We start from the raw sequence: 88,839 nt of genomic DNA, 5'->3' as shown, positions 1-88,839 counted from the left end.
GTCGCGGCGGGGGGCACGCTGGGCTCGCTGATCCCGCCGAGCATCCTGTTCATCATCTACGCGATCTTTACCGAGACCTCGGTCAACAAGCTGTTCATCGCCGGCATTCTGCCGGGGCTCCTGACGCTGGCGGGGTTTGTTCTGGTCATCGCGATGTGGATCAGGGCCGATCCGGCAGCGGTTCCTGCGCGCGGCGAGGCAGCCAGCATTGCCGAGAAGCTGACCGCCTTCCGCAGGGCCTGGCCTGCAGCGCTGATTTTTGCGGTGATCGTCGTCGGGATCTACGGCGGCTACTTCACCGCCACTGCGGCGGCGGCGGTGAGCGTGGTGCTGACCGCGGCGATCGGCCTGGTGCAGCGGCAGCTGGATCTTGCAGGCATCTGGCAGGCGGTGCGGGAAACCTGCGTGCAAACCGCTGCAATATTCTTTGTTGCGGCCGGTGCGAAGATCTTTGTCGCGGCCATCGCGCTGACCGGCATGGCTCCCGCGCTGGTGGAATGGGTCGCGCAGGCAGAGCTTTCGACGGCGGTGCTGCTGTTTGCAATCTGCGTGGTCTACCTGATGCTCGGCATGTTCCTGGATCCGATCGGGATCATGGTCCTGACTCTGCCGCTGGTGGTGCCGCTGGTGGAATCCTATGGGCTGAATCTGATCTGGTTCGGTGTCGTGGTGGTGAAGCTCTTGGAGATCGGCCTGATCACCCCGCCGGTGGGGCTGAACGTCTTTGTCCTGTCGAATGTCGTCGGCAGGGAGGCCCCGGTCGGCATGGTGTTCTCCGGGATCTGGCGGTTCCTCAGCGTCGATGTGGTCGTCCTGATCCTGCTGGTTGCTTTCCCGCCGATCTCACTGGTGCTGTCAAATGCGGTTCAGTAATATTGAGGGCCAGCACAGAATGACTGCCCCGCACAGGCCGGATGCCTGGACAGACATAGGAAATGCCATGCCAGCCGATTCATCGGACAAGAGATTTGCCAACACTCTGGCGCGCGGCCTGACGATCCTGAGGGCCTTCCGCCCGACGGATGACGGCCTGGGCAATCTCGAAATCTCCGAGCGCACCGGCATTCCGCGCCCGACGGTGTCCAGGCTGACCTTCACGCTCTGCGCGCTGGGTTACCTGACCCACGGGCGGCGGCATGACAAATACCGCCTTGGCCCGGCTGCGCTGGCACTGGGCAATATCGCCGCGGCCTCGTTTGCCTTTGTCGAGATTGCGTCCCCCGTGATGCAGCGGCTGGCGGATGAAACCGGCACTTTGACCGCGATCAGCATCAAGGACGACAGGCGGATGCTGCTGACCAAGGCGTGGCGGCCGGTGGATTCCTCCTCCATCTGGCTGGATGTCGGCTACCGGATGCCGCTCCACACCTCCTCCAGCGGCAAGGCCTATCTCGGTGCGCTGAGCGATGAAGAGTTCGCCCGGTTTCTGGAGAGCCGCAGGGATGAGCCCGAGGAGCTGCTTGCCGAAATCGCGGCGATCAGGCTGGCCGCGCATGACGAGATCCTGGCCGACGGCCACACCCAGGTGCGGGGCGGCGACCGGTTTTCCGAGACCATCAATGCGGTTGCAGTGCCTTACCGGCCATCGGATCTGGGAGAGCCGGTGGCCTTCCTCGCCAGTTCCACCACCAAGCTGCTGTCTGACCAGCGTATCCAGGACGAGGTCGGCCCGGCGCTTGCCAAGGCGGTTTCGGAAGTCCGGAGGATGACCGGCCAGCAATCTGCGCTTGTGATGAACGGATAGACTTTTTCCGTTCAGGCCGCCTGGCCTGCGTCATTGACATGCAGTGAAAATCCGGCAGCACGTCAGCAGGGAGGGCGGGTTTCCGGCTTTCACTGCAATGTGCCGGAATGCCCGGTCACGTGGCAAAACAGGGGTTCAGTTTCCCATGCAAGACCCGCTTGAAGCATTCCTTCTGCACCAGGCCTCATCTTGTTCTTTCGATACGGACTATACAGAGACGCCTTTCAGGACAGCTTCCTTCGGCAGTTCAGCCCTCGTCCCGGACATCATCACCTCGCCGCGGCGCAGAACCACGAACCGGTCGGCCAGTTCATAGGCAAACTCGAAAAACTGCTCGACTAGTACAATCGCGATGTTGCCCTGATCCCGCAGCAGCCGGATAACTTCGCCGATCTGCTGGATGATGTTGGGCTGGATGCCTTCCGTCGGCTCGTCCAGCAGCAGCAGCCGCGGCTTGGTGATCAGCGCCCGGGCAATTGCCAGCTGCTGCTGCTGCCCGCCCGACAGATCGCCCCCCCGCCGGCTCTCCATTTCCTCAAGCACCGGGAACAACTCGAAAATCTCTTGCGGAATGAAGCGTTCCGCAGGCGGCAGGCAGATAAACCCGGTTTCCAGGTTCTCGCGCACCGTCAGCAGCGGAAATATTTCACGCCCCTGCGGCACCAGCGCGATGCCCTTCTGTGCCAGCCTGTGGGCCGGCAGAACGCCCAATGCCTCGCCGTCCAGCTCAACGGTGCCGCCGGACCGCGGGTGGGTGCCCGAGATCGCCTTGATCAGGCTGGTCTTGCCCACGCCATTGGTGCCCATCACGCAGGTTACCTCGCCCGGAGCGGCTTCCATCGAGATGCCGTTGAGGATTTGCGAATGCCCGTAATGCAGCGTCAGATCCCGGATTTTCAGCATGGTTCAGCGCCCCAGATAGACATCGATGACTTCTTGGTTCGAGGTGACGTGCTGGAGACTGCCTTCCGCCAGGACCGAGCCTTCGTGCAGCACCGTCACCTTGCAGTTCAGGCGGCGGACAAATTCCATGTCATGCTCCACCACCACCACGGCCCGCGTCTTGGCCGCTTCCAGCAGAAGCCCGGTGGTATGCTCGCGCTCTTGCGGGCTCATGCCGGCCGCCGGTTCGTCCACCAGCAGCAGGCGCGGGTCCTGCGCCAGCAGCATGGCGATCTCCAGCCATTGCTTCTGACCATGGCTCAACTCGCCTGATTTGCGTTTCAACTCGCCCAGAAGGCCGATTTCCCGGGCCAGTTCGGCCACCTTTTCAAGATCCTCTGCACTGGGCCTGTAAGTCAGAACCGAGAGCCAGCCCCGCGGCTTTTTCAACGCCATCAGCAGGTTTTCCTGTACCGTCTGGTCTTCGAACACCGTGGGTTTCTGGAACTTCCGCCCGATCCCGGCCCGCGCGATCTCGGCCTCGCTCATCTTCAGGAGCGATATGGATTTCTCCCCCCAGGTCAGCCGGCCTTCATCCGGCTTGGTCTTGCCGGTGACGATATCCATGAAGGTGGTCTTGCCGGCGCCGTTCGGCCCGATCACCGCCCTGAGTTCGGCCTCGCCGATCCGGAAAGACAGGTTGCTGATGGCGCGGAACCCGTCAAAGGTGACGGACACGCCGGACACTTCGAGAAGCGTGCTCACTGGCTGGCCTCCTGTTCGCGCAGGGCCCCGTCATCCCGGCCAAGATCTGCGCCGTGCCGGTCGGGGCTTCTGCGCTGGGTCCAAAGATCGATCAGTCCGCCCAGGCCTTTTGGTGCAAACAGGGTGACCGCGACAAAGGACAAGCCCAGAAGCACCAGCCACCAGTCGACCCATTTGATGGTGTAGAACCCAAGCGGAATGTCGGGGGCTTGCCCGCCGGTGAACCAGGTGCTGAGAAGGCTGACGAAGGCCGCACCGACAGCAGCGCCATAGAGCCGTCCGCGCCCGCCAAACGCCACCCAGACTGCGAGGTAAATCGAGGCAATGGGCGCGATTTCCGCCGGATTGATAATGCCTGCCTGCGGATAGTAGAGCGCTCCGGCAATTGCCGCGGTGCAGGCTGTGAGTGTAAAGACCACCAGCTTGTAGGTCTCGACCGAATAGCCGAGAAACCGCACCCGGGCCTCGTCGTCCCGCACACCGCGGATGACCGAACCGAACTTGCCCGACACGACCCAGGCTGCCAGCAGGTAACCCAGCCCCAGGGCCAGCGCTGAGGCCCAGAGGAACCAGAGCGACACCGCATCCTGCGGCGCCTCGACCCCTGGCAGGTTCTGCAGCCCTGACAGTCCGTTGTTGCCGCGCAGCCCGCTGTCGTTCTGAAACAGGTAGAGCGCCAGCGCCAGCGTCATTGCCTGGGTCAGGATCGACAGGTACACGCCCGACACCCGGCTGCGGAACGCGAGCCAGCCAAAGACCAGGGCCAGCAGCCCGGGCACGAGAACCACCAAGATCAGTTGCACGAACAGGCTGCCGGCAAAGGCCCAGATCAGCGGAAACTCGGATGCGCCCACTACGCCGAAGATCTGGTTGCCGATGGCATCAACGACCTCGGAGCTGGTCGGCGGGATCCCGGCCTGGCCCAGCGATTCAACCACGATCAGTCGGGTGCGCTCATACATCAGCCACATGCCGATCATGTAGCCGCCCAGGCCGAAGAAGGCGAAATGGCCGAGAGACAGGATACCGGTAAAGCCCCAAATCAAGTCCATCGCTACAGCGATCAGGCACAGGCACAGGGTCTTGCCCAGCGTCTTGATGAAACTGGTCGGGATCACTCCGGCGCCAAAGCCTTCGGACAGCACCGTCACAACCAGCGTAAACAGGGCCAGGCAGGCAAGGAAGACCAGGACGGACGGGTTAGCGGCAATGAAAGAGCGCTGCATGGATCAATCCCCCGCCGCGCGGCCCTTGAGGGCAATGATGCCCCTCGGCCGGAACTGAATGAAAATGATGATGAAGATGATCATGTAGGTCTGTGCCGCCAGGGTGTTCGACGGATTCAGCCACTCGATGCCCTTCTGCAGGAAGCCGATCATCGCGGCACCTGCAAACGTGCCCCAGATATTGCCGACGCCGCCGACAATCACGGTCATGAAGCTTTGCACGATGTAGTCGCTGCCAAGTTCCGAAGTTACCTTGGCAAACAAGCCGATGGCGACACCGGCGATCCCGGCAATGCCGGACCCGAGGCCGAAGGTCAGCATGTTCACGCGCCCCGGGTTGATCCCCATCGACGCTGCCATACGCGGGTTCTGCGTCACGGCGCGGGTTTCCAGCCCCAGCCTCGTCCGGTTCATGATCAGCAGGAAGACGCCCAGGAAGATCAGGGCGATAATGAAGATGGCGATGCGGATATAGCTGATCGACACCACGTCATTCACCGCCAGCGCCCCGTCGAGCCAGCCCGGTGCGGTCAGGGGCCGCGCCTGGGTGCCGAAGATGTTCTTGGCAAGCTGCTGAAGGGCGATGGAAATCCCGAAAGTCGCCAGCAGGGTCTCCAGCGGCCGTGCATAAAGCCAGCGGATCACCAGCCGCTCCATCGCCACGCCGGCGGCAAAGGTGACCGCAAATGCCAGCGGGATGGCGGCGATGATCGACACCGTGTGATCAGGAATGATCTGCTGCACCACGTAGCCGGTATAGGCGCCCATCATGATGAACTCGCCATGCGCCATGTTGATCACCCCCATCACGCCAAAGGTTATGGCGAGGCCAATGGCAGCGAGGAAATAGATCGAGGCCAGGGACAAGGCATCCAGCGTCAGGTCCAGCGCCTGGTTCACGCCGACCTTCAGAGTTATTGCGTCCAGCGCGAGGCTGGCCGCAGCCGTAACCTCCGCCGATGGCTCGGTATAGCTGTCAAAGAACACATGCGCCGCAAGGGCGGTATCAATATCCGCCTGCGTGACAAGCGGCGGCACCTTGCCTGCTGCTGCCAGAACGGCATAGGCGCGGCTGCGCGCGGCGTCTTGGTCCAGTTGCGCGACCGGTATGCCTCCGGCGCGGCCAGCTTCGATATTGGCCGCGAGGGCCGTGCGCACGTCATCCGGCGACACCCGCGCCGGGGCCAGCCCCTTGGTCACCAGCAGGTCGTAGGCTTCAGCCTCGGAAAACCCGTCTGCGCCGGGTTCCAGTATCTCAGCAATGTTCAGCCCGCCGGGCACCTCCCCCGGCGCTGCATCCCGCTCCACCGCTACCAGCGGGTTTAGCGCGGCGCGCACGTCGACGCCCAGATCGCCGGACATTTCCGCGATCGCCGCTACCCGGGCCCTGGTATCCTCATCATAGCCAATGGTCAGCAACCGCTCGAGTCGCTGCTTCCTGGCCTTCAGCTCTGCTTCCGGTTCGCTTTCGATCGAAGCGCGCAGCGGCGCCAGCAGCCTTGCTTGCGGTTCGCGCTGAATCGAAGTCAGCGCTGCCTGCCGCTTGGCCGGATCCGGGTCTGCCAGCTGAAACTGCACCAGCGCCGTGCCGATCATCGCCCGGATGCCGCTATTGGGTTTCAGCTGCTGCAACTCTTTCTTGGGATATGTCCCCGCCACCTCGCCGCTGTCGAAATCGGTCAGCTGGCTGCTGTGGTTTCCAGTGTCCGCTCCGGCAAAGAACAGACCGTCAGACTTGCGCATCCACATTGATTTGGCCGCCCATGTCTCAAGCACATGTTGCGCCTGGGGCAGGCCGCTGCCAGCAATCGCTTCAATGGCCGGGCCGATGGTCTTGCGCGAGCTCTTGGCGATCGCTGCCTGATGCTCCTGCAGAATGGGCTGGATATCACCGTCCTGCGCCGCCGCCGTCAGGCATGACAACAGAATTGCGAGACCCGCAAGGAATAGTCGTATCATGTCGGGATTGTCCGCGTTTCCGGTTGGAAGGGGGCCAGAGGGCGGCCCCCTTCGCAGGTTCAGCCCTTAGTAGTTCGACAGGGTTTGAACGCAGGTCTCCGTCTCGGTGTTGTACATGCCGCAGCCGAGGTCTTTCCAATCCGATTTCAGAACCGCCGATTCCGGCAGGAAGTCTGTCCAGGCGTCGCCCGGCACTTCTTCGGTCTGGCTGATGATATCGAACTGACCGCCTTCCTGGATCTCGCCGATCAGCACCGGCTTGGCCAGGTGGTGGTTCGGCAGCATCACCGCCATGCCGCCGGTCAGGTTCGGGTATTCCTGGCCGTACATGGCCGAGCGCACCGAATCCACCTCGGTCGAGCCGGCCTCGGTGACCGCATTCACCCACATGTTGAAGCCGATGTAGTGCGCTTCCATCGGGTCGTTGGTGACGCGCTCTTCGCCCATCGTGGCCTTCCAGGTCTTGACGAACTCGGCGTTCACATCGGTATCTGCCGACTGGAAGTAGTTCCAGGCCGCCAGGTGACCCACCAGGTTCGAGGTGTCCAGGCCGGCCAGTTCCTCTTCCCCTACCGAGAAGGCCACGACCGGGATGTCGTCTGCCGACACGCCAGCCGCCGCAAGTTCCTTGTAGAAGCCGATATTGGCGTCGCCGTTAATGGTCGAGATCACGCCAACCTTCTTGCCGTCAGCGCCTAGAGCAACCACGTCCGCCACAATCTTCGACCAGTCCGAGTGACCGAACGGGGTGTAATTCACGAAGATGTCGCTGGCGGCGATGCCCTTAGCCTTCAGGTAGCTTTCCAGAATATTGTTGGTGGTGCGCGGGTACACATAGTCGGTGCCAAGAAGCGCGAATTTCTCGACGCCCAGTTCTTCCAGGAAATAATCGGTTGCCGGAATGGCCTGCTGGTTCGGAGCCGCACCGGTGTAGAACACGTTCTGCGAGGATTCTTCACCTTCATACTGCACCGGGTAGAACAGAAGCCCGTTCAGTTCCTCGATCACCGGCAGAACCGATTTGCGGCTGACCGACGTCCAGTTGCCGAAAATCACGTCGACATCATGCACGGTCAGCAGTTCCCGGGCCTTCTCGGCAAACAGCGGCCAGTCCGATGCCGGGTCGACCACCACGGCCTCCAGCTGTTTGCCCAGAAGGCCGCCCTTCGCGTTCTGCTGGCCGATGAGCATGAGCATGGTGTCTTTCAAAGTGGTTTCCGAGATCGCCATTGTGCCCGACAGAGAGTGCAGCACGCCGACCTTGATGGTGTCTTCGGCAGCCATGGCAGCGCCGGCCAGCGAGGCAAAGACAGCCGATCCGGCGAGCGTGGATGTGAGAAAGTTCATACTATCCTCCAGGCAGGGAAACCGGCCGGGGACTTGCGCGATAGCGCCATGTTCCCTTACCTGTCCCCGCAACTTCGTGTTGCAATCCGTGTGGCGGCCGCTTCGAGGTCCAATTCGTATGGCCGCCACACACCTCCCAATTCAGACAGCATGTCCCCGGCAGGTGTTTCATCGATTCTGCATCGCGGCGGAATGCGCAAACCCGGCGCGGAAATTTTTTAAATACCAATGGTGATTGCATAATGTTTGACCAGCAATTGCCGCGGGCGCACAGAAAACAGACATCGCCCCCTGATCCGGCTCCGCAATTCGCTGATTGCAATGGTGTTATTCCCCCCTTGTGACCGTGCAGAGATCCGGCTGGAAGCGGCCGTCAAACCGTCCAGGTGAAACCCGTAGCCTGCTCTGAGACACCCCGCAGACGGGTCATCGCCGCCGTGTCATGGGCGCGGGGCTCCGAAGTGCCACGGCCGACGGGCCCGACGCGCGAAGGAAGCACTCGGGGCAATAGGCTGGCCCGCTGGGACCATGGCTTTCTCGACGCGCTCCAGCGCCTGAACGAGACCGAGCGGACCGTGGCCTTGAAATCATTTCGATCAGCTCGAATCTGCCTTTGACAGCTTAGAGCAGGATCACATCCGTGAACGGCCGGTCCCGCCGCTCCGGCTCCGGTCCCTATTTTCGAAGCAGGCACCGCTGTCGCAAACCACCCAGTGCCCCATCTGAAACAAGACTCCCGGCCTGGCCGCTTGGGGGCAAGTCCGGGCTGTCCAGCCGCTCCTCCGGGGCCGCCATTCCAGCTAACAGTGACCTTATCAGGGTGACTGCTTCGGATAGCCAGTCTGATGGCGGGCAATATTCCGCACCCCGATTGCAGAAGACAGGCGGGATCACCCTCAGGACCCCCGGTGCGGACGGATCGCCCACGCGCGGAGATCTGTTACTGCCTTGGCCGTTGCTGCGAGTGCGCAGGCGCAGAGCACGGTCTTTGACACGGTCTCCATCGTTCCTTCGATCATCATGGCATGAGCCACGCTCCCGATGACGGTTATGGATACAAGCGCAGTATGACCGCGGCGCCAGGTGCGCAGGTTCTGGCGGAAACGGGCGCGGAATGCAGCCAGCAGCGCGGCACCGAGGGCCGTCCACATTGCGGCCACGCCCCAAGCGGAAAACGGCGTTGGCGAAGCAAAAAGAAGCGCATCAATCATGTCCGGCGGGCTCGTGATCCAAAGGCCGGCAACGTGAGCCGCAATTGCCACGATCAACGCTCCGCCGGTCCAGCGATGCACGCGCCGGCCGCGCCGTGCAGGCAAACCGGGCAAGTATCCCCCCGCGAGCAAAGGCTGTACGAGCAGCAGCGCCATCGCGATCACCCCGGCAAACCCGGCCGCGATGTAGACCGGCTGGCGCCATGCCAGCAGCGGGCTCATTGCTGCGGCAGTGACTGGCACAGCAATCGCTGCCGCAAAGATGCACCAAATCAAGGCACTCCGGGCTGGGCTCCTGTTCTTTGCGCCCACTGCACTTAGATAGGCCGGAGGACGAAATGCGCGCTTAGGCTGGTATCCTTGGCGCTTCGCATGACGGGGCGCAGGAAGACGGTTTCAAAGTCACCGCTGTCATAGGCAAGATGGCCATGCGGCTGTCCGAAAGCAGGGACGATCTGCGGCATCTCGAGACGGAACGCCCCGTTCTCATCCGTAAGCGTCGCACCATGGCTCCGCTGGTCGCGCTCATGCCCTTCGGTCGTGTGCGCCCAGATCTGGATGCGCTGCCCGGAAAGCGGCGCGCCATCACCTGCGCGCCGGACTGTGCCGGTCATCCAAAACCCCCCGCCGCCAATCCTGTCCACGATCGGTGCGCCAGGGCGGTAGTTGTTGGCGCCGCCACGCATCGTTGGCGTGGGTGCGAGGCCCTTCGCGCGGGCCGGAACAAGCAAGCCCGGGGCTCCCATCGCAACGGCAAAGCTCCCCGCGGCGAGGAAGGACCGGCGGGTAAACGGGACTATAGGCATGACGGGGTCTCCTAACGGGAGCTCGGGCTTGGCCGTTCACACAAGGCCCGTCCCGAACCAACCGAAGTATAACAAGCTTGCAGAAAATTCCGAGTTCCGGCAGCCGGACTGCCGGTCTCACCCCGCTCAATGTTTTGTGAACCCTGGCTGGACTCGCCGGTCGTCCCGGCTCTTTCCCCTTTCAGCCCGTCACTGACCGCGCCGAGGTGGTTTGGGCTCCGAGCGGCCTTCCGGCACCGGAAAGCTGCCGTTGGCGATGCCGCGATAATCTGGTGCCGTAAATAATCGAATTTGGAGCCTACTTGGGAATCCTGAGCTCGAATACCGGAGCAAATGCTGCGGGAGCTAATGACAATTCAAGGATCCTGGGATCTGTGGATTGCTGGTCGAAGATTTGGATCTTCGGACCAAGATGTGAAAACTGCAGCTGCCGTTCGATCGCGCGCACAGCCAGCTCGATGGCCAAGCGGCCTTGAAGCACAGGCAGGTCCGTGGGGGTAGCGATGATCCGGTTTCTGAGCACGCCGCGATAGACGGCGTGCGTCATATAGTCTGATACGATCTGGACCTGATCCTGCAGGCCGCGGGCGCGCAGCACCGACACCGCCGCTTCCGCCGCTGGCGCGGAACCGGCGATAAAGTCGAGATCCGGCACCTCATCCAGCGCTTCCTCGACCAGCCTCACTTGAATTTCCCTGCCGGTGTCGCCGTATTTGGCAACCGCCACCTCGGCGGCACTGCCGGCCAGGGCGGCACGAAAGCCCTGTTCTACAAACTTCACCCAGCCGGCTTCTGCCGGGCCGGGAAACCAGGCCACCTTTACCGGGCGCGTCCCTTCGGGATGACGCTCAGCGATTAGGCGGGCTGCGGCGGCTCCCATTTCCGTCCAGGAGACGCCAACTTTTGCGGTGATCCCCGTGTCGGCAATGTCGTTAACCGCGGCGATGACCGGGATGGAAGCTGAAATGCGCTCCACCGTGCTGCTGAGGCCTGCATATGACACGGTTCCGACCACAAAGGCATCAGCGCCTTCGGCGATGCAGCTCTCAGCCTGCTCGATCTGGCGCTGCAAATTCGGATAGCCGCCGGCCTCGACCAGCTTGAAGGACACGCCCAGCCGGCGGGCCTCTGTCACCATCCCGTAGTTGACGCTCAGCCAGTAGGCATCTTTCAGATGCGGATAGGCAATACACAGCTGCCATGGCTGCGCGGCTCTGGCCAGCGGCAGGTAATCAACGGTTTCATAGCCGCTGCTGTAATCGAACGGTACCCGCGGAACCTGCAGGCGCCAGCTTTCCGCCGCAGCGCCGGAGCAGAGGACCGCCTGAAAGATGAACCAGATGAAACGCATGCCTTTCCTTTCCTGCCGCCGACGATAGGCCTGCGGCGGCAAGCAGGGAAATTCAAAATTGCGAAAACCGCTGTTCCGCGCGAAAGTCGGACATGTTCAGAAACTTCGGGCTAGGCGGAAAACTGAGCCTGGCGTTCATCGTGATCGCCGGGCTGCCCACCATTGCGGGGGTCTTGGGAGTTTTCGAGCTGCGGGCGCTGGCCCGCCGCCAGGCCGAAGTCATCAGTCAGACCATCCCGGCCATCGCCGGGGTACGCGGCATGGCAGAGGAGAGCACCCGGATCATCGCAATCGCGCCGGAACTGGCAGAGGTGGAAACGCAAGCCGCCCGGGAAAACCGTGCTGTCTTCCTGCGGGACCAGATCGGCGCCCTGACACGCCGGATCGACACGCTGAACCTCGAAGCGAGCTCGGGAACCGCGCAGCTGCAGGCGACGGTGTCGGATGCGGCCCGGGCGCTGGATGAATTGAACGGGCTGGTTGATACCCGCATCGCGCTGCATGGCGCCTTCAAGGCGCTTGCTGAACGCAATCTGGCAGCAGCCAATGAACTTCTCGGCATGGCCGATACGCTGGTGGCGAATGCGGAAATGGGCACGACCGCGGTCATCTCCAGTCTTTATGCGCCACCGGAATCCCGCCTGGAAGAATCCGCGCGCACCGATACGCTGGACAAGCTGATCGAAGTCGATCTCTTCCAGCTTGGCCTGATGTTCGAGCTGCGCTCGCAATCCGCTGAAATCGGTCTTCTGATCAACCGGATCGACGAGGCGCAGAACGAAACCGCACTGGGCGAAATCGAGGCTTCTCTGGCCCGCCGCCTCGCGATTGTGTCGCGCAGGGTGCAGGCGATCAGGGATCCGGGGCGGCGCCAGCAAGCGGAAACCCATGTCTCCCAGCTCCGGTCCGTGAACGGCGGAGACGCGGGTCTGTTTGCGCTCAGGAACCGGATCCTGGCAACCACGGACCGGATCACCGCGCTGAAACGGGAACTCCAGGATACGGCCCTCCGCCTCGGCCGGGAAGCCGCAGCGGTTGCCGACCAGGCGCAGGCAAAGGCGCTCAGCACGGGCAATCAGGCTGCGGCCGAGATGCGCCGGGCGCAATTGAGAAACGGCGTTGCAGCGGGGGCCGGCCTGCTTCTGTCGCTTGCTGTCGTCTGGTTCTTCGTGCGCGGCCACGTGACCCGGCGGCTGAACCGGCTTTCCGGCACCATGGCCGCCCTCATGCGCGGCCAGCTGGACCGGGAGGTGCGGCCAAGGGGCCGGGATGAAATCGCCCGGATGGAGGAAGCGGTGGAGGTCTTCCGCCAGCAGGCCATCGAGAAACGCACACTGGAAAAACAGCGGGATCTGAACGAGCGGGAATTGCGGGAACACCGGAACAATCTGCAGAACATGGTCGAAGAACAAACCGAGCGGCTGCGCCACGAGGTAAAGGCCCACGAACAGGCCCGGCAAAAAGCCGAAGCCGCAGATCGCGCCAAATCCGAATTCCTGGCCATGATGAGCCACGAAATCCGCACACCGATGAACGGCGTGCTGGGGATGCTGCGCAGCCTCTGCGACGACGGCCTGGCACCAGGGCAGATGGAACGTCTGAAGACCGCCCTTGCCTCCGGCCAGAACCTGCTGAAAATTCTGAATGATATCCTGGACTACTCCAAGATCGAAAGCGGCGGCCTGACGCCCGAAAATGAGACCTTCTCCCTGCGCGAACTGGTCACGGGCATTGTTCTTCTCATGCGCCCCGGTGCAGAGGATAAAGGCATTCACCTGTGGCTGGACGCGCCCGGCAGCCTCCCCGGCGCTGTGACTGGCGACCTTGCGAAACTGCGCCAGATCCTGTTCAACCTTCTGTCCAATGCACTGAAGTTCACCGAAGACGGAGAGGTTATCCTGCGGGTGCGGGCGGCTGAGGCAGCTGAGGGCCGCCATTTGGTTACCTTCGAGGTGAGCGACACTGGAAAAGGCGTCGCGGCCGAGGCCAAATCCCGGGTCTTCGAAGCCTTCGAGCAGGAGGATTCCGAGACCGCGCGGCGCTTTGGCGGCACTGGGCTGGGACTCGCGGTGAGCAAGCGGTTTGCCGAGGCGATCGGCGCGCGCCTGTCGCTGGAGAGCACGAAGAACGTAGGCTCGGTCTTTTCGCTCTCGGTGGAAATGGGGCCCGGTGATCCCGGGGATCTGGCACCCCGCGAAAGCGAAACGGTACTTGGCCCGGCCGATGTCAGCCTGTCGATCCTGGTAGTCGAAGATAACGAAATCAACCAGATGGTCGCCCAGGGGTATCTCGAGCGCATGGGGCATGGCTGCGTGTGCGTCTCCAGCGCCGAACAAGCGCTCGAGCTGCTGCCGCAAAGCCAGTTTGATCTTGTTTTGATGGATGTGAACCTGCCGCGGATGAGCGGCACCGAGGCAACCCGCCGGCTGCGCGCGCATTCGGATCCAAGACTGGCCGAACTGCCGGTGATCGGCATATCCGCGCATGTGCAGGAGGACCAGATCGAGGCGCATCTGCAGGCTGGCATGAACGGGTTTGTCGCCAAACCGGTCTCGCCGGAACGGCTCGCCAAGGCCCTGGCGAGCGTCTGTGAGGGGCGCTACGGCGAGGTGTATCTGTCAGCACGTCAGGCCCCCCCGGATGCGCAGGCCGCCCCGGATGCAACGGGGCGTGCGGCGGGCCTGCGCCGCCTGTTCCGCGGCAACATTCAGGATCTGGGAGAAGCTCAGGCGCTGGAGATCGCCCGGCTGTTTCTCAAGGAGCTGCCGCAGAGCGTTTCCAGGATCGAGGCGGCTTTGGCCATGCAGGATATGGGCGTTCTGGCTAAAACGGCGCACCGCGCCAAGGGAGCGGCGGGCACGTTTGGCCAGAACGACCTCGCGGAGCTGCTTGCAGAACTGGAACATTGCGCCGCCCAGAAGAAGAACGGGCGCGCCGCGCAGCTGGTTCAGGACCTGACAGACCTGGTGCCGCGGGTTCTGAACGCAATTGCGGACGTGATGCGCGAGTTCGAGGCTGTCAGAGCAAAGGCGCAGTGAAGACATAGCCTTCGCCATGCACCGTCGTAATGATACGCGGGTGTCCGGGGTCCTCCTCCAGCTTGCCGCGCAACCGCCGTATCAGAACATCCACGGTGCGCGGATTCACCCCATACTGCCGGTGGGTCACCCGGCTCATCAGCGCATCGCGCGATGCAACCTCGCCGGCCCGGCTGACCAGCATATCCAGCACCTCGAACTCCGCGCGGGTCAGCGGAATGCTGTCGCCCTCCGCCGTTTGCAGATGCCGCGCGGCCACGTCGAACCGGAACCGCGCGAACTTGTAGATCCGGCGGGACAGCCGCCGGATATCCTGTGTCCGCCGCAGCAGATTCTTGATCCGTGCCAGCAGTTCGCGCCGGTTGAAGGGCTTGCAGACATAATCATCGGCGCCCAGCTCCAGCCCAATGATCCGGTCAATCTCATCGTCCCGGCCGGTCACCAGAATGATCCCCATCTCCGACCTGGCACGCTGTTCACGGGTTATCTGCAGCCCGTCCTTTCCCGGCAGGTTGATGTCGACCAGAAGCAGATCGACCTCCTGCTGCTCCAGGGTTTTCTCCGCTTCTTCCGCCGTCTCGGCTTCCGAGACACGGTAGCCTTGCGCATTCAGGTAGCTGGCGAGTGTCGCCCGGGTGACCGGCTCATCCTCGATGATCAGAATATGCGCCATGACTGCGGTGCCTCTCGCGGTATTTTCCTGTTGGTTAACAAATTTTAACATAGCCGGCCAGCCCATTCATTCCGCCGGGCTGACCTGTTCACATCCGCTTCCTACCCTCTCTCCCCGAAAGCGCGGCTTTCACAGAACAACGAGAGAGCCCGGCCATCAGGACCGGGGCTGCGGCAACAGGGAGACGAACATGAACTACCGGCAATACATACTGGCCAGTGCAGCGGCCATGACCATGACAACCCCGATGGCGATGGCAGAGGATTCCTCCGACCCGATCATAATTCCGATCCACAACTGGTCCAGCCAGATCGTGATGAGCCACGTCGTCGGCCAGATCTACGAGTCGATGGGCAATAACGTCGAATACGTCTCGACTGACAGCCAGGCGGTCTATGAATCGGTGCGCCTGGGAGACGTGACCCTGGAACTGGAAGTCTGGGAAGGCGCCTTTGGCAAGTCCTTCAACGAAGCCCTGGCCAAGGGCGGCCTGCATGATGCCGGGGGCCACAACGCCATTACCAGGGAAGACTGGTGGTATCCCGCCTGGACCAAGGAAGCCTGCCCCGGCTTGCCGGACTGGGAGGCTTTGAATGACTGCGCCGCCGTCTTTGCCACCCCGGAAACCGGTGATAAGGGCCGGTTCCTTGGCGGGCCGGTGGACTGGCTCAAACATGACGCCGAGCGGGTTGAAGCGCTGGACATGAACTTCACGGTGGTGAACGCAGGCTCTGCTTCCGCGCTCTGGGCCGAAGTGGCGGCGGCGGAGAAAACCGGCCGCCCGGTGGTGATCTTCAATTGGACCCCGAATTTTGCCGAAGCGGTCTGGCCGGGCGAGTTCGTCGAGTTCCCCGCCTGGGTGGATGGCTGCGACACCGACCCTGCCGTCGGCCCCAATCCGGATGCCACCTATGACTGCGGCAACCCTTCCAACGGCTACCTCAAGAAGGCCGCCTGGGACGGCATGAAGGACAAATGGCCGGCCGCCTATGAAACCCTCACCGAAATCAGCTTCACCAACCCGCAGATCGCCGAGATGGCGCGGCTGGTCGATGTGGACGAGATGGAGCCCGAAGACGCTGCTGCCGAATGGCTGGAGGCCAACGAGGACGTCTGGAAGCCCTGGACCGAATAATCTCCTGTGTTCTCCAAACTGCCGGGGCGGCCCGCTGCCCCGGGCTTTTCCGCCAAAGGAAGTTGACCCATGACCGCCCGCGCCCCCGTCATCTCGTGCAAGAACGTCTGGAAGCTGTTCGGAGCCCGCCCGCAGCAATATCTGAATTCGCTGAGCGGCAGCCCAGGCTTCGAGGACATCCGCCAGGCCGGCTACATCGCCGCGGTGCGCGACGTGTCCCTGGACATCGCCAAGGGCGAAATGCTGGTGATCATGGGGCTGTCCGGCTCCGGCAAATCGACCTTTGTGCGCTGCCTGTCGCGGCTCATCGATATCACCGGCGGCGAGGTCCGGGTCGAGGGCCAGGACATCGGGGCAATGTCCGAGAAAGAGCTGATCGCCCTGCGCCGCAACAAGATGGGCATGGTGTTCCAGAGTTTCGGCCTGCTGCCGCACCGCACCGTGCTGGAAAACGTCGCCTTTCCGCTGGAGATGCGCGGCCAGGACCGCCACGAGCGCCGCGCCCGGGCGCTTGAAGTGATCGAGCTGGTTGGCCTGTCGGGGCGGGAGGACTATTTCCCGCGTGAGCTCTCGGGCGGCCAGCAGCAGCGCGTCGGCATTGCCCGCAGCCTGGCGATCGAACCCGACATCTGGTTCCTGGACGAGCCGTTCTCGGCCCTTGACCCGCTGATCCGCCGCGAGATGCAGGACGAATTCCTGCGCCTGCAAGCGATGCTGGGCAAGACCATCGTCTTCATCACCCACGACTTCGACGAGGCCCTGCGGCTCGCCGACCGCATCGCCATCATGAAGGATGGCGTGGTCGAGCAATGCGCCACCCCCGATCAGATCGTGCTGAACCCCGCCACCAAATACGTCGCCAAGTTCACCGAGGAAATCGAGAAGTCCCGCGTCGTTCATGCCGGAGTGCTGGCGCAAGGGGTCAGCGGCCGCACACTGACCGGCAGCCCGGTGGGGGAGAAGCAGACGATCTCCGAACTGGCCCGCCTGCTGGTCAATGACAACCGGGAGTTCCTGCCGGTCGCCAATGCCTCCGGCACCCTCACGGGCGCCCTGAACCGGCAGGAAGCGCTCGATGTGCTTCTGGGAGAGGCATCATGACGGACCAGGCCATGATACTTTCCGAAAAATCCCATACCTGGACCCGCGCCAGAACCGGCTGGGCAATCTTTGCCGCCGCCTGTTTGCTGGCCGCTGGCAACGCGCTGCTGCCCGCAGGGCTGGTGCGGCCGCCGGAGTGGCTTATTCTGCCCTTTGCCGACTGGATCAATGCGGTGTTTGCCTTTGTCCGCGATGATCTGGGCCTTCTGTATCTGACCCGCGCCTTTGCCGACGGAGTGGAATGGCTGCTCGATGTGACCGCAAACCTGCTCTACGGCAAGAACCGCTGGCCCCGGATCGGGCCGATCCCGTGGACCGTGATTGCCAGCATCGGTTTTGTCATTGGCTATGCCTTGCAAGGCTGGCGGCTGTCGCTTCTGACCGGTGGCACCTTTGTCTGGATCGCCGTGATGGGGCAGTGGAAATGGGCGATGGAGACGCTTTCCGTGATCGTCGTCGCCGCCCCCTTCTCGATCCTGTTCGGCCTGCTGATGGGCATCCTCGCCTGGCGCTCCAGAACCTTCGAGAAGATCCTGAACCCGATCCTTAACATCGCGCAAAGCCTGCCGCACTTTGCCTACATGATCCCGGTGGTTGTTTTCATCGGCGTCGGCCCCAAGGCAGGCGCCATCGTCACCATCATCTTCTCTGTGCCGCCGATGATCCGCATGTCCCTTCTAGGTCTGCGCAAGGTCCCGCACGAGGTGATCGAAAGCGGCCATATGTGCGGCTCCACGCGCTGGCAGCTTTTGCGCCACGTGCGCATTCCAACAGCGCGGACCGAGATCCTGGTGGGCGTGAACCAGGTCATCATGCAATGCCTCGCCATGGTGGTTCTGGCCAGCTTCATCGGTATGCCGGGCCTTGGCCAAAAACTGCTGCAGCTGCTGCAGGCCCTGAAGATCGGCCGCTCCGTCGAAATCGGCATCACCATCGTGCTGCTGGCGGTCATGCTCGACCGCTGCACCAAGGCCTGGGCCACCAAGCAGCCCGGGCATTTCGAAAAGGGCACCCCATTTGCGGTCCGCAACAAGTTCCTGCTGCTCGCCATCGGCCTGTCGGCGGCCTGCTGGCTGCTGGCGCAATTCATCCCCCTGATGGACCAGATCGGCCGCCGCGACGCCTTCACCATCTCCAAGCCGATTGACGCAGGCGCCGACTGGTTCATCGTGCTGATCGACCCGCTCACCCAGTGGCTGCGCTGGTTCCTGATCACGTGGGTGCTGATCCCGATCCGCGATGCCTTCCTGTGGATGCCCTATGCCGCCGTGCTGGCGCTGCTGGCGGCCGCCGGCTGGGCCATCGGCGGGGCGCGTTCGGCCCTGGTGTGCCTTGCCTTCTTCGGCCTCATCGCCATCTCCGGCTGGTGGGACCGCGCCATGATCACCGTCTACACCGTGGTGGTCGCCGTCTGCATCGCCGCGGTGATGGGCTTCCCGCTCGGGATCTGGGGGGCGTTCAACAAAAAGCGCGCAAGCATCGCGCTGCTGGTCTGCGACACCCTGCAAACCTTCCCAAGCTTCATCTACCTGATCCCGGTGGTCATGCTGTTCGGCGTCAATGACGTTGCCGTGGTCGGCGCCGTGGTCCTGTTCGCGGCTGTACCGCTGGTGCGCTACACCATTGAGGGGCTGCGGCAGGTGCCGGAACCCCTGATCGAGGCCGCCGACATGTCCGGTGCCACCCGGATGCAGACCCTGTGGAAGGTGCGGCTGCCGATGGCGCTGCCGACCATCATGGTCGGGGTCAACCAGTCGGTGATGTTTTCGCTGTTCATGGTGATCATCGCTGCCTTCATCGGCACCCAGGACCTTGGGCAGGAAATGCAGCGGGCGCTGTCCTCCACCGATGTGGGCAAAGGACTGGTGCTGGGTCTTGCTGTCGCTTTCATGGGGCTGATGGTGGACCACCTGGTCACCACCTGGGCACGGTCCAGGAAAGAAGCACTGGGACTGGAGTAGGGCCATGACGCTTCATTCCAGCGACTTCGGCCCCGCCCCCCTCCGCCGCATCGGCTTCCTGCTGTTTCCCGGCTTTCCGATGGCCTGCCTGACCGCAGCTGTAGAGCCTCTGCGGGCTGCCAATGAAATCGCGGGGCACCAGGTGTTCTCATGGTCCCTGATAACCGAGACCGGTGCGCAGGCCACTGCTTCTGCAGGCATCCAGTTTTCTCCGGCTTCCAGCCTGGCGGAAGCTGAAAGGCTCGACTGCCTGTTCCTGCTGTCCGGGCCGGAAGCGGTTTTTGAGAACCCGGTCTCAAGTCCGGGCCGCCTGCGTTTCCTGGCCCGTCATGGCGTTGCCCTGGGCGCGGTCGCGGGCGGGGTCTTTCCCCTGGCCCGAACCGGCGTTCTCTCCGGGCGGCGCTGCGCTGTCCATTGGTGCTACCGGACCGCCTTTGAAACCGCCTTTCCGGATTGCACGGCAGTGGACAGGCTGGCCGTCCGCGACGGTACGGTTCACACGGTTTCAGGAGCATCGGCGATGTTCGATATGTGCCTGGAGCTGATCTGCCACGCCTTGGGAGAAGCGGAAATGAATGAGGTCGCCTGCCTGTTTCAGCATCCCGGCATCCGAAGCGGCAGCGCCCGGCAGAAAGTTCCGGTTCTGCAGAGCGGCCGAACTGTCGACCAGATGCCGCCAGCAGTCAAACAGGCGATGTCCATCTTTTCCGAGAACGTCGAAACTCCCGTCGGCATACGCGATGTCGCCCGCATGGCCGGCATCTCACCGCGGCAGCTGGAGCGCAGCTTCCGCACTGCCACAGGCCTTAGCCCGGGCGAATACTACCGCCGCGAGCGCTTGAAGGCGGCCCGGCAGATGGTGCGGTATTCCTGGGACACCATTTCCAGCATTGCCAATGCAGTTGGGTATGCAAGTTCCTCCACGCTTACGCAGCATTACCGGAAGCAGTTTGGCATCACCCCCGCACAGGAGCGCAAGGCAAATTCGATGCATTCGAGCAGCCGGCTCGCAAAGGTCGCGTCATAGATGCGTCAGCCTGCGCTTCCCTGCCCGGCGATGTCTCTGATTAGGCCGCGCGACCGCTAAATGGTTTCTAAAGGGGCTGGATATCGATTTCATACTGTTCGCGCCAATTGCCGAGCGGAGAGGTGCAGATGGGCTTGCAGGCGCCCCGCAAGCAGGTCAGGAACCCCGTAATAGCCTGACCGAATGGAACGTTTGACCCGCCCCCGGCAATATCCCTCACCATGATGCAGAGCCTGCCCAACCCTTGCTCTGAGCCCCAACCCCTTGGCTCTCATTGTGAATGGGGATCAGAAAAGGGGGCAGGCCACGACGGCAGTCTTAAATCCGATGATCATTACGTCCACCCGGAATATCGCCTTGCAACATTACTAAGTTGCCGGCGAAACATATTTCTGGAGCGATCGGCAGCAATCCGTTGGTCATGAAAAGAAATAGGACCTTATTGAACAGTGCCCGTCCAGTGCCTTCATTTTTGCCCCAGCGCGCTAAAGAGAAGGTTTTCAAAATCGAAAATCGGAGAATTCTGCCGCATTTATTTCCGTTAATGCTGCGCGATGTTTTTTCGCCGCGCGGGTAAAAGGCTTAATTGCCTCGCCCGCCGCCACCGGGGACTGGAACAGGGTGAGACGTTCGGCGCAGGGCGGCGGCGCGGCATTGGTTATGAGCCCTGAGCCCAGCTTCATCGAAGTGAACTGGATACCCTGTCCGACGGGGACCGCCCTGGGCATTCCCTGGGCATTTCATGCCTAAGACAGGCTCCACCGGGCGCGTCGGCCACTTCCATCGCCCTTGCGGAGCGGCAGACGCGGATCACAGGGCAGGCACGGTCGTAGGTGCCGGTCACGGTCAGGATCCAGGCGCATGCCGCCGGAGAATTTGTCAAACATCCAGCCCATGGACCAGCCCTGGCTCGGCCCTGCTGCGGCCGCTTTCAAGCCCCGCCATCAGCCAACTCCGCCGCCATGCGGAATTAGATCCGGACCAAAAAAATGTCGTAAAAGTATAAGGCCGGGTAAAGGAGAGAATTCATTCCTGATTTGGCAATGACACCATTTCGAAACTTTTTTCGGGCAACAAAAATGCGTTCCACTAGTTTCGCCGTTAGGAGGCGCAGGTAATGACTTCAAAACTTTCAACTAATAAGAGAGCTGGGCTCTGGAAATTCTCCAATTGGAATACCAAGGCAAAGGTATTAGTCGCGACTGCAGTGCCACTGGTGCTAACGATTGGAATTGGAATCGTCGCGCAAACAAATCTTACAAAAATGTCGGAGACCTCCGGCTGGGTCGATCATACCGTGAAGGTCCTGAAGCAGGCCGACACCATCGTCGCTTCGGCGGTGGACATGGAGACCGGCATGCGCGGCTATATGCTGGCAGGTGAGGAACACTTCCTGACCCCCTACGAGAGCGGCGATGCGCGGGCTTTTGCCGCGCTGGAGTCGCTGCGCGAGACAGTGAGTGACAACCCCCCCCAAGTGGCCCGTTTGGCCAAGGCGGAAAAGGTCCTGAAGGAATGGCAATCGGAAGTCGCTGAACATCAGATTTCGATGCGCCGCAGTATTGGCAACTCGAAAACTATGGTCGACCTCGCGCGCCAGGTCCAAAAGGCGGAGGGGAAAGCGTACTTCGACAATTTCCGGGGCTTGGCGGCCGAGTTTATCGAAGAGGAAAAAAGTCTTCTGGAGCAGCGCAGCGCAGAGTTTTCCCGGCTGCTCGACCGCGGTGAAAGCTCGGTGCTGTCCATTCGGAATGCCGTAAGCATGGTGGACCATACTCACTCGGTGATCGAACACGCAATGAGTATCGCGGCCGCCGCTGTCGACATGGAAACCGGGATGCGCGGTTTCCTTCTTGCGGGGAAGGAGGAGTTTCTTGAACCTTTCGAGGCAGGCCGGCAGTCGATTGAAACCCTGATCCGGGATCTGTCGCAAACAGTAAGCGACAACCCAGCGCAGGTGGAACGTCTACGCCAGATGAAAACCGTGATCGATGAGTGGCGCACAGCGGTCGTGGAGCCTATGCTGGACCTGCGCCGCGCAATCGGAACTGCCGTGACCATGGACGATGTTGCCCGTCTGGTCGGGGAAGAGCGCGGCAAGGATTTCTTCGACCGGTTTCGCGGTATCATGAGCGAGTTCACGTCGATCGAACAGGAACTGATGGATGCCCGCAAGAAGGAGAACATCGAAACCTCCTCGCACACCAAAACTGTGATCCTCGGCGCGGTTGCCGCCGCAGTTGTGATCGGGGCCATTGTAGCCTTGTTCATCGGCGCCAATCTCGGCAATGCCGTGCGTTCAATTACCGCTTCGATGGGGCGTCTGGCCGAAGGGGATACCGGCGTGGCGATCAAGGGCCAGAGCCGGGGGGATGAAATCGGCGCGATGGCACGTTCCCTGGATGTGTTCCGCAAATCCCTGATCCGGGAAAAGGAACTGGAGGCGGCGCAGCGTGAGCGCGACGCGCAGCAGGCCGAAGTTGTGCGCGAACTCAGCGGGCGGCTGTCCGACCTGGCGCAGGGCGACCTGACGGTGCACATCAGCCAGACTTTCCCCGAAGACTACGAGCAGCTGCGCAAGGACTTCAACGGCTCCGTTTCCACGCTTGGCCAGACGGTCGCCCAGGTCATCACCGCCTCGGAAAGCATCAAGAATGGCGCGGCCGAGATCAGCCAGTCTTCCGACGATCTGTCGAACCGCACCGAAGGGCAGGCGGCGACGCTCGAGGAAACCGCCGCGGCTCTGGAGGAGCTGACGGCCAGCGTGAAGTCCGCAGCCGAAGGCGCCCGCAGCGTCGAAACCATCATGGGCGAAGCCAGGGCGGAGGCAGAAAGCAGCGGCGTCATCGTCCAGAATGCGGTCTCGGCGATGACCGAAATCGAGGAGTCCTCGGCAAAAATCGCACAGATCATCGGCGTGATCGATGACATCGCCTTCCAGACCAACTTGCTGGCGCTCAACGCAGGTGTCGAAGCGGCAAGGGCCGGAGAAGCCGGCCGCGGCTTCGCTGTCGTGGCGTCCGAAGTGCGCGGCCTGGCTCAGCGTTCCGCGGACGCTGCGACGGAGATCAAGACACTGATCAACAACGGCAGCAAGCAGGTAACGCACGGCGTCGACCTGGTCGGAAAAGCCGGCCTGGCCCTGAACAGTATCGTCGACAGGGTCAATCACATCTCCCAGCTGGTATCCGATATTGCCGAGGGCGCGGCCGAGCAATCCACCGGCCTGGGTGAGATCAACACCGGCGTGGTCCAGCTCGACCAGGTGACGCAGCAGAACGCAGCCATGGTGGAGCAGTCCTCGGCGGCGGGCCACATGCTCAGCGGCGATGCGACCAAACTCGCAGAGCTGGTTGCACGCTTCAAGATGCCCGCCGGGGCAGACGGGTTGCATGAGTCTGCCCGAAGCCAGCCTGGCGCACCGTCTGCGCACGGGGCCGAGTGGGAGGCGGAACACCCACCCTTGCGCGCCCCGGTGAGCGTCGAAGGGAACCTGGCGAAAGACCAGTGGCAGGACTTCTGATGGCTAACTGATTCGGCCGCAGCGGAAGCGCCTGGCCCGATGTTGGTGCTGATCGCCGGAGGCGGTCTGCAAGGGCTGGCGTTTCTCCGAAGCGTTGACCGCAAAATGAAAATGCCCGCGCTCTGCCAAGCACGGGCATTTTTTCAGTATTCCACCCCCGGCTGGGCTGAGGCACGCGTTACTGGCTGTGAACCCTGCGCTGCTCCCTGGTGTTTGGACAGGATCTGGCCGCGAGCCGGTCTCCCAGGCATGCAGGTAGACACACCCGTTTTCCCTGAAGGGAAGGATTTTTATAAGGACCAGGCCTCCGCCCCGATGATCCCCCGCAGGACGTCCAGCTTGATGGGTTTTGCGATGTGTTTGTCCATTCCCGCCGCCAAACACGCCTCCCGGTCGCCGGACGATGAATGCGCGGTAAGCCCAATTATGCGGCACGGTTGGAGCCCATTTTTCCGTTCCATTGCGCGAATGGCGCGAGTGGCGTCATAACCGTTCATTTCCGGCATACTTACATCCATCAGAACGATATCAGGCTTGAATTCCGGGAACCGGGTGACAGCCGCCCGGCCGTCGATAGCGGTCTCAAATGTCACTCCCTGCCGCTTCAGGAGCAACTCAACGATCTTCCGGTTCGTTTCGTTGTCATCCACAAGGAGAACTCTCGCCGCGTTCAAAAGCGGTTTGCCAGGCTGTGAACCAGGCTGCTTCGGAACACCGCGTTTCTTTTTGGTACCGGCCACGGCCGCCGCCAGTTTCCTCGCCGAAATTGGTTTGAACAAAACGCTATCAACGAGCTGTTTAGCTGTATCACCCCCCGCAACGGTGTTTCCTGGCTCTGCCAAGGCAATGACTTGCGCCGCCGCTTCATGCCGCCATTGCGCACGCCAATCTTCAAGTTCCTCGCGATAGGTTTGAAGCAACGAATGGTCGATAATTAAGACCGGGGCAGGGCTGCCATTCGTTGGGATTCCGAGGCTTTCGGTCTTGGGGCCGCCTCCGATAATCGCAACGCGCGCATTCCATCCGGCCAGTTGCTTTGCAATAGCTTCCGCTGCCACATCGGATCTCAGCGCTACCTTAACCTGCCGCCCTTCCAAGTCCGGTATTGCAGCGGTTCTGCCCGAGGGGTCATCACGGGCCGCTCTCAATGGGATGGCAAAAGAGAATACCGTGCCACTGCCTTCCTCTGACCGCACCCATATCCTGCCGCCCATCAGCTCCACGAACCCGCGGGAAATTGCGAGGCCAAGCCCCGTGCCTTCATGCGCGCGGCTGAGCGATACGTCTGCCTGTGTAAATTCATTGAAGAGCGTGCCGATCAATTCCGCGCGAATACCGCAGCCGGTGTCCGCTATGTCAAATTGCAGAAGTTCTTCGCCGGTTTCGGAATGCATACGGCAGACCGACAGCTGGACGTATCCGGTGTCAGTGAATTTCAGGGCGTTGCCTACCAGGTTCGTGAGCACCTGCTTCAGACGGATCGGATCTCCCACGATCCTTGCCGGAATGTCCGGGGCGGTATGCGATACAATCTCTAATCCAGGTTTGCATGCTGACGCTGCAAACGACTGCACTGTGCTGTCCACCAAATCGGCCAGATCAAAGTTCTCGGACCGCAGCGACATATGGCCTGAGGCAATCTTGGAAAAGTCGAGAATGTCGTTGACCACCGATAACAGGGAATCCCCGGACGCGCGGATAGTGTTCAACAGATCCGCCTGTTCCGCAGAAAGGTCTGTTTCATTCAGCAGTTCCGTCATACCCAGAACACCGTTCAGGGGCGTGCGGATTTCATGGCTCATGCGTGCGACAAAATTGGATTTGGCCGCTTCAGCAGCCTCGGCTCTGGTTTTTGCTTCTTCAGCTTCGGCCACGGATTGAAGCAACAGGCGGTTCCGGCGCTCCAATTCCCGTTTCGAGATAAACAGCTGCTGTTTGGTCGTCTCCAATGCGTCAACCCGCTCGCGCAATTTGTCCAGCATGACATTGAAGGACCGCGCCAGGCTTCCCACCTCGTCGCTGCTCTGAATTGATATCCGCTGGGATAAATCCCCCTCCGCCGCGAGCTTGCTGGCCATGTCCAGCCTTCGAAGCGGCGCGGTCAACGAGGATGCAAGCCAAGTGCTTAAAACCAGCCCTGCCAAGGTGAATAGGGCACCGAGCTGCAGGTTTTTCCTAATGACGACCTTTACTTCCTCATTGAAGACGCGCCGCGCGTATTTAAGCCGGATAGTCCCGAGATAACGCGTCCCCATCGTGACAGGAAATGCCATCACGATAAACTCAGGGTGTTCTTCAATGATATCGGTGCCGGTATTCCGGGCCCGGTCCACCAATGGGTCGCTGATCGTGGTAAGGAACTGCTCGCCGCCCCCGGCTGCCCCGGTCACCAGCAGGAAATTGGTGACATCGATGTACTCCAGAGCAAGAACGTCAGGCTGCTCCGACCATTCCTCGTAGATCACATCCAATTCAGCCAGACGGCCGTCTGCAATATTCTGCAGGGAAACCTCGCGCACAATGGATCCGAGGTTCCGCGCGCCATCCAGGTACCGTTTTTTGACAAACGCAAGCTGTGTGCTGGCATTAATAATGATAAGCAGGGCAACAAATGTGGCGATAAGAAGCCCGATCGACATGGAAAGCTTGAAGCGCCAGCCCCGCCGGACCGAAGCTGGCCGCATGCGGCGCTGGCCGAGCTGATTTTCCCGAGAAGCGGTTACCATCCGTTCATGTCGGCTCCGGCCAGAGTGTCCAGTATTTCAAGCAGCGGCGCCATTGTTTCTTCCGGCCCTTCCTGAAAGCGCTCAAACTTTGTTGTTTTGTTGAACTTGAGCAAAATTCTCCGCCCCTCCTCGGTCCGGTGCATGGAAGTCAGCACATCAGCCACCCGCTGGGCAACAACCGGATCCAACCCTTTGCGCTTCAGCAGGACCTGGCGGGGCAGATCGCTGCTGCGCGCAAGACTGCGGTACTGGCCAGGTGCAACTTTCTCAAGTTGAGCAAACGTGACATTGTCGGTTGCTCCAGCCTCGACAAAGCCCTTCGCGACCCAGAGCGCGGTGTTCTTGTCGTCGCCGGTGAAAATATATCCAACCGCATCCTCTGCGGGCATATCCTCGCGGCTTTTGATCTCGGCCAGAGGCAAACTGTATCCGGACAGGATCGAAACCGGCAACAGATACCCGGAAGTCGAGGCCGGGTCCTGCATGGCAATCCTCTTCCCGCGCAGATCGTCCAGAGATTGGAGGCCGCTGTCAGATTTCACAAAAATTACTGAATGATACTTGCCAACGCCACGTTTCCAGCGCCTCAAAAACATTTCGGCACCTGCCGGGGCCCCAATTTTTGCTGCAACCAGAGGGCTATCGAAATAGAAATCGGCTCTCCCGCTCTCCAAGGACTGGGAGAGCAGCTTCGGATCCTGAAAAACTTCCAGCCTCACATCGGTGACGCCAATATCCTCAAGCTCTTTTTCCAGATAAACTTCCAGACGGGTAAAGCGATCGACTTGCTTGCGCACGTTGTTGTTGAGGCTGGCAAACACAACTTCACTCGCGTATCCGGTGCAGGCCGAAAAAGAAAGAAATGCAAACGTGAATATAAGCGATACTGGCCGCATGGAACTATTCCCTTTTCAGACGTCCGAAACCTAGAATGAGTTCCTTAACTTTTCCTTGAGGTGACGCTCCGCCGCAGGGGCCTGACTTTTACAAGCTGGACGCGTCCGGCGGCTCGCCCGGGAATTTCGATGCACCACGGATTGCGTGTGGGTGTCAAGCTGCGCGTTTCTATAAATCCCGCGTTCACATCCGCAATGCGGGTTTAGCGAAGACCGCGCGGACCGGACACCGCCCGGTGCAACAAGAGTAGCTGATCCTGATCCCCCAACTGACGCGGTACACCTCAATGCTTTGGAGAACGGGGGACCGGAACGGAACCGAAGCGGCGCAACCCGGCCGAATTTTCCAAGCTGCGGCAGGTTGCCACATCTGGTTCGGCCAGGCTGCGCCAGTTCTGCCGATCTGCCGTCGCCATTGCCGCTCGAACCAATGGCGCGGCATGGCTCAGTCCTGCCGATTGCCCCTTCCACCTATCACAAGCACCCGGCGAAGCGGGCCGGCACCGCTTCTCGAACCGTGTTCAGAACGCCTTCCAATTCGCTTTTCGGTACTCCGCCAAAGGCGAGCCTCAATGCCTGCGGAGCGGCGGTAGAGGTTGCGAACGGCTCCGCACCGGACACCAAGATACCCTGCTCCTTCAGGCGCGTGACGATAGGCTGGGCGCGCACCCCTTTCTCAAGCGGCAGCCAGGCGAAACCCGCATTGGGATGTGACAGGACGGGAAGCGTGCCGAAGACTTTCCGGCAGACAGACTGGCGCTCCGCACCATCGCGCCTGCGGTTTTCTTCGGATGCCTTCACCGACCCATCCTCAATCCAGCCCGCGACCAGGCCGGAAATCAGCGCGGGAGCATTCCAGGCCGTCGCGCGGATAGCCTCCAGCAGGGGGAGGGTCCGGCTTTCAGGGGCTATCACATATCCCAGCCGTAATCCTGTCGCGAGATTCTTCGAAAACCCGCCGATGTGAACTGTCCGGTCAGGCGCCAGGGAATAGAAACTAGGCGGCGGTTTCCGCTCCAGGAACGCGTAGGCGGCGTCTTCAATGATCAGCAGGCCGTGCCGCTGTGCGACGCCGAGCAAGCGAAGACGTGCGGCCTCATCCATGACCGATCCCAAGGGATTATGGACCGTCGGCATCAGGTAAACGGCGCGGACCTCCCGCAGACGGCACAGCCGCTCAAGTTCATCAGGGTCCATGACACCGTGCGTTCCATCGACAGGGAGAAGTTCAAGGCCGCGCAAAGATGCCGCGGATTTGAAGCCCGGGTAGGTGAGGCTATCCACGGCAATCACATCGCCATACCGGAGCAGCCCCAGACAGGTGACCGCCAGGCCATGCTGGCTGCCCGAAGTTACCAGCAGGCATTCAGGGTCAACTTGGCCCAGAGCCGGGGCAAGGCTTTCTGCAATGATCCGGCGTTCATGCATGCGTCCGCCATGAGGCTGATAGCGCAGCATCGCTTCCAGATCACCGGCAGCCGCCAGCCGCCGCAGTCCGCTGCGCAGCATCCCGGCGTCATGGGCATCCCCCGGCATGTTGAAGACAAGATCCGTGACACCCTCGGCGGCGGTCTGATGGACGCCCAGCGTCACCGGCAGGCCGGGGTCGCGCACGAATGTGCCGCGGCCGGCTTCTCCGGCCACCAGGCCGCGCTGCTCCAGCTCCTTGTAAACGCGTGTTGCCGTCGCGAGAGCCACACCGGATTTCTCGGCAAATGCGCGGTGAGTTGGCAGTTTGGAGCCGGGAGCCAGTTTCCCGTCCTGGATCGCGCTCGCGAGCATATCGGCAAGACGCGCGTATCTGGGTTTCTTCATGCGCCCACTGTCATTAGTACAATAGAAAAATTGTCATATAAGAAGCCTCGTGGCAATCCGGAGCCAAGTCAATTCACGAGGGCCCGGATGCCGCGCTTTATTTCTTCCTGCCTGCTTGCAGCGAGCCTGTTCACCGTAACCTTCGCTGTGAACCTTCAAGCCCCGCTTTACGGTGTCTATGCGGCCGGAAGCAGTGTTGGCGCCACGGCTGTGGCGGTAGCATTTGCGGCCTATGCCGGCGGTCTCATGCCCACGCTGCTGCTGCTGGGCGGACTGTCGGACCGGATTGGGCGGCGTATTCCCATTGCGCTGGCTCTGATCCTCGGCGCGCTGGCAACGGCATTGCTGGTGCAATCCCCCAACTGGACAAGCCTTATGGCCGCGCGGTTTTTGCTGGGTATCGGAACTGGCCTGGCAACAACATCCGGGGCTGCCTACATGGCGGAAATTCTCGGCGCAGACCGCGCGCGGAATGCGGCCTTGGTTGTTACATCGGCAACGTCACTCGGTTTTGGCGGCGGCGCCCTGGCAACCGGTGTCAGCCTGGCGGTTCAGGGAGCTACGCTGCTGCCGGCCAGCTATATTGCCCTGTTTGCAGCGGTGCCCGTCTTGGCGGTGGCCGTCTTTGCCTTGCCCAAGGCAGACCGCCCGAAACCCGTCTCGCTTCTGCGGATGCCGGTCTTTCCGCCGGGTACGTGGATGTTCGGTGCCGCAATGGCACTGGCGTGGTCCACGACCGGCATGACCATTGCTGTCGTGCCTCTGCAACTGGCGGCCAATGGCCTTGGCGGTTGGACCGGGCTTGTTATTTTCCTTGCTATCTTCGCGGGCTTTCTGTGCCAGCCCATAGCCCGGCGCAGGACAAACGATCAGGCGCTGGCCCTCGGGTTTGTCCTGATCCCGCTCGGGTTCCTCGTGCTCTTGGCAGGTGTCTGGCTGAAACTGCTGATCCTGGTACTTGCCGGAACCTGCATCACCAGCGCAGCAAGTTATGGCTTCACCTATCTGGCGTCGCTGGCAGAAGTTTCGCTGCGCGCTCCTGACGACCGCGCGCGCGCCACCGCAGGTCTTTTCGTTTATGCCTATGCAGGCTTCTCGCTGCCGGTAATCGCAAGTGGCGCGCTTGCTGATATGCTGGGGCTTCTGACGGCTATGGCCATCTTTGCCGTGGCCCAATTGTCGGCCACCCTGCTGATCGTGAAATTATGGAACCGGAAACCTGGGCCTGCCGGCGAGGCGCTTGATGCCGGCAAACGGAGCGTGTGACCGGCAAACCTGCAAGGCATACCTAGTCGCCGTTCCTGGCCGTTTCTTGAGTAAGGATCCGTTTAGCGACAGCCGCCGCTTCCGCCAGATGGCTCTGGACTGCTGCTCTGGCAGCCTCGGCGCTGCCTGACACGATGGCTTCGCAGATGTCCTGAATACGGGCAGGGCCGGGTTTCTGCCGCTCTGCGGTCGAGAGCGTTACTGCCCGCAACCGGCTGATGCGGCCATTCAGACGCTGGACGATTTCCCAGGCGACACTGTGGCCGGCGCCGTCAAAGATGATCCGGTAGAATTCTGTCGTGGCGTTCAGCATCGGGCCGGGCACGCCTGCCGCCACGGCTTCTTGCAGCCTGTTCAGTGCTGCCTTCAGCTGCTCTGCCAGCGCCGGTGTGATGTTCCGGGCGCAGGCGGTGGCGGCGGCGGTCTCCAGCATCTCGCGGATGTCGTAGATCTGCCGCGCATCCTCCCACCCAAGCTGCGCCACGATCGGGCCTTTGCCGGGCAGGATCTCCACCAGCCCCTCAGCCTCCAAATAGCGGATGGTCTCGCGCACCACGGTGCGGCTGACGCCGAGCTGCTCGCACAAGGGGCGCTCTACCAGCCGTTCGCCGGGGGCAAACTGGCCGGATACAATCGCCTCGCGCATCCGTTCCTGCACAATGCCGCGCAGGGTCTGCGGCTGGTGATCGATTTTGCTCATAATGGGGCTGGTCATACTTCATCCCATAGCAACCGGGGCAGGGCGGAACAAGTCTGCGTTGACATACTGTATTATGGTATACCATATTACGAGCAGTGGAATCAAACAGGAAAGACCCGCCCATGCCCGCCGAAATCCGCAAGACGCTGCTGCATGTCGAAGAAACCCTGATCGAGGGCGGCAAGGCAGCGGAAACGCCGCTCAAGATGATCGCCGCGGTGGCGGTGATCAGAAACCCCTGGGCAGGGCAGGGGTTTGTCGAGGACCTGCGCCCGGCAATCCATGACTGCGCGCCGGGTCTGGGGGCGAAGCTGACGGCGATGATCCTTGAAGCCGCAGGCGGCGGCGATAAGGTTGAGGGCTACGGCAAATCCGCCATCGTCGGCGTGAACGGCGAGGTGGAGCATGCTTCCGCCCTGATCCACACCCTGCGCTTCGGCAATCACTTCCGCGAGGCGGTCGGGGCGAAATCCTATCTGGCGTTCACCAACACCCGCGGGCCTGCCAATGCGCCCCTGCAAATCCCGCTGATGGACAAGCACGACGGCGGGCGGCGCAGCCATTACCTGACCATCCAGCTGTCGGTGGCCGATGCGCCGGCGCCGGATGAGATCGTGATCGCGCTAGGCGCCTCGATCGGCGGGCGGCCGCATCACCGCATCGGCGACCGCTACCAGGACCTGAAGGAACTGGGCCATGACGCCGGCAACCCTGCAGCTGTCTGAGCCATACGGGGCGGTCACCTGCCAGCGGGCAGGACGGGGCGATCCGGTGGTTCTGATCCACGGGGTCGGCATGCAGTCGGCAGCCTGGGCACCGCAAATCGAGGCGCTGTCCCTGACCCATAAGGTGATTGCCCTGGACCTGCCCGGCCACGGCGGCAGCGCGCCGCTGCCTGCGGGAGCAGACCTGCCGGACTATGTGGCCTGGCTTCATGCGGTCCTGCAAACGCTGGATCTGGGGCCGGTCAGCCTGGCGGGCCATTCCATGGGAGCGCTGATTGCCGGCGGATTTGCGGCAAGCCACCCTGAGCATGTGGCGCGCGTGGCGCTGCTGAACGGGGTGTTCCGGCGCTCTGCCGAGGCCCGGCAAGCGGTCGAGGCCCGCGCCGCCGAAATCCGCGCGGGCAGCTTTGATCTGGAAACGCCGCTGGCCCGGTGGTTTGACGGCAGCGCGGCTGACCAGCAAGCGCGGGCGCAGGTGGCGGAATGGCTCTCCGCAGTCGACCTGCAGGGCTACGCCGCCGCCTATACTGCCTTTGCCCGCGGTGACCGCACCTATGCGGACGGGTTTGCAAGCATCACTATCCCGCTGCTCGCGCTGACCGGCGATGGCGACCCGAACTCGACACCGGGGATGGCGGAGGCCATGGCAAATGCCGCGCCGCGGGGCAGGGCGGTTGTCATCGAAGGCCACCGGCATATGGTCAACCTGACCGCCCCCGCCGAGGTCAACGCCGCCCTGCGGCACTGGCTGAACACAGAGGAGCAGCCGTCATGAGCGGCATTGATCCGCGCGCCCTGCGCAACGCCTTTGGCACCTTCATGACCGGCGTCACCGTGGTCACGGCGCATGATCCGGACGGCAGCCCCATCGGTTTCACCGCCAACTCTTTCACCTCCGTCTCGCTGGACCCGCCGCTGGTGCTGGTGTGCCTGGCCAATTCCTCCAGCAACTATGCGGCCTTCGAGCAGGCCGGGGGCTTCGCCATCAACGTGCTCGCCGAAGACCAGAAGGATGTCTCCAACACCTTCGCGCGGCCCGTCGAGGACCGCTTTGCCGCCGTCAGCTGGCGGAGGGGGCCGCAGGGCAGCCCGGTATTCGAGGGCGTTTCCGCCTGGTTCGACTGTTCGATGCACGATCGGGTTGAGGCCGGCGACCACCTGATCCTGATCGGCAGGGTGGAGGCGTTTGAAACCTCGCCCGCGCCGGGGCTGGGCTATGCCCGCGGCGCCTATGTGACCGCGGCGGCCGAGGCCGAGGCGCTGAGCCAGGGCGCCAAGCTGATCGTCTCGGCCCTTATCGAGCATGAGGGCAAGGTTCTGCTCTTGGGCAACGGTCAGGGCAAGCTGACGCTGCCGGAAACCCGCGTGGGTAAGGAGGGCGCCTCTGCCGCCCTGGCCCGCCTGATCGCGGAAACCGGAGCCGAGGCGGAGCCTGGGTTCATCTATTCCGTTTTCGAGGACGAAGCGCGCGAATATCAGCACATCTCGTTTCTATGCCAATCGGCCGGCGGCACACCGGCCAAGGGCGTTTTCACACCGCTGACCCAGTCCACGCTGATGGACATCGCCGATGCGGCCGTCTGCACCATGCTGGAACGGTTCGCCAGTGAAAGCCGGATGGGCAATTTTGGGGTGTATTACGGAAACCAGACCAGCGGCCAGGTCCGCCCAGTTGGGACGAAGGCCGCAACAGGGAGCAACAGCGCATGAAATTTTCCCTCTTCGCGCATATGGAGCGGATTTCCGGGGCGGATGATCAGAAGCAGCTTTATGACGAGTTCATCCAGCTGTGCAAAATTGCCGATGACGGCGGCATGCACGCGGTCTGGACGGGCGAGCATCACGGGATGAATTTCACCATCTCGCCGAACCCGTTCCTGAACCTGATCGACGTGGCGCGCCATACCAGGAACGTGCGCCTGGGAACGGGGACGGTGATTGCGCCGTTCTGGCATCCGATCCGGCTGGCGGGCGAGGCGGCGATGACCGATATCATAACCGAGGGCCGCCTGGACCTCGGGATCGCGCGCGGGGCCTACTCATTTGAGTACGAGCGCCTGATGCCCGGCATGGACGCCTGGGAGGCCGGCCAGCGGATGCGGGAGCTGATCCCGGCGGTGCAGAGCCTGTGGCAGGGCGACTATGCGCAGGAGGGGGAGTTTCATTCCTTCCCGAAGACCACCTCCTCGCCCAAGCCGCTGCAGCAGGACGGCCCGCCGATCTGGGTCGCCGCGCGGGATCCGAACAGTCACGAGTTTGCGGTTGCGCAGGGGTGCAACGTGCAGGTGACGCCGCTGTGGAAGGGCGACGAAGAGATCGCGGACCTGATGAGCAAGTTCAACGATGCTTGCGCCAAGCATTCCAATGTGCCGCGGCCGAAGATCATGCTGCTGCAGCACACCTATGTGGCCGGCAGCGCCGAAGATGTGAAACGCGGGGCGGAGGAGCTGAACCGCTTCTACAACTATTTCGGCGCCTGGTTCATGAACAAGCGGGACGTGTCGCAGGGACTCATCGACCCGCTGCCGGACGAGGAAATTGCCGCGCATCCGTTCTACTCGCCCGAGGCGATGGAGCGCGATCTGGTGATCGGCGAACCGGCGGCGGTGATCGAGCGGCTGAAGAAATACGAGGCCCTGGGCTATGATGAGTATTCGTTCTGGATCGACTCCAGCATGAGCTTCGAGCGCAAGAAAGCCTCGCTTGAGCGGTTCATCACCGAGGTGATGCCGGCGTTTCAATGAGGGAGCCGAAAATGCAGAGTTTCCAGCAGTATATCGGCGGGGCTTTTGAAGACGCAGGCGCAACGTTCGAAAGCCTCGATCCTGCGGCCGGCACACCTTGGGCGCAAATGCCTGCGGCATCGGCAGCGGATGTGGACCGGGCGGCTCGGGCCGCGGAGGCAGCGTTCTTCTCCAGCGCCTGGGCCGGGATGAGTGCCACCCAGCGAGGCAGGCTCCTGATGCGGCTCGCCGATCTGGTGGCGCAGAACGCCCCGCGCCTGGCGGAGCTGGAAACCCGCGACACCGGCAAGATCATCCGCGAGACCTCGGCCCAGATTGCCTATGTGGCGGATTACTACCGCTATTACGCAGGGCTCGCCGACAAGATCGAGGGCGCGCATCTGCCGATCGACAAGCCCGACATGGAGGTCTGGCTGCGGCGCGAGCCGGTGGGGGTGGTGGCCGCCATCGTGCCGTGGAATTCGCAGCTGTTCCTGTCGGCGGTGAAGATCGGCCCGGCGCTGGCGGCGGGCTGCACGGTGGTGCTGAAAGCCTCCGAGGAAGGCCCGGCGCCGATGTTGGAATTTGCCCGCATCTTTGATCAGGCGGGCTTCCCGCCCGGTGTGCTCAATGTGATTACCGGCGGGCCGGAGGCGGGGGCGGCGCTGACCAGCCACGCATCGGTGGCGCATGTCGCCTTTACCGGCGGGCCGGAGACCGCGCGCCATATCGTGCGCAACTCGGCGGAGAACCTCGCCTCCACCTCGCTGGAGCTGGGCGGCAAGTCGCCCTTCATCGTGTTTGACGACGCCGATCTGGAAAGCGCCGTGAATGCGCAGGTTTCCGGCATCTTTGCCGCCACCGGGCAAAGCTGCGTCGCCGGATCGCGGCTGGTGATCCAGAAGGGCATCAAGGACGCCTTCCTGAAGCGGCTGAAGGAGAAGGCCGAAGCGGTGGTGATCGGCGCGCCGGATGACATGGCGACCGAGGTGGGGCCGCTCTGCACCCTGAAACAGCGCGACCATGCGGTGCGGCTGATCGCGGCCTCGGTGAAGGCCGGCGCCAGGCTGGTCACCGGCGGCACCGTGCCGGAGGGGGAGGGCTTCTTTTTCCCGCCCACGGTGCTGGACTGCTCGGATGCGCCGGATGCGCCCTGCCTCAGCAGTGAATTCTTCGGTCCCGTCCTGTCGGTTGTGGATTTCGCGACCGAGGCGCAGGCGGTGGAGATTGCCAACGCCACCGCTTTCGGGCTGGCCTCGGGCGTGTTTACCCGGAACCTCACCCGCGCGCACCGGATGATCCGGGGCATCCGCGCGGGCATTGTCTGGGTCAACACCTACCGCGCGGTGAGCCCGATCGCGCCCTTTGGCGGCCACGGCCTGTCCGGGCACGGGCGCGAGGGCGGGCTGCAGGCAGCCTTGGATTACACCAAAGTGAAAACCGTCTGGCTGCGCACATCAGACGCCCCTATCCCGGACCCGTTTGTCATGCGGTAGGGCGAAATGAGTCCTAGCGGAGGAAATTGCATCAGCAGCCGCGCCCTCATGCGGCCGGACACCCCCGGCCGTTGCCTGAGGCAATGGTTGCTGCTTTTGCGGTTTTCACGAACCTTGACGTGGAATACGCGGGCAAGATCTTTGGCGGTATCCGTTCCTGGGTCAAAGGCGCATGGAGCTGGTACTACATCAGTTCGGTGATGGAACCTGGAACGGGTCGCGGATGCGGCGCGGAACCCCGAGTGAAATCCAGGCGGGCTTCGGCACCTCAGGAATTACGCCATAGCGCAATTCCTGATTTTTTACGTTGAAGCGTAATTTCACTTTATTTACGCTCCCCCGTAAAAGGAGCCTCAGCATGGAACTCACAGCACGAACAGCCGTACAGCTCGGCGAGGCGCTCCGCCGGTCGCGCAAGGCGCGCGGCTGGACGCAGAGCGATATCAGCACGCGCACCAATTTGCGCGTGGCAACCATTTCATCACTGGAGAATGGCGATGCAGGGACCAAGCTTGCCACGGTGCTGGCCGTGATGGCCGCGCTCGGGCTTGAGTTCCGGCTGGCCGAACGCGGCGGCTCGGCCGATATCGAGGATATCTTCTGATGGCGAAACGCGGGCGCAGCGGCGTGATGCAGGTGCTTCTGAACGGGCGGCAGGTTGGTGCCCTGCGCCTCGCCGGGTCCGGGGCGATCAGCTTTATCTATGATCCGGATTGGCTGGCATGGGAACATGCCATGCCGGTCTCGCTCTCCCTGCCGCTGCGCGAGGAGGCGCATCAGGGCGGGCCGGTCATCGCGTATCTGGAAAACCTGCTGCCGGACAATCAGGCCATCCGCGAGCGCGTCGCCGCGCGGGTGCGCGCGGGCGGCACCGATGCCTGGCACATGCTGGAGAAGATCGGGCGCGACTGCGTGGGCGCGCTGCAGTTCGCCGCGGGCGAGGTCTCCGCGGTGGGCGGCCCCGCAGGCGAGCCTGTTACCGAAGCGCAGATTGCCGCCATGCTGCGCAACCTGGAGAGCGCCCCTCTGGGGCTGGAGGAAGAGGATGACTTCCGCATTTCCATCGCCGGCGCGCAGGAGAAAACCGCGCTTCTCCGCCACGAGGGGCAATGGATCCGGCCCTCGGGCATGACCCCCACGACCCATATCCTCAAGACCCAGCTCGGTGTGCTGCCCGCGGGCATCGATCTCTCCGACAGCGTCGAGAACGAATTCTTCTGTATGAGCTTCTGCCGCGCCATGGGCCTGAGTGTGGCCGAGGCGGAGATCATCGACTTCGAGGATGTGCGAAGCCTTGTGGTGACTCGGTTCGACAGACGCTGGACCAGGGACGGCCGGCTGATCCGGCTCCCGCAGGAGGACTTTTGCCAGGCACTCTCGGTGCCGCCCAGCCAGAAGTACCAGATGGATGGCGGGCCGGGGATCGCGGATGGGATCGGACTGCTTGCAGGCAGTGACGATCCGGAGGCCGATCAGCGCGCTTTTTTCCGCGCGCAGGCACTGTTCTGGCTCCTGGGAGCCACCGACGGGCACGCCAAGAATTTCAGCATCGCGCTGCGCCCCGGCGGTTTCCGCATGACCCCTCTCTACGATGTCCTGAGCGCCCAGAAAGCAGCAGACGATGGACAGATCCGCCAGAACCGGATGCGCCTCGCCATGGCGGTGAACGGGCATTACCGGATCAATGAGGTGGTGCCGCGCCACTTCCTGCAGGCGGCCAAGGCGGCAGGGTACGGCGTTGCGCTGGCCGAAGAGGATCTGGCAGACATCGCACCGCAGCTGGAACCTGCCCTGGAAGAGACAATGGCCAAGCTGCCCGCCGGCTTCCCGCAGCAGCTGGCCGAAGCTCTTGCCAGCGGAATCAGGCGCCGGGCAAGCGCGCTGCTGGCGGTATGACCCAAGCATCTTGCCTGCCGCGGCAACAGTGAAGCGCCCGCGGTATGGCCGCGAAAGCCCGCAGGCTGCGCGGCCCGGACGGTCCGCGGTCTCAGGCCTATCGCCTCCGCGCCGCCAGGCAATCTTCCAGCGGCCGTCCGCTTCAGCTGCGGAGGGCGCAGACCTCAAATATCGGAGCCCTGGCTGGCTGTGCCGGTTGCCTTGGCCCTGCGCTCTGCCAGTGTGTTCCAGCCGCCGTTGCGCCTTCCCGCCGGCTGATTGCCTGTGCGCTGTTTCCCGCCGCGGTGCTGTTTCGGCGGGGTCTTGTCCTGGTCAGCCTTTCTGAATCCGAGCACGGCCCTGAGGCGCTTGTTCTCCGCAATGGCAGCATGGGTGACGCGCTGATCCTTGCCGAATGCCGCGCAGGGGAACTGGAGCTCTTTACAGCGGAACTCCAGCCACACTTCCGCGCATTCGCAGCTGTCCACGTATTTGCCAGACCGCCCGCGGGTCATTCTCGTGCCAGGCGAGAGTGGCATTCCTGAATCGCCAAAGGGTCAGATTTTAGCTTTGCGGGCACACTCACCCGGCAAGTAATATGAGTTATGTTGCCAATTGGCCCCTGGTCCACGCAGGCACAGGTGCGGCCGCAGCCGGTCTCGATCCCGGGGATACCGCCATCGCGTCCCCCTGCGTCGCGGTGGAGCCGAGCGGAGCCTCGACCGTAGAGGTTCCCCGTCAAAGGAAGCATAAGCAATCGTCACCATGGCCAGTCACTCCTCCAGCAGGCCGCAATCGGTCAGCACCTTGCGGGCGACCCGGAAACATTCGAGGGATTGCGGCACGCCGCAGTAGATGCCGATCACGTGGATGATCGACCGGATCTCCTCCTTGGTGACGCCGTTGTTCAGCGCGCCTTTGCAGTGAACCTCCCATTCATGCATTTTGCCGAGGGCGCCGATCATTGCGAGGTTCATCATCGAGCGGGTCTTGGCGTCGATGGTGCCGTCCCCCCAGCCGAAGCCCCAGCACCACGCGGTCATCGCCTCCTGGAACGGGCGGGTGAAATCATCGGCGGCAGCAAGGTTCTTCTCGACATACTCCGCGCCCAGCGTCGATTTGCGCTGCGCCAGGCCGCGTTCGAACAGGTTGTCGTCCATGGTCATTCTCCTTGAGTGGCCCGGCCGGCCCGCAAGAGGGCCGGCCGCGTTTTCGCGTCTATTCGGCCGGGGACCGGGCGGCAGTCCCGCCGCGGAAGTCCGAAAGCCCGTGCTTTTCGCGCTGGCTGCAACGCCAGATCGCCGTCAGGACGGACACCGCCACCAGCACACCACCATAACCGGGAGGACCCAGTCCATGGCATCGCTCAGCGCCAGCGGCAGGGTGGCTAACAGCTGATCCGGCAGTCCGATGCCGATGGTCGCGATCCCGGCGCTTCCCAAAGCGGCTTGCCCTGCTCCAGCGTCAGCACCGGCGCGATGTCCTCGGTATGCTCCAGCAGGCAGCGGCCCATGGCCTGCACCATGCGCCCGCGCTCGACCGGGCGCAGACCGCTCAGATCACCGGACAGATGCACCCGGCGGGCGTCCATAACCGCACGGTCCACATCGCCCGCATCGGCGAGCATCTGTTCAGCCAGTTTCCCGCCGGTGCCCGGGCTGATCACATCGATCCGCCCTGCCCCGCGCCGGTCCAGCTGCCGTTTACGTAATTCCGCCAATACGGCTTCACTCCTTGCATGCCGCGCACCTCCTTGGCCCGGCGGGCGGGTCTCACCCTCCGGTGCGCTGCGGGTCTGAATTTTCTGCGGGAAGCTATTCCACGGCTTCGCGCATCCATTGCTGAAGCTTGGCGACGGAATGTTCGCTCATCACGCCACAGGCGGGATCAAGCACAAGGGGACCGGGGACATAGCCCTTGGATTTCAGGCCGCGATGCACGGATTCCACAAGCCGGATATCCTCGGCCACCGTGGTGTCGCGGTCCTGGGCGGCCAGGCCGCGGATCACATCGCTTTCGAACCCGCCTTCGGTGTACCAGCCGCGCCAGACGGTACAGCTGTCCACCGAGTTGGCCCGCCAGTGGTAGGTGTTCAGCACGTTGCCCGGGTAGCACTGGAACGAGAACATCGGCCACAGGAACCAGCTTCGGTAGTCGCCGGCATGTTTGCTGCTCTCCAGATCGACCGGGTAGGTCATCTTCTCCAGGCTCTGGCATTCCGTCGTGTGGCGCAGCACGTATCCGCCGCTGGCATCCGGCTGGATGTCATAGGTTTCCGGCTTGATCACGCCTTCGGCAAAGGTCGGGTGGTTGGCCGGGCAGTGGTAGCATTCCGAGTAGTTCTCTACCGAGACCTTCCAGTTGCAGCTCTCCTCGATCTCGACCCATTCCAGCGGCGCCAGGTCCCGGATCTGCGGTACGAACTCGGCGATTTCCTCGCGCACGCCCGGGTACCACTCGTCCATCGGCGCCGCCTCCCTGTCGAGGTTGACGAAGATGAAGCCCAGGAAATCCTCGGTCCGGACTTCGGTCAGGCAGATCTTCTTCCGGTCAAAGCCGGGCACCTTCCTGATGTTGGGCCCGGAGCGCAGGCCGCCGGTCAGCTCGTAGGTCCACTGGTGGTAGGGGCAGACCACGACGCGGGTGCTGCCGGTGCCGGTCACCAGCTCATGGGCGCGATGCTGGCAGACGTTGTAGAATGTGCGGATGGCGTCGTCGCGCCCGCGGATCGCGAACAGGCGCTGGCCCGCGATCTCGAAGGCGAAGTAATCGCCCTGGTTGGGGATGTCCGAGGCATGGCCCGCAAACTGCCAGGTGCGGGCAAGCAGGCCGTTCATCTCCCGGTCGAAGATGCCGGGATCGACATAGTATCTGGCGTCCAGCGAGCGGATGGGCGAGAGGGTCATGTCACATCCTCATGGTAAAGGCCAAGCCGGTGGCGGCGGTTGTGAAACTGTTCGACGCGTTCCGCGACTTCCTCGGTCGACATCGCGATAACGAAACTCAGGAGAGTCTCAAGAAGCGCGATAGCGGATACGGAAGACGGGAAGAACTGGGGCGTTTCCGTCGAGATGACAAAGCCGAAGTCGGCGGCCCGGATGATCGGGGACACCGGCGAATCGGAGAGGGCGATGATCCTGACCCCCTGCGCTTTCGCGATCCGCACGGCCTCCACCACTTCGGTCCGGTAGGGCGCACAGGTGATCGCGATCAGGCTGTCTTTCGCGCATGCCCCGGCGAGGTCGTCCACGGCGGTTGAGCCGGGCCGCGGAATCGCGTGGAAACCGCTCATCCCGGTGGAGGCGAGGTAGGAGAAATTGCTGGCGTTGGCGTGGTTCACGCCGACACCCAGCGTGTAGACATTACGGGATTTCGAAATCACTTGCGCAGCGGCCTGCAGATCCGCCTCATTGGCGGCGGCAAAGGTCGCCTCGATGTTGCGCAGCGCGCTTTCGGCCATCTGCGCATAGAGCGCGCCCATGCCGCCGCGCTTTTGGACGTTCTGCAGCCAGCGCGCCCGGCCGGAGAGCGTCGGCTCGCCGGTGCGGATCGCTTCCCGGAAATGCTCGCGGAACTCGTCGTAGCCCTCGAATCCCGCCTGCCGGGCCATGCGCACCATCGTGTTGGGCTTGACGCCGGCCGCTTCGGCCGCCTCACGGACGGTGGAAAAGCCAATGTCCTGCGGGTGTTCCATCACGTAGCGGGCGGCCTTGCGCACCTGCGGGGTGAGATCGTCGAGCACAGCCGAAAGCGCCTCCAGGCCCGGATTTGGCACCGCAGTAAAGTTCATGAAGCCCCCTTTGCACAACCGGATGTACCATTGCTAGTTGACTTTGGTACAATTGTACGATTACCAAGTCCATCAAATTCCGCCACTATCCAACAGGATAATTTGCGATGTCCAAGAAGGAACTGCCGGCGCGCGCCAGGGTCGTCATCGTGGGTGGAGGGGTCATGGGCTGCGGCCTGGCCTATCACCTGGGCCACGAGGGCTGGGGGGAGGACACGGTGCTGCTGGAAAAGGCAGAGCTGACCTCGGGCTCCACCTGGCACGCCGCGGGCCAGATCACCCATTCCACCAGCTCCTACGGGCTGGGCAGGATGGTCGATTACAACATCCGCCTCTACTCGAAGACGCTGGAGGAGGAGACCGGACAGGCGGTCACCTGGCACGGCTGCGGCTCCTTCCGCCTGGCCTATACCGAAGACGAGATGGACTGGCTGCACCATACCCTGTCGGTCGGCCGCGCGCTCGGTTTCAATATCGAGCTGGTCGGCCCGGAGTTCATCGCCGAAAAGCACCCCTTCTATAATCTCGACGGCGTAATCGGCGCCCTTTACACGCCTGATGACGGCCACGTTGACCCGTCAAATGTGACCATGGCGCTGGCCGCGGGGGCCCGGAAGACCGGCGTAAAGTTCTTCCGCCACTGCCGCGCCACCAACATTACCCAACGCGATGACGGGGCATGGGCGGTGGAAACCGAACAGGGCACCATCATCTGCGAGCATGTGGTCAACGCTGGCGGCACCTATGCCCGCCAGATGGGCGAATGGTCCGGCCTGCAACTGCCGATGACTTCGATGACCCACCACTATTTCGTCACCGAGGACGTGCCCGAATTCAAGGATCTTGACACTGAACTGCCGGTGATCCGCGACGACAGGATGGTCTCCGGCTACATCCGCATGGAGCAGAAAAAGGGGCTGATCGGCATTTACGAAAAGGAGAACTCGAACTCCGTGTGGCATGACGAATGCCCCTGGGAGTGCGAGAACTGGCTGTTCGAGGCGGATTATGACCGTGTCATGCCGTGGCTGGAAAACGCGCTGGAGCGCATGCCGGTCTTTGCCGAGCTGGGCATCACCCGCGAAGTGCATGGCGCGATCTCGCATCCGCCGGACGGCAACCCGATGGTCGGCCCCGCGCCCGGCGTCAAGAACTACTGGTGCTGCTGCGGCACCCAGATCGGCATCGGCTGGGGGCCGGGGCTGACCCGCGAACTGGCGAAATGGATGGTGCACGGCGCCGCCGAAATCAACATGCGCGACTATGACCCGCGCCGCTTCGGCGCCTACGCCAGGAAGGACTGGCAGGTGATCAAGGCGCATGAGGACTACAAGCTGCGCCACGAAATCCCCTTCCCGCATTTCAACCGCCTGGCCGGGCGCCCGATCAAGCCCTCGCCGCTCTATGAGATCCTGAAGGAGAAGGGCGCGGTCTACGAGGAGGTCTACGGCCACGAACGCCCGCGCTGGTTCGCCCGCGATGGCGTCGCGCAGCGCGATCACTACTCCTTCCGCCGCAACGAGGTCTTTGGCATGGTCGCGCAGGAGTGCAAGGCCGTGCGCGAACGGGTGGGAATCATGGACGTGACCGCCTTCACCAAGGTCGAGGTCTCGGGCCCGGATGCGCATGCCTATCTGGACCGGCTGACCGCCAACAAGATGCCGCAAAAGGACGGTTCGATCACCCTGACCCACATGCTCAACCGCCGGGGCCGGATCGAGCTGGAAACTACCATCGTGCGCATGGCCGCAGACCGCTACTACCTGGTCTGCGCGGCCTTCTTCGAACAGCGTCTGCTGGATCACCTGGACCAGAACCGCGCGGGGGAGACCGTCCTTGTCAAAACGCTCTCCGAAGAGTGGTCTGCGCTGGCCCTGAACGGCCCGCGGTCCCGCGAGGTGCTGGCCAAATGCACCGATGCGGACTTGTCCAACGCGGGCTTCCGCTGGCTGTCGGCGCAGGAAATCACCGTTGCAGGCCACAAGGTCTGGGCCTTGCGCTTGTCCTACGCGGGCGAGCTGGGCTGGGAGCTGCACATGCCGGATGCGGCCTGCGTGGACGTCTACACCACGCTCTGGGCCGCGGGCGAGGCGTATGGCATCGGGAACTACGGCTCCTTCGCGATGAACAGCCTGCGCATGGAGAAAGCCTTCCCCGGCGCGGGCGAACTCACTAATGAGGTCACTCTGCCGGAAGCGGGCATGGGGCGGTTCGTCAGCCTCGATAAGGAGTACCTGGGCGTCGTGGCGACCCGCGCCAGCGCGGCCGAGGCCGAAGGAGGCCGCCTGCCCTGGATCTGCGCCTATCTGGAGATCGACCCGGACGGGATCGAGGACGGGCACGGCGGCGAAGCCGTCCGGGTGGATGGCAAGGTCGCCGGGGCGACGGCCTCGGTCGCCTACGGCCACAGCGTCGGCAAGATCCTCGCCTTTGCCTATCTGAAGCCGCACGCCGCCGCGCCCGGCACCGGGGTCGAGGTGCTCATCGCGGGCAAGCCCCGCAAGGGCCGTATCCTCGCGGCGCCGGCCTACGATCCGAAGTCCGAACGTCCGCGCGCCGACGCCAGCCTGGTTGCCGCGCAGTGACAAACAGCGGCGGGGGCGCCTCCCCGCCGCGCTTACAGTGATGGGTCCAACATGAAGATCACACGTATCACCGCCTGGGAAGTTCCGCTGACCAGTCACGAGACCTACTACATGGCCGGCGGCAAGACCTGCGATACCACGCTGTCGGTGGTCCTGCGCCTGGACACCGACAGCGGGCATGCCGGCTGGGGCGAGGTCTGCCCGATCCCGCATTACCTGCCCGCCTATGCCAAGGGCGTGATCCCGGCGCTGGAGGAATTGGCGCCGGTGCTGATCGGTGCCGATCCGGTCGGGCCCGAGGTGCTGATGGAGCGTCTGAACAAGCACCTGATCGGGCATGACTACGCCAAGTCGGCCATCGACACCGCGCTCTGGGATCTGACCGCCCAGGCCGCCGGGCTGCCGCTCTATGCCTTGCTGGGCGGCCGTGCGGTGGCGGACATGCCGCTCTACCACTCGATCACCTGCGTCGAGCCGGGTAAGATGGCGCGCAGGGCGCGCGAGGCCTATGACCTCGGCATGCGGCAGTTCCAAGTGAAGCTTGGCGCCGACGGCGACTGGGAAGCCGACGTTGCGCGCCTGATGCAGGTGCGCGAAGCGGTCGGCAGTGGCCCATTGGTTTATGGCGACTGGAATTGTGGCGCCGATGCGTTGACCGCAACCCGTGTGGGCCGGGCGGTGGCCCATCTCGACATCATGCTGGAACAGCCCTGCGCGACGATCGAGGAGTGTGCCCATGTGCGCGCGGCCACCGGACTGCCGATGAAACTGGACGAAAGCGCCCGCGACATCCATTCCATCATGGCGGGCCACCAGGCCGGCTGCATGGACGCAGCGGCGCTGAAACTCTCCAAGATGGGCGGTCTCTCGGCCATGCGCCGGACACGCGATCTCTGCCTCGCCCTCGGCACCCAGATGTGCATTGAGGACACCTGGGGCAGCGACATCACCACCGCAGCGTTGCTGCACCTGGCGGCCTCGACTCCGGCGCGCGGCATCATGAACACCTGCGACCTGTCCCATTATGTCGGCCCGCGGCTCGATCCCAGCGCGCCCAGCCGCCGCAATGGCCGAATTGCCCCGCCTGAAGGCACCGGGCTGGGCGTATCCCCCGACGCCGAGGCGCTTGGCCAGTCCATCGCCCTCCTCGACTGACCACAGCAGTAAAACCAAAGGCAAGACCCATGGACGACTTCTCGAACGCCTACCCTTCCCATGATCCCGCCTGGGTGCAAGAGATGCACGCCAGCCACTATCTGCAAAGTTGGTCGAAACAAGGGGACAAACCGCGGGTGATCACCGGCGCCAGTGGCTCGTGGTTCTGGGACAGCGACGGCAAGCGCTATCTCGATTTCCAATCACAGCTGGTCAATGCCAACCTCGGCCACCAGCACCCCAAGATCGTACAGGCGATCAAGGATCAGGCGGATAGGCTGTGCTACATCGGCCCGGCGATGGGCTCGGACGTGCGCTCGGAGCTGGCGGCGCTGATGAACGAGATCACGCCCGCCAATATCTCCTCGACGTTTTTTACCACCGGCGGTTCGGCGGCCAATGAGACCGCGATCCGACTGGCCCGGCACTACACCGGGCGGAGCAAGATCATTGCCCGCTATCGCAGTTACCACGGCGCCACCGGCGGCACGCTGTCGCTGACCGGCGATCCGCGTCACCACCTGACCCGCGCCGACATGCCCGGCGTGGTGCGGATGCTGGACCCCTATGTCTACCGCCTGCCGACCGGCCACCGCGACCCGGCCAACTGCCCGGTCGCCCAGGGCGGGCCGCACCTGGAAGAACTTCTCATGTATGAGAACCCGAACACCGTGGCGGCGGTGATCCTGGAACCCATCGTCGGTACCAACGGCATCATCGTACCGCCGGACGGCTATCTGCAATCGATCAAGGCAACCTGCGAAAAATACGGCATCCTGCTGATCGCAGACGAGGTGATGGCCGGGTTCGGCCGCACCGGAAAATGGTTTGCCGTCGATCACTGGGATGTGCAGCCGGATATCATCACCGCGGCCAAGGGCATCAATTCCGGCTACGTGCCGCTTGGCACCATGTCTGTCAGCACCGAACTGCACGACTGGCTGCGCAGCACCCCGCTGCCCGGTGGGCTCACCTATGCGGGCCACCCGCTCGCCTGTGCCTCCGGCGTCGCCGCGATCCGCGCGATGCAGGAGGAAGGCACCCTCGCCCACGCCACCGCGATGGGTGAGAAGATGCGAGCGGAGCTGCACAGGCTGGCCGAGAAACACCCCTCGATCGGGGATATCCGCGGCAAGGGCATGTTCAACGGCATCGAACTGGTGAAGAACCGCGAGACCCGCGAGCCGCTCGTGCCGTTTGCCGCCAAGGGCCCGGATGCCGGACCGATGACCGAGATGATGGGTTTTGCGATGGATGCGGGCCTGTACCTGTCGTTCTTCTCCAACGTCATCCGCCTGACCCCGCCGCTGAACATCAGCGAGGAGGACCTGATGACCGGTCTTGGCATCCTCGACCGGACCCTGGACATCGCCGACCGGGAATACTGCCGAGCGCGCTCCCAAGCCAAAGGACACATCACATGAGCGATCACGGAGTCATCATCGCCGGGGCCGGCCAAGCGGGCTGTTCCGCTGCGGTCAAGCTGGCCAGTTTCGGGGATGACAAGAGGCCGGCTTGTAGCCGTTCCTCGTGGCCGCAGTGAAAAGAAGAATTCTTGAACGGCCACGGCACACCCATCCAGTGCACCGGGAACTGCAGGGTGCATGCCGACGTCCGCGGCATGCACCCGTGGACACCGGCTACCGCGCCTATGCCTGCTGGCCGGGCTGCCCCGGCCCCTCTTCCGCCCTCAGCGGATCCGCCTGATCACCACTGAGGAGATATAGAAAGGACCAGCGGCGGTCGATCACGGCCCAGCCCGCAAACAGCAGCGCCGGCATCAGCAACAGGGAAAACCCGTTGGTTACATGCCCGGTGTTCCAGGCGGTCAGCAGCGCATAGGCCATCGCCGTCACCGGCCCGGGAATCTCGAACACCGGAGTCAGCCCGCGGCGGCTCAGCGGGGTGGAATGTCCGGCCAGGTTCCATGCGGTATGCCGGCGGCCAGAAGCCAGTCCCGGATCTTGGTAAAGACCGCTGGTTCCCAGACCTGGTCATCAATTCCGAGTCTCGCGAACCAGCGAAAATCAGGCCCTTCCCGGCCAACTATAGAAAACACTTGCACGAATCCCGCTCATTAGCCAATAGTCACGGAAACAAGGCGGCAAACGCCAAATTCCGTGAACACGGTCCGGGCAGAAAACACGGTCAGCTGCATCCGCACAGAGCCGGCCCCGGACCCGTCCGCGGAGCATGAGGCAGAGCGGCGCAGAAGGCAGGCACACAGGGCAGATGGATCATACATATACCCCGGAAGACCTCAACGCGGTCATTCGTCAGCATTCCGAATGGATCGCCGCCCAGCTGCATGCGCAGCGCGAAAGCCTGTTTCCGCCGAACGCATCCAAAACCATGCGCAAGTTCACCTCGGGCGAGGCCGCGGCCCTGCTCGGGGTCAATGATTCCTACCTGCGCAAGCTGCATCTGGACGGCAAGGGCCCCTCGCCCGAACTGACCGCCGGCAACCGCCGCCAGTACTCCGCCGAGGACATCCAGCAGCTGCGCGAACTCCTGGAGAAGACCGCCCGCAAGCCCGGCGACTACCTGCCCGGGCGGCGCGGCGGCGACCACATGCAGATCATCGGGGTGATGAACTTCAAGGGCGGATCCGGCAAGACCACCACCTCCGCGCATCTGGCGCAGCGGCTCGCGCTCAAGGGCTACCGGGTGCTCGCCATCGACCTGGACCCGCAGGCGTCGCTTACCGCGCTGCACGGCGTCCAACCGGAGTTCGACCTCAAAGACGGCGGCACGCTCTACGATGCCATCCGTTACGAGGACCCTGCCCCGATCCAGTCGGTAATCCGCAAGACCTATATCCCGAATCTCGACCTCATCCCCGGCAACCTCGAGCTGATGGAGTTCGAGCACGACACCCCCCGAGCCCTCGCCCAGGGCAGCGCCGGACTGTTCTTCTTCCGTGTGAAAGAGGCTCTGACACAGGTCGATTCCGACTATGATGTGGTGGTGATCGACTGCCCGCCGCAGCTGGGCTTCCTCACCATGTCGGCGCTGTCGGCCGCCACCGGCGTGCTGGTCACGATCCATCCGGAAATGCTCGACGTGATGTCGATGTCGCAGTTCCTGCGCATGACCGCCGACCTGATGGACGTGATCGCCCAGTCCGGCGCCGACATGAGCCATGACTGGATGCGCTACCTGCTCACCCGCTACGAGCCGTCCGACGCGCCGCAGAACCGCATCGTTGCCTTCCTGCGCACCATGTACGGCGACAAGGTGCTGAACGCGCCGATGCTGAAATCCACCGCCATTTCCGATGCGGGCCTGACGAAACAGACCCTCTACGAGGTCGAACGCAGCGCTTTCACCCGCTCCACCTACGACCGCGCGGTCGAAAGCCTGAACGCGGTCAACGACGAAATCAGCCAGCTCATTCAGGAAACCTGGGGGCGCACATGACCAGCAAGAAATCCCGCCTGTCGATGCTCGACAGCCTGGCCGCGGCCGGCGCGCCGGTGGCCGCCTCCCCTGCCCCGGCGGCTTCGATGATGTCCAGCAACCGCGCCCTGCGCTCGGCCCGCGATGCGGTGGATTCGCACCGGGTCTGGGACCTGGAACCGCATCAGATCGAGGACACAAGGATTCACGACCGGCTCGACCCAGCCGATGTGGCCGATCTGCGTGACGCGATCGAGGCCAACGGCCAGACCGTACCCATTTTGGTCCGCCGCCATCCGTCCGAGCCCGACCGCTACCTGCTGGTCTACGGCCGCCGCCGTCTGGAGGCGATCCGCTCCTCCGACAAGGTCGCCAAGGTGCGGGCGCTGGTCGCGAACCTGGACGAAGACGCCGCCGTGCGCGCCCAGATATCCGAGAACATGGCCCGCCGCGACCTCAGCTTCATCGAAAAGGCGCTGTTCGCGCAGGAGCTGGTGGAAAACGGCTTTGGCAACCAGTCCCAGGTCGCCGAGGTTCTCACCGTCACCAAGTCTTCCGTTTCCATGGCCATCGCCATTGCTGAGGCCATCGGCCCCGATCTGATCCGCGCCATCGGCCCGGCCCAGGGCATTGGCCGCCCGCGCTGGGACGCGCTGGCCAAGGCCATCGACGAGACCGGCGCGGACCGTGCGGCGCTGATCCGCATTGCGGAGCAGGAGTACACCAAATTCGCCGTCGAAGCGGTGACGGAAGGGTCCGCGGCCGCGCCCGCGGACCCTTCCGTGCTGGCTTTCGAGGCGGTGTTCAAAGCCGCGGTCCCCTCCCCTGCCCCGCTGAACGGCAAACCGGCGCCCAAACCCCGCACGCAGGCCCAGCCGCTCACCGTCGATGGCCGCCGCAGCGCCACTCTGCGCCGCACCGCCAAGGGCGTGAGCCTGGAGCTGCCCGGCGGCGAATTTGCCGACTGGCTCGAGGCCGAGGCCCAGACACTGATAGAAGAGCTTCACGCGCGCTGGCAGTCGCGCGGCGAAGGTTAATAGATAACAATAACTTAGGAGGCACAGAGCAGGCAAAAAAGAAGGCCCCGCAAAACCGAAGCTCCACGAGACCAACTTGTTTCTAGCACCTTCAAGTTAGTGGCCGGAGCCTCCATCCGCAAGTCGAAAGCGATTCGCGGGCCGCTCTTTTTTTGTCTTTCGTGAAGATGACATGGGATACATGCCCCTCACGCCTTTCGGGCGAACGGTGGATGCTGCCTTGCTGCACCAGCAGGCCGCCGCCGAACACTCCGCTATGGCCAGCGCCGTCAGCAAATGGGACGCGCTGAGCGAACTGGCTGCCGCGCGCAAGACCTACGGCCTCAGCGACCGCGATCTCTCGGTGCTGCAAGCGCTGATCAGCTTTTTTCCCCGCAAGGAGATCGGCCCGCAGCCCGGTAGCCCGGTGGTGCATCCCTCCAACAAGGCAATCTGCGAGCGGCTGAACGGCATGCCCTGCTCCACCATGCGCCGCCACATGGCCAAGCTGGTTGAGGCAGGTATCCTGATCCGCCGCGACAGCCCCAACGGCAAACGCTACGTGCGCCGCAGCCAGGGCGAACGCACGGCCTATGGCTTCGACCTCTCCCCTCTCGCCCGGCGTTTTGCCGAGTTCTCCGCCGCAGCCAGCGCGCAGCGTGCCGAGGCCGCCCGCATCCGGGAGCTGCGGGAAACCGTCAGCCTGATGCGCCGCGATGTCCTGAACCTCGCCCTCTGCGGTGCCGCGGAACGCCCCGATCTTGCGGTCTGGGACCAGTACCGCGATCTCGCCGAGCTCACCGCCCGCAGCCTCCGCCGCAAGCTCACTCTCGCCGATCTGGAGCAGACCGAGGCACATCTTGCCGCTGCGCTGGCAGAAGTAGAGACCCTGCTCGCACCGCAACAAACAGAAGATCCGGGCACCAATGGCGCTCAAATTGAGCACCACTATCAGAATTCAAAGAAAGACTCTTTTGAATCTGAACAGGTTGTTCAGCCTTCGAACGCTGGCGTCATGGAAGAAAAAGACCCAAGCGATTATGCTGAGAAATCCAGAAGCAAAATGCCACAGAACCACGAAACGTCTTCCCCCAGATCTGACGGAGCAAACCTGCCGCTCCGCCTGATCGTATCCGCCTGCCGGGAAATCGGCACCTACACAAATGGTGCGATCCGTCACTGGCAGGACCTCATGCAGGCCGCCGAGACCGTCCGGCCGATGATGGGCATTTCTGCAAGCGTGTGGGAAGAAGCCAGGTCCAGCCTCGGGGCCACAGACGCTGCGGTGGTGATCGCGGCAATGCTGGAACGCTTCGGAGAAATCCGCTCCCCGGGCGGTTATCTCCGGCATCTCAGCGCCAAGGCGAGGTCCGGGCAGTTTTCCATCGGGCCGATGGTCATGGCGCTCGCCCGCCAGGCTGCGGCCTGAGTGTTCACAGCTGTGAACTTGCCAGCGCCCTCCGCCGCCTGCCTGCTTTTTAGAGCGTATCAATAAGCGGTGGCTGGAGAGCAAATTCGAACCGTATGCTTCGCGGTCAGACGGCAGAACCCGGCAGTTCACAGCTGTGAACGTTTTCGGAAGACACACAGGCCATCTCATCAACCCAACCTCCCGGGCACCCGATTCAGCCCGCCGCAATTTGCCGCCCAGCTTATCCAAAAGGTCGAGCTGCAGCGTGTCGCAGAAATCGCCATAGGCTGCCACGGCTGACGCTGGTCTTCTACCAGCCAGCCTCCCGCTACATACCGGAAATCCCGCCCTTGATGCCGGCTGATGAGATCGACCGCGGCCCACTTGTCTGACTGGTGATGACCGGTAGCAACTGGGGTGCCTTCGAGGAGTTGCATTTCCGGCTAAGCCTGAGCTGCGGCTGGCGGAAATCTTGCTGGCCCAGCGGATCTGCAATTCGCTGGGCAGTTTCATGTTGCCGACGGTGCCCTCTTCCTGCTCGCGCGGGCGTCACAGAGCGGGTGATCCGTTATGCCGATGCCCGCGTCGGCCAAAACCGAGGTTGCATCGCGCAGGTGAACGTCTTTGTCACCATGCTGTTCGCGGGGAGGGCGGGCTCGTCGACCGAGGACACCGCCGGCCTCTATGCTCGGCCCCGCACCTATATTTTATTCTCCCTAACATAACGCTGGTGAGCCGAAGCCGTCGCTGTTCTGCCAGGGCTCTGCGGCTGCTTGCCTAGCTGCTAACCAGCAAAAGCTTTCCGGCCTGGATAACCCTAAGGCGGCTCAGCATGTGGAACGTTCCAATTTGTGGGGACGAGCCATGCACTGGGGATTGATCGGCGCGAGCACCATTGCTGCGGAGCATATGACCGGCGCGATCCGTCCCCAGGATGGCCATGAGGTAAAATCCGTGCTCAGCTCGAACGCGGAGCGTGGCGCGGCCTTCGCAAGGGAGCACGGGATCGCCGGTTCCACCACCTCGCTCCACGAGATGCTGGCGGACAGGGGCGTCGGCACCGTCTGCATTTCAACCACTGTCGAAAAGCATCTGCCGCAAGCAATGGCGGCGATTGCGGAGGGCAAGCACGTGATATGCGACAAGCCACTGGCGATGAGCGCTGCGGACGCGGCCTCGATAGTGGGTGCCGCGCAGGAAGCGGGCGTTGTGCTCGCCACCAACCACCACCTGCGCATTGCGGGCTCGTATCTGGAAATGAAGAAGCTGATCCAGGGCGGTGAACTCGGCGAGGTGCTGAGCGTCCGCAACTTTCACGCCGTCCTGCTGCCAGAGCACCTCCGCGGCTAGCGGCTGAACGATCCGGCGGCCGGCGGCGGGGTGATCCCTGACATCGTGGTGCATGATGCCGACACCGTCCGCTTCCACTTTGAGGAGGACCCGCAAGAGGTGATGGCGCTGGAATCCCACGGCAGCCTGCCGCAGGGCGCGGAGGACGGCGCCATGCCGGTCTGGCGGATGCCCTCCGGCGTGCAGGTGATGACGCATGAAAGCTTCACCCACCCGTATTCTCCCTCCGGTTTCGAAGTGCATGGCTCCAAGGGGAGCCTGATCTCCCGCAACGTGATGACCCAGCGGGCGCGGGGTGAGATTACCCTGATCATCGCATCCGGCTCCCGCGAGGTCATCTTCGAGACCCACGGTCTCTGCGACCGCGCGCTGGGGCTATTTGCCGATACGCTGAACGGCAAAGGCGCGCCTTCCGCCACCGCGGTGGACGGGGTGAAGTCGCTCGCCGTTGCCGAGGCGGTGAAGAAGGCAGCGGTCCGCGGCCGCGCCGTCACAGTCGACTACCACGGGGTGTAAGGCGATGAGCAAGGTTGTCCCTTCCGCGGAGGCGGCGGCCCGCATCGAAGACGGGCAGGTCGTGACCGTCTCGTCCTCCTCGGGCCTGGGCTGCCCGAACCTGATGCTGAAGGCGCTGGGAGAACGCTTTGACGCCACTGGCCATCCGCGGGGCTGACCATGCTGCATCCTATCGCGGCCGGCGACATGTACGGCATCAAGGGCATCGGCCACATCGTCAACGGCGGATTGCTGAGGGGCATTCTCGCGGGCAGCTACCCCTCCGGACCGGCCTCGCTAGAAATGCCGGAGGTTTGAAATATGGTCACCGGGAACCACGCAGCGGTCTTTAACATGCCCTCGGGCATCCTGTTTGACATGCACCGCGACGTGGCCGCGCGCCGCCCGCACGAGCTGTCCAAGGTCCCGCAGGCCTTCGGCCCGGTGATCCTGCATTGGCCCGGCGGCATATTCGACCCGGCGCTGACCGGCTACGGGGGGCGGATCTCGACGCGGCAGCGGACAGCGTGCTGCCGATGCTCGAAACCCATGCGGCCAAGATCGACGGCATCAAGGTCCCGCTGCTGGAGCAAAGCCGCGAGGAGGCCTTCCGGGCGCGCCTGCCCGAGGGCTTGCGGCTTTATACCGGAGACGATTTCAACTACGCCCCGCTGATCGAGGGCGACGGCAGCCATTACTCGCACGCGCTGCTGGCATCAATGCCGCCATTGCACCCGCCGCCGCGCAGGCGCTGGACGCGCTGGCGAAGGCGACAGCGCCACCTTCCACGCCCTGCTGGAGCCGGCCGTGCCGCTCGCGCGCGGGATCTTCAAGGCGCCGACGCAGTTCTGCAAGGCGGGCATCGCCTTCCTCGCCTGGCTCAACGGATGGCAGAGCCACTTCATCATGCCTGCAGGCTTCCAGTCCGCGCGGGAGATCACTCACTACGCCGAGGTCTTCCGCGTCGCCGGCCGCGCCGGGCAGCTTTGCGACCCGGAGCTGGCGAGGACCCGCATGCGGCAGTTGCTTCAGCTTCACGGTATTGGATAAGAAGCCGCATGTCTAAACGGCCAACCATCATCGATGTCGCAAAGCTGGCGGGGGTTTCCAAATCCACGGTCTCGCTGGTGTTGCAGAACAGTCCATCGGTCAAGGCGCAGACGCGCCGCAAGGTGCAGGACGCGATGCAGGTGGCGGGCTATGTCTACAACCGCGGCGCCGCCAACCTGCGCGGCGCCAATGCCGGGCTGGTTGGCCTGGTGATCAATAACCTGCGCAACCCGTTCTATACCGAGCTGGGCGTAAGCGCGCAGATGGCGCTGTCGGCGCGCGGCTACGCGGCGGTGATGGGCAACTCGAACGAGGACCCGGCGCTGCAGGCTGATCTGATCGGCTCGATGCTGGAGCACGGGGTCGACGCCCTGCTGATTGCGCCGTGCTATGGCGGCGACGGGGCCGACCTGAAGGCGGTGCTGACGTCGGGCATCCCCGCGATGCAGGTGCTGCGCCGATCGGAGACCGAGGGCGAGGGCTTTCCGTTCTGCTCGATGGATTACCACGGCGGCAGCCGTCAGGCGGGCAATCACCTGGTGTCCGCGGGCGCCCGTGAGATTGCCTTTGTCGGCGGCCTGCCGGATACCGCGATTGCGGTGGAGCGGCGCAGCGGCCTGGCCGAGGTTGCCGAAGAGCACGGCCTGCCGCTGCATCTTTTCCCCGGAGAGGCCAGCCGCCGCTTTGGGTTCGAGACCGCCCGCAGGATCGCCCGCGAATATCCGCAGATCGACGCAGCGGTCGCCTTTAACGACCTCGTGGCGATCGGCATGACCGCGGGTTTTGCGGAGACCGGCGTGAAGCTCGGCCGCGACTTCCGCCTGATCGGTTTTGACGACATCGAGGAGGCCCGGCAGAGCTTCCCGGGGCTTTCGACCGTGCGCTGCGACGTCAATGCCTTCGGACAGTGGACGGCGGGGCTGCTCTTGGACTGGCTCGAAAACGGCACCCATCCCGGCACGCCCGAGCCGATGCCGGTTGAACTGATCCTGCGGTCAACCGCTTAGACAGGATGTTCTCCATAACAGACGGCAAGCCGCTCCTCAGGGGGCTGTTCGAGGCTGCCGTCAGGGCCGCCGATCCGCTCCACACCGTCCCGAGGGCTTTGCCGCCCCGCCGGGGAGGCCGGGCTGGAAGCAACCCAGAGGATGCTGGCCCTGATCGAAGGACTGGGTGAGGACGGTTTCGCGCTGGCGCTGATCTCCGGCGGCGTCGCGCTGCCGGACGCATTGACAGCCGACGGCCAGTCCAGCGCGGTCCTGCGCCTGGAAGACCCCAGTCTCGGCAAGGTCACCAGCCGGCTCATCTCCGCGCCGGCGCAATCGCCTGCCGCGGCGGCCTGGGAGGCGGAGGGCCTCGGCTGGAGCGTGCAGATCCTTGGCGACGTGATCGAAGGCGAGGCGCGCGAAATTGGCGCCGGACACGCCCGGCCGGCCTTGGACATGCAACGGCATGCGCACCGCCCATGGCGGCGGTATCTCAGTTGGGCAAAAGGGGTTTGGAAATGCGGCCGGCCGTGCTGCTGCAGGGTCTCAAGCTTGCGGTCTGATTTGAAGCGCGATGGCGCGGACCGCAGCGGCGTAGCCTTCCACCCCGAGGCCTGCGATCACCCCGGTGGCCACGCCGGAAACATAGGAGTGGTGCCGGAAGGCCTCCCGCCGGTGGACGTTGGAGATGTGGACTTCCATAATGGCAAAATCGCATGCCGCCAGCGCGTCCCGGATGGCAACGGACGTGTGCGTGCAGGCGGCCGGGTTGATCACGATCCCGGAGGCTTCGGTGCGGGCTTCATGGATGAGATCGACCAGCGCGCCTTCGTGGTTGCTCTGGTGGAAGCGGATGTCCAGCCCGGCCCTTTGACCGGTCGTGGTGCAGAGGCGCTTCACGTCCTCCAGGGTGTCGCAGCCATAGATCTCCGGCTGGCGCGTGCCGAGAAGGTTGAGGTTCGGGCCGTTGAGGACATAGACGACGGGTCGGGTCATGAGGGGGCTTTCGCTCCGATACGGGAAATGCTTGCGCAAATGCCTGCGGCGGCTGACAGGCTGCGGGCCGTGGCCTGGGCCATCTGCGGCAGGATCATCCATTCCAGATTCCAGGCCGCGCCGGAGCGTTCCTGTTCATGCACCAGCGCCTGGTGCATGCCTGCGATCTGGGTGGCATTGAAGCGGGCCAGTGAGACCAGAAGCTCTGCCAGCACCGGGTTCTGCTTGTGCGGCATGGCAGAGGATCCGCCGCCGGTCTCAAGCGCGATTTCCTCTACGCCCTGCTGCGCCATCAGGCAGATGTCCTGGCCCATCTTGCCAAGGGTTCCGGTGATCAGCGACAGGAGACCGGCATATTCGGCCACGCCGTCGCGCGCCGCATGCCAGGCCCTCGGCGGATTGCCGAGACCCAGGTTCCGGGCCATGCCAGCCGCGATCGCCTCTGCATGCGGGGCCATGGCGGCGCGGTCGCCCGCCGCGCCTCCCAGCTGCAGCAGCTCCACCCGCGGGCGCAATTCGCCAAGCCGCCGCAAGTGGTTGTCCAGCGGGCCGGACCATGCGTTCAATCTGTCCGCGGCGGTGATGGGCAGCGCCGCCTGCATGCGGGTCCGGCCCATCATCGGAACTGCGCCAAAGCGGCGGGAGAGCTCAGACAGCGCGCCGGAAAGCTGCCCGATGCGAGCCTGCAGAAATATGCTGAACTCCTGCATGGTGAGAGCAGCAGCGGTGTCGATCACGTCCTGCGAAGTGGCGCCGCTATGGATCGCTGCGGCATCGCCGGGCAGGGCGTGCCGCAGTTGGGCAACAAGCGCGGGCACCGGCAGGCCATCCCTTGCCGTGCCTGCGCGCAGTTCCTCAAAGTCCGGGCGGAAGGCGAGGATCGCGGCGGCCACGCGCTCTGCCTGTGCCTCGGGGATCTTGCCCGCCGCCCCAAGCGCGCGCGTGTAGGCGGCTTCGAAGCCCAGCATGTGCGCCAGCTGGCGTTCAGGCGACCATATGGCCGCGGCTTCAGCGCCGGCGAACAGTCCGCCGAGCCAGGGGTGGCCGAAAACGCCGGTCATGCGAGCTGCCTGTAGAGTTGCCGTAGCTCCTGCGCGACGGTGTCCGGCGCCTCGATGCAGGGCAGGTGGCCGCACCCCTCGATTAGCCGGTACCCGGCGCCGGGAATGATCCGTGCCAGCGCTTCCACCACCTCGGGCGGGGTTGCCTGATCCTCCGACCCGGCTATGCAGAGCGCGGGCAAGGTCAGATTGGCGGAGCTATGTGAAAAATCGCTGTCGCGGATGGCACCGCAGACGGCGGCGTAGCCCCTGGGCGGGGTGCGGGTGAGCATGTTGCGGTAGCCGGCCAGCGCTGCGGGTTCCCGGGCGCGGAAACCGGCCGAGAACCAGCGTTCGAGAATGCCTTCGGCAATCGCCGCAATGCCGTGGTCCAGCACCGCATTGATCCGCGCGTTCCAGCTTTCGGCATCGCCGATCTTCGCGCCGGTGTTGCACAGGACAAGCCCGGCCGCCAAATCGGGGCGCTGCGCCGCAAGCGCCTGCGCGATCATCCCGCCCACCGAGACACCGCAGATCAGACCGCCGCTGAGCCCAAGGCGGACCATCAGCGCAGCGGCATCCCGGGCCAGCAGCGCAATGCTGGCCGGGCCTTCATCGCTCAGCCCGTGGCCGCGTTTGTCCATGCAGAGAACCGGCGAAGGCAGCTCCAAGCGGCTGATGACGCCGTCCCAGATGCGGAAATCGGTGCCCAGGGAATTCAGGAACACCACCGGCCTGCCGGTTCCGGGGATCAGCCGGTAGTGCAGCGCTGTGCCGTCCAGAGTGACAAAAGGCATTACTGGACCTCTGCCTGTACGGCAGGCTCTCCCAGCTGCAGGATCTCCCGGGCCTGCCGCCAGGTGGCCACCGGGCGTTCGTATTTCCCGCACAGCTCAACGGCGCGTCTCACCAGGGCTGCTTTGGAAGGGGCAAGGCTGTGCCGGTCCAGCCGCACGTTGTCTTCGAGCCCGGTGCGCGTGTGGCCGCCCTTGGCGATCGACCATTCATTGATGGTCAGCTGCACCGCGCCGATGCCCGCGGCGCACCATTGCGCGTCCGGGGCCAGCCGTTTGAGGGTTTCGATGTAGAAATCGAAGATCGGCTCGTCCGCGGGCATCGCGTTTTTGACGCCCATGACGAACTGCACGTAAAGCCCTGCCTCGAAGGCCTCCTGCGTGCTTTCGATCTGTTCTGCGACGGTAATCGGCACCGCGGGATTGTTTTCCTTGGCCGGCAGGGACCCGGTGATGGCAACGCAGATGATGCATGGGTTGGACATATCGGGATACTCAGACGTCCAGGAACACGGTTTCGCTATCGCCCTGGAGGCGGATATCGAAATGGTAGGTGCGGCCTTCTGCCCGGGCGATCAGGGTGTCGCGGCGGTGCGCCTGCTCGATCAGGTTCAGGACCGGGTCGGCACCGTTGGCCTCCGGTTCGTCACCGAAGTACATCCGGGTGTTGAGCCCGGTGTTGATGCCGCGCGCGACCAGCCAGAGGTTCAGGTGCGGGGCCATCATCTGCCGGTTGCGGCCCGCGACGGCGCCGGGCTTGATGGTGTCGAACGAAAAGGTGCCGGTTTCGAAATCGGGCACCACGCGGCCCCAGCCGCGAAAGCCGTCCGCCACGCTGCCCTGACCGGGATAGACCCCGTCGGCATCCGCCTGCCAGACTTCGATCAGCACATCCTTGACCGGGGCGCCGGTGCCGTCGGTGACCATGCCGGTCACGGTGATCCGGGTGCCTTCGGCGCTGGGGCCGGCAATGTCGCGGCCCAGCTCCTGACGGTAGATGCTGAAGCCCGCGTCGCCGGGCGCCAGGCCGATATGGACATACGGCCCGGCGGTCTGAGAGGGGGTTTCCTGCAGGTAGTCGGATTGCTGGACCATGCTCAGTTCCCCTCGGGCCGGTTTTCGAAATAGGTGGAGCGGCGCCCGCGCAGCACAATGTCGAACTTGTAGGCAAGGCAGTCGAGCGGCACCGCCGCGTTCATGTCCAGCGGCGCGATGAGCTGATTGACCGCCCGCTGGTCTGGGATCGTGCGGACGATCGGGCATTTGGCGATCAGCGGATCGCCCTCGAAATACATCTGCGTGATCAGGCGCTGCGCGAAGGCGGTGCCGAAGACGGAGACATGAATATGCGCGGGCCGCCAATTGTTGCCCCAGTTGCGCCAGGGATAGGCGCCGGGTTTCACGGTGCGGAAAGCGTAATAGCCGTTCTCATCCGTCAGCGTGCGCCCGCAGCCGCCGAAATTGGGATCGACCGGCGCCAGGTAGCTGTCCTTCTTGTGCCGGTAGCGCCCGCCGGCATTGGCCTGCCAGATCTCCACCAGCGTGTGCGGGACCGGCCGGGCGTTTTCGTCCAGAACCCGTCCATGGACGATGATCCGCTCGCCGACGGGATCGCCGGTTGCCGCGTAGTTCCGGATCAGGTCGCTGTCGATCGGATCGATGTCACTGTGCCCGAAGGCCGGACCGGTCAGCTCGCTCGCCGAACCCTGCAGTGACAGGATCGCATTGCGCGGCGAGCGCGAGATGCTGGTTTTGTAGTTCGGCGTCAGGGCAGGGGGGTGCCGCTCGCGGTCCCGCGGGTAGAGTTCACCGGCTGTCATGTCTTGTCCTCTTGCTGTGCCATTTCGGAAAAAGCCTGCTTGGCCAGCGTGATCGCGTGGCTGGCGGCAGGGACGCCTGCATAGATCACGACGTGCTGGAACACTTCGATCACGTCCTGCCTGCTGGCGCCGGTATTGGCGGTCGCGCGGATGTGCATGGGGATTTCCTCGAAGTTCTTCGCCGCGGCCGGCAGCGCCAGCGTGATCATCGAGCTCTCGCGCCTGGTGATTGCCTCCGAGGCCCAGACGGTCCCCAGGCGGCTTCGGTTATCAGGGCCTGAAAGGCGCTGTCGAACGCGGTCCTGGCGGCTTCGGCGCGGTTGACGCGGGCATCGCCCAGCACCGAACGCGCATGGCCATTCCTGTGTCGTATTTTGGGGTCATTGCTTGGGCATTCCTTTCGGGCGGAACAGGCGCTTCTGGGCTGCGATCCGGAACGGCGCATTGGGCGCGCCGTAGCCGCCGTAGCCGCCGCGGCGCTCCACGATCTCGAAGAATATGCCGCCGGCAAACGGCCGCGAGTAAAACTGGAAGAACTGCCCGCCGGCATCTTCGTCATAGAGGATGTGGCCCGCCTTCAGGCGGTTGAGCATGTCCGGGGCCAGGTCGAACCTTGCGGCCAGATCGGCGTAGTAGTTCTCCGGCATCTGCAGCGGGTCGAAGCCGCGCGCGGCGAGAGCATCCGCGGTTGCGAAGATGTCGCTGGCGGCCAGCGCGATGTGCTGGACGGAGGCCCCGAAACTGTCGGCCAGGAAGCTGCCGGCCAGCGTGCGGTGGGTCTCTGCGCCGTTCAGGGTGATGCGGAGCGCGCCGTCCCCGGTGGCCAGCGCCTGGCTGCGCACCAGACCGTCGGGGTCGATCACATCGACCATCGGCGCTTTCTGCATCTGGAAGAGGGAGGTGTAGAACAGCGACCAGCTGAGCATCTCGTCATAGCTCATTGTCTGGGCCAGGTGGTCAACCTGCGTCAGCCCCGCGCCCGAGGTGGCGTTTTCGGTCTCTTCCGGGGTGAACTCGACCGACCAGACATCGTTCAGCCCGCTGGCCTCGTCGATGAAATGCAGGACGCTTCCGCTCAGCCCGCGGATCGCCGGAATGTCCAGCTCTCCCGGGCCGGTCGGCTGGGAAAAGGGCTGGGCGCCAAGACTGGTGGCGCGGGCAACCGTATCGGCTGCGCTGCCGACGGCCAGGCCGATATCGCAGACCGAGGTTCCGTGCATGATGTAGGCGCTGTTGGCGTAGCCGGAGGTCTCCCGGTTCACTACGATCCGGATATCGCCTTGCGACCAGAGCGTGAGCTTCTTTGCGATATGGCTGCCGGAATGCGCAAAGCCCAGGCTGTGCAGCAGGGCCTCCAGAGCATCGGCTTCCCCGCCGCGGGTGGCGAACTCGATAAAGGACACGCCATTCACATCAATGCGCGGCGGCATCTGCGGAATGCTGATCTGCGAACCCGGCTCCTGCCGGGTCACGTCATCCATCAGCGCGATCAGCGAGCGGTACCCGTCCTTGGCGATCGTGCGCGGGCTGCCGCCGCGGAACTGGTCGTTGAATATTTCCAGCGAGACCGGCCCGGCATAGCCCGTGGCCGCCACCGCCTTCGTGAAATCGCAGACCGGCAGGTCGCCTTCGCCCGGCATGTTGCGGAAATGGCGCGACCAGTAGAGCAGGTCCATGCCGATCTGCGGTGCATCGGCAAGCTGGACAAAGAAGATCTTGTCGCCCGGTATGCGGCGGATCGTGTCGGGATCGATCCCGCGGGACAGGGTGTGGAAACTGTCGAGGATCACGCCAACATTTTCATGGTCCGCGCGGCGCACGATTTCCCAGGCATCGCGGTGATCGTTGACATGGCGGCCCCAAGCCAGCGCCTCGTAGCCCACCCGCAATCCGCGTTTGGCGGCACGCTCGCCTAGTTCGTGAAAGTCCGCGGCAGCGCGGTCGATGCCGCCAAGCGAGGCGGAATGCACGGTTGAACAGATCAGCATCAGGCCGGTGCCCAGCTCCTGCATCAGGTCAAATTTGCGCTCAGCCCGGTCAAAGGCCTTGGCGCGGAGCTGATCGGGCAGCCCCTCGAAATCGCGGAACGGCTGGAACAGGGTGATCTCCAGCCCCTTGTCGCGGATCATCCGGCCCACGTCGCGGGCGCTGCCGTCGTGGGTGATGAAGTCCTGCTCGAAAATCTCGATCCCGTCGAAGCCCGCTTCGGCGATGGCCTCGAGCTTCTCGGGCAGGCTGCCCGAGACCGACACGGTTGCGATTGACGTTTTCATGCTTCCTCTCCGCTGATCGCCTGGCGCAGGGCGCCGGCGTCGATGGGTTCGCCGGTGAAGATCCCCCAGGCATCGACCCCTTGGCCGAAGAACAGCTCGTAGCCCGAGATGACGGTCAGGCCCTGCGCCGCGGCGTCATGCAGGAACTGGGTGTCAACCGGGGTGTAGACCGCATCGAAGGCCCAGACTGCGCCCTCCATGGCGCCGGCGGGCAGCGGCGTGCCCTCCAGACCGGCCATGCCCAACGGGGTGCAGTTGATGAGCCCATCGGCGCCTGCGGCGGCCTCGGCCGCGCCGGTGTACACTTCCACCTTCGTTTTGCTGCCCGCGGCGGTGAGCGCGTCGCGCAGCGCTTCTGCCTTTTCCCTGTTCAGGTCGACGCATCTGATCACCGCTGCCCCGAGGCCGATCAGACCGAAGGCCACTGCCTTGCCCACGCCGCCCGTGCCGATCAGGCAGACCGTGCCCGGTTCGGCGCTGCCGCGCACCAGGCGGTAGGCGCTCATGAAACCGGTGTAATCGGTATTGAAGCCCTGCGGCCCGGCGGCGTCGAAGACCACCGTGTTCACTGCGCCGATGGCCCGCACCAGCGGGTCGGCAACACTCACCCGGCCCGACACGGTTTCCTTGTAAGGGTAGGTGACGTTGATGCCGCGGTAGCCGCTGCGGCGGGCCCGGTCGAAGACCTCGCCGAAGCTCAGCCCCAGGTCCTTGGGGATCAAGCGGTCATAGGTGACATCCAGCCCGGTCAGCCGGCCGGCCTCCCGGTGCAGGCGGGGCGATTTCGACCGGGTGATATTGTCGCCGATCAGACCGAGCTTGACTTGCCTTGCGTTGGCGGGGCTCATGACGCGGCCTTTCCGAGCAAGCGTTTCTTGGTGGCGGTCCACAGGGGCGTCTGGCTCACGAAGATCAGGATGACGCCGATGAAGAGGGCCAGGGACAGCGGGCTGGTGAGGATGCCTTCAAAGAAGCGGGGCAGGCTTTCCCGTTCGGAGATGATCGCACGCCGCCAGTTGTCGTCGAGCAGCCGGGACAGAATGACCCCGAGGATCACCGGGCCGAGCGGGTAGCTGTACTGCTTCATGAAGTACCCCAGCACGCCGAACCCCAGCATCCAGTAGATGTCGGTGACCGAGTTGTTGACCGCATAGGCGCCGACAATCGACAGCAGGAAGATCAGCGGGATCAGCACTGCGCGGGGCATCTCGACGATCTTGGTGAAGACGCGGATCCCGGTCAGGCCGAACAGCAGCATGAAGAAGTTCGCCATCACCAGCGCGCCGACGATGAACCAGAACATGTCGGGCTTGTCGATCATCAGCATCGGGCCGGGGTTGAGCCCGTGGATGAACAGGGCGCCGATCATGATTGCAGTGACGGCATCGCCAGGAATGCCCAGCGTCATCATCGGGATGAAGGCGCCGCCCACGGCCGAGTTGTTGGCGGTTTCGGGCGCGACCAGCCCTTCCATTGCGCCTTCACCGAAGGGGGTTTCGGGGTTCTTGGTGACCCGTTTGGCGTGGTCATAGGCCATCAGAGCCGCAATATCGCCGCCGGTGCCGGGCAGGGCGCCGATGATGACGCCGATGCCGGAGGTCTGCAGCGACAGCGGCAGGTACTTGCGGACCACGCTCCAGGAGGGGACGATCTTGCCCACTTTCTGCTTCACCGCGGCGCTGTCGATATGGTGCAGCTGCATCAGCGCCTCGGAGACGCCGAACATGCCGATCATCACGGCGATGAAGGAAATGCCGCTCTTCAGAACCGGCACCCCGAAGGTGAAACGCTCGGTGAAGGTCAGCGGGTCCATGCCGACCGCGCCAAGCCCGATGCCGAAGGCGCCGGCAAAGATGCCCTTGACCAGGCTGCCGCCGGACAGGGAGCCGACCAGCAGGATGCCGAGGATCGCCAGCAGCATGTAGTCGCGCGGCTGGAAGGACAGCGCGAAGTCAGACACGAAGGGCGCCGCCACGGCCAGCACCAGAATGCCGATCAGCCCGCCGAAGAAGGACATCACGGTGGTGACGCCGATCGCCACGCCGGCCTCGCCCTTCCGGGCCATCGGATAGCCGTCCATAGCGGTCGCGATGGCCGAGGGGGCGCCGGGGATGTTAAGCAGGATGGCAGTGCGCGAGCCGCCGTAGACACCGCCCATAAAGATGCCGATCATCAGCGAGATGGCCGGGTAGACATCCCAGGAAAAGGTGAAGGAGATCAGGATCGACACCGCCATTGTCACCGACAGGCCGGGGATCGCGCCGACATAGATGCCGGCCAGGGTGCCGCAGCCCACAAGCAGCAGCAGCTCCGGCTGGGTCCAGACGGTGAGGAAGTGCATCAGGGTTTCGAACATGTCAGTTGCTCCCCGCGGTCAGGTTCCGGATCCAGGCGAGCAGTTCGCCCTCGGGCACGATCCCGGCGGGCATGAGAACGGTGAAGACGATGCGGAAGATCAGGTAGATCAGCACCAGGCTGAACAGGCTGACACCAACCGCAAAGCCCCAGGACCGCTTGCTGAGGTATTTGATGTTCAGCATCAGGAAGACGGCGGAGGTCGGCAGGAACCCGACCGGCTGCAGCGCGAAGGCATAGGCAATCAGCAAGAGGCCGACGACCACGATCCTTGCGGGCAGGATTTGCCGGGCAAAGCTGCCGCTGCGGCCGGGGTCCGACCGGGCGGTACGGACCAGGACAATCCCCGCCGAGATGGCCATTGCCAGGGTTGCCGCCATCGGGATGGCGCCGGGGGCGCTGAGCGCCTGGAAGCCGGAAATGCCGTAGGCGTCGTAGAGCAGAAACAGGCTGGCGAGGGTGAGGAAAGCGGCAAAGGCCAGTTCTCCGGGCTTTCGTTTGGCGGGGTGTTGCATCATGACCTCCGTGTTCAGACGCAGGGATCCGCGCCCGGGGGTTAGGATGGCGCCGGCCTGCTTCTGAGGCAAAGCCGGTGCGCGCACTGCTCGGATAGGAAGCAAAAGGGGGTCAGGGGCCGGGCGCCGCGGCCCCTGACGGGCGGCTTACGGCCGCTCGATGCCGAAGTCTTCGGGCGAGTTCTTGGTCAGGCCCGCATCGTGCATCAGCCAGGCGGTGTTGCGCTGCCACTTGCCGAGGAACTCCTCGGCCTCTGCGCCGGAGATGTTCATCATGGTGAAGCCGCGCCCATCCATCAGGTTCACGAAGTCCGGCTGCTGCGCGGCCTCTGCGAAGGCGCCCTGCAGCTTGGCGACCACCTCATCCGGGGTGCCGTTGGGCGCGAACACCCCGAAGAACGGTCCCCAGGGGAGAAATTTCTCGAACTCCGGGTTGGTCGAGGTCACCGTGGCAACCTCCGGCAGCGCCTCGCTCGGCTGGGTATCAAACAGCGCGATCGGCTTCATGGTGCCTGCGCGGATGCCCTCCACCGCGGCGCCCAGGACTGCAGGCATCACGTCGATGGCGCCGCCCTGCAGCGCGGTCAGCGCGGGGCCGTCACCGTCGTAAGGCACGAAGATGACGGGCAGTGCGGTTTCCGATGTCATCATTGCCGTCACCACCGAGGGCACGCCGCCCGGGCCGGTGGAGCCGAACCGCACCGCGTCGGGGTTGGCGCCGATGTATTCCATCATCTCGGGGAAGGTGTTGAACGGCGCGTCGGGATGGGCCACCAGGATCGGCGTGCCGCGGGCCAGCAGGCTGACCGGAATGAAGTCGCTGTAGTCCTTGTCGCCAAAGCCCATCACCTTGTAGAGCATCGGGTTTTCCGCGCCCATCAGCAGCGTGTAGCCGTCCGCCGCGGTGCCTGCGACATGGTTCAGGGCAATCGCCCCGACGCCGCCGGTCATGTTCTGCATGACAACGGAGCCGCCCAGAATTTCTTCGGCGTGGGGCGTCACGGCGCGCATGACCGTATCGGTCGACCCTCCTGCACCCCATTGGATGATGCCTTGGATTTCCTTTTCCGGATATTCCGCAAGTGCAGTGGCAGCGCTGAGGCCAAGGGCCACGGCAGCGCCGATGAGTACGCGAGACATTTCGTTCCTCCCTTATGTCAAGCCACCGGCGAATCGCAGGCTGCCCCGCCGGTCACCCCTCTAAAATGTACTATGCGGTTAATTTGTCAACGGGAATGTACCAAGCGTTTAATTTCATGCTATCACGGGGGCAGAATCGGAAAGTTCAGAGACCCGGACCAATGGCAGAGACGACGAAGAAACCGGCCAAACCCCGCAAGTCGCGCTGGAAGCAGGACCCGGACGCGGTCAAGGCCGATATCCTGAGGGCCGCCACCGAGGAGTTCGCGGCGCACGGGCTGGCGGGCGGGCGGATCGACGAAATTGCCCGGAAAACCGAGGCCTCCAAGCGGATGATCTACTACTATTTCGGCGACAAGGAGGGGCTTTACCAAAGCGTTCTGGAGAACGTCTATCTGACGCTTCGCGAAAACGAGGACGCGCTGGAAGTCGAGACCCTGGAGCCGGTGGCCGCCCTCAAACGGCTGGTCGAGGCAACCTTCGACGCCCACGCCGCCACACCGCAGTTCATCCGCCTGGTGATGATCGAGAATATCCACAACGCCGCCTATTTGCGGAAATCGGAGATCATCCCCCGCCTCAACCGGTCGATCATCGACAAGCTGGATGACGTCTGCCGCCGCGGCCGGGCCGCCGGACTTTTCCGCGAGGGCGCCGATCCGCTCGAGCTGCACTGGCTGATCAGTTCCTCCAGCTATTACAACGTCTCGAACCGGGCGACCTTCTCGACGTCTTTCGGGGAGAGCCTTTATACCGCGGAAGGCCAGGCCCGGCTGCGCCAGCGCCTTGTCGACATGGTGCTGGGGCTGGTTGTCATCGGCCATGAACCACGGACGCTGGCGGCAGAATAGACGCGGATGTTCGAGATTTTTTCCGTCACCGTTCCTGTCTATCTCATCATCCTGTTCGGATATGGCGCGGTGCGCACAGGCTATGTGGGCCAGGATACGGTTGGCGCGCTCAGCGGTTTTACGATCCGGATCAGCCTGCCGGCCCTGATCTTCAGCGCGATAGCCCTGCCGGAGACCGGCGGGGCACTGAACTGGGTGCTGATCGCAGGGTACATGGCCGCCTCGCTCGCGGCGCTGTTCATCGGCTACGGCGTGATGCGCCTGCCTTTCCGGCAGGACCGGGGCGCCTCGTGGATCCACGGGCTCGCCATTGCGAATTCCAACAGCGGTTTCATTGGATTTTCCATTGCGTCGCTGGTTTTCCCCGAGACGGCGCTGAATGTCCTGGCCTGGATCATGATTGTCGAGAATGTGGTGATCATTCCCTTTGCGATTGTTGCAGCAGAAAGTTCCGCCGGCGCGGCGGCCAGCTGGCGCACCGCGGCGGGCAAGGCAGTCCGCAGCTTTCTTCGCAACCCGCTGGTGGCGGCGGTGGCGCTGGCCCTGGCGCTGAAGCTCACGGACACAACGCTGCCCGGAGGACTCGCGCAAACTGTAAAGATGGTTGCTTCGGCCGCGCCGGTAGTCGCCCTGTTTGTTGTCGGCGGTATCATCGCCCAGTTCAGCATCAGCCCGATGTGGCGGCGCACGGCCGCGATTGTCCTTGGCAAGCTGGTTCTGCACCCCGCTCTGGTGTTCGTGGTGCTGAGTTTTCTATTGGGCGCCGCCGACCCCTTTGTGCTGACGGCTATGCTGATTGCGTCGGTGCCGATGCTGTCGATCTATCCCGTACTCGGCGCAGCTTACGGGGTGGAACAGGTCTGTGCGACGGCTCTTGTAATCTCTACCGCCGCATCCTTTCTCACGGTCAGCGCGTTGATATGGGGGATGGAAAAGTTTGTTTAGCGGGGCGCCGCCGGCACGGCCTGACTCCGGCCGCATCCTATAAGCTGAAGTCCAAGTATGGCGGCATGGAGGTGCCGGAGGCGCGGCAGCGCGGCGGGGCAAGCGCCGCCTGAAACGCCCTGTAGGATGTCTTCGGCGTGCGCTGCTGCGTGCTGTAGTCGACATGGACGAGGCCGAAACGTTTGCCATAGCCGAAGGACCACTCGTAGTTGTCAAGCAGCGACCAGGCGAAATAGCCCTTTACCGGCACGCCTTCTGCGATCAGACCGAGCACCACCTGCAGATGATCCTCGAAATACCTGAGCCGCACCGGGTCGTCGCAGATGCCGTCTGCGATGTGGTCGTCGCCGGCCATACCGTTCTCGGTCACAAACAGCGGCAGGTTGCCGGTGTAGTCGCGCGCCACCCGGGCCAGCAGCGTCCCCAATCCTTCGGGGTAGATTTCCCAGCCCATGCCGGTCTTGGGCAGCGGGCCTTCCACCGCCTCGCAATGCGGCCAGGGCGTGGCGGGCGCGGCGGCGATCAGCCCGCGGCTGTAGTAGTTGATGCCAAGCCAGTCGACCGGGGCCGAGATCGCTTCCATGTCGGCCTCGTAGCCTTCGGGCATATGCGGCGCCAGCGCGTCGAGGATGTCCTGCGGGTAGGCGCCCTTGAACAGCGCGTCGAGGAACCAGCGGTTGCCGATGCCGTCGGCAGTGCGGGCCGCCGCGGCGTCCGCAGGCGCGCCGGTCGCGGGCTGGTTGTCGGAGAGGTTCAGCACGATCCCGAGATTGGGCTGGCCCATTTCGCGCATTACCGCGAGCGAACGCCCATGCGCGAGCATGACGTGGTGCATGGCCCGTGCCGCGGCGCGGATGTCGCGCAGGCCGGGGGCCTGGGCGCCGATGAAGTGCGAAAGCCAGGCCACGCACCACGGCTCGTTGATCGTCGCCACCGCCGCGACCCGGTCTCCGATCCGTTCGATCACCGCGCGGGTGAAGGCGGCAAAGAGTTCCGGCGTCTCACGGTTGGTCCAGCCGCCCACGTCGGCCAGCGCCGACGGCAGGTCCCAGTGATAAAGCGTCAGGTAGGGTTTCAGCCCGCGTGCGAGGATCGCATCGACCAGCCGGCCGTAGAAGGCGAGGCCCTCGGGGTTCACGGTACGCCCGTCCGGCATCACCCGCGCCCAGGAAACCGAGAAGCGGTAGACGTCGAAGCCCGCCGCCTGCACCAGGTCGAGGTCCTCCTCGAAGCGGTGGTAGTGATCGCAGGCAACCGCGCCGTCATCGCCGTTGGCCACATTGCCCGGCGTCGCAGCGTAGGTGTCCCAGTGCGAGGTGCCGGCGCCGCCGAAACTGTGGCCCTCGATCTGGTAGGCGGCGGTGGCGGCGCCGAACAGGAAGCCGGCGGGGAAATCGCCGCGGGTAAAGGAAAAGGTCATCAGCTGTCCTTGAATCAGTTGCTAAAGTCCCGCGCAGGGGCAGGGTGTCTGGAAGGGGGCGGCCCCGCCGCCCGGGATCAGATGCGCGCTTCGGTCCCGGCGTCGAACAGCGAGGCGCGGGTCGGCTCGAAGCCAATGGCCAGCGTGTCGCCTGCCCGCACCTTCGCGTAGCCGTCCATGCGGATGCGCAGCGGCTCGCCCGCCAGATCGGCATAGACCAGCGTGTCGGACCCCATCGGCTCGACAAGGTTCACCGAGACCTGCGCCTGCACCGGGGCGCGCTCGGCCAGCTCGCCGGTGACCACGTGCTCGGGCCGGATGCCGATGATGGCGCTGCCCGGCCGCGGCCTGTCCGAGGCAAACTCGTAGCCCTCCATCGGCATACGCAGCCCGCCCTTGGTGAAGGTTCCGCCATCAAAAGTGCCTTCGATGAAGTTCATCGAGGGGCTGCCGATGAAATCGGCGACATATTTGTTCTGCGGGCGGTTGTAGATTTCGTCCGGCGTGCCGAGCTGCATGATCACCCCGCCGCGCATGATCGCGATGCGGTCGGCGAGCGTCATCGCCTCGACCTGATCGTGGGTGACGTAGATCATCGTGTTGCTAAGCTGCTGGTGCAGCCGCTTCAGCTCGACCCTGAGGTCCGCGCGCAGCTTGGCGTCGAGGTTCGACAGCGGCTCGTCGAACAGGAACACGTCTACGTCGCGCACCAGGGCCCGGCCGATCGCCACCCGCTGGCGCTGGCCGCCCGACAGCGCGCCGGGCTTGCGTTTTAAGAGCGGCTCGATTTGCAGGATCTCGGCGGCGCGGGCGACCCGGCGCTTGATCTCGTCCTTGGGCACGCGGGCGTTCTTCAGGCCGAAGGAGAGGTTCCCCTCCACCGTCATCTGCGGATAAAGCGCGTAGGACTGGAACACCATGCCAATGCCGCGTTCCGAGGGCTCCTTCCAGGTGACATTCTGGTCCTGGATGAAGATCTGCCCGTCGGTGACTTCCAGGAGCCCCGCGATGCAGTTCAGCAGCGTGGACTTGCCGCAGCCCGAGGAGCCGAGCAGCACCAGGAACTCGCCCTGCCGGATGTCGAGGTCGAGGTTCCTGAGCACCTGCACCTCTCCGAACTGCAGATCGAGGCCGCGGATGCGGACGGAAGGGGTGTGCATGTTCATGGCGTTCATCCTTTCACCGCGCCGGCCGCGATGCCGCGCACGAAGAGTTTTCCGGAGACGAAGTAGATGGCGAGGGGGACAAGGCCGGTAAGCAGGGTCGCGGCCATGTTGACGTTGTATTCCTTCACCCCCTGCACCGAGTTCACGATGTTGTTGAGCTGCACCGTCATCGGGTAGGTCTCGGGCTTGGTGAAGATCACGCCGAACAGGAAGTCGTTCCAGATGCCGGTGACCTGCAGGATCATCGCCACCACGAAGATCGGCAGCGACATCGGCAGCATGATCCGGAAGTAGATGCCCCAGAACCCGGCGCCGTCGACGCGGGCGGCCTTGAACAGCTCCTCGGGCATGCCGGCGAAGTAGTTGCGGAACAGAAGCGTCAGGATCGGCATGCCGAAGACGGTGTGCACCATGACCAGCCCCCAGATGCTGCCGTAAAGCCCCAGCTCGCGCAGGATGATCACCATCGGGTAGAGCATCACCTGGTAGGGGATGAAGGCGCCAAGCAGCAGGATGGTGAAGAACACCTCGGAGCCCTTGAACTTCCAGTTCGCCAGCGCGTAGCCGTTGACCGAGGCAATCGCCACCGACAGCGCAAGCGAGGGCAGCAGGATCTGCACCGAGTTGCCGAAGCCGCGGCTCAGCCCGTCGCAGTTGATGCCGGTGCAGGCCGCCGACCAGGCCTTGGCCCAGGGTTCGAAGGTGATCTCGACCGGCGGCGCAAAGATGTTGCCGAGGCGGATCTCCGGCATCCCCTTGAGCGAGGTCATCACCATCACCCACAGGGGGAGCAGGTAGTAGACCGAGACAACGATCAGCGTGCCGTAAATGATGATATTGCTGCGCGACAGCGCGCGCTTGGGTTTCGGGCCGCGCGGGCCGTCCATGGGGAGAGCGGTATCAGCCACGTTTCTTTCCTGCAAATTCGAGATAGGCCCAGGGCACCAGCACCACGAGGACCGAAACCAGCATCATGGTCGAGGCGGCAAAGCCCTGCGCGAGGTTCTGGTTCTTGAACATCGAGTCCATGACATAAAGCGCGGGCATCTGGCTGGAGATGCCGGGGCCGCCGGCGGTCTGCGCCACCACCAGGTCGTAGACCTTGATGATGCCCGCCGCGATCAGCACCAGGGCGGTGACGAAGACCGGGCGCATCATCGGGATGATCACCTTCACATAGGTCTTTACCGTGCCGATGCCGTCGACGCGGGCGGCCTTCCAGATGTCCTCGTCGATGCCGCGCAGCCCGGCCAGCATGATCACCATGACCAGACCCGAGCCCTGCCAGATGCCTGCGATCAGGATGCCGAAGATCACCAGGTCCGGGTTGTTGAGCGGGTCGAAGACAAAGCTCTCCCAGCCCATCGCGCGCACCGTCGCCTGGATGCCGAAGTCGGGGTTCAGGATCCACTGCCAGGCAAGCCCGGTGACGATGAAGCTGAGCGCGAAAGGATACAGGAACACGGTGCGGAACGCGCCCTCGAAGCGGATCTTGCGGTCCAGGAGCGCCGCCAGCGTGAAGCCGATCAGCAGGATCAGCACCATCGAGCAGATGCCGTAGACCGCCAGGTTCTCGAGCGACACCAGCCAGCGCCGGGTGCTCCACAGCCGCTCGTACTGGCCCAACCCCTCCCAGTTCAGCCGCGGCAGCAGCTTGGAGCCGGTGAAGGAATAAAGCACTGTCCAGGCCGTGCAGCCAACGAAAACCACCAGCGCGGTCAGCACCATCGGCACCGCGGCGATCTTGGCGGAGAGGTTGCGGAACAGGCGCCGCGGTCTTCGCTCGGCGCGGGCGAGGCTGAGGCCGCCGCTTTCGATGATGGTCATGGGGGATCTCCCGGAAACTGGCGGCGGGCAGGGCGCTGCCGCGGGCCGCTGCGCGCGGCCGAGTCACAAAGGCTTTGGGGACCGCGCGGACCTGCCCTCCGGGGGCGGCCCGCGCGGGCTGGGTCTTGGTCAGTCGGCGCCGGCGATGATCTCGGCGAAGCGGGCCTGGGCTTCTTGCGCGCTCATCGAGTCATCGGCCCAGAACTCGGCCATCAGGTCCTCGACCTGGCCGGTGGTATCGGCGGTCAGCGACATGTCGCCCGAGGGCAGCACGCTGTCCGAACCGCTGGCCAGGATCTCAAGACCCTTCTGCATGCAGGCGTTGGCGGAGGACATGTCGATGTCCCCGCGCACCGGCAGCGAGCCCTTGGCAAGGTTGAAGGCCACCTGCACGCCGGGCGACAGCAGCACCGCCGCCAGCTCCTTCTGCATCGCGGTCACTTCCGGGTCGTCGCTGGCCGGGAAATAGATCGCGTCGCCGCCGGTATCGAGCACCGCGTTGACGCCGAGGCCTGGCAGGCAGGAGTAGTCCTCGCCCGCGACCTTGCCTGCCATGGCGAATTCGCCCTGCGCCCAGTCGCCCATGATCTGGCCGCCGGCCGTGCCGGTGATCACCATGTTGGTGGCCTGGTTCCAGTCCTGCACGTTGGAGCCCTTCGCCATCTCGCGCGCGGCGGCCACCGCCTCGAACGCGGCCTTGTACTCGGGGCCCGCCGCAACCTCGGCATCCTTGCCGATGTTCACGGCCTTCCAGGCGTCGAGCCCGGCCACGGCCAGCGAGATCGTCCCGAAGGCGAGGTTCGACTGCCAGGGCTGCTGGCCGATCGCCAGCGGCTGCTTGCCCGCTTCCGCGAGCGCCGGTGCGGCGGCGGTGAACTCGGTCCAATCCGCGGGCACAGCGACGCCCGCGTCCTCGAAGGCCTTGTGACTCAGCCACAGCCACTGGGCGGAATGGATGTTGAGCGGCGCGCAGTAGATGCGGCCATCGACCGTGCAGGCCTCGAGCAGCGCCGGAGGGTTCACCACATCGGTCCAGCCGTTGGCCTCGGCGACATCGGTGATGTCGAGCATCATCCCCGCCTCGATCAGCTCCTCGGCCTGGCGGCCATGGGTCATCTGGGTCGCGCCCATCGGATCGCCGCCCAGAATGCGGCTGATGATGATCGGCCGCGCGGTGCCGCCCGAGCCGGCAATGGCGCCATCGACCCAGGTATTGCCGGTATCGGCCTCGAATGCCTGGGCCAGCTCCTTCACGGCAGCGGCCTCGCCGCCCGAGGTCCACCAGTGAGTGACCTCAAGCTCCCCTGCCGAAACGGCAGTGGCGCCGCAGGCAGCAGCAAGGGCCAGCAGAGACGGTTTCAACTTCACGATCGCATCCTCCCGATTCTAAATCGTTATAGAATTTCCTATAACGTTTCAGATTTGGCTGGCAAGAAAAACTTTTGCAGGATACAAATGGGGCAAAGGGAGAGCCTGCCGGTGCCCCGAACGGCATTGCCGCCCGCGGTGGTGCGCCGGCAGGAGAACGAGCAGAACAATAAAGGAAGCGACCCGATGGCATCCGGCAAGACAGAGACCCCCGCCCCGGCGCCGCGCCAGAAGCCGACGCTCAAGACCATCTCGCAGATGAGCGGGCTGGCCGTCGCTACCGTCTCGCGCGCCCTGAGCGACGCGCCCGACATCGGTGCGCAGACCAAAGCTCGGGTCCGGCGCATCGCCGCCGAAATCGGCTATGTTCCCAACCGGGCCGGCGTTCGCCTGCGCACCGGGCGCACCAACGTCGTCAGCCTCGTCATGTCGACCGAGCACGAGATGATGAACATGACGGCGCGGCTGATCTCAGCCATCGCCTCGGGGCTGCGCGGCACGCCCTATCATCTGAACATGACGCCGTACTTTCCCGGCGACGATCCGATGAAACCGATCCGCTACATCGTCGAAACCGGATCGGCGGACGCGGTGATCTTCAACCAGGTCGAGCCTGACGACCCCCGTGTCGATTACCTGATGGCCAAGAATTTTCCCTTCGCCACGCACGGGCGGTCGAACCGGGCCTCCGAGCATGCCTATTTCGACTTTGACAACAAGGCCTTCGCGCGGCTCGGCATTGAGGCGCTGAGCGGCAAGGGCCGCCGGCGCGTCCTGCTCATCGCCCCGCCCCGCTCGCAGAGCTACGCGGGCGAGATGATTGCCGGGGCAACCGCCGCCGCGGCCTCCTGCGGCATCGATCTGATCCTGGCCGGCGGCATCACCAGCGACAGCAGCAGCGAAGATGTCAGCCGGCACGTCAGGGAGCTCGTTTCCGCCGATCCGGGCATCGACGGCATCCTGACAGGGTCTCCGAACGCAACGATGGCAGCGATCGGCGCCGTCGAGACGCTTGGCCGCGGGGTTGGTGTGGACATCGACGTGTTCGCAAAAGAAGCGATCCCCTTCCTGAGGATGTTCCGCCCTAAGATAATGGTTATCGAGGAAGACGTCGCAAAGGCCGGCGACTTTCTGGCCCGGGCTGCGATCCACGCGGCGCGAGAACCCGGGATGCCGCCCATGCAGTTTCTGGACGTGCCGAGTTAAGCGCAATGCACATCGATCCTGTCCTGCATCGAATATGGCCTTGCCATGCGCGCAGGTGCTGGCGGCTTCCGCGCTGACATCCGGCATCACCTCGCCAACGAAGAGACCGGCCTGTCCAGCTCAATGCGGGCATTGCTTCCCAGTCTGCTTGATGGCCAAGCGAATATTGAGCGGCGGGCCGCCGGGCTACTTAAGAGATCGAAGCCATTGCGCATAGCAATGATCCGCTTTTCGCTGAACCGGCTTCTTTTCATCGTCTGCCGCCCCTTTTGGAGAGCAGGTCAATTTCGAACCACGGCCTTTTCAGGGGAGCACGTCAGAAGCCCCGCCGCCTCGCTCACCAGCGGCCCTCCACTCCGGAGCGGCTCACCTACTCGTTCGCAGGCGCCCCGGGAGCGGCGTGCCGCGCCGAAAAGCCGCGCAGGAGAGATACGCGCCGCGGTCGGAAGCTGCGGCCGTTGAGGCAAGCGCGTTCGATTCCAGAGGCGTGGAAGATGCGCCAGTCCTGCCGCAGGCAGCACCAGACCAGCACCATCAGTGTGCCATCCGAGTAGCTGATGCCCAGGGGCCAGACCTCGCGCTCTGTGACCTGGCCCTTGAGGTCCCGGTACCGCAGGTCGAGCGCCAGTTCCTCCCAGCAGGCGCGGCGCAGAAGTGCCATGTCCACCGTGATTTCCACGCGGGCAGGCGGCGGCCGGAAGCTGCGCAGGACCGTATGCATGGCCTGCCGGGACTGTTTGTCGGCAAGCGTGGCGATGATCCGGGCGAGTGCCGAACGGCCTGCCTCCTCAAGTGCTGCGTCGCCGGTCTGGCGCAACTCGCCCACGGCGAGGACCAGCGCCTCGATTTCCAGGCGGGAGAAGCTTTGCGGCGGCAGCGCGGGATCTTCGGTCAGCCTGTAGCCCACCCCGGCCTCGCCGTCGATCAGGGCGCCGCCGGCGCGCAGCGTGGCGATGTCGCGGTAGAGCTGGCGCTGCGACACGCCGGTCTCCGCCGCCAGCCGCGCGGCCGTGACCGGCGCAGGCAAGCGTCGAAACGTATCCATCAGGCGCATGAGGCGGTCGGTCCGGGCCATGCTGACGGGAATTGTCATCAGCCTGAGGCTAAGTCAAGGCATGACACATTTCCAGGAGGCTCCCATGCTGACACTTTACCACGCCCCGAACTCCCGCTCGACCTCCATCCTCGTTCTGATCGAGGAGATGGGCATCGCCGGCCAAATCGACGTGATCGGGGTCACGGTACCCCGGCAGGACGGCAGTGGCGGACCCGATCCGCGCAATCCGCATCCCGAGAAGAAAGTGCCCTACCTGACCGACGGCGCGGACCATGTGCGCGAGCGCGGGGCCATCATCGCCTACCTGACGGACAGGTTCCCGGAGTCTGGACTCGGTCGTCCAGTCGGGCACCCTCAGCGCGGGGCTTTTCTTAGCTGGCTGTTCTACTACCAGGGTGTGATGGAGCCCGTGCTGGTCCTCGACTGGGCGAAGATCGAACATCCCGCCGTACACGCGACGTTCCGCGATCTGGACACCGTTTTCGCCCGCCTGTCCGAAGCGCTGGACGGTCAGCCCTACCTTCTCGGCGAGGACTATTCGGCGGCCGACCTGCTGCTGTCGAGCCCCTTCCATTGGCTGCCGGACGCGGTGCCGGAGCAGCCCTCCGTCCAGGCCTGGATCAGGCGCTGCGCGGATCGTCCGGCGTTGAAGGCTGTCATGGAACGGGAGAGATCGCAGCTGCGGCAATAGGCCGGAGCCGCGAATCTGGGCCTTCTGGGCAAGCAAGCGTTGTCCATGCGGATAGAGCTCTGGCTGTCCCGGGCGTTCGAGCAGCTTTTGCTCTTATGTCCCGGCCGGCCGGAGTGGTGCGGCGGAACGTTCCGGGGCTGCTCGGCCAGGGTCAGTCGCCACCCCGGCAGGCGGTACACCGCAGCCGGACTTGACCGGCGTTGAGCCTGCGAAATCGGACCAGAAATTTCATCATAACAAATGAAATTCCGCATATTGAAATTAATCGCTGAACTTGTTACTCCAAACTCAGGCCGGGAGGAGCGGCGGACAACGGGGAGGGTGCGGGATGGAAAGCAAGGTCAAGCTGACAGTGGATGGCGGCGTCGCGGTCGTGCGGGTGGATAACCCGCCGGTGAACGCGCTGTCGCAGGCCGTGCGGGCCGGGCTGCGCGCCAGCCTGCGCGCGGCGCTGGACAGCGGCGACGTCAAGGCCGTCGTGATCTGCTGCGCGGGACGCGGGTTTTTTGCCGGTGCGGATATCCGCGAGTTCGGCCAGCCGCCCAAGGCGCCGGCCCTGCCGGATCTCATCAATGAGATCGAGGCGGTACCGGTGCCGGTTGTTGCCGTGATGCATGGAAGCGCGCTTGGCGGCGGGCTGGAGGTGGCCTTGGGCGCGCATTACCGGATTGCGGCACCGGGCACCCGGCTTGGCCTGCCGGAAGTGTCTCTGGGCCTGCTGCCCGGGGCAGGCGGCACGCAGCGCCTGCCGCGTCTGGTTCCGGCAGCGGATGCCGCCCGGATGATCACCGGCGGCAAGCCGGTCGATGCGGAGACCGCGCTGTCACTGGGGCTGATCGACCGGATCGCGGACGGCGATGACGCTTGCGCCGCGGGCATCGCCTTTGCCCGCGAACTGATCGCGGGTGGCAAGGGGCCGCGCCCGGCGGGCAGCCTGGCCTGCAATCGGCTGGAGCCTGCGGAGCTGGAGGCCATCCGGGCGCAAACCGCAAAGGCGGCGCGCGGCGCGATTGCGCCCTTGAAGTGCCTGGAGGCCGTGGAGGCAGCAATGACCCTGCCGTTTGCGGACGGCTTGAAGCGGGAACGCGCAGTGTTTCAGGAGCTGATGGAGTCCGATCAGAGCAAGGCCCTCATCCACGCCTTCTTTGCCGAGCGCCAGGCCGGAAAGCTGCCGGAACTCGGCGGAACCGAGCCGCGCGCGATCAGCCGGATCGGCGTGGTTGGCGGCGGCACGATGGGGGCGGGGATTGCCGTGAGCGCGCTGCTCAGCGGGCTTGAGGTGACCCTGGCCGAACGCGACGATGCGGCCGCCGCCAAGGCCGCCGCCAGCGCCGCCAAGATGCTGGAGAGCGCGGTGAAGCGCGGCAAGCTGGCTGCCGAGCGGCGCGAGGCCATCCTGGCAGAGTCTTTCCGCACCACCACCCGGTTCGAGGACTTCGCGCAGGCGGACCTCGTGATCGAAGCGGTGTTCGAAAGCATGGACGTCAAGAAGGACGTCTTCACCCGGCTGGACCGGGTCTGCAAGCCGGGAGTGATCCTGGCGTCGAACACCTCCTACCTGGACCTGAACGCAATCGCGGCAATGACCAGCCGCCCGCAGGATGTGATCGGGCTGCATTTCTTCTCGCCCGCGCATGTTATGCGGCTGCTGGAAGTGGTCGTTGGCGCAAAAACCGCTCCGGATGTTGTTGCAACGGGGTTTGCATTGGCGAAGCGGCTGAACAAGGTGGCTGTGCGCGCCGGGATCTGCGACGGGTTCATCGGCAACCGGATCCTCTCGCACTACGGCAAGGCGGTCTACGGCATGGTGCTTGCGGGCGCGAGCCCCTATGCGGTGGACAGGGCGCTGACCGGCTTCGGCCTGGCCATGGGACCTTTTGCCGTGGGCGATCTGGCCGGGCTGGATATCGGCTGGGCCAACCGCAAGCGGCTGGCGCCGGAGCGCGACCCGCGCGAGACCTACCCGGAATTCGCCGACCGCCTGTGCGAGCTGGGCCGCTTCGGGCGCAAGACCGGCCGCGGGTTCTACATCTACGAAGACGGCGCCGCGCCCCGGCCCGACCCCGAGGTGGAAGAGATCATCGAGAAGGAGCGCGCCGCCAAGGGGATCACGCCGCGCAGCATCGGCGATGCGGAGATCGTCAGCCGCTACATGGCCGCGATGGTGAACGAGGCCGCGCGCGTGGTCGGAGACGGCATCGCGCTGCGCCCGCTGGACGTCGATGTGACCCTGCTGAACGGCTACGGCTTTCCGCGCTGGCGCGGCGGTCCAATGCATTATGCTGACACCGTGGGGCTGGACAAGATCCTGGCGGACATCTGCCGCTACCACGAGGAAGACCCGTTCCTCTGGCAGCCCGCGCCGCTCTTGCAGCGCCTGGCCTCTGAAGGCCGGACCTTTGCCAGCCTCAATTCCTGAAGGAGTTTCCAATGAAACAGGCGGTCATCGTCTCCACCGCGCGCACGGGCCTCGCCAAGTCCTACCGCGGCGCGTTCAATGAAACCCATGGCGCCACCATGGCAGGCCATGCCATCAGCCACGCGGTTGAGCGCGCGGGCATTGCGCCGGACCTGATCGAAGACGCGCTGGTCGGCTGCGGCTACCCCGAGGGCTGGACCGGCGCCAATATCGCCCGCCAGTCGGTGATCCGGGCCGGGCTGCCGGTGTCGGTCTCTGCCGCGACCGTAAACCGCTTCTGCTCCTCCGGGCTGCAGGCGGTGGCGATGGCGGCGCATTCCATCGTGATGGAGGGCGCGCCGGCCGCCATCGGCGCCGGGGTGGAGAGCATCAGCCAGATGCCGCCGTCGCGCCCGCCGCAGTCCCGCGAGAGCTGGATCCTGGAAAACAAGCCGGAACTGTATCTCTCGATGATCCAGACCGCCGACATCGTGGCCGAACGCTATGGCATCAGCCGCGAGGCGCAGGACGAGCTGGCGCTCGCCAGCCAGCAGCGCACGGCAGCGGCGCAGGCCGCGGGCAGGCTGGACGATGAAATCGTGCCGATCACCGTGACCCAGGCCTTCAAGAACAAGGAAAGCGGCGAGGTCACCCGCAAGGAGGTGACGTTCGGCATGGATGATTGCAACCGGCCCAATACCACGCTGGAAGGGCTCGCGGGCCTTGCGCCGGTTCAGGGCGAGGGGCATTTCGTCACCGCGGGCAATGCCTCGCAGCTGAGCGACGGGGCGGCGGCGCTGGTGCTGATGGACAGCACGGTGGCCGAGCGCGAAGGCGCCGAACCGCTGGGGGCCTTCAAGGGCTTTGCGGTGGCGGGCTGCGAGCCGGACGAGATGGGCATCGGCCCGGTCTACGCGGTGCCGCGCCTGCTGGAGCGGCACGGGCTCACGGTCAGCGACATTAACCTGTGGGAGCTGAACGAGGCCTTCGCCTCGCAGGCGCTCTACTGCCGCGACCGGCTGGGGATCGACCCGGAGATCTGCAACGTCAACGGCGGCTCGATCTCGATCGGCCACCCGTTTGGCATGACCGGCGCGCGGATGACCGGGCATCTGCTGCTCGAAGGCCGGCGGCGCGGCGCCAGGCTGGGCGTTGTCACCATGTGCATCGGCGGCGGCATGGGCGCGGCCGGCCTGTTTGAAATCTTCTGATTGGCTAGGCTGAGGGGCAAGGCGCGATGGATCTGAATTACACCAGCGAAGAACAGGCATTCCGGGCCGAGGTCCGCCAGTGGCTGGCCGATACCCTGCCGCATGAGCTGCGCGAGAAGGTGCGGCTGGGCAAGCGGCTGGCCAAGGCCGATATCGAGCTGTGGCACAGCCTGCTGAATGCGCGCGGCTGGCTGGCGCCGAACTGGCCGCGTGCCTACGGCGGCTGCGAGTGGAACGCGGTGCAGCGCCATATCTTCGAGGAGGAAGCCTGTCTCGCCCATGCCCCGCGCAGCCTGCCGTTTGGCCTGTCGATGCTGGCGCCGGTGCTGCTGGCGTTCGGCACGGAAAAGCAGCGCCAGCGCTTCCTGCCGCGCATCCTCGACGGTCACGACTGGTGGTGCCAGGGCTATTCCGAGCCGGGCGCGGGTTCAGACTTGGCGGCGGTCAAGACCCGTGCGGTTCGCGAGGGCGATCACTATGTGGTCAACGGCCAGAAGACCTGGACCACCCTGGGCCAGCACGCCAATTGGATCTTCTGCCTGGTGCGCACCGATCCGGACGCCAAGAAGCAGGAGGGCATCTCCTTCCTGCTGATCGACATGGACACACCCGGCGTCACCGTGCGCCCCATCGTGCTGATCGATGGCGAGCCGGAGGTGAACGAGGTGTTCTTCGACAACGTTCGGGTGCCTGCGGAGAATCTGGTGGGCGAGGAGAACAAGGGCTGGACCTATGCCAAGTACCTGCTGACCCATGAGCGCACCAATATTGCCGGGGTGGGGTTCTCCACCGCGCTGCTGACCACGCTGAAGCATGTGGCTGGCCGCGTGCAGTCCGGCGGCCGGCCGCTGGCGGAGAACCCGCATTTTGCGGCCCGGATGGCCCAGGCAGAGATCGACCTTATGGCGATGGCGACCACCAACCTGCGGGTTGTCTCGGCCGCGGCCAAGGGGCAGGCGCCCGGCGCCGAGAGCTCGATGCTCAAGGTCAAGGGCACGGTGATCCGGCAGGATCTGACATCGCTCCTGCGCCGCGCGATGGGACCCGACGCGCTGCCGTTCCAGCCCGATTTCCTGGAGGGCGGCAGCAATGCCGAAGCGCTTGGCCCGGACCACGCCGCGGCGGCGGCGCCCGGGTATTTCAACATGCGCAAGCTGTCGATCTTCGGCGGCTCGAACGAGGTGCAGCGCACCATCATCACCAAGGCCATTTTGGGGCTGTAACGGGAGCAGGCGACATGGACTTCAATCTGACCGAAGAACGGGTGATGCTCCGCGATACGCTGCGGCGATTCCTGGCGGACAAATACACGCACGAACAGCGCCGGGCGCTGATCACGGCGGGCACGCCTTTTGATGCCATTATCCATGCCGGTCTGGCCGAACTTGGCGTGCTGGGGGCGATGTTCAGCGAAGAGCAGGGCGGCTTTGGCGGCCAGGGCTTCGATCTGATGGTAGTGTTCGAGGAGCTGGGCCGCGCCGGCGTGATCGAGCCGGTGCTGCCCGCGGTGCTCGCGGGCGGGCTGATCGCGGCCCTTGGCGACGGGCGGCAGCGCGGGCTGGCTGAGGAGATCATCGCGGGCACCCATGTGGCGGCACTGGCGCAGGGCGAGGCCGCGGCGCGCTATGACCTGAACCACGTGGAAACCACGGCCGTGCCAGACGGCGACGCCATCGTTCTGAGCGGCCTCAAGACCCATGTGCTTTACGGGGCGGAGGCGCAGACCCTGGTGGTTTCCGCGCGAGAGTTTGGCGATGTGAGGGACGCGGCAGGCATATCGCTGTTCCTGGTGCCGGCGAATGCGCCCGGCGTGACGGTCAGCGGCCACCGCAACATAGACGGCATTCCGGCGGCCACGGTCACCCTCGACGGGGTGCGCCTGCCCGCCTCGGCCCGGCTGGGGGCCGCCGGAGAGGGGTTGGACGCGCTGGAGGCAGCTGTTGCGCGCGGGCTGACGGCGATTTGTGCCGAAGCATTGGGCGCAATGGAGGCGGCCAGGGACCTGACCATCAGCTACCTGAAGGAACGCAAGCAGTTCGGCACCCCGATCGGCAAGTTCCAGGCCTTGCAGCACCGGATGGCGGACATGCTGATCGAAGTGGAGCAGGCGCGCTCGGCGGTGATCAACCTCGCGGGCAACCTGAATCGGCCGCGCGAACTGCGCGAGATCCACGTAAGCGCCGCCAAGAACCTCATCGGCCGCACCGGCGCGCTGGTGGCCGAGGAATGCATCCAGATGCACGGCGGCATCGGCATGACCGACGAATATGCGCTCTCGCATTTTGCCCGCCGCCTGACGATGATCGACCACCTGTTTGGAGACACCGACCATCACCTCGCGCGGTTCATCGCGCTGAAGGCGGGCTGAGCCATGGTGCCCAAGCGTCCCGAAAGGCCCCTGATCCCGCTGTTCGAGGCGATGGGCTATGACATCGAAATCGACGCGGAGGCGGTGGAGGCGCATTGCGTGCTGGACATCTCGCCCCTGCACCTGAACCGCCAGGGCAGCCTGCACGGCGGGGTCGCGGCGACGCTTCTGGATACCGCCAGCGGCATCACCGCCAGCCTGACCTGCGATCCGGAAGGCATCACGCCCTTCGTGACCCTGTCGCTCAACATCAGCTATATCGCGGTGGCGCGTGAGGGCCGCGTGAGGGCCACCGGCCGGATCACCGGCGGCGGGCGGACAACCAAGTTCGTCGCCTGCGATCTGCGGGACGAAAGCGGTCAGCTGATCGCGTCCTCCACCGGGGTTTTCCGGCGGGTGCGCGCAACGGACAACGGGGTGGCGGCATGAGCGCGCTTTACCGGCACGAGCGCCGCGGCGGGGCCCTGATCATCTGGAACTGCAACACCGCGATGCGCAACGCGCTGTCGTACGAGTATTACCAGGGCCTGCAGGACGGTCTCGCGCAGGCTGCCTCCGACCCCGGCATCGCGGCGGCGATCCTCGCGGGGGAGGGCGGGTTCTTCTGTTCTGGCGGCAACCTCAACATGCTGAAGGAACGCCGCGCGATGCCCTACGCGGAGCGTCAGGTGCAGATCGGCAAGCTGAACGCCCTGATCCGCGCGGTCCGCACCTGCCCCAAGCCAGTCATCGCAGCCGTCGAAGGCGGGGCGGCCGGGGCCGGGCTGTCCCTTGCGATGGCGGCGGACATGATCGTGGCCGAAGAGGGCGCCAAGTTCACCCTCGCCTATGTGAAGGCGGGTCTGGTGCCGGATGGCGGTGCGACCTACGCGCTGACGCAGGCGCTGCCGCGGGCGACCGTGGCGCGGATGGCGATGCTGGGCGCGCCTCTCAGCGCGGAGCGCATGCACCAGCTTGGTGCGGTCACGGAGCTCGCCCCCAAGGGCCGCGCCCTGGCGCAGGCCGAGGCTCTGGCCGAAGCCCTGGCCCGCGGCCCCGAGGCCGCGATTGCCGGTATCAAGGAGCTGCTCAACCAAGCCGAAACCGCAGGGTTCGAAGATCAGCTAGCGCATGAACGCGACGCCATGGCCAAAGCCCTGGGCGGAGACGAAGCCCAGGCGGGCATCAGCGCCTTTCTTGGCAAGACAGCCCCAGTATTCCGGTGAGGAGACCGACATGATGCATACTTCTGCACTTCCGGCGATTTTCGATACGGCCGTGACCCGGACCTATGGCACCCGGCTGCCGGTGGTGGCGGGCGGGCTGCAATGGCTTGCCAATGCCGAATATGTGTCGGCTGCGGCACGGGCCGGGATCATCTCTTTCATCACCGCGGCCAGTTTCCCGGAAATGGACGATCTGCGCGCCGAGATCCGCCGCTGCCGGGAGATGTGCGGCGGCAAGCCCTTCGGGGTCAACGTCTCGATGATCCCCAAGCTGGTGCCGGGGGAGAAGACCGAAGAGGTGTTCCGCCTGATCGCGGACGAGGGCGTGCAATTCGTCGAAACCTCCGGCCGCAGTCCCGAGGCCATCATGCCCATCCTCAAGGACGCCGGCATCACCGTTCTGCACAAGGTGCCCAGCCTGCGCTACGCGGTGAAGGCCGAGCAGGTGGGGGTGGACATGGTGTCGATCGTCGGCGCCGAATGCGGCGGCCATCCCGGCATGGACATGGTCGGCAGCATGGTCAACGCCGGGCTGGCGGAGGACCGGCTGAGCATTCCCTGGCTGATCGGCGGCGGCATCGGACACGGCAAGCAGATCATCGCGGCCCTTGTGATGGGTGCTTCGGGCGTGGTGATGGGCACCCGCTTCCTGGTGGCCGCCGAGCTCACGGCGCACCCGGACTACAAGCAGGCGATGGTGGAGGCGAGCGAGCTGGACACGCAGCTGACCATGCACTCGGTGCGCAACACCGTGCGCAGCCTGCGCAACGAAACTACCGAGGCCGTGGCCCGGCTGGAGCGCGACAACCCGGAGATCGGCATCCACGATTTGATGCAGCATGTGTCCGGCAAGATCGGGCGCAATGCCTATGCCACCGGGGACGTCTCGCGGGGGCTGTTGTCGGCCGGCCATGCCTTGGGGTTCGTGGACAAGGTGGAGCCGTTTGCCGAAATCACCGCCCGGCTGGAGGCCGAAGCGATGGCGGCGCTTGCGCGGCTGGGCGTGGCCGCGTGACGGCGTGACGGCAAAGGGGAGGAGGAAAGACATGCACAATCGCGTACACGGGCTGCTTGCGGCAGCCGCGAAGGCCCGCCCGGATGCCTTGGCGCTGCGGGATCACGACGGCCGCCGCCTGAGCTGGCGTGAGATGGAAGCGGCAGCCCATGGTGCGGCGGAACAGCTGAAGGCCGCAGGCGTGCGGCCCGGAGACCGGGTGGTGCTGGTGTTCGAAAACTGCGCCGAGGTGATCGCGTTCTTCTATGGCGCAAGCCTGCTGGACGCATCGGCGGTTGCCATCAACGCGCGGCTGACCACGGCCGAGCTGGACCGGATTTTTGCCCATGCCGACCCCAGCGCCGTGATGTTCACGGCTGCTTCCTCCGCCGCGGCCCGCGCCCATGCGGATCACTATGGCGCGCAGGATGTGCAGGGCGGCTTTGGCGCGGCGGCGCTGATGCCGCGGGCAGGCGCGGTGCCGGACCCTGTATCGGAGGACGGGCGCGATCAGGTCTGCCTTCTGCTTTATACTTCGGGCACGACCGGCACCCCCAAGGCGGCGATGCTGACCCACGGCAACCTGATCGCGGGGGCCGCTGCGGCGGCCGAGGTGCGGGGTATCCAGTCATCGGACGTGACCTACCTGGCACTCCCGCTCAGCCATATCTTCGGGCTGGTCACCATGCTCTCCGCTGCCCTGGCGCAGGCGGCGGTGCGGATGGAGGCGCAATTCTCGGCCGAGCGGATGTACCAGGCGCTGCAGGAGGATGTCACCCTTCTGCCCGCGGTGCCGCAGATGCACGCGCATCTGTTCAACTACGCCCGCTCGCACGGCGGTCCGCGCTACGATGCGGGCATGCTGCGGTTCGTGTCCTCGGGCGGCGCGCCGCTGGATCCGGCCTGGAAGCGCGAGGCGGAAGAGTTTTACGGCCTGCCGCTGCAAAACGGCTACGGGCTGACCGAGACCGCGGCCGGTGTCTGTGCCACCCGCAACGAAATTCGCGATCCAGACATCAGCGTCGGGCTGCCAATGGGGGATTGCACGCTCAAGCTGGATCTGGACGCGCCGGGGGCCACCCCGGAGGAGGGGGTCGGGGAGATCCTGGTGGGCGGGCCGCAGGTCATGAAGGGTTATTTCCGCGACCCAAAGCAGACTGCGGCGGCTTTGACAGAAGACGGGTTCTTCCGCACCGGAGATCTTGGCCGCTTTGACGGAGAAGGCCGGCTGCATATTGCCGGCCGCACCAAGGAGCTGATCATCCGGTCAGGTTTCAATGTCTATCCGGTGGAGATCGAGGCAGCGCTGACCGAGCATCCCGGTGTAGTGGTGGCCAGCGTGGTGGGCCGCGCGGTCGAGGGCAACGAGGAGGTTCTGGCCTTTGTCAGTGCCGCTACCGGCAGCGGGGTGACCGAGGCGGAGCTGAAATCCTTCCTGCACGACAGGCTGGCGCCCTACAAGCGGCCCGCGCGCATCGTCGTGGCCGAGGCGCTGCCTGCCGCGCCTACCGGGAAAATCCTGAAGGCAAAACTGATCGAGACCTTTGCCGGGGAGCTGGCCGAAGGCGTGTGAGCCGCTGTGCAGGGCCGGCTGGAGTGCAGTACGGTGCACCGGCGTGAAATTCCATTAAGTGAAATAAAAATCTAGACACGCTGTAAAAATTCCACATAGTGAAATAAACCGGGTAGCTTTTGAGGAGGAGATGCCAGTCATGGGAATGATCAAGAATTTTCTGGGAGGGCTGACCATTGCGGCCGGCCTCGGCGCAGCCGCGGCGTCCGCGGAAACCGTGATTTACTACGGACACAGCGGCCCCGACCGGGGCACGGTTCCTGCCGCGCTGAAGTGGTACAACGGCCGGATCGGCGATCTCTCCGGCGGCGATCTGCGGCTGGATGTGCAATGGGGCGGTGCGCTGTTCAAGGCGAGCGCGGCCGTGCAGGGGATCAGCGACGGGGTGGCGGACGCGGGCTCCATCATTGCGGCCTACTTCCAGAAGGAGATGGCGGCCTATTCGCTGGCCGACTTCCCCATCGGCGGCCCGAACGCCTGGGTGGCGATGCGCGCGGCCGACCGTCTGATGCGCACGGAACCCCAGATCACCGAACATCTTGCCCGCCAGAACCTGGTTTACATCGGCACGTTCACCGCCTCTGCCGTGAACGTGGCCTGCGCGGGCGAGCCGATCCGCTCGATCGGGGATATCAAGGGCAAGAAGGTGCGCGGCGCCGGCGTCTACGGCAAGGTCTTCGGCGAGATGGGCGCAACCCGCGTGAACCTGTCGGTCTATGAGGCCTATCAGGGCCTGGACACCGGCCTGATCGACTGCAGCCAGGGCTATGACTACATCGTGCCCTCGCTGAAGTGGGACGAGGTGATCGACAGCTACACCGTCCTGAACTGGGGCCAGATCGGCGGCTACGGAATGTTCATGAACAAACAGGTCTTCGACGGCCTGGAGCCCGGCCAGCAGCAGGTGCTGATGCAGGCGGGCGAAGAGCTGGCGGATCAGTTTGCCCAGATCGTGAACAGCGCCAACGGCAAGGCAATGGAGGCCATGAAGGCGGGCGACACCACCCGCGAGATCGAGGTCGTCGAGCTGAGCGATGCGGACAAGGCGGCGCTCAACGCGGCGGCGGAGCCCTTCATCGCCGACTGGATGGAGAATGCCCGCAGCGTCGGTCTGGATGCCGACCGGCTGATGGCAACCTATACCGCGGCCGTGGCCGAATACACGGCGGAGTTCGAAGCCAAGGGCTATCCCTGGACGCGCGGCAACTGACCGCGGCGGAACGCGGACCGGGCGGCCACGGGGCCGCCCGGCAAATGCAGGGGAGGACGTGATGCTGCACAGGCTGGAACGGGTTTTCGTGGATGTATCGGCTGCGGCCATCATCCTGCTGGCGCTGCTGATCTTTGCCGATGTGGTGGCGCTCAATCTTTTCAACAGTTCGGTGCCGGACACCATTGTCATCGTGCGCGAGCTGATGGTGCTGGCCATCGTGATGCCCCTGGCCGCCGCAACCGCGCAGCGGGCGCATATCGCGGTGGAGTTCGTGACCAATGCGCTGCCGCCGCGGGTCATGGGCTGGCTGACGGTGTTCGGCACCCTGTTCGGCCTGCTGGCGCTGTCGCCGATCCTCTATTCCGGCGGCCGGGAATTCCTGCACCAATGGCAGAGCGGCAGCGTGTTCTACGGCGACTTGAACCTGCCGCAATGGCCGGGCCGTCTGGCCTTTGTGCTGGGCATCGCGCTCGGCTGGCTGCGGCTGGCCGCGATGGTTGCCGGTGACGCCGTGACCCTGCTGCGGGGCGGCGAAATCGCGGCCCCCAGGATCTGACCCCCAAATACCTGCCCCAAATCTGCCGAGGAGACTGTCCGTGGATCCTGCCCTGATCGGCCTTGTGGCCTTTGCCGTCATGCTTGTGCTTCTGGCCCTTCGGGTGCCGATTGCCTTTGCCCTGATCGGCGTGGCGACGCTTGCGGCCTTCACGATCTTCGCCTTCCGCACTGGCACTTTCATGCCCGAGCGCGCGTTCCGGGCCACCTCGTCGCTGGTCTTCAACAACTCTTTCGATCTGCTGCATTCCTTCGATCTGTCGATGATCCCGCTGTTCATCGCGCTCGGCAACATCGCCTATCGCGCAGGCATCACCACCGCGGTATATGACGCGGCCAAGGTCTGGCTGCTGCGGCTGCGCGGCGGGGTTGCGGTGGCCTCGGTGATGGGCTGCGGCGGCTTCTCCGCCATCACCGGCTCGAGCCTCGCCTGCGCATCGACGATGGGAAAGATCTGCACGCCTGAAATGCTGCGCCTTGGCTATGACCCGCGGCTGGCCACCGCCAGCGTCGCGGCGGGGGGCACGCTGGGCTCGCTGATCCCGCCGAGCATCCTGTTCATCATCTACGCGATCTTTACCGAGACCTCGGTCAACAAGCTGTTCATCGCCGGCATTCTGCCGGGGCTCCTGACGCTGGCGGGGTTTGTT

Annotated in this window: 80 protein-coding genes and 3 pseudogenes; 45 read left to right on the top strand and 38 right to left on the bottom strand. The window is 64.3% G+C overall.

Annotated elements, in window-relative coordinates; all coding sequences use genetic code 11:
* Together ACOHWE_RS16990 and ACOHWE_RS16985 are read left to right on the top strand one after the other, a co-directional pair.
* Nucleotides 1-873 (top strand): TRAP transporter large permease subunit (locus ACOHWE_RS16990; protein ID WP_420667911.1); only part of this gene is annotated, 873 nt, incomplete at its 5' end.
* 67 nt (nucleotides 874-940) lie between these two features.
* Nucleotides 941-1,744 (top strand): IclR family transcriptional regulator, encoded by an 804-nt coding sequence (locus tag ACOHWE_RS16985; RefSeq protein WP_420667910.1) that lies wholly within the window; start codon nucleotides 941-943, stop codon nucleotides 1,742-1,744.
* 207 nt (nucleotides 1,745-1,951) lie between these two features.
* Here the strand turns inward: ACOHWE_RS16985 and urtE are convergent, their stop codons facing one another.
* The 8 genes from urtE to torT form a co-directional block, all read right to left on the bottom strand.
* On the bottom strand, nucleotides 1,952-2,647 hold the full coding sequence (gene urtE, locus ACOHWE_RS16980; RefSeq protein WP_420667909.1) for an urea ABC transporter ATP-binding subunit UrtE: 696 nt from the start codon (nucleotides 2,645-2,647) through the stop codon (nucleotides 1,952-1,954).
* 3 nt (nucleotides 2,648-2,650) lie between these two features.
* Nucleotides 2,651-3,391 carry an urea ABC transporter ATP-binding protein UrtD gene (gene urtD / locus ACOHWE_RS16975; protein WP_420667908.1) on the bottom strand — a complete coding sequence of 247 codons (741 nt, stop codon included), beginning with the start codon at nucleotides 3,389-3,391 and terminating at the stop codon, nucleotides 2,651-2,653.
* Nucleotides 3,388-4,617 (bottom strand): ABC transporter permease subunit, encoded by a 1,230-nt coding sequence (locus ACOHWE_RS16970; RefSeq protein ID WP_420667907.1) that lies wholly within the window; start codon nucleotides 4,615-4,617, stop codon nucleotides 3,388-3,390. Before ACOHWE_RS16970 ends, urtD begins: the two co-directional genes overlap by 4 nt.
* 3 nt (nucleotides 4,618-4,620) lie before the next feature.
* Nucleotides 4,621-6,576 carry an urea ABC transporter permease subunit UrtB gene (gene urtB / locus ACOHWE_RS16965; RefSeq protein ID WP_420667906.1) on the bottom strand — a complete coding sequence of 652 codons (1,956 nt, stop codon included), beginning with the start codon at nucleotides 6,574-6,576 and terminating at the stop codon, nucleotides 4,621-4,623.
* Nucleotides 6,577-6,642: 66 nt separating this feature from the next.
* The gene (urtA, locus tag ACOHWE_RS16960) at nucleotides 6,643-7,923 is read right to left on the bottom strand and encodes an urea ABC transporter substrate-binding protein (protein ID WP_420667905.1); all 1,281 of its coding nucleotides are present in this window, start codon (nucleotides 7,921-7,923) and stop codon (nucleotides 6,643-6,645) included.
* An 896-nt stretch (nucleotides 7,924-8,819) separates the two neighbouring features.
* Nucleotides 8,820-9,356, bottom strand: coding sequence for a ferric reductase-like transmembrane domain-containing protein (locus ACOHWE_RS16955; RefSeq protein WP_420667904.1), 537 nt, complete (start codon nucleotides 9,354-9,356; stop codon nucleotides 8,820-8,822).
* A 95-nt stretch (nucleotides 9,357-9,451) separates the two neighbouring features.
* Nucleotides 9,452-9,880: a peptidase associated/transthyretin-like domain-containing protein gene (locus ACOHWE_RS16950; RefSeq protein WP_420667917.1), complete on the bottom strand. Its 429-nt coding sequence runs from the start codon at nucleotides 9,878-9,880 to the stop codon at nucleotides 9,452-9,454.
* 358 nt (nucleotides 9,881-10,238) lie between these two features.
* Nucleotides 10,239-11,291 carry a TMAO reductase system periplasmic protein TorT gene (torT, locus tag ACOHWE_RS16945; protein WP_420667903.1) on the bottom strand — a complete coding sequence of 351 codons (1,053 nt, stop codon included), beginning with the start codon at nucleotides 11,289-11,291 and terminating at the stop codon, nucleotides 10,239-10,241.
* Between the two features lie 92 nt (nucleotides 11,292-11,383).
* Here torT and ACOHWE_RS16940 point away from each other — a divergent pair, with 92 nt between their 5' ends.
* Entirely contained in the window at nucleotides 11,384-14,329 is a 2,946-nt protein-coding gene (locus ACOHWE_RS16940; RefSeq protein ID WP_420667902.1) for a response regulator, read from the top strand.
* Here the strand turns inward: ACOHWE_RS16940 and ACOHWE_RS16935 are convergent.
* A complete protein-coding gene (locus tag ACOHWE_RS16935) occupies nucleotides 14,310-15,002 on the bottom strand; it encodes a response regulator (protein WP_420667901.1) in 693 nt (230 codons plus the stop codon). The two genes, ACOHWE_RS16940 and ACOHWE_RS16935, sit on opposite strands and share 20 nt — an antisense overlap.
* A 190-nt stretch (nucleotides 15,003-15,192) precedes the next feature.
* Here ACOHWE_RS16935 and ACOHWE_RS16930 point away from each other — a divergent pair, with 190 nt between their 5' ends.
* From ACOHWE_RS16930 to ACOHWE_RS16915, 4 genes are all read left to right on the top strand, one after another.
* Nucleotides 15,193-16,137: an ABC transporter substrate-binding protein gene (locus tag ACOHWE_RS16930; protein ID WP_420667900.1), complete on the top strand. Its 945-nt coding sequence runs from the start codon at nucleotides 15,193-15,195 to the stop codon at nucleotides 16,135-16,137.
* Between the two features lie 69 nt (nucleotides 16,138-16,206).
* Nucleotides 16,207-17,238: a quaternary amine ABC transporter ATP-binding protein gene (locus ACOHWE_RS16925; protein WP_420667899.1), complete on the top strand. Its 1,032-nt coding sequence runs from the start codon at nucleotides 16,207-16,209 to the stop codon at nucleotides 17,236-17,238.
* Nucleotides 17,235-19,199, top strand: a complete 1,965-nt coding sequence (locus ACOHWE_RS16920; protein ID WP_420667898.1) for an ABC transporter permease — start codon at nucleotides 17,235-17,237, stop codon at nucleotides 19,197-19,199. The genes ACOHWE_RS16925 and ACOHWE_RS16920 overlap by 4 nt, the downstream gene beginning before the upstream one ends.
* Nucleotides 19,200-19,203: 4 nt before the next feature.
* Nucleotides 19,204-20,226, top strand: a complete 1,023-nt coding sequence (locus ACOHWE_RS16915) for a GlxA family transcriptional regulator (RefSeq protein ID WP_420667897.1) — start codon at nucleotides 19,204-19,206, stop codon at nucleotides 20,224-20,226.
* A 500-nt stretch (nucleotides 20,227-20,726) separates the two neighbouring features.
* Here the strand turns inward: ACOHWE_RS16915 and ACOHWE_RS16910 are convergent, their stop codons facing one another.
* Nucleotides 20,727-20,909 (bottom strand): hypothetical protein, encoded by a 183-nt coding sequence (locus tag ACOHWE_RS16910; RefSeq protein WP_420667896.1) that lies wholly within the window; start codon nucleotides 20,907-20,909, stop codon nucleotides 20,727-20,729.
* Between the two features lie 581 nt (nucleotides 20,910-21,490).
* On the opposite strand from ACOHWE_RS16910, the gene ACOHWE_RS16905 reads away from it, so the two are divergent.
* On the top strand, nucleotides 21,491-23,749 hold the full coding sequence (locus ACOHWE_RS16905; protein ID WP_420667895.1) for a CHASE3 domain-containing protein: 2,259 nt from the start codon (nucleotides 21,491-21,493) through the stop codon (nucleotides 23,747-23,749).
* 290 nt (nucleotides 23,750-24,039) lie between these two features.
* Here ACOHWE_RS16905 and ACOHWE_RS16900 read toward each other — a convergent pair whose 3' ends face one another.
* The 3 genes from ACOHWE_RS16900 to ACOHWE_RS16890 all read right to left on the bottom strand — a co-directional run bounded on the left by ACOHWE_RS16900 (nucleotide 24,040) and on the right by ACOHWE_RS16890 (nucleotide 29,186).
* Entirely contained in the window at nucleotides 24,040-26,475 is a 2,436-nt protein-coding gene (locus ACOHWE_RS16900; RefSeq protein WP_420667894.1) for a hybrid sensor histidine kinase/response regulator, read from the bottom strand.
* On the bottom strand, nucleotides 26,469-27,371 hold the full coding sequence (locus tag ACOHWE_RS16895; RefSeq protein ID WP_420667893.1) for a phosphate/phosphite/phosphonate ABC transporter substrate-binding protein: 903 nt from the start codon (nucleotides 27,369-27,371) through the stop codon (nucleotides 26,469-26,471). The genes ACOHWE_RS16900 and ACOHWE_RS16895 overlap by 7 nt, the downstream gene beginning before the upstream one ends.
* A 474-nt stretch (nucleotides 27,372-27,845) precedes the next feature.
* Nucleotides 27,846-29,186: an aminotransferase-like domain-containing protein gene (locus ACOHWE_RS16890; protein ID WP_420667892.1), complete on the bottom strand. Its 1,341-nt coding sequence runs from the start codon at nucleotides 29,184-29,186 to the stop codon at nucleotides 27,846-27,848.
* Between the two features lie 87 nt (nucleotides 29,187-29,273).
* On the opposite strand from ACOHWE_RS16890, the gene ACOHWE_RS16885 reads away from it, so the two are divergent.
* On the top strand, nucleotides 29,274-30,452 hold the full coding sequence (locus ACOHWE_RS16885; RefSeq protein ID WP_420667891.1) for an MFS transporter: 1,179 nt from the start codon (nucleotides 29,274-29,276) through the stop codon (nucleotides 30,450-30,452).
* Between the two features lie 22 nt (nucleotides 30,453-30,474).
* Here the strand turns inward: ACOHWE_RS16885 and ACOHWE_RS16880 are convergent, their stop codons facing one another.
* On the bottom strand, nucleotides 30,475-31,167 hold the full coding sequence (locus tag ACOHWE_RS16880; protein WP_420667890.1) for a GntR family transcriptional regulator: 693 nt from the start codon (nucleotides 31,165-31,167) through the stop codon (nucleotides 30,475-30,477).
* A 107-nt stretch (nucleotides 31,168-31,274) separates the two neighbouring features.
* On the opposite strand from ACOHWE_RS16880, the gene ACOHWE_RS16875 reads away from it, so the two are divergent.
* From ACOHWE_RS16875 to ACOHWE_RS16845, 7 genes are all read left to right on the top strand, one after another.
* Nucleotides 31,275-31,877: an amino acid synthesis family protein gene (locus tag ACOHWE_RS16875; protein WP_420667889.1), complete on the top strand. Its 603-nt coding sequence runs from the start codon at nucleotides 31,275-31,277 to the stop codon at nucleotides 31,875-31,877.
* On the top strand, nucleotides 31,849-32,652 hold the full coding sequence (locus ACOHWE_RS16870; protein ID WP_420667888.1) for an alpha/beta fold hydrolase: 804 nt from the start codon (nucleotides 31,849-31,851) through the stop codon (nucleotides 32,650-32,652). The genes ACOHWE_RS16875 and ACOHWE_RS16870 overlap by 29 nt, the downstream gene beginning before the upstream one ends.
* Complete coding sequence (locus ACOHWE_RS16865) at nucleotides 32,649-33,587, top strand: flavin reductase (protein ID WP_420667887.1); 939 nt, start codon at nucleotides 32,649-32,651, stop codon at nucleotides 33,585-33,587. Before ACOHWE_RS16870 ends, ACOHWE_RS16865 begins: the two co-directional genes overlap by 4 nt.
* Nucleotides 33,584-34,621 carry an LLM class flavin-dependent oxidoreductase gene (locus ACOHWE_RS16860; protein ID WP_420667886.1) on the top strand — a complete coding sequence of 346 codons (1,038 nt, stop codon included), beginning with the start codon at nucleotides 33,584-33,586 and terminating at the stop codon, nucleotides 34,619-34,621. Before ACOHWE_RS16865 ends, ACOHWE_RS16860 begins: the two co-directional genes overlap by 4 nt.
* A gap of 11 nt (nucleotides 34,622-34,632) precedes the next feature.
* Nucleotides 34,633-36,096 carry an aldehyde dehydrogenase gene (locus ACOHWE_RS16855; RefSeq protein WP_420667885.1) on the top strand — a complete coding sequence of 488 codons (1,464 nt, stop codon included), beginning with the start codon at nucleotides 34,633-34,635 and terminating at the stop codon, nucleotides 36,094-36,096.
* Nucleotides 36,097-36,454: 358 nt separating this feature from the next.
* A complete protein-coding gene (locus ACOHWE_RS16850) occupies nucleotides 36,455-36,700 on the top strand; it encodes a helix-turn-helix domain-containing protein (RefSeq protein WP_420667884.1) in 246 nt (81 codons plus the stop codon).
* The gene (locus tag ACOHWE_RS16845; protein ID WP_420667883.1) at nucleotides 36,700-37,992 is read left to right on the top strand and encodes a type II toxin-antitoxin system HipA family toxin; all 1,293 of its coding nucleotides are present in this window, start codon (nucleotides 36,700-36,702) and stop codon (nucleotides 37,990-37,992) included. Before ACOHWE_RS16850 ends, ACOHWE_RS16845 begins: the two co-directional genes overlap by 1 nt.
* A 164-nt stretch (nucleotides 37,993-38,156) precedes the next feature.
* Here ACOHWE_RS16845 and ACOHWE_RS16840 read toward each other — a convergent pair whose 3' ends face one another.
* The 5 genes from ACOHWE_RS16840 to ACOHWE_RS16820 form a co-directional block, all read right to left on the bottom strand.
* Nucleotides 38,157-38,459 carry a hypothetical protein gene (locus tag ACOHWE_RS16840; RefSeq protein WP_420667882.1) on the bottom strand — a complete coding sequence of 101 codons (303 nt, stop codon included), beginning with the start codon at nucleotides 38,457-38,459 and terminating at the stop codon, nucleotides 38,157-38,159.
* A 285-nt stretch (nucleotides 38,460-38,744) separates the two neighbouring features.
* Nucleotides 38,745-39,137: a carboxymuconolactone decarboxylase family protein gene (locus tag ACOHWE_RS16835; RefSeq protein ID WP_420667881.1), complete on the bottom strand. Its 393-nt coding sequence runs from the start codon at nucleotides 39,135-39,137 to the stop codon at nucleotides 38,745-38,747.
* Nucleotides 39,138-39,358: 221 nt separating this feature from the next.
* The gene (locus ACOHWE_RS16830) at nucleotides 39,359-39,691 is read right to left on the bottom strand and encodes an aldehyde dehydrogenase family protein (RefSeq protein WP_420667880.1); all 333 of its coding nucleotides are present in this window, start codon (nucleotides 39,689-39,691) and stop codon (nucleotides 39,359-39,361) included.
* A 94-nt stretch (nucleotides 39,692-39,785) separates the two neighbouring features.
* The gene (locus ACOHWE_RS16825) at nucleotides 39,786-40,877 is read right to left on the bottom strand and encodes an aromatic ring-hydroxylating oxygenase subunit alpha (RefSeq protein WP_420667879.1); all 1,092 of its coding nucleotides are present in this window, start codon (nucleotides 40,875-40,877) and stop codon (nucleotides 39,786-39,788) included.
* On the bottom strand, nucleotides 40,874-41,761 hold the full coding sequence (locus tag ACOHWE_RS16820) for a MurR/RpiR family transcriptional regulator (RefSeq protein WP_420667878.1): 888 nt from the start codon (nucleotides 41,759-41,761) through the stop codon (nucleotides 40,874-40,876). Before ACOHWE_RS16820 ends, ACOHWE_RS16825 begins: the two co-directional genes overlap by 4 nt.
* Nucleotides 41,762-41,868: 107 nt before the next feature.
* On the opposite strand from ACOHWE_RS16820, the gene ACOHWE_RS16815 reads away from it, so the two are divergent.
* The 3 genes from ACOHWE_RS16815 to ACOHWE_RS16805 are packed head-to-tail and all read left to right on the top strand — an operon-like array spanning nucleotide 41,869 to nucleotide 46,925.
* A complete protein-coding gene (locus tag ACOHWE_RS16815) occupies nucleotides 41,869-44,346 on the top strand; it encodes an FAD-dependent oxidoreductase (protein WP_420667877.1) in 2,478 nt (825 codons plus the stop codon).
* Nucleotides 44,347-44,397: 51 nt separating this feature from the next.
* Nucleotides 44,398-45,501, top strand: coding sequence for a mandelate racemase/muconate lactonizing enzyme family protein (locus ACOHWE_RS16810; protein ID WP_420667876.1), 1,104 nt, complete (start codon nucleotides 44,398-44,400; stop codon nucleotides 45,499-45,501).
* Nucleotides 45,502-45,530: 29 nt separating this feature from the next.
* Nucleotides 45,531-46,925, top strand: a complete 1,395-nt coding sequence (locus ACOHWE_RS16805; RefSeq protein WP_420667875.1) for an aminotransferase class III-fold pyridoxal phosphate-dependent enzyme — start codon at nucleotides 45,531-45,533, stop codon at nucleotides 46,923-46,925.
* Between the two features lie 225 nt (nucleotides 46,926-47,150).
* Here the strand turns inward: ACOHWE_RS16805 and ACOHWE_RS16800 are convergent, their stop codons facing one another.
* Entirely contained in the window at nucleotides 47,151-47,378 is a 228-nt protein-coding gene (locus tag ACOHWE_RS16800) for a hypothetical protein (protein WP_420667874.1), read from the bottom strand.
* Between the two features lie 355 nt (nucleotides 47,379-47,733).
* Here ACOHWE_RS16800 and repA point away from each other — a divergent pair, with 355 nt between their 5' ends.
* The 11 genes and pseudogenes from repA (at nucleotide 47,734) to ACOHWE_RS16740 (ending at nucleotide 55,229) form a co-directional block, all read left to right on the top strand.
* Nucleotides 47,734-48,921 carry a plasmid partitioning protein RepA gene (gene repA, locus ACOHWE_RS16790; protein WP_420667873.1) on the top strand — a complete coding sequence of 396 codons (1,188 nt, stop codon included), beginning with the start codon at nucleotides 47,734-47,736 and terminating at the stop codon, nucleotides 48,919-48,921.
* On the top strand, nucleotides 48,918-49,937 hold the full coding sequence (gene repB / locus ACOHWE_RS16785; protein ID WP_420667872.1) for a plasmid partitioning protein RepB: 1,020 nt from the start codon (nucleotides 48,918-48,920) through the stop codon (nucleotides 49,935-49,937). The genes repA and repB overlap by 4 nt, the downstream gene beginning before the upstream one ends.
* A gap of 172 nt (nucleotides 49,938-50,109) precedes the next feature.
* On the top strand, nucleotides 50,110-51,345 hold the full coding sequence (gene repC / locus ACOHWE_RS16780) for a plasmid replication protein RepC (RefSeq protein WP_420667871.1): 1,236 nt from the start codon (nucleotides 50,110-50,112) through the stop codon (nucleotides 51,343-51,345).
* Between the two features lie 380 nt (nucleotides 51,346-51,725).
* The gene (locus ACOHWE_RS16775; RefSeq protein WP_420667870.1) at nucleotides 51,726-52,052 is read left to right on the top strand and encodes a TRAP transporter large permease subunit; all 327 of its coding nucleotides are present in this window, start codon (nucleotides 51,726-51,728) and stop codon (nucleotides 52,050-52,052) included.
* Nucleotides 52,053-52,191: 139 nt separating this feature from the next.
* Nucleotides 52,192-52,677 carry a Gfo/Idh/MocA family protein gene (locus tag ACOHWE_RS16770; RefSeq protein ID WP_420667869.1) on the top strand — a complete coding sequence of 162 codons (486 nt, stop codon included), beginning with the start codon at nucleotides 52,192-52,194 and terminating at the stop codon, nucleotides 52,675-52,677.
* A gap of 3 nt (nucleotides 52,678-52,680) precedes the next feature.
* The gene (locus tag ACOHWE_RS16765; protein WP_420667915.1) at nucleotides 52,681-53,193 is read left to right on the top strand and encodes a Gfo/Idh/MocA family protein; all 513 of its coding nucleotides are present in this window, start codon (nucleotides 52,681-52,683) and stop codon (nucleotides 53,191-53,193) included.
* 4 nt (nucleotides 53,194-53,197) lie between these two features.
* Complete coding sequence (locus ACOHWE_RS16760; protein WP_420667868.1) at nucleotides 53,198-53,350, top strand: hypothetical protein; 153 nt, start codon at nucleotides 53,198-53,200, stop codon at nucleotides 53,348-53,350.
* 2 nt (nucleotides 53,351-53,352) lie between these two features.
* Nucleotides 53,353-53,490, top strand: coding sequence for a hypothetical protein (locus ACOHWE_RS16755; RefSeq protein ID WP_420667867.1), 138 nt, complete (start codon nucleotides 53,353-53,355; stop codon nucleotides 53,488-53,490).
* Nucleotides 53,491-53,493: 3 nt separating this feature from the next.
* A pseudogene (locus ACOHWE_RS16750) lies at nucleotides 53,494-53,843 on the top strand (DUF993 family protein); the annotation flags it as partial.
* A 22-nt stretch (nucleotides 53,844-53,865) separates the two neighbouring features.
* Nucleotides 53,866-54,222: a DUF993 family protein gene (locus ACOHWE_RS16745; protein ID WP_420667914.1), complete on the top strand. Its 357-nt coding sequence runs from the start codon at nucleotides 53,866-53,868 to the stop codon at nucleotides 54,220-54,222.
* A gap of 8 nt (nucleotides 54,223-54,230) precedes the next feature.
* The gene (locus tag ACOHWE_RS16740) at nucleotides 54,231-55,229 is read left to right on the top strand and encodes a LacI family DNA-binding transcriptional regulator (RefSeq protein ID WP_420667913.1); all 999 of its coding nucleotides are present in this window, start codon (nucleotides 54,231-54,233) and stop codon (nucleotides 55,227-55,229) included.
* Nucleotides 55,230-55,754: 525 nt separating this feature from the next.
* Here ACOHWE_RS16740 and aroQ read toward each other — a convergent pair.
* The 12 genes and pseudogenes from aroQ to ACOHWE_RS16680 form a co-directional block, all read right to left on the bottom strand.
* A complete protein-coding gene (gene aroQ, locus ACOHWE_RS16735) occupies nucleotides 55,755-56,204 on the bottom strand; it encodes a type II 3-dehydroquinate dehydratase (protein ID WP_420667866.1) in 450 nt (149 codons plus the stop codon).
* Complete coding sequence (locus ACOHWE_RS16730; RefSeq protein WP_420667865.1) at nucleotides 56,201-57,265, bottom strand: 3-carboxy-cis,cis-muconate cycloisomerase; 1,065 nt, start codon at nucleotides 57,263-57,265, stop codon at nucleotides 56,201-56,203. The genes aroQ and ACOHWE_RS16730 overlap by 4 nt, the downstream gene beginning before the upstream one ends.
* Nucleotides 57,262-58,041, bottom strand: coding sequence for a 3-oxoadipate enol-lactonase (gene pcaD / locus ACOHWE_RS16725; protein WP_420667864.1), 780 nt, complete (start codon nucleotides 58,039-58,041; stop codon nucleotides 57,262-57,264). The genes ACOHWE_RS16730 and pcaD overlap by 4 nt, the downstream gene beginning before the upstream one ends.
* Nucleotides 58,041-58,523 carry a 3-keto-5-aminohexanoate cleavage protein gene (locus ACOHWE_RS16720; protein ID WP_420667863.1) on the bottom strand — a complete coding sequence of 161 codons (483 nt, stop codon included), beginning with the start codon at nucleotides 58,521-58,523 and terminating at the stop codon, nucleotides 58,041-58,043. The genes pcaD and ACOHWE_RS16720 overlap by 1 nt, the downstream gene beginning before the upstream one ends.
* 10 nt (nucleotides 58,524-58,533) lie before the next feature.
* Entirely contained in the window at nucleotides 58,534-59,133 is a 600-nt protein-coding gene (gene pcaG / locus ACOHWE_RS16715) for a protocatechuate 3,4-dioxygenase subunit alpha (RefSeq protein WP_420667862.1), read from the bottom strand.
* Nucleotides 59,134-59,135: 2 nt separating this feature from the next.
* Nucleotides 59,136-59,858 carry a protocatechuate 3,4-dioxygenase subunit beta gene (gene pcaH, locus ACOHWE_RS16710; RefSeq protein WP_420667861.1) on the bottom strand — a complete coding sequence of 241 codons (723 nt, stop codon included), beginning with the start codon at nucleotides 59,856-59,858 and terminating at the stop codon, nucleotides 59,136-59,138.
* A pseudogene (gene pcaC / locus ACOHWE_RS16705) lies at nucleotides 59,855-60,242 on the bottom strand (4-carboxymuconolactone decarboxylase). The gene pcaH and the pseudogene pcaC overlap by 4 nt, the downstream one beginning before the upstream one ends.
* Nucleotides 60,239-62,131, bottom strand: a complete 1,893-nt coding sequence (locus ACOHWE_RS16700) for a bifunctional sugar phosphate isomerase/epimerase/4-hydroxyphenylpyruvate dioxygenase family protein (protein WP_420667860.1) — start codon at nucleotides 62,129-62,131, stop codon at nucleotides 60,239-60,241. The pseudogene pcaC and the gene ACOHWE_RS16700 overlap by 4 nt, the downstream one beginning before the upstream one ends.
* Complete coding sequence (locus ACOHWE_RS16695) at nucleotides 62,128-62,979, bottom strand: shikimate dehydrogenase family protein (RefSeq protein WP_420667859.1); 852 nt, start codon at nucleotides 62,977-62,979, stop codon at nucleotides 62,128-62,130. The genes ACOHWE_RS16700 and ACOHWE_RS16695 overlap by 4 nt, the downstream gene beginning before the upstream one ends.
* Nucleotides 62,976-64,487, bottom strand: a complete 1,512-nt coding sequence (locus ACOHWE_RS16690) for a tripartite tricarboxylate transporter permease (protein ID WP_420667858.1) — start codon at nucleotides 64,485-64,487, stop codon at nucleotides 62,976-62,978. Before ACOHWE_RS16690 ends, ACOHWE_RS16695 begins: the two co-directional genes overlap by 4 nt.
* A gap of 1 nt (nucleotide 64,488) precedes the next feature.
* A complete protein-coding gene (locus tag ACOHWE_RS16685; protein ID WP_420667857.1) occupies nucleotides 64,489-65,004 on the bottom strand; it encodes a tripartite tricarboxylate transporter TctB family protein in 516 nt (171 codons plus the stop codon).
* Nucleotides 65,005-65,148: 144 nt separating this feature from the next.
* Nucleotides 65,149-66,141 carry a Bug family tripartite tricarboxylate transporter substrate binding protein gene (locus ACOHWE_RS16680; RefSeq protein WP_420667856.1) on the bottom strand — a complete coding sequence of 331 codons (993 nt, stop codon included), beginning with the start codon at nucleotides 66,139-66,141 and terminating at the stop codon, nucleotides 65,149-65,151.
* Between the two features lie 161 nt (nucleotides 66,142-66,302).
* On the opposite strand from ACOHWE_RS16680, the gene ACOHWE_RS16675 reads away from it, so the two are divergent.
* A complete protein-coding gene (locus tag ACOHWE_RS16675; RefSeq protein ID WP_420667855.1) occupies nucleotides 66,303-66,992 on the top strand; it encodes a TetR/AcrR family transcriptional regulator in 690 nt (229 codons plus the stop codon).
* Nucleotides 66,993-66,998: 6 nt separating this feature from the next.
* Nucleotides 66,999-67,937, top strand: a complete 939-nt coding sequence (locus ACOHWE_RS16670) for an AEC family transporter (protein WP_420667854.1) — start codon at nucleotides 66,999-67,001, stop codon at nucleotides 67,935-67,937.
* A 97-nt stretch (nucleotides 67,938-68,034) separates the two neighbouring features.
* Here ACOHWE_RS16670 and ACOHWE_RS16665 read toward each other — a convergent pair.
* The 5 genes and pseudogenes from ACOHWE_RS16665 to ACOHWE_RS16645 form a co-directional block, all read right to left on the bottom strand.
* Nucleotides 68,035-69,357: pseudogene (locus ACOHWE_RS16665) on the bottom strand (GH1 family beta-glucosidase); the annotation flags it as partial.
* A 77-nt stretch (nucleotides 69,358-69,434) separates the two neighbouring features.
* The gene (locus tag ACOHWE_RS16660; protein ID WP_420667853.1) at nucleotides 69,435-70,523 is read right to left on the bottom strand and encodes an ABC transporter ATP-binding protein; all 1,089 of its coding nucleotides are present in this window, start codon (nucleotides 70,521-70,523) and stop codon (nucleotides 69,435-69,437) included.
* Nucleotides 70,524-70,528: 5 nt separating this feature from the next.
* A complete protein-coding gene (locus ACOHWE_RS16655) occupies nucleotides 70,529-71,410 on the bottom strand; it encodes a carbohydrate ABC transporter permease (protein ID WP_420667852.1) in 882 nt (293 codons plus the stop codon).
* A 13-nt stretch (nucleotides 71,411-71,423) separates the two neighbouring features.
* The gene (locus ACOHWE_RS16650; RefSeq protein ID WP_420667851.1) at nucleotides 71,424-72,350 is read right to left on the bottom strand and encodes a carbohydrate ABC transporter permease; all 927 of its coding nucleotides are present in this window, start codon (nucleotides 72,348-72,350) and stop codon (nucleotides 71,424-71,426) included.
* A gap of 129 nt (nucleotides 72,351-72,479) precedes the next feature.
* Nucleotides 72,480-73,718, bottom strand: a complete 1,239-nt coding sequence (locus ACOHWE_RS16645) for an ABC transporter substrate-binding protein (protein WP_420667850.1) — start codon at nucleotides 73,716-73,718, stop codon at nucleotides 72,480-72,482.
* 54 nt (nucleotides 73,719-73,772) lie between these two features.
* Here ACOHWE_RS16645 and ACOHWE_RS16640 point away from each other — a divergent pair, with 54 nt between their 5' ends.
* A complete protein-coding gene (locus tag ACOHWE_RS16640) occupies nucleotides 73,773-74,924 on the top strand; it encodes a LacI family transcriptional regulator (protein WP_420667849.1) in 1,152 nt (383 codons plus the stop codon).
* A gap of 370 nt (nucleotides 74,925-75,294) precedes the next feature.
* Here ACOHWE_RS16640 and ACOHWE_RS16635 read toward each other — a convergent pair whose 3' ends face one another.
* Entirely contained in the window at nucleotides 75,295-75,999 is a 705-nt protein-coding gene (locus ACOHWE_RS16635) for a helix-turn-helix transcriptional regulator (protein WP_420667912.1), read from the bottom strand.
* 64 nt (nucleotides 76,000-76,063) lie between these two features.
* On the opposite strand from ACOHWE_RS16635, the gene ACOHWE_RS16630 reads away from it, so the two are divergent.
* From ACOHWE_RS16630 to ACOHWE_RS16575, 12 genes are all read left to right on the top strand, one after another.
* A complete protein-coding gene (locus ACOHWE_RS16630; RefSeq protein ID WP_420667848.1) occupies nucleotides 76,064-76,672 on the top strand; it encodes a glutathione S-transferase family protein in 609 nt (202 codons plus the stop codon).
* A gap of 328 nt (nucleotides 76,673-77,000) precedes the next feature.
* Nucleotides 77,001-79,091, top strand: coding sequence for an FAD-dependent oxidoreductase (locus ACOHWE_RS16625; RefSeq protein ID WP_420667847.1), 2,091 nt, complete (start codon nucleotides 77,001-77,003; stop codon nucleotides 79,089-79,091).
* An 11-nt stretch (nucleotides 79,092-79,102) separates the two neighbouring features.
* On the top strand, nucleotides 79,103-80,281 hold the full coding sequence (locus ACOHWE_RS16620) for an acetyl-CoA C-acyltransferase (protein ID WP_420667846.1): 1,179 nt from the start codon (nucleotides 79,103-79,105) through the stop codon (nucleotides 80,279-80,281).
* Between the two features lie 26 nt (nucleotides 80,282-80,307).
* Entirely contained in the window at nucleotides 80,308-81,504 is a 1,197-nt protein-coding gene (locus ACOHWE_RS16615; protein ID WP_420667845.1) for an acyl-CoA dehydrogenase family protein, read from the top strand.
* Between the two features lie 14 nt (nucleotides 81,505-81,518).
* Nucleotides 81,519-82,649: an acyl-CoA dehydrogenase family protein gene (locus ACOHWE_RS16610; RefSeq protein ID WP_420667844.1), complete on the top strand. Its 1,131-nt coding sequence runs from the start codon at nucleotides 81,519-81,521 to the stop codon at nucleotides 82,647-82,649.
* A 3-nt stretch (nucleotides 82,650-82,652) separates the two neighbouring features.
* The gene (locus ACOHWE_RS16605; RefSeq protein ID WP_420667843.1) at nucleotides 82,653-83,078 is read left to right on the top strand and encodes a PaaI family thioesterase; all 426 of its coding nucleotides are present in this window, start codon (nucleotides 82,653-82,655) and stop codon (nucleotides 83,076-83,078) included.
* Nucleotides 83,075-83,854 carry an oxepin-CoA hydrolase, alternative type gene (locus ACOHWE_RS16600; RefSeq protein WP_420667842.1) on the top strand — a complete coding sequence of 260 codons (780 nt, stop codon included), beginning with the start codon at nucleotides 83,075-83,077 and terminating at the stop codon, nucleotides 83,852-83,854. The genes ACOHWE_RS16605 and ACOHWE_RS16600 overlap by 4 nt, the downstream gene beginning before the upstream one ends.
* Before the next feature lie 10 nt (nucleotides 83,855-83,864).
* Nucleotides 83,865-84,869 carry an NAD(P)H-dependent flavin oxidoreductase gene (locus ACOHWE_RS16595; protein WP_420667841.1) on the top strand — a complete coding sequence of 335 codons (1,005 nt, stop codon included), beginning with the start codon at nucleotides 83,865-83,867 and terminating at the stop codon, nucleotides 84,867-84,869.
* Nucleotides 84,870-84,900: 31 nt separating this feature from the next.
* The gene (locus ACOHWE_RS16590; RefSeq protein ID WP_420667840.1) at nucleotides 84,901-86,421 is read left to right on the top strand and encodes a class I adenylate-forming enzyme family protein; all 1,521 of its coding nucleotides are present in this window, start codon (nucleotides 84,901-84,903) and stop codon (nucleotides 86,419-86,421) included.
* Between the two features lie 139 nt (nucleotides 86,422-86,560).
* Nucleotides 86,561-87,631 (top strand): C4-dicarboxylate TRAP transporter substrate-binding protein, encoded by a 1,071-nt coding sequence (locus ACOHWE_RS16585; protein ID WP_420667839.1) that lies wholly within the window; start codon nucleotides 86,561-86,563, stop codon nucleotides 87,629-87,631.
* Between the two features lie 61 nt (nucleotides 87,632-87,692).
* Nucleotides 87,693-88,190, top strand: coding sequence for a TRAP transporter small permease (locus ACOHWE_RS16580; protein ID WP_420667838.1), 498 nt, complete (start codon nucleotides 87,693-87,695; stop codon nucleotides 88,188-88,190).
* Between the two features lie 40 nt (nucleotides 88,191-88,230).
* Nucleotides 88,231-88,839, top strand: a 609-nt coding sequence (locus ACOHWE_RS16575) for a TRAP transporter large permease subunit (RefSeq protein ID WP_420667837.1), incomplete at its 3' end; no start/stop codon positions are given.

It is taken from the genome of Cribrihabitans neustonicus, from assembly GCF_048820895.1.
In the GTDB taxonomy this organism is placed as follows: Bacteria; Pseudomonadota; Alphaproteobacteria; order Rhodobacterales; family Rhodobacteraceae; genus Cribrihabitans_A; species Cribrihabitans_A neustonicus.
The sequence above is the reverse complement of the archived record's forward strand: the minus strand, read 5'-3'. Positions and strand labels throughout refer to the sequence as shown.

Bases quoted from the DNA above. Each gene is read 5' to 3' on its own strand.
- ACOHWE_RS16900 (WP_420667894.1), bottom strand. From the start codon at position 26,475: ATGGTAACCGCTTCTCGGGAAAATCAGCTCGGCCAGCGCCGCATGCGG.
- ACOHWE_RS16630 (WP_420667848.1), top strand. From the start codon at position 76,064: ATGCTGACACTTTACCACGCCCCGAACTCCCGCTCGACCTCCATCCTC.
- urtA (WP_420667905.1), bottom strand. From the start codon at position 7,923: ATGAACTTTCTCACATCCACGCTCGCCGGATCGGCTGTCTTTGCCTCG.
- ACOHWE_RS16670 (WP_420667854.1), top strand. From the start codon at position 66,999: ATGTTCGAGATTTTTTCCGTCACCGTTCCTGTCTATCTCATCATCCTG.
- ACOHWE_RS16825 (WP_420667879.1), bottom strand. From the start codon at position 40,877: ATGACCCTCTCGCCCATCCGCTCGCTGGACGCCAGATACTATGTCGAT.
- ACOHWE_RS16770 (WP_420667869.1), top strand. From the start codon at position 52,192: ATGCACTGGGGATTGATCGGCGCGAGCACCATTGCTGCGGAGCATATG.
- ACOHWE_RS16985 (WP_420667910.1), top strand. From the start codon at position 941: ATGCCAGCCGATTCATCGGACAAGAGATTTGCCAACACTCTGGCGCGC.
- ACOHWE_RS16805 (WP_420667875.1), top strand. From the start codon at position 45,531: ATGGACGACTTCTCGAACGCCTACCCTTCCCATGATCCCGCCTGGGTG.
- ACOHWE_RS16875 (WP_420667889.1), top strand. From the start codon at position 31,275: ATGCCCGCCGAAATCCGCAAGACGCTGCTGCATGTCGAAGAAACCCTG.
- ACOHWE_RS16675 (WP_420667855.1), top strand. From the start codon at position 66,303: ATGGCAGAGACGACGAAGAAACCGGCCAAACCCCGCAAGTCGCGCTGG.
- ACOHWE_RS16935 (WP_420667901.1), bottom strand. From the start codon at position 15,002: ATGGCGCATATTCTGATCATCGAGGATGAGCCGGTCACCCGGGCGACA.
- ACOHWE_RS16625 (WP_420667847.1), top strand. From the start codon at position 77,001: ATGGAAAGCAAGGTCAAGCTGACAGTGGATGGCGGCGTCGCGGTCGTG.
- ACOHWE_RS16685 (WP_420667857.1), bottom strand. From the start codon at position 65,004: ATGATGCAACACCCCGCCAAACGAAAGCCCGGAGAACTGGCCTTTGCC.
- ACOHWE_RS16920 (WP_420667898.1), top strand. From the start codon at position 17,235: ATGACGGACCAGGCCATGATACTTTCCGAAAAATCCCATACCTGGACC.
- ACOHWE_RS16955 (WP_420667904.1), bottom strand. From the start codon at position 9,356: ATGAGCCCGCTGCTGGCATGGCGCCAGCCGGTCTACATCGCGGCCGGG.
- urtB (WP_420667906.1), bottom strand. From the start codon at position 6,576: ATGATACGACTATTCCTTGCGGGTCTCGCAATTCTGTTGTCATGCCTG.
- ACOHWE_RS16740 (WP_420667913.1), top strand. From the start codon at position 54,231: ATGTCTAAACGGCCAACCATCATCGATGTCGCAAAGCTGGCGGGGGTT.
- ACOHWE_RS16880 (WP_420667890.1), bottom strand. From the start codon at position 31,167: ATGACCAGCCCCATTATGAGCAAAATCGATCACCAGCCGCAGACCCTG.
- ACOHWE_RS16930 (WP_420667900.1), top strand. From the start codon at position 15,193: ATGAACTACCGGCAATACATACTGGCCAGTGCAGCGGCCATGACCATG.
- repC (WP_420667871.1), top strand. From the start codon at position 50,110: ATGGGATACATGCCCCTCACGCCTTTCGGGCGAACGGTGGATGCTGCC.
- pcaH (WP_420667861.1), bottom strand. From the start codon at position 59,858: ATGACAGCCGGTGAACTCTACCCGCGGGACCGCGAGCGGCACCCCCCT.
- ACOHWE_RS16620 (WP_420667846.1), top strand. From the start codon at position 79,103: ATGAAACAGGCGGTCATCGTCTCCACCGCGCGCACGGGCCTCGCCAAG.
- ACOHWE_RS16680 (WP_420667856.1), bottom strand. From the start codon at position 66,141: ATGTCTCGCGTACTCATCGGCGCTGCCGTGGCCCTTGGCCTCAGCGCT.
- ACOHWE_RS16660 (WP_420667853.1), bottom strand. From the start codon at position 70,523: ATGAACATGCACACCCCTTCCGTCCGCATCCGCGGCCTCGATCTGCAG.
- ACOHWE_RS16845 (WP_420667883.1), top strand. From the start codon at position 36,700: ATGGCGAAACGCGGGCGCAGCGGCGTGATGCAGGTGCTTCTGAACGGG.
- ACOHWE_RS16700 (WP_420667860.1), bottom strand. From the start codon at position 62,131: ATGAAAACGTCAATCGCAACCGTGTCGGTCTCGGGCAGCCTGCCCGAG.
- ACOHWE_RS16755 (WP_420667867.1), top strand. From the start codon at position 53,353: ATGCTGCATCCTATCGCGGCCGGCGACATGTACGGCATCAAGGGCATC.
- ACOHWE_RS16605 (WP_420667843.1), top strand. From the start codon at position 82,653: ATGGTGCCCAAGCGTCCCGAAAGGCCCCTGATCCCGCTGTTCGAGGCG.
- urtE (WP_420667909.1), bottom strand. From the start codon at position 2,647: ATGCTGAAAATCCGGGATCTGACGCTGCATTACGGGCATTCGCAAATC.
- ACOHWE_RS16940 (WP_420667902.1), top strand. From the start codon at position 11,384: ATGTTCAGAAACTTCGGGCTAGGCGGAAAACTGAGCCTGGCGTTCATC.
- ACOHWE_RS16950 (WP_420667917.1), bottom strand. From the start codon at position 9,880: ATGGGAGCCCCGGGCTTGCTTGTTCCGGCCCGCGCGAAGGGCCTCGCA.
- ACOHWE_RS16590 (WP_420667840.1), top strand. From the start codon at position 84,901: ATGCACAATCGCGTACACGGGCTGCTTGCGGCAGCCGCGAAGGCCCGC.
- ACOHWE_RS16885 (WP_420667891.1), top strand. From the start codon at position 29,274: ATGCCGCGCTTTATTTCTTCCTGCCTGCTTGCAGCGAGCCTGTTCACC.
- ACOHWE_RS16635 (WP_420667912.1), bottom strand. From the start codon at position 75,999: ATGGCCCGGACCGACCGCCTCATGCGCCTGATGGATACGTTTCGACGC.
- aroQ (WP_420667866.1), bottom strand. From the start codon at position 56,204: ATGACCCGACCCGTCGTCTATGTCCTCAACGGCCCGAACCTCAACCTT.
- ACOHWE_RS16855 (WP_420667885.1), top strand. From the start codon at position 34,633: ATGCAGAGTTTCCAGCAGTATATCGGCGGGGCTTTTGAAGACGCAGGC.
- ACOHWE_RS16970 (WP_420667907.1), bottom strand. From the start codon at position 4,617: ATGCAGCGCTCTTTCATTGCCGCTAACCCGTCCGTCCTGGTCTTCCTT.
- ACOHWE_RS16915 (WP_420667897.1), top strand. From the start codon at position 19,204: ATGACGCTTCATTCCAGCGACTTCGGCCCCGCCCCCCTCCGCCGCATC.
- ACOHWE_RS16890 (WP_420667892.1), bottom strand. From the start codon at position 29,186: ATGAAGAAACCCAGATACGCGCGTCTTGCCGATATGCTCGCGAGCGCG.
- ACOHWE_RS16615 (WP_420667845.1), top strand. From the start codon at position 80,308: ATGGATCTGAATTACACCAGCGAAGAACAGGCATTCCGGGCCGAGGTC.
- ACOHWE_RS16910 (WP_420667896.1), bottom strand. From the start codon at position 20,909: ATGAAGCTGGGCTCAGGGCTCATAACCAATGCCGCGCCGCCGCCCTGC.
- ACOHWE_RS16895 (WP_420667893.1), bottom strand. From the start codon at position 27,371: ATGCGGCCAGTATCGCTTATATTCACGTTTGCATTTCTTTCTTTTTCG.
- ACOHWE_RS16905 (WP_420667895.1), top strand. From the start codon at position 21,491: ATGTCGGAGACCTCCGGCTGGGTCGATCATACCGTGAAGGTCCTGAAG.
- ACOHWE_RS16870 (WP_420667888.1), top strand. From the start codon at position 31,849: ATGACGCCGGCAACCCTGCAGCTGTCTGAGCCATACGGGGCGGTCACC.
- ACOHWE_RS16650 (WP_420667851.1), bottom strand. From the start codon at position 72,350: ATGACCATCATCGAAAGCGGCGGCCTCAGCCTCGCCCGCGCCGAGCGA.
- ACOHWE_RS16815 (WP_420667877.1), top strand. From the start codon at position 41,869: ATGTCCAAGAAGGAACTGCCGGCGCGCGCCAGGGTCGTCATCGTGGGT.
- ACOHWE_RS16595 (WP_420667841.1), top strand. From the start codon at position 83,865: ATGATGCATACTTCTGCACTTCCGGCGATTTTCGATACGGCCGTGACC.
- ACOHWE_RS16720 (WP_420667863.1), bottom strand. From the start codon at position 58,523: ATGTCCAACCCATGCATCATCTGCGTTGCCATCACCGGGTCCCTGCCG.
- ACOHWE_RS16580 (WP_420667838.1), top strand. From the start codon at position 87,693: ATGCTGCACAGGCTGGAACGGGTTTTCGTGGATGTATCGGCTGCGGCC.
- ACOHWE_RS16860 (WP_420667886.1), top strand. From the start codon at position 33,584: ATGAAATTTTCCCTCTTCGCGCATATGGAGCGGATTTCCGGGGCGGAT.
- repB (WP_420667872.1), top strand. From the start codon at position 48,918: ATGACCAGCAAGAAATCCCGCCTGTCGATGCTCGACAGCCTGGCCGCG.
- ACOHWE_RS16655 (WP_420667852.1), bottom strand. From the start codon at position 71,410: ATGGACGGCCCGCGCGGCCCGAAACCCAAGCGCGCGCTGTCGCGCAGC.
- ACOHWE_RS16760 (WP_420667868.1), top strand. From the start codon at position 53,198: ATGAGCAAGGTTGTCCCTTCCGCGGAGGCGGCGGCCCGCATCGAAGAC.
- torT (WP_420667903.1), bottom strand. From the start codon at position 11,291: ATGCGTTTCATCTGGTTCATCTTTCAGGCGGTCCTCTGCTCCGGCGCT.
- ACOHWE_RS16925 (WP_420667899.1), top strand. From the start codon at position 16,207: ATGACCGCCCGCGCCCCCGTCATCTCGTGCAAGAACGTCTGGAAGCTG.
- pcaG (WP_420667862.1), bottom strand. From the start codon at position 59,133: ATGGTCCAGCAATCCGACTACCTGCAGGAAACCCCCTCTCAGACCGCC.
- pcaD (WP_420667864.1), bottom strand. From the start codon at position 58,041: ATGCCTTTTGTCACTCTGGACGGCACAGCGCTGCACTACCGGCTGATC.
- ACOHWE_RS16695 (WP_420667859.1), bottom strand. From the start codon at position 62,979: ATGAGCCCCGCCAACGCAAGGCAAGTCAAGCTCGGTCTGATCGGCGAC.
- ACOHWE_RS16690 (WP_420667858.1), bottom strand. From the start codon at position 64,487: ATGTTCGAAACCCTGATGCACTTCCTCACCGTCTGGACCCAGCCGGAG.
- ACOHWE_RS16810 (WP_420667876.1), top strand. From the start codon at position 44,398: ATGAAGATCACACGTATCACCGCCTGGGAAGTTCCGCTGACCAGTCAC.
- ACOHWE_RS16775 (WP_420667870.1), top strand. From the start codon at position 51,726: ATGACCGGTAGCAACTGGGGTGCCTTCGAGGAGTTGCATTTCCGGCTA.
- ACOHWE_RS16865 (WP_420667887.1), top strand. From the start codon at position 32,649: ATGAGCGGCATTGATCCGCGCGCCCTGCGCAACGCCTTTGGCACCTTC.
- ACOHWE_RS16730 (WP_420667865.1), bottom strand. From the start codon at position 57,265: ATGACCGGCGTTTTCGGCCACCCCTGGCTCGGCGGACTGTTCGCCGGC.
- ACOHWE_RS16600 (WP_420667842.1), top strand. From the start codon at position 83,075: ATGAGCGCGCTTTACCGGCACGAGCGCCGCGGCGGGGCCCTGATCATC.
- ACOHWE_RS16850 (WP_420667884.1), top strand. From the start codon at position 36,455: ATGGAACTCACAGCACGAACAGCCGTACAGCTCGGCGAGGCGCTCCGC.
- repA (WP_420667873.1), top strand. From the start codon at position 47,734: ATGGATCATACATATACCCCGGAAGACCTCAACGCGGTCATTCGTCAG.
- ACOHWE_RS16610 (WP_420667844.1), top strand. From the start codon at position 81,519: ATGGACTTCAATCTGACCGAAGAACGGGTGATGCTCCGCGATACGCTG.
- ACOHWE_RS16835 (WP_420667881.1), bottom strand. From the start codon at position 39,137: ATGACCATGGACGACAACCTGTTCGAACGCGGCCTGGCGCAGCGCAAA.
- ACOHWE_RS16585 (WP_420667839.1), top strand. From the start codon at position 86,561: ATGGGAATGATCAAGAATTTTCTGGGAGGGCTGACCATTGCGGCCGGC.
- ACOHWE_RS16820 (WP_420667878.1), bottom strand. From the start codon at position 41,761: ATGAACTTTACTGCGGTGCCAAATCCGGGCCTGGAGGCGCTTTCGGCT.